Origin of the sequence: Janthinobacterium sp. OK676, from assembly GCF_900103595.1 — a bacterium.
GTDB lineage: Bacteria > Pseudomonadota > Gammaproteobacteria > Burkholderiales > Burkholderiaceae_D > Janthinobacterium.
In genome coordinates this window covers 57,672-167,591 of the sequence record NZ_FNHA01000014.1, presented here as the reverse complement: position 1 = coordinate 167,591, position 109,920 = coordinate 57,672, and the positions used below count along the sequence as shown (strand labels likewise).

Genomic DNA, 109,920 nt, shown 5'->3' with positions numbered 1-109,920 from the left:
CCCTGGCAGGAACTGATGCACAAGACGGGCGGCGTGCACGCGGCCGCCTGGTGCACGGCCGAGGGCGCCATCGTGAAAGTGTTCGAGGATGTGGGCCGGCATAACGGCCTGGATAAACTGATCGGCTACCTGGCGCTGCACCGCATCGCCATGCATGACGGTTTCGTCTTCCTGTCCAGCCGCGCCAGCTATGAACTGGTACGCAAGTCGGCGCGCATGCATATCGGGCTCGTCGCCACCATCTCGGCGCCCACTTCGCTGGCCATCCGCATCGCGCGCCAGGCCGGCATGCAGCTGGCCAGCTTTTGCCGCCGCGACGGTTTTGTCGATTACACGGCACAGGCGAGTTGCCTGGATCCTGCACAAAAGCGCGGCCCTGCCGCATAATGCGGGCATGTTCAAACTGACTTTTCTCGGCACGTCTTCCGGCGTGCCCACGCGTCACCGCAACGTCACGTCGCTGGCCCTGCAAACCACGCACAACCGCGACTGGTGGATGATCGATTGCGGCGAAGCGACGCAGCACCGGCTGCAGCGCATCCCCCTGTCCGTGCACGACCTGGTCGGCATCTGCATCACCCACGTGCATGGCGACCACAGCTATGGGCTGCCGGGCTTGCTGGCCAGCGCCTCGATGACGGGGCGCAAGAAGCCCTTGCTGCTGATCGCCCCGGCCGCCATCAAGGCCTGGATCGACGCGACCTTGCTGCACACGGAACTGTTCCTGACGTACCCGCTGATCCACATCGACGTGGACAGCGCGCAAGTCGTGCATGACGAGGCAGGCTTGACCATCTCGCGCCACGCGCTGTCGCACCGCGCACCCAGCGTCGCTTACCGTTTTGCGCTGGAAACGCGCCGATGGAAGCTGGACAAGCCAGCCCTGCTGGCGGCCGGCGTGCCACCCGGCCCCGCCTGGGGATTGTTGCAGGCGGGTCAGGATGCGATCCTGAACGATGGCACGGTACTAGCGGCCGGTACCTTCCGCCAGACGGAAACGCAGCGCGCCACGGTCGTGATCGGCGGCGACAACGACACGCCATCGCTGCTGGCGGACGCCTGCATCGGCGCGCAATTGCTCGTGCATGAAGCCACCTACACGGAAGCGATGCTGCAGAAAGTGGGCCCCGGCCCCACGCACAGCTCCGTGCAGCGCGTGGCGCAGTTCGCCGAAGCGGTGCGCCTGCCGAACCTGATCCTCACCCACTTCAGCGCCCGCTATCACAATGCGGACGGCATGGCCGAACTGGAAGCGGAAGCGCGGCGGCATTACTCGGGCAAACTATTCCTGGCACGCGATTTCGACAGCTATGAACTCGATGCGGCCGGCGAGCTGATCAAACTGCCGTTAAAACCGAATTAACAACGCCTGACAAAATCGTAGCCAGCGGAAGGAAGTTGTGGTCGAGAAGCGCAACTGTACGAAGGTACAGTGAGCATCGCAGACCGCAAATTACGACGCGCAGTAGGTTTTGTCAGGTGTTATTTTAGTGGGGATTGACGCCGTATTGCGCCGCATACTCGACCGCCAGCGCACGCGCCGCCTGCTGCTGTGAGGGCGTGAGGATTTCCAGCAACTGGTCGCGGTTCTTGATCGATTGCGTGCTGCCCGCCTCGGCCGGCATGGCGATCCACGCGTAGGCCTGCACGTAATCGAGCTCCACGCCCTGCCCTTGCGCGTACAGCAAGCCGTATTCATTCTGCGCCGACAGGGAACCGGCTTCGGCCGCCTGTTTGTACCAGAACGCCGCCTCGGCATAGTCTTGCGGTACGCCATCGCCCTTGCGGTAGGCCTGCGCCAGGTTGAATTGCGACTGGCCATCGCCCGCCTCGGCCGCCTTGCGCCCATAGGCGAGCGCTTGCGCGATGTCTTGCGCGACACCGTCGCCGCTCGCATACATCAGGGCCAGATTGGCCAGCGACGGCGGAAAACCCGATTGCGCGGCGGCCGTGAACAATTCCACCGCCTTCGGCAAATTTTGCTCGACGCCATGGCCTTGGTAATACAGGCTGGCCAATAAATGCTGGCCGGCGGGATCGCCAGTGCGCGCCGCCGCGTCGAATTGCCTGAACGCCTCGGCATGATTATGATCGTTATACGCGACGATGCCCGCTTCATTCAACGATTCGGGAGACGATGTCATGAGAATTCCTTATTCGGGGATTTTTTTCATTGTACACAGCACGGTTCCACACAGAATGCACGATAGGAATGGTGTGGCGCATTGCCCAAATCATGCGTTATGATCGTTCCCCGCCTGATGCAATCGGCGCATTGTGCCCAATACCCGCCCAAGAATATCGCCATGAAATTGACCGCGTTGTCTTTATCGCTGCTTTTATCCCTGATTTCCACCTCGGCTTATGGCGGCACCTTGCACCTGGAAAAAGCGGTGACAGGCAAAGTGCGGCAAGCGGCCGATATCCGTTATGCGAATCACGATGAAAAACAGACTTACCAGCTGAAAATCGGCAAGCAGTGGCTCAATGGCAGTTGCAGCAGCAGCGGCATGGGCAATTTGCACGCGCTGCTGGTCGACATGAATTTCGACGGCCATGCCGACCTGTGGGTGACCGGCTACACGGATAGCCAGGGACGCATCCGCTGTTCCGACGTGTGGCTGTGGGACGCATCGGCGAAAAAATACAGCTTCAACAAGCCATTATCAGTCATTCCGAATCTGGATATCCGCATCGCCGGTCAAGGTATCGAAGGCGGCATCCCCAATTGCGGCTGCGCGGCGCAATGTTTTTATGAAGACAGCTATACCTGGCGGGCCGACAAATTAATCGCCACCGCCCGGCGCGAACAGGATTGCGAGCGCTATCGGGAATATCGCTTGAATGAAAAAAACGATTTGATCATCGTCAAGGATGAAATCATCGATAACGGCAATCCCGGCCAGCAGGCCATCGAAAAGACAAATGTTGTTGACTGGCAGCGCCAGGCGCAAACCATGCGCAAATCCTGGGAATGATCTTATCCACTATCCGACATCATCGAACAACCCATGACGACACACCCGGCATCGATTACCTTCCACCCCGCCAAGGCGGAAGATACGCCAGCCTTCATCGCATTGCGCGGCAAGACGCGGCAAAACGCCATTCCCGAGGAACGCCTGGCGGAAGTGGGCATCACGGCAGAGTCCTGGGCGGAAATGATGCGCTCGGGCAGCCTGCCTGGCCAGGTCTGCCATCACGACGGGCAATTGGTCGGCTACTGTTTTGGCGAGCGCGACACGGGCGAAATCATCGTCCTGGCCCTGCTGCCCGCATTCGAAGGCTTAGGCATCGGCAAGACCTTGCTGGAACGGGTGATGGCGGAACTGCGCGCGCAAGGCCACCAACGACTGTTCCTCGGCTGCTCCAGCGACCCCGCTTCGCGCTCCTACGGCTTTTACCGCTACCTGGGCTGGACGGCGACGGGCGAAACGGACAAGTATGGCGACGACGTGCTGGAGTTCATACTCAACTGACAGCAGGAGCGCCGTCATGGCGCTTGCATTTTCCTTCAGCCATCCATGGCGTCCGTCATAGCGATTACGGCGTATTGGCGACAGCTATCGCGCTGTCATCAAAAAACGCCTGTTGACAATTTCCGTTACACGTAAATTGCCAGCAAGACAACAGCTTTGAATCACGGGTTTCCCTCCTGAAGCGGCATGCTCTCTCATGCCCACCACCTCGCTGCCTCGCGATGAGCGCGCCTCATTCCATTCATCATCTGCAAAAAAACGGAAATTTCAGCATCGCCGATCTGTAAAGAAAATATTTACTGTTGTAAATAAGAGCAACAGTGCTAGATAAAATTGACATTTCCTACATGGAAATGTTTTTATGTGTCTGCTAGGTAAAATGAATATCACATTTTACAAAAAATGACTGCACTTGAACGGTCAAACTAGATCGGGTTGACAGGCGCGCGCCTATCGCAATGCGCTTGTTTCAACAGTTTTTCGCATAAAACGGGTCCTGAGAATGACTCGTACGGAGAAATGAATTGACTAAGAAGTTTGTTCTGAAGCGCAGCGTCGTCGCTGTCGCATTGACACTGTCCTCATCCCATGTGGCGTTTGCCCAGGAAGTACCGGCAGAGCCGGCACTGCAAAAAGTCCTGGTGACCGGTTCGAACATCAAGCGCACGGAAAAAGAAGGCTCCTCGCCTATCCAGACCTTGAATGCCAAACAGATTGCCGCTACCGGCGCCAATACTGTGGCCGAACTGTTGCACTCGATTCCAGCTTTCGGCTCGGGCTCGTCGGTGGACGTGACCGATGGCGGCTTCGCCCGCGGTGCGGCAACCGCCTCCATGCGTGGCCTGGGTTCGTCTTCCACCCTGATTTTGCTCAATGGCCGCCGCATCACCGCATCCGCGTATGCCGACCCGAACCAGGGAAAATCGGCCGTCTATGACTTGAACAGCATCCCCGTGTCGGCGATCGAACGCGTTGAAGTGTTCAAGGATGGCGCATCGGCCGTGTATGGTTCCGACGCCATCGCCGGCGTAGTCAACTTCATCACCAAAACCAAGTACACGGGCGCCGAAATGAGCGCCAGCATCAGCGCCAACGACGACGGCGAATTTGCCCGCAAGAGCGCCAGCGGCATCTTCGGCTTTGGCAAGGACCGATTCAATGCCTTCGTCAGCTTTGACGTAGCCAAGCGCGACAGCACCATCATCAAGAACGAAAAGGACGTCGAGAGAGGCATGTATGCCGACATCAACGGCCGCCTGAACCCGTTCTCCAGCAGTCTGACCACGTCGCCTTTCTTCTACGCTGAGACAGTGCCAGGCACGAAGAAATTCGCTACCACCTACGCCCAGCGCGCACAAATCGTCAATCGCCTGGACTGCCCTACGTCGCAGCAAATTACCGGCAACATGGCGACGCACAACATGCTGGCAAGCGACCCGCTGGTGGGCCGCACCTTCTGCAACTTCAACATCGACGATTACGCCGAAGTGCAAAGCGCCGGCAAGGACGCCAACGTCCTGTCGCGCGCCACGTTCGAAATCAACCAGGACATGACGGCCTTTGCCGAAGCCGGCTACAGCCGTTCCGAGCGCACCTATCTGCGCGTGCCGACGGCCTTCCGCAGTACGGCTTCGACCACCGTGTATCAACTCAACGGCGCACCGCAGCAGTTCCAGATGATCTTGCCGGTAGGTCATCCTGACAATCCGTTTCCGACGCAGCGCGCCGCGGTCGGCTACCGCGTGAGCGCCCCTGGCGGCGCTGTCAATCTGAACGAAACCTATCGCTTGCTCGCTGGCGTGCGCGGCACGGCTGGTGCGTGGGACTGGGAAACGGCCGTGCTGTGGAACCGTGCCGAGCGCACCGAAAACTGGAACGGCATGCTGTACCGCCCGACCCTCGAAAAAGTCATGACGCAAAACTGGACCCTGGCGCAGGTCAATGCCGATCCTAGCGTCACGCGCGACCTGGAAAACCGCGGCTATGCCCAGGTAACGCAAGTCGACGCCAAGGCCAGTACCGCATTTGGCCAGTTGGCCGGCGGCCAGATTGGCGTGGCATTCGGCGCCGAATTCCGTCAAGAAAAAATCGGTCTGACTCCGGACATGGCGACGCAGCGCGGCGACATCATTGGCTTGGCCAACTCGTCGGCCGATGGCCGCCGCAATGTCAGCTCGACCTTCATCGAAGTACGCACGCCGTTTGCGAAATACTTTGAAATGGACTTCGCCGGCCGTTACGACAAATACCCTAACCTGAAGGGCAACTTCGTGCCGAAAGTCGGCGCCAAGTGGACCATCAGCGACCGCGTGGCCGTGCGCAGCACCTATGCCGAAGGCTTCCGCGCACCTGCGCTGACCCAGGTTTCGCCCGGCGGCGTGCAGTCGTTCAGCAACGTGGTCGACCCGCTGCGCTGCCCGGACGGCGTTCACCCTGCCTCCGGCGCCGACATCAGCGATTGCAAGAAAGGCATTTCCAGCCTGTCCGCGGCCACGCCTGATCTGCGTCCTGAAACATCGAAGAGCTACTCGCTGGGTCTGATCCTGGCCCCAACCAAGGAAATCGACGTGCTGGTCGATTACTACCGCATCAAGAAAGTGGATGAAACCGCCTTGTTTAGTGCGCAGTACATGGTTGATCGTCAAGACCGCTACCCTGGCAGCGTCATACGCGACAACAATCCGGCCAATCTGGTGACCGATGCCAACGGCAATGTGGTGCCTAACTCCGGTCCGATTTCCCAGGTCAACCGTTCGTATGTGAACCAGGGTAGCACCGAAGTGCAGGGCATCGATTTCGAAGTGGCGTACCGCAAATCGCTGGGCGATCTGGGCCGTCTGACCGCAAACCTGAACTGGAGCTATCTGATGAGCTTCAAGCGCGCCGAGCGCCCGGGCGAAGTGGCAACCGATACCTCCGGCTCGAATGGCGGCCTGTCCGACTATGCGACCTCGGTCGGCGACAATCCGAAGAACCGCAGCAACCTGTCCGTCAACTGGACCCGTGGCGACCACTCCCTGACGACGTCGGTAGATTTCGTCGGTCCCGTATCGTTGCTGCGCCGTAGCGACAACGACGTGGTCTACGAGAAACCATACTGCCAGTACGGCGTCGGTCAACCGAAGTCGGCATATGGGCTGAGCGGCTTGCCGAAGTACAGCAACTACATCAGCAGCTGCGACGTGAAGAGCTGGACGACGACCAATATGGCGTACTCCTACACGGGCTTCAAGGATCTGACCTTGTCGTTCAATATCAAGAACGTGTTTGATATCAAGGCGCCATACGATCCACGTTACCCAGTGGAAGGTTTCAATCCACAGCTGCACAATGGTCAAGGCCGCTACTTCCGCATCAGCGCCAACTACCACTTCATGTAATCACCTGCTGCCGGCGTGATGGTGCGCCGATAGCCAAGGGCTGAGTCCTGTCTTCCACAGGGTTCAGCCCTTTTTCTTTCAGACGGGGGATGCCCATGGTTCACCCAGGCACTTAGCCCGGCCTTGGCGCGCTCAATATGTAATGAGCGTAGCGCACAGGCGATGCGCCGATTGTCGTGCTTCGCGGAGGAAAGCGAAGAGTGGGCGGTTTCAGCCGCCGACAAGCAGTTTGCCGCCTTGCCACCATCGGCTTATGGCGTCTTCTTGTCCGCGTCCTTTTCCTTGTCAGCCGCCGCCAGCCCCCAGTCATTCCAGCCTTCGCCAAACAGCTCGCCCGCATTCGAAGGCTTAGGCATCGGCAAGACCTTGCTGGAACGGGTGATGGCGGAACTGCGCGCGCAAGGCCACCAACGACTGTTCCTCGGCTGCTCCAGCGACCCCGCCTCGCGCTCCTACGGCTTTTACCGCTACCTGGGCTGGACGGCGACGGGCGAGACGGACAAGTATGGCGACGACGTGCTGGAGTTTCGCTTTACGGCCTAGACGCTCAATCGGCTGGCATCCCACACGCGCATCAACTGGCTGATCGCGCCGTCAAACACGGCGTAGCCTACCCCATCGCGGGCCTCGATCGCCACGCCCGATAAAAAACTGTCGAAGACGGACGCCAGCGCCGCGGCATTCGTAGCAGCGGGCAATTCACCGCTGGCCATGGCCCGCTCGACGCAGCGCATGAAGCCGGCGCGCGTGCGGGCACGCGAAGCCGTAAGAGGTACGGCCACGGCCGCGTGTTCGGCCGTCGGCGCGCTCATGCAGCCGAGCGCCACCATGCAGCCGGGAGGATGTCCCGCATCGGACTGCATGCGGGCCGACTGGCGCAAGGCCAGCTCGATGGCTGCGCGCGGCGCCAGGCCATCGTCCCACAGGCACTCCGTCACGCGGGCGAACGTGTCCAGATAGCATTGCGCCGCTTCGCGGAACAGCGCTTCCTTCGACCCGAACGCCGCATAAAAACTGGGCGCGGAAATGCCGCCGCCCAGACTGGCCTTGAGCTGGCTCAAGGACGTCGATTCATACCCTTGCTGCCAGAATAAAAACATGGCCTGTTCCACCGCCGCCTGCCGGTCGAACGTGCGCGGCCGTCCCATTTGCGCCATCCATCGCTCCTGTTCATCTGCTGATACGCCACTTACATACTACTCGATACAGAAGTCATTGACAACGCGATGCGCCATCACCTATATTTATACCGATCGATACATATATGCCGCAACGACAGTCAGGAGCACTGCTGCGCCTGTCCACTTTACAAGGATGTTTGCCGTGAATCACGCTACGCTTACCACCGGAACCAGCCCAGCGCTGGCCGACCGCCTCCCCGTTGCCGGCCTGCTGGCCCTGGCCATGACGGGCTTTATCTGCATCGTCACGGAAACCTTGCCCGCCGGCTTGCTGCCACAGATTAGCGCGGGGCTGGGCGTCAGCGCCGCGCTGGCCGGGCAAATGGTGACGGCCTACGCGCTCGGCTCCCTGCTGGCGGCCATTCCGCTCACCATCGCCACACGCGGCTGGCGCCGCCGCAACGTGCTGCTGCTGACCATCATCGGCTTTCTCGTGTTCAATACCGTCACGGCCCTGTCTTCCCACTACTGGCTGACCCTGGCGGCCCGCTTCTTTGCCGGCATGGCGGCCGGGCTGGCGTGGAGCTTGCTCGCCGGCTACGCGCGGCGCATGGTGGCACCGCACCAGCAAGGCCGTGCCCTGGCGCTGGCCATGGTGGGCGCGCCCGTCGCCCTGTCCCTGGGCGTGCCGCTGGGCACCTTGCTCGGCTCGCTCGTCGGCTGGCGCGCCGCATTCTGGATCATTTCTGGCCTGACATTGATCCTGATCGCCTGGGTACTGGCCAAGGTGCCCGACTACCCTGGCCAGTCCATCCACGAGCGCCTGCCCCTGCGCCGCGTCTTCACGACGCCGGGCGTGCGCCCCGTGCTGGCCGTCGTCATCGCCTGGATGCTGGCGCACAACATTCTCTACACCTACATCGCCCCGTTCGTGGCGCCGGCCGGATTGACGCAGCGAATCGACCTGGTCCTGCTCGTCTTCGGCACCGCCGCCATGGCCGGCATCTGGCTCACAGGCAAATTGGTCGAGCACCACTTGCGCACCACCGTGCTGGCCAGCCTGGCCGTGTTCGCCACGACGGCTCTCGTGCTGGGTGTCGCATCGCACATCCCCACCATGATCTACCTGGGCATGGCCGTCTGGGGCTTGTCCTTTGGCGGCGCCGCAACGCTGTTGCAGACAGCGCTGGCCGACACGGCCGGCAGCGGTGCCGACGTGGCCTTGTCGATGAATGTGGTGGCATGGAATGGCGCCATTGCGGCTGCCGGCGTAGTGGGCGGCGCCCTGCTGGAAACCTGGGGCGCGGACGCTTTCCCGTGGGCCATGGTCAGCTTGCTGCTGCTGGCATTCGTGATCACCTGGTCGGCCCGCGCGCACGGCTTCCGGCCGGGACGGCGCAGCGGCGGTGCGCCCATGGCCGGGCATTGAGAAGACGCTATTGAATAGCTGCCGGTACACTCAGAATGCGGGGAACGTAACCCGCATGCGCGAGGAAATCGACGACGGCGGCATGCGACAGCGCCACCGTGGCCGTGTTGCGCAGCGGATGAGCTTGCACTGAGTCAGCTTCCCACACGGCCTGGTCCAGCACCAGTTCCACCGCCTGCGCGCTATCGTGGATCAGCGCAAACAGGCTGACGGCCCCTGGCGTGATGCCCAGGTGCTGCAGCAGGCGTTCAGGCGAAGCCATGCTCAGCTTGCTGGCCGGCAGCAAGCGTCCCAGCGCCGCCAGGTCGATACGCTTGTCGAAAGGCACGATGATGAGAAAATGCCGCCGGCCTTTCTCATCGTGCACGAACAGATTCTTCACCATCAGGCCAGGCATGGGCGGCACGTGGATCAGTGCTTCGGCGATGGTATGCACGGCCGGGTGTTCGACGAATGGGCAATCGCCGGCATGGCTTTCCAGCCAGCGGAACAAGGTTTCTTGCATGGACATTTCCTCGGCGCGGATGCGATGGGAAATTGTAGCGGGTCGCAGCACGGTTCGCTTGCGATCACTGTTCAGATTTTGTCTCCGCCTCCTCCTTGTCGGCGGCAGCCAGGCCCCAGTCATTCCAGCCTTCCCCAAACAGCTCGATCGGATGCTGCGTGCGCTCGGAACCATTGCCACAACGCATGGCGTCCGGCGGACAATACTTGTCGCAGCCCCAGCAGATGCGCTCGGGGTTCTTGGGATTCAGGGGAAAGGGCTTTGCCATGGGGGGACGCAGTCGGTTGAAGTCTTCTTGTTGACTCTAGACCTGGCGCGAGGGGCGGTCAAACGAATTCCAGTGAGGAATTTGTCCGAGGTCAATTCTGTACAAATGGGTGACCGCCTGTACCGCGAGCGGGAGGCGGCGCCAGGGGCGCCATGATGCAAACAAGCACATCGCCGGCATGTCCATCCAGTTATTTTGGCGCCCCCAATCTGTTAAAATAGTTAAAAATTTTAATGATCAAATCATGAATAAATCGAATCTTTCAAATACAAGGAATGTGCTTAGCAAATGAAAGCCATTATATTCTGCACCAGCTTTATAAAAGATGCCCCATCATGGGAAGGTCGGTATCAGCGGTGGCTCGATTACTACGAAGATATTCCTATCAATGCGGCAAAGAAGATAATGATCGATGATGGATCGCCATTCCTTCCACCCGCAGACATTATCAACACAGTTTCCCATAACGCTCCGTTGGCATCGAATGACGATAAAAACCTCATCATTCGTTTCGACAACAATCTGGGACGACAAAGCGGGGCCGACTACCCTGGCTGGTGGCGCAGCTTTCTCCACTCCGTCAAGGTGGCAAATGAATTAGGCGTGGATAAAATCATCCATATCGAATCGGACGCCTATATCATGACACCGCGCCTGGTAAAGTTTATCAATGAAATCGAATCAGGCTGGAACGTCCTGTGGTCGCCGCGCTATCGTTTCCCGGAAACCGCCATTCAAGTTATCTGCAGGGATCAATTCGAAATTTTCGAGAAATTCAAGGACAATCATCCCGATTATTCTTTCCCGGACATTGCGGAAAGACTGCTTCCCTTCACCGCCGTGCACAAGCAGTTCAAAGGCGACCGCTACAGCGATTTCACGAAAAACAGATGGATATTCCGCTCCAAAAAATTCAACAAGATTCCCATCTTTAAACATGTATATTTCTGGGAAACGATACCACCGGATGCGGATTTTGTTACGCAGGGTATTGGCCGTCAGGAATTTGTATATCGACGGGGTGAAGCGGCTTGATTTTACGAGGGTGGGGAATGCCGATTTGGATTGTAAATATGTTGCTAGCGTCACGATGGAATAAACGCGTGTGCACCGCCCTTGTCGGCTTTCTTTCCGCCGGTGCCGCATCGGCACTCGCTGCCACGCTTGACGAGGATCGCACACGCGGTGACATACATGGCTTGTTCGAGATCAGGGAGGCCGCAGTAAAATTCATGGCTGCCGAGAATTCCAAAAATGGAACAAGCTGGCAGGTATTGGAGCCAAACCGGAAGATTCTGGTGGCGAAATGCGCGGTAGCTTTGCGGGTGAAATGGGTTCCGAAGAGCCATGGTCTGTCTGGACCGAATGTTGCGGTAAGTTGCGACAAGACTGTAAAGCCCACTCCACAACATAAATGGGAAGTCTTTGTGCCGGTCGACAAGGGGCCGGTCGCGCGTAAATGATCAGGTCACGATTGAAGGGACGGACCGATGCGCTGGGTGCCGTGAAAGCTGGCTCAGTCGAAATCTGATTAGATAATCGAATGCGCGCCCACGGCGCGCGAAGCCGCCGCGCGGCGGCAATGGCCTGGCCAGGTTCAGCATTATCAGAGCGAAGCTTGGCCAGGGACGAAGCTACAGTACTTTGTTGGGTGGCACTACTCTGCCGTAGTCGGGTCAATCACTGAGATGACTTCCGACACGCGGTTTGCAGGGAAGCCGCCTTGCTGCGCATGTTCGCGAACGAGCTCTTCGTTTGCAGCGATGTAAACACAGTAGATTTTATCGCCGGTAACATAACTTTGAACCCATTGAATTTGCGGTCCCATCTTGTTCAATACACTGCATGACTTCTGCGAAATGGCTTGAAGTTCTTGCTCTGACAACTTTCCAGCCCCGGGAATATCACGCTCAATAACGTACTTTGGCATAGCAGTCTCCTTTGAGGTTTTCGGGCGAGCACAAGGCTCGCTGCAGTGGCATGTATTAGTTATACACTACGCTGGCGGGTCGGTGTTGTTGGAATTGCCATGAAATGTCGATGAGCGTGATGGGTTGGTAGGCTCGGTCCTTCGAATCTCACGCGCAGGGCGCCGCCCTGCTCGCTTCCGACAGGCAATAAAAAAACCGCCCGAAGGCGGTTTCTTTATTTCCTGGCAGAAGCGGTGTAACGCGAATAGCTAGTTTTTATGCAGTTTTTACGAATAATTTAACAATCGTACCTACGCACAGACATCGCCACAAAAATCCTCGCACTTCTCCTATGCACAATAGTTACTTACAGCTGATACAGGGCATGCGCGCATGATCTCGATCAGATACTGATCAAGTTATGCGTCGACAGCGGCCCGAAGGGCAGCGAGGCCAGCGGTCCACCGACGTCCAGCGCGCCGAGGTCAATCGGGAAGAATCCGGCGACTTCCATGATACTGCGCACCTCGGCCTTTGCGGCAGCATCATCGCCAGAGTAAAACAATACGCGCTTGCCACCTGCCTTCTCCGGCTCCTTCAGCACATTGACGTCGTTATGATTGAATGCTTTGACGACCCGTGCACCAGGAACGAATTGCTGGATAATCTGGCTCGAATGCTTTCCGCCAAGATCAACCGCCTTGATCCCATATGCTGCGAGAGGATTGTTCGCGTCGTTCGCATCCGGCGACGTTGCGGGATCGAAGAACTCCACCGGGTTAGTGCCGTCGATCACGATGCGACCGCTCCACGCTGGCAGGCTACCCAGTACTTTCTCTGCATCGACCCAGCGGACCGCAATTAGTACCATGTCGGCGCTTGCGGCCTCTTCCACTGTACCGGCCTTAATAGATGGCCCCAACTCCTCAACCAGGTCAGCAAGCGAGGTTGGTCCACGGCTGTTAGAGATGGTGGCAGATATCCCTTTTTTTGCAAGAATGCGAGCGAAGTTGGAGCCGAGAGCGCCCGAGCCAATGATGCCGATAGTCATGATTTTTCCTTTAAAATTAAATGAATCAACTGTTTGTTGAGTTGAATTTTAGGGCCTTGGCGTTTATGGCGTTAGTATCAATCAGCTATAATCAGTTTCAATTATTGCTTGAAGGTGAAATCGTGGAAACTCTGGCCAATCTGGAGTCATTCGTCCGCAGTGCCGAGAGCGGTAGCTTTTCTGCTGCAGCACGCCGGCTGGGCCTGACGCCAGCAGCAGTGAGTCGGAACGTCGCGCTTCTTGAACGGAACCTTGGCGTACGACTTTTCCAGCGTAGCACCCGTGGCCTGACGCTGAGTGAAGCGGGTGAACGTTTTCGGCAATCAGTACAGAATGGTCTCGACAGCATCCAAGGTGCAATTGCCGACATCAAGGTCAATGCCGGGCAACCGGCTGGCGTGTTGAAGTTGAGCGCGGCACCTGGATTCGGCATGGATTATCTGTTACCTCTCATGCCGGCGTTTCTCGAAAGATATCCGGGCGTAACTCCCGATTGGGTTTTCGATAGCCGTCCGCTGGACCTGATCGCAGGCGGCTTTGATGCGGCAGTCGGCGCCGGTTTTGAGCTACCGCCCGGTATGGTGGCGCGCGAATTGGCGCGAATACATTTGATTGCGGTGGTATCGCCAGCACTACTACAGGGCAAGCGCCGTCCGAAAGACCCTTCTGAACTTGCCGAGTTTCCCAGTGTGGTGATACGTTCTCCATTGACTGGTCGCATGCGGACGCAAGCCATGCGCAATAACACTGGCATCGAAGTCACGGCAAAACAGCAACCAGTAATGCTGGTCAACGATCCGGATGCACTCAGTCGCGCCGTGGTACTAGGCCTTGGCGTCGGGTTAATACCAGTTCCACACGCCGCTCCACATCTGAAAAGTGGTGCGCTGGTGCGATTACTGCCAAATTGGTATGGGGATGTCGGGGCGGTCTCGTTGTATTTCACCAGTCAGAAACTGTTGCCGGCTAAGACGCGCGCCTTTATCGATTTTGTTGTCGAGGCATTTCGTGTCCAGAATTTGCCGCAAACCTTCTCTGCTAAATAGCCCACCCTTGATATCGGGCCACTCTCGTCGGACCCAAAGCCTGGTTACGCCACGAGCTGACGCATATTGCCGATTATTCCCCGAAAGCACCCAGAAATTCCTGGAAAAATTGTTTCCAGTCCTGCCAGCGGAGAAGTACTGGGAACGGAAGGCAACATAATGACAACCTCGTTTCTAGACTCTTGAGTTCGTTTTAAAAAGTAGGCCCGCTTATTCGCGGGGCTTTTCCTTTACAATTGGAGCCAAGCATGCTTATGTTTATTGCGAGCCGGGGTCAGATCCGCTATTCGGACACGAACTGATCCATTGGCGCCGTAGACACTGGCTCAGCCGAAAAGCGGATTGGAACCACGAACGCGCGCCTGCGGCGCGCGGAGCTGCCGCGCAGCGGCAGCAGGTGGAAGATTCGTGGCGGGCTGGGCCGGTAGGCCCAGCCCTTCGAATCTCACACGCAGGGTGCCGCCCTGCTCGCTTCCGCCAGGCAATAAAAAACCGCCCGAAGGCGGTTTCTTTATTTCCTGGCGGAAGCGGTGTAATGCAAATATCTAGGTTTTATAAAGCTTTCAAGCCACCATACTTCAACCGTACCTACCATACTACCTACACATAAAGATCGCTACAAAAAGTCTTTGTATACCTGCACCAGCCATCATCACCAGGCGACATGCTGCAGCTCAACTACGGCAGCGCGGTCGCCGGCTGCCAGGTCATCGTGCTGATCGATCAATCACAGCGGCTGGCTGACTGGGCATCATCAGGCACCCAATACTTCCTTGCCAAGGAGGATGAAGAACCATCAGCAATAATCTCCCCAACCGCCGACTCGGAAAGAGACTGATATACATTAATCAGCATTTCGGAATCTAGCATGCATTAAACCGAAACGGCATGCCATTGCATAATTTCTTTCCAAACAGCAATTAGGTACCTATGCAACAGTATTTTCAGTACAAAAATATTCTTTTTTTGTGCAATATTAATAATATGTGTTTTTATTTTAGCAACTATCTGAAATTTATGCCCGTATAGTAGAAACGGGCTATCTAAGTGAAAGTAGCGATATAAAAATATAACATTGATAACTGTTAGTATTGGTGATAATTTGTCATCGCAGCATGGTTTTTTGAAACATTAATTGCTTTTCAGGGGAGATCAAGATGAAACTAAAGTCACTCATCGCAGTGGCAGTACTGAGCGCTGCTTCCATCGGTAGCGCCAGCGCTACCGCCTACACCGTCAACCTCGTTAACACCACCGGCAATCTGTGGACCAGCGGCTTCAGCGCCGTGCCCAGCCCGCTCGGCGACTTCACCGATACCTTCACGTTCACACCGAACGCGACCTTCGGTTCCACCGCGCAAGCCTTCCTGGCCAACCTGTCCGTCACGGGTTCGGACAGTTCCTCCATCCAGTTCACCAGCGCCGACCTGAACGGCATTGGACTGACCGGCTTTGGCGGCCCCACCGTCTTTGGCTATGCCCAAGGTGAGATACTCGCACCAACGAGCATCCTGTTCAATGGACCGTTGGTCTTGACCGTGATGGGCAATACCAAGGGCGGCAGCTATGGCGGCGTCTTCAACCTGAACCTGGCTCCTGTTCCTGAACCGGAAACCTATGGCATGCTCTTGGCTGGCCTGGGCATACTGGGCTTCCTGGCACGGCGCCGGAAGCAATCTTGAGTGCTCCCCCAAAAAGACGCTGCGGCGTCTTTTTTCATATCTTCCAAACTGGATGCCAGGTTACTGGATTTACCGCTAGCACCAATACAGAAAATAAAAAAAGCCCCAAAGTTGGAGAAACTTTGGAGCTTTAACATAATATTACGTACGGGCTATTATTACTTTATAGATCACACGATGGATGATGTCAAGAAAGTACATATTACCAACAATTATCAAGCAAAATAGTTGCACAATACACACTTACAAGAATGGACGGGAGAAGCCTCCCTTTGATCCGCCCTCCTTCAACAGTTCCCGACCGTGCTGAATGGTAACGATCATGCAGCGGGCACCCGGCCACCTCCACGCGAGAGACGCTCTATCCGCTGCCGCTCCAAGATAACTCGCAAAATAACGGTAAGCATGGCAGCGATATGTGACGGCGCCTTCTCTTTTTGAAACTTCCCAGCAATCAACAACAACCTGCTTTGGACTTCGATCAAGTCGCAACTCGCAACATTCGCAGCAATAAGATCGCCAAGTTCTAGGCCGAGGGAACTGTAAAAATTTCGTTCAATATCGAATTTTTCAGTGTTCCCTGTTGAAAAAAGTAGATCTGAATTCATCCTGGCCTCCATATCAGCCGTAGCGGCGAAATGTTATGCAGCTCAAGGAACGGGCACACCGGATGCCGATGTCATAATGATAATACAAAACCTTGCAACCCGTTTGATTAAACTTGTACTTTAGGCATTATTGATGTTGATCTGGATCAAAGAGAATGTCCTTTTTTTGACTCAAATCGAGCACTACAATGCATACTCCTATCTGCATTTCGAAGGAAGAACGATATGCAATGTACGAATAAACACTGTTTACTCGGATATGAATTTTACGTATCGACAACACTATCCTTCGAACATTTACATCATGGTGTTATCGTCGTCATCAAGCGCGGCGATACGAATGAGTTGCTTGCCCAGCCGGTAACAATTGAGACCCCCAGCGCATTCAAGTCGATTCGAGCTGCTGAGATCGAAGCATCTGCCTATGCCCACGAGTTGATCTTACGTGGCGCCATGTTGGAAATTTTGGGACCAAGTTCTTCATGTAAAGCAGATGCATCCGCAGACGATAGTAGAGTGCGGAACCTGACCTCTAATCAAGTGGTCTAATAACTATTCATGCCAAAGAATTCTACAATATGTATCAAGTTTATCTATCGGCTGCAGATCGATATATTTACAACTGGACGGAAACTTTCACCCAAGATATGAGCGTTGCAGAAGCTGCATTTCGGGAGTTGATAGGGTATGATTTTCTGATCGGGCAACCCTATCAAGTCACTTTGCGATGCAACGAAAAATTACTAGCTTGTCACCGCTTTGACTGTCCAGCAGGTAGTGCAAATAACTGGACTGCACGTCCGCTCCCAGAGAGTACGGAATGCATCGAGTGAGGTCAAAACTACTCTCGCTCTCAAACACCAAAGTCCGGGTTCATTTTTTCACACGCGGCGGAAGTGGATCAGCTACAGCCACCAAGCCTTCCGCCGGGTACTGCCGGAACAAATCCTCTTCGCTCACAAGGGAACCATCGAGCCAGCCATGATACTGGTCCGGGTCGAGGATCATCACCATCCGTTTTTCGTCATGCGGCTTGTGGAAGCGCTGCATGAGCGGGTGCCCGTCTGCATTTATCGTCAGCATCGAGAACGACAACAGCAAATCTTGCGGCCGGAATTCCCATATCCCGGCGATGGCGGCTGGCATGCCATCGGCGCGCTCGATGCGCCAGCGGAGCGGTTTCCCTGTTTCGTAGCAAGGTTCGAAGAAGTTATCGGCAGGGATAATGCAGAACTGTTTGCGCTTCCAGGCATTGCGGAAGGATGGCTTCTGCGCCACCGTTTCGGTGCGGGCGTTATACGTCTGGCGCGCCAGCTTCATATCGGCCCAATGTGGCACCATCCCGAAACATGCTGGCGCGACTTCCAGCTCGCCGGGCACCTCGTGCGAGGCGCGAATGATCGGCGCCATGTAACCGGGCCAGGCTTCCGGCGGCAGATCAAATTGAGGGGAGCGGACAGCGAAATGCTGTTCGATTTGATCGCTACGGCTGGGGGTATAGTCGGCGCACATGCAATTTATTCTACCTGCCTTCTGGCACTGGCGGCGGCTCCGTCCCGACAAAACACAGCCAGGACTGCGCATAATCGCAAAATTGCATATCCACTTTACTGCGCTCAAACCCTGACAGCACCATGCGCCCGTCCCGATACCAGAGCAAATTCACATCGAACAGTGTGTCAACGTATTTGCCGCCCTCGCCGTAAGTGAAACGGGCCAGCTTCACCAACCGGTGCAAGCCCTGGTCTGTCGTTTCAACGACTTCCAACGTGCCGGGCCGTGCCGAGTTGTAGCGATCATGCAGCCGTCGCTTGGGCACCTCCACCCCAGCAAGGCGCATCTTTAACATTTTAACAATCATCATGACACCTAAATAAAATACTGTATATACATACAGTATATCAAGAGTTCTTGAGGCCGCAATACGCGGCCATGATGCGTCGGCGTGAAGATGAATGATCGTCAGCATAGAGGCGCCATACATAGCCCAGAGACGCGCCAGGATGCGGCGCAGCGCGAAAACAACCTCGTTCCCGCGTCACAACACCGCCCGCGCAAAAAACCGCTCAAAGTGCGTCAAAATGCGTCAAATCGCATGCCCCATCTTCGCCCCGCCGCGCCAGTCCTCATGCGCCTTCGGCCATGGCGCAAATTTGAGTCAAAAGAGCCCTATATAGCGGGCAGGTGTGGAGGGGGGACAACTGCGCGCGCCGGGCCGAAACGGGCCTTTTTCTTGCCTCTGAAGCAACATCATTCGTCAGGACGTGAAAAAGCCGCCTCATGGGCGGCTTGTGCGGTGGCTGGGGCGCTCTGGCGCGGCTGGGCTGTCGCGGCCCGGCCCTGCCGGTCAGCGCGGCGTGGCGGTCATGCTGGACGGCCAGCGCGCGCCTTCGCCGCCTGCTCCTTCTCGTAGTCGTCGCGGCAATCGACGTTGCAGAACGGCAAGCCCGGCGCCAGCGGCTCGTCGCAGTAGTGGCAGGCGCCGTGCGCCACCAGGGCGGGCCGTCCGCGCACGGCGGCCAGGCCGCGCGCCACCTCGGCGAAGATGATCTTGTCGGTGTTGTCGACGTGGTCGCTCATTGCGTTGTCTCCTTGCCCAGGCCCAAGTCATACGGCGCGAACTTCACCACTTCCACGCCGGCCCACTCGTTGATCGCTTCGAACTGCGCCTGCAGCGGCACCAGCTCGTTACGCGCGAAGACACGCGCGGCAGGCTCGACGGCGCCGAAGCCGCCGGCATTGTTCGGCAGGATGCCCATCAGCTGCGGCGGCACGCGGTGCGCGGCAAGCTGGTCGTCGCGCGTGACGCTCTTGATGTTGAAAAACTCGTCCTTGGCGGCAACGTCCGACACGGGCAGAATCTGGATACCGTCCTTCTTGCCGTTCGGCGCGTACATGAACAGGTTGCGGAAGTTGCCCGGCCCCTTGCTGTCACGCATGGCCTGGCGCAGGTTGTCCACGTCCTGCGTGTTCGCCGCCGCGTCCGTCATGTAAAACACGAAACCGGCGTGCGAACCGTTCTTGTAATACTTGCGGCGGAACAGGGTCGCCGCCTCGTTGAGCCAAGCCGATTGCAGCGCGCTCAGGTACTGCGGCACGCCGTACAGCTCCTGATTGACGTCCGGTTCCATCAGGTGAAACACGCGGCCCTTGTCGAACTGGTGCACGGCTTGGTAGCCGTTCACGAAGAAATACGTGTCCAGATCGACGCCGCGCCGCATGTACTTGGCCAGTGCGTGCTGGTACGCCAGCGCCTTGCCGCTACGGCTGGGGCGGTCTTCCAGATAGGCATTGCCGAAGGTCAGATAGTCCAGGGCCATGCGCTTGAAGCCATCGCGCGACAGGTACTTCGTTGGCATCAAGGTCGACGTCAGCACATTGGCCTTGAAGTGGATCGCGCTGCTGTGGTGCACGCCCGCGTTGAACGACTTGGCCAGGCCGGCCAGGTTGACGGGCGGCTCGTACCAGTGGCCGTTCTTCCAGCATTCGAAGCAGTCGAGAATGTCGGCATGCTCGAGCACGGGCGTCGGGTCGCCGAAGGAAAACGCCTCGATGCCGGCGGCGGCCGGCGCCGTGGCTACTGGTGATGGCGCGCCTTGGCCCTGCTGGCCGCGCGCGCGCAAGTGTCGTGCTTTTCTCAAGAATAAATCTCCATGAAAGAGTGGTGGTTGTCGGTGGTGCCTTCGAATGGCTCGTGATCGAGGGCGTGCATGCAGGCCCACGCCAGATCGGCGTGGCCGGTTTCGTCGCTGCGGCCGGCGACATAGGTCACGTGCCGCCCGCTTGGAGTCAGCGTCTTGTGGATCGCCATGAAGGACTGCGCGATGTCGGTCCAGCCGGCGTCGAATTCCAGCCGGCCCTTGCTGATGATGTTTTTGGCTTTCAAGACCATGCGGGTTTTGACTTCGGGCGAGTAGTTCAGCGCCGTAACGGCCGGGAAGAAGCCGCGCACGATGGGCAGCACGCCGATGCCCATGCCCGTGGTGTCGATGCCGATGTATTCGACGTTGTAGCGCTGCGTCATTTGGCGGATGGCGTCGGCGTGGTCTTCGAAACTCTGCCCGCGCCACTGGTGGCGCTCCAGGATGCGGAACTTGCCGCCGGCCGTCATCGGCGGCGCCAGCACCACGCAGCCGGCGCTGTCGCCGTTCAAGGCCGGGTCGTAGCCGATCCACACGGGCCGGTTGCCGAACGGGCGCAAGCCCAGCAAGGGCTTGTAGTCGTCCCACTCCACCCAGGAATCAACCATGCAGCGCTGCAGCTCGGCCAGCGGGAAGACCGAGGCCGAGTCGTCAATAAAATTGCACATCAGCAGGTTGTCGAACTGGTCGGGGCTGTATTCAAAGTTGCGCAGCTCGTCGATGTCGAACAGGTTGCAGCCGCCGCGCTCGGCATCCAGGATGGTGACGATCTGGCGCCATATCTTGTCCTCGCCCGTAAAACCCGACGACAGGCGGCCATGGCTCACATCGATGTTGACCTGATCGGCCTTGGCGCGGCGCTTGTTGAACAGTTCGCCCGTCCAGAACGGATAGGCCTGATGCGTGGTCGAGGATGGCGTTGAAAAGTAGGTCTTGCGCCACTTCTTGTGGATGGCCATGCCCGAGGCCACCTTGTTGAGTTCCTGGAAGTTCTGCGTCCAGAAGAATTCATCGAAGTAGAAATTGCCGTGGTAGCCCTGTGCCGTGCGCGCGTTGGTGCCCAGGAAATACAGGTGGGCGCCGTTCGGCAACACGATGGGGTCGCCCGTCAGCTCGATGCCGGCCGCCTCGCGCGCAAATTGCACGATGTATTGCTTGAAGACGTGGGCCTGGCTCTTGGACGCGGACAGGAAGATCTGATTGCGGCCCGTCGCCATGGCGTCGGCCAGCGCCTCGCGCGCGAAGTACCACGTGGCGCCGATCTGGCGGCTCTTGAGGATGGCGCGCGTGCGCTGGTCGCCGTTGCGATACCAGACCTTTTGATAGTCGAACAGCGAATCCTGGAAGGCGTCGAGCAGCTGGATTTTCTGTTCTTCGCTGAAGTCGTTGCGGGTCGGCTTCTTTTTTGGTGCGGCATTGCGGTTCGCCAGCTTGGGGTTGAGATCGACCTCGTTGCCGCCCGGCTGCTCATAGCGGCGCACGCGCGCCGCCTGCACGACAGCGCGCATCAGCAGATCGATTTCCTTGTAGTCGCTGCCGCTCTTGACCTCCTTTTCGATCAGTTTCACCAGGCGCAGCTCGGCCGCTGCCTCGACGTGCTCGATGGCCTGCGCCTTGTCCCACTCGTCGCGCGCTTTCCAGCTGTTGATCGTGCTGCGCTTGATTCCCAGGTGGCGGGCGATGGACGAAATGCGCCAGCCCTTCCAGTACAGGGCGCGCGCGGCGCGCCGTGGCTCGGATTCGGGCACGGCCAGTTCGGCGATTTTCTCGTCGGGGGTTTGTTCGCTTGTTTTCTCGATTGTCAGCATGCCGCCAGCGTAGGCCGCGCGCGCGCGGAGCGGGGGAAGGCAGAAGTCGCTATGGCCCATAGCAACCCGCACCGCATTGAATCGCGGCGCCAAGACGTTGACCATGGCGTTATCCGATCAACCGAGACAAACCACCATGGCAACCAAATCCCAATTCTTCCGCGTCGCCACCGAAGGCGCCACCACGGACGGCCGCAACATCGACCGCGCCACCATCGAGCAGATCGCCGCCACCTACAACCCAAAGACCTACGGCGCGCGCATCTGGCTCGAACACATTCGCGGCATCCTGCCCGACAGCCAATTCAAAGCCTACGGCGACGTGATCGCGGTGAAAGCCGAAGAGGTCGACACCGACAACGGCAAGAAACTGGCCCTGTTCGCGCAGATCGAACCCACGCCGGAACTGGTGGCCATCAACAAGGCGAAGCAAAAGCTGTACACCAGCCTGGAAATTCAGCCCGATTTTGCCGACTCGGCGCAGCCCTACCTGGTCGGCCTGGGCGTCACCGACAGCCCGGCCAGCCTGGGCACCGAGGCGCTGAAATTCTCCGCCAGCCGCAAACAGCAAAGCGCCAACCTGTTCACCTCCGCCGTCGAGGTGACGCTGGAATTTGACGAGCCGCAGGGCACCAAGCTGGCCGACGCCGTGAAAAACCTGCTGTCGCGCTTTTCGAATAAATCCGGCGCCGACGCCGCGCAGTTCGCCGACATCAGCGAAGCCGTGCAGGCGCTGGCCGGCCACGTCGTCACCGCCAACGACAACTATGCCGTCGCCATCAAGCGCCTCGACGCGGCGGAAAAGGCGCAGAAAGCGACCGAGGAAGAGCTGGCCACCTTCAAGGCGCAGATGGACGAAGCGCCCGGCAACGGCCCGCGCCGCCCGGCCGCCACCGGCAACGACGGCGCCGTGCAGACCGAGTTTTAAGCGCCCGCGCTATTCCACTACCCCCCTCAACAACGGAGCACTGATTTATGAAAAAACAAACGCGCCAGGTCTTTGGCCAATATGAAACCCGCCTGGGCCAGCTGAACGACACCGACAACGTGGCCAAGACCTTCAGCGTCACGCCCAGCGTGCAGCAAAAGCTGGAAAACAAGATGCAGGAATCGAGCGAGTTCCTGTCGAAAGTGAACATCATCGGCGTGGGCGAGCAGGAAGGCGAAAAGCTGGGCCTGGGCGTGTCCGGCCCGATTGCCAGCCGCACCAACACCAAGGACAAGGAACGCGAAACGCGCGACCTGTCCACCATGGACAGCACCCAATACCGCTGCGAGCAAACCAACTTCGACACGCATTTGAGCTATGCCAAGCTGGACGCCTGGGCCAAGTTCCAGGACTTTCAATCGCGCGTCGCCAATGCCATTCTTACGCGCCAGGCGTTAGATCGCATCGTCATCGGCTTCAATGGCGTGAAAGTCATGGCCACCACCGACCTGGCCGCCAATCCGCTGCTGCAGGACGTCAATAAAGGCTGGCTGCAGCACCTGCGCGAACAGGCGCCCGAGCGCGTGCTGGGCCTGGTCGCCGCAGGCATGCCGGGCAAGGTCATCATCGGCGACGTGGACGGCGCCGACTATGCCAACCTGGACGCGGCCGTGGCGGACGCCGTCAACCTGCTGGACCCGTGGTATCAGGAAGACACCAATCTGGTGGCCATCGTCGGGCGCAAACTGCTGAACGACAAGTATTTTCCATTGGTCAACACCAAGCAGGCGCCTACGGAAACCCTGGCGGCCGACATCATCATCAGCCAGAAGCGTATCGGCGGCTTGCCGGCGGCGCGCGTGCCCTACTTCCCGGACAACGCGATCCTGATTACCCGCTTCGACAATCTGTCGATTTACTTCCAGGACGGCGCGCGCCGCCGCCGTGTGGTGGACGAGCCCAAGCGCGACCGCATCGAGAACTATGAATCGTCGAACGACGCCTACGTGATTGAAGACCTGGGCCTGGCCGCGCTGGTGGAAAACATCGAGCTGAAAGACAAATAATGGCCAACCAATCCCCCGCCCTGCGCCACCGCGCGCGCATGCTGGCCGAGCGCACGGCCGGCGCCGCCGCGCCGCAAGGCGTGACCACCGGCACGGCCTACGACTTGATGCTCTACAAGCTGTCCGATGACCGGCGGCGTCTGAAATCCATCCAGTCCGTCGAACGCAAGATCGAGGTCAAGGCCACCTTGCTGCCGGATTACGCGCAATGGATCGACGGCGTGCTGGCTGGCGGCAAGGGTGCGCAGGATGACGTCTTCGCCACCCTGCTGGTGTGGCACATCGACACGGGCGAGTACGCGCGCGCCCTGGTCATGGCCGAATACGCGCTGGCGCACAAGTTCACCCTGCCCGACACCTACAGCCGCGACATCGTCACCCTGATGCTGGACGAATTCGCCGAAGGCTACTTGCACGGCAAGCTGGCCGCCGATCCGCAGCACGCGGCCCAGGTGCTGGGGCGCGTCGAAGAACTGACAGCCGCCAGCGACGCCCCGGACCAGGCGCGCGCCAAGCTGCACAAGGCCATTGGCCTGGCCATGATCGCCGTGCTCGATCAGGCCGACGATACGGACATCGCCCCGGAGTTGGTGGCGCAGGCGGAAACGGCCATGGGCCAGTTGAAACGCGCCCGCGCCCTGTCGGAGTCCTGCGGCGTCAAGAAAGATATGGAACGGCTGGAGCGGCGCCTCAAGCGCGCGGCCGGTTCCACGTAAAGAGCATCCCCCGCAGCACGGCGGCACGGGGGATTCTGGTCATACCCTTGACCTGATGAACCCCGTCCACCGCCCCATTTTGAAAGCGTCCCGTATGTCCTTCATGGCCCTGCCCCCGTCCATCCCGCCCGGCACCACCCCGGCGCCACCAGCAACGGCCGCTGGCGTCATCGAGAACGACGGCTGGTTTCCCGACATCCTGCTCACCGATATGCGCGACGCCATGCGCCTGGACGGCACCGTCACCGACGCGCGCCTGGTGCAAGCCGTGGTCGATGCCATCCTGCAGGTCAACCGCGAGCTGGCCGACTGGCAAGGCAAGCAGGCCGCTGCCGGTATCGCCGCCCTGGTCGACGTGCCGACCACGCGTATCAACCGCGAATCGCGCCTGCTGGCGCAGTACCGGCGCGCCGTCTACAGCACGGCGAAGGCCGATTTGATCGAGCGTTACCGCGATTACGACAGCACGGCCACGTCCGTCAGCGACAAGAAAAGCATGGAGTGGCTCGACGAGGCGCCAGGTGCGCAGCGGCGCAATGCGCAATGGGCCATCGCCGATATGGTCGGTCGCACGCACCTCACCGTGGAATTGATCTGATGCAGGTGCGCACGCGACAGCACGACACGGTAGACGACCTGGTGTGGCGCTACTTGGGCGACGGTGCGGGATACGTCGAGCATACCCTGGAAATGAATCCCGCGCTGGCGCGCCACGGCGCCGTGCTGCCGGCCGGCCTGGTCGTCACCCTGCCGGAACCTACCGCCAGCGTGGCCGCCGTTGCCGATCTTGTGCAGCTATGGGACTAACTTTTTTAACAACACCTCTACTTATCCTCATCATGGAGAAACAAGCAATGTCCGCAGAATCGTTTGGTGGTTTCGCCACCCTGGTCAAACTGTACGGCTTCAAGGCGGCGCTGGGCATGGTCGGCGCGGCCATGCTGTACATCGTGCTGCCGCCGTTGAACAGCGACGGCACCTTCAACAAGGGCGAATTCGTCGCCCGCCTGGCCTGCGCCGGCGTGTTCTCGTGCCTGCTGGGCGGCACCGTGTATCAGCTGCTGTGCGCCCAGCTCCCGGCCATTGGCGCCATGGTCAACGCCTCCGCCATCGACCTGATCGTCGGCGCGCCCGGCTGGTGGGTATCGCGCGCCGTGGCCCTGTGGTTCCAGCGCCGCAGCGACAAGGACATCGCCGAGCTGGTCAAAGACGCGAAGGAACACTAATGGCCACCATGGAAAATCCCCTGATCGCGCGCGTCATCGACGCCATCCTGCGCGCCGAAGGCGGCTATGTGAACGACCCGCAAGACAAGGGCGGCGAAACCAATTACGGCATCACCGTGGCCGTGGCGCGCGCCAACGGCTACCAGGGCGCCATGCGCAACTTACCCGTGGCGGTGGCGCGCGCCATCTACACGGCGCGCTACATCACGGAACCGAAGTTCGACCAGGTGCTGGCCATCCATGCCAGCATTGGCGCTGAAGTGATCGACACGGGCGTGAACATGGGGCCGCACCGCGCGGCCGAGTTCCTGCAGCGCTGGCTGAACGGTTTCAATGACACGGGCGCCCGTTATTCCGCCCTGTTTGTCGATGGCCGCCTGGGCGTGCAGTCGCTGGGCGCGTTGGCCGCGTTCCTGAAATGGCGCGGCCAGGATGGCGCCGCCGTGCTGCTGCGCGCCCTGAATGGCTTGCAGGCGGCGCGCTACTTGGAAATCACCGAGGCCAACAAGACCCAGCGCCGTTTTCTGTTCGGCTGGATCAAGGAACGGGTGGCCATGTGACCATGACCACCTGGCGCCCGCTGGCCGCCTGCCTGCTGTGTGGCGCCATCGCGGGCTGGACGGCGCAGGGCTGGCGCAAGGACGCCAGCATCGCCGAACTACAGCGGCAGGCGGCCACCAACAAGACCACGGCCGCCACCGTGCTGGCCCAAGCCACCGCCCGCGTGCTCACGCTGGAACGCGCCGCCGGTGCCGCTCTGGCCCAGCGCGCCGACCACCTCACCCAGGAACAAACCCATGCGAAAACTGAACGTGACCGTTTCAACCTTGATGTGCGCAATGGCGCTGTGCGCCTGTCAATCCCCGTTGCCAGCGACCACTGCGCCGCTTCCGCCGGTCCCGGTCATCCCGCCACTGCCGCAGGCCATCGGCACGAAACGCGCGCCGAACTTGACGCAGCGACTGCGGCAGCTCTTGACGCCATTGCCGGCGACGGCGACGACGCCACCCGCCAGCTGAACGCCTGCATCGACGCCTACAACCTAGTACGAGACACCTACCATGTACAAACCGAATAGCCTGCGCCAGCACTTGGCCGCCGCAATTCCCCAGCTGCAGCGCGATCCCGACCGTCTGCTGGTCTTCGCCGACGAGGGCAATGTGGTGGCGTCGGCCACCGCCTCCCTCTCCTTCGAATACCGCTTCAAGCTCAACCTGATCGTCACCGATTACGCGGGCGATGCCGACGCCATCATGGTGGCCCTGATCGCCTGGCTGAAAGTCCACCAGCTCGACCTGATGGCCAACGAGGAAACGCGCAAGCACGGCATCGCCTTCGAGGTGGATTTCAATAACCATGAAACAGTCGACATTTCCATCAAGCTGGACCTGACCGAGCGCGTGGCCGTCAAGGTCGGCGAGGCCGGCCGCCTCGACATCAAACACCTGGCCGAGATACAGCACATGCCGGCCTACGCGGACGAGTTCTGGAAGCTGTATGCCGGCGAGAAGCTGCTGGCCGAATGGCGCACGCCAGAGGCGACAGCATGAGCGACGACCTGCACGCCCTGGAAGCCTGGGCCGGCGCCCTGTTGGCCAAGCTACAGCCGGCCCAGCGCCGCGCCATCAATCACAAGGTGGCCATCGACCTGCGCCGCAGCCAGGCGCAGCGCATCAAGGCACAGCAGGGGCCTGATGGCGCCGCGTATCCGGCGCGCAAGCGGCGCAAGGAATTCAAGGGCAAGAATGGACGGATCAAGCGGCAGAAAGCGGCAATGTTCGCCAAGATTCGCACCGCCAAACACCTGAAAATAAAGGCGACCGGCGACCAGATCGAGGTCGGGTTCTTTGGCTGGGTGGCGCGCGTGGCGCATGTGCATCAGTTTGGCCAGCAAGACCGCGTTACCAAAAAAGGGCCCGTCTACAAGTATCCGGAGCGGCCGCTACTGGGCATAAGTGAGCCGGATCGGACGTTGATACGCGAATCGCTGCTGCGTCACATGGAAAAAAAACCAAGATGCTTCAATGCAAACTTCAACTGACATTTATTATCAAATGCGTTAAAGTCACATGAATCCAACCGCGACAGACCACGAGCGGTTATTTGTCCGATGTCATATTTATTTTTCCATAAAATCGGACCAAACATTCCATATTTCCCAGCAGGCACGAGCGTACTCATTACGTATGAGTGCGATTTTCTTCCAATTAACAAGGCCTCGATCATGTGCGCCAGTTATATTTAACTTTAGTATTCAGGGGGCAAGAATGTCGGCACTAATACGATCCGTTGAGCTGAAGTTGAATCGCGCTTGTGAGCAAGTGCAATTGCTCTCCCACTCAATTTCTGACTGGGCTGCCAACAATCCAGTTACTGCTGACTGCAAGCTAAGCGATGGACGTCTGGGGTTCCAGCTAATACAGAAGGATTTCACAATAGCGCCATCACTTGACGAATGGAGTCTCCAGTTCGGGGAGTGTGTGCATAACCTTCGCAGCGCTCTTGATAATCTTGTCTTCGCACTTGCACGAGTCAAGTGCGATCCTCCAGAGAAACCCATCAGTATCGCATTTCCAATCTACCAGGATCGAGAAAAATTCGAAAAGGACGGGCGAAAAAAAATCAACCAACTCCCTATGGCTGCCGCCGAATTGATTGAAAAGTTGCAGCCGTTTCAACGAGACGGCTCACACAAGTTTGGAACTCCTGAGCGCGATGCACTTGTTCTGCTTCAATCACTAAGCAATGATGACAAGCATAAAGTTCCGTCTGTCGTTGTTTTAGCTCCCACGGAAATGGGCCATGACTTCGATGTTTCGTTTTATTCCGACGAAGACGCGTCGGCAAACGTACAGCCAGATGTAACGGTGTGGGTAGGCCCACTACTTCCAGGAACCGTGCTTATGGAATTAAGAACCAACAGTCCTCTTAAGTCTGTGAATGGAGCATTTGAGGGACATGCGATTGTGGCAATCGAGACACCAAGCGGGCCGGTGGCAGTCGTTCAGACATTACAAGCATTGCACCAGTACACCAATCTCGTTGCCTCTCAATTTAGGGCGTTCTTTTAAAAGAACATCCGCGCAATATGACAATGATGCCTAATTCTGCAATCAGTCGAACCGGCACGAAAAGCCTCGGACTTCGCCACATTGCCACCTACTTGCGAAATATACGTTTATGCATCACGAGCTGCCATAGTCGCTAAGCCACATATCAACCCGCCCCCGCGTGCATCCGCACGCGGACTTCGGCAACATGCATTGCATGAACGCCGACCTGTCCGACCTCCTCCGCTTGCTGCAAAACCTGATCCGCCTGGGCACCATTGCCGAGGTCAAAGGGGCCAAGGCGCGTGTGCGGCTCGGGCCGACACTCACCACGGAATGGCTGAAATGGGCCACCCGGCGCGCCGGCAGCACGCGCACCTGGTCGGCGCCCACCGTCGGCGAACAAGTGATCGTCTTTTCCCCGGGCGGCGACCTGACGCGCGGCATCATTCTGCCCGCCCTGTACTCGCAGGAATTTGACGCTCCCGAAACCAGCGACACCATCCACACCACGCACTACCCCGACGGCGCCGTGGTGCAGTATGACCACGCGGACCACGCCCTGACGGCACTTATTCCCGGTGGTACCGCCACCATCACCGCCGAAAAGGTGACGTCCAACGCGCCCAGCACTATCTGCACGGGCGACCTGACCGTCATGAAAAACCTGATCGTCAACGGCGCCACCGCCCTGAACGGCGGCGTGAACGCCAAGGCCGGCGCCGCTGGCGGCGTGGCCATGGCCGTGCAAGGCACCGTCAAAGCCAGCGAAGACGTGCTGGCCGGCGCCATCAGCCTGGCCAAGCACCCGCACGGCGGCGTCAAAGCCGGTGGCGACCAGTCGGGCGGGCCGCAATCATGATGGGCATGCACGCCGCCACCGGGCGCAGCTTGACGGGCCTGGGCCACCTGCGCCAGTCCGTGACCGACATCCTCACCACGCCCATCGGCTCGCGCATCCGGCGCCGCCGGTATGGTTCCGAAGTGCCTGAGCTGATCGACCAGCCCCTGAACAGTGCCACGCAATTGCGCATCTACGCCGCCACCGCCTTTGCCCTGCGCCGCTGGGAGCCGCGCCTGCAGCTCGCCAGCGTGCAGCTCACGCGCGATACGGACGGCGCCATCGCCCTGCTGCTGGACGGCACGGCGAATGGCCAGGGCATCACCCTATCCGTGCCTGTCAAGCAAGGCGGCAGCGTATGAGCACGCCCATCGATCTGACCCAGTTGCCGGCGCCCAGCGTGGTGGAAGCCCTGGACTTCGAAACCATCCTGGCCATGCGCAAAGCCCACCTGGTCAGCCTGCTACCGGAAGCCGAGCGCGAAGCCGTCACGGCCTTGCTTGAACTGGAATCGGAGCCAGCCACCAAGCTGCTGGAAGAAAACAGCTATCAGGAAACCATCCTGCGCAACCGCGTCAACGACGCCGGCAAGGCCGTCATGTTGGCGTTTGCGTTAGACGGCGACCTCGATCAACTGGGCGCCAACGTCAACGTGGCGCGCCTGGTCATCACGCCGGCCAATCCCAATGCCCTGCCGCCCGTGGCCGCTGTCATGGAAGACAACGACGCCTACCGCCTGCGCATCCAGGAAGCGCCGGACGGCCTGTCCGTGGCCGGCCCGAAAGCGTCGTATGAATTTCATGCGCGCAGCAGCGATGGCCAGGTCAAGGACGCCAGTGCCACCAGCCCGGCGCCGGCGCACGTCATCGTCACCGTGCTGGCCAACAACGTCACCGGCATTGCCGATGCCGCGCTGCTGGGCACCGTGGCGCGCGCGCTCAACGCCGAGGAAGTGCGCCCCCTGGGCGACCGCCTCACGGTACAGGCCGCCCAGGTCATCGATTACCAGATCGAAGCCACCCTGTTTATCGGCGTCGGCCCGGAAGTGCCGATTCTGCTGGACGCCGCGCGCGCCAACGCCGCGCGCGTGTCGCAGCCGCGCCGCCCGCTGGGCCACAGCATCTATCGTTCCGCCTGCAGCGCCGCCGTCCACGTCGAGGGCGTGCGCAAGGTGGTGCTGGCCAGCCCGGCCGCAGATATCGAACTGGACGCCACCCAGGCCGCGCGCTGCACCGGCATCAACTTGAACGTGGTGGTGCTCGATGAATAGCATCGTGCCGACCCTGCCGCCCAACACCACGGCGCTGGAGCGCGCCATTGCCGTGGCCTGCGCCGAGCTGGTCAAGGTGCCCGTGCCGCTGCGCGACCTGTGGAACGCCGACCGCTGCCCCGTCAATCTGCTGCCGTTCCTGGCCTGGGCCTGTTCCGTCGACCGCTGGGATGACGTCTGGCCCGAGTCGATCAAGCGCGGCACGATCAAGGCGTCCTACTTCATCCACAAGCACAAGGGCACCATTGCCGCGGTGCGCCGCGTAGTGGAGTCCCTGGGCTACCTGATCCGTATCACCGAATGGTGGCAGACCACGCCGCCCGGCGTGCCGGGCACCTTCCGTCTCGACGTGGGCGTGCTCGACACGGGCATCACGGACGCGATGTTTCAGGAAATGGAACGCCTGATCGCCGATGCCAAGCCCGTCAGCCGGCATTTGACGGGCCTGGCGCTGTATCTGGAAAGCCGGGGCCAGGTGCAGATCGGCCTGGCCACCTACCACGGCGATGCGATGACGGTCTACCCGTGGATCGCCGAAGAAATCGAAGTGCGCGGCACGCTGTTGCAAGCCGGCGCATCCCATACCATTGACACCATGACCATCTATCCATGAGCACATACTTTGCCATTCTGACGCAGGTAGGCGAGGCCAAGCTGGCGAACGCCATCGCCCTGGGCCAAACCCTGAAACTGAAAAAAATGGGCGTGGGCGACGGTAACGGCGCCTTGCCGATCCCCGACCGCATGCAAAAGGCGCTGGTACGCGAAGTGCGCCGCGCCGACCTGAACCAGCTTGCCATCGACCCGGCCAACCCCAGCCAGATCATCGCCGAACAGGTGCTGCCCGAAGAGGTGGGCGGCTGGTGGATACGCGAAATCGGTCTTTACGACGAGGCGGGCGATCTGTGCGCGGTGGCCAACTGCCCGCCAAGCTACAAGCCCGTCATGGCCGAAGGCAGCGCGCGCACGCAGGTGGTACGTGTGGTGCTGATCGTCGCCAGCACGGCCGCCATCGAGCTGAAGATTGATCCCAGCATCGTGCTGGCGACGCGGGGCTATGTCGAACAATACGCCGCGAAACTTGGGCACCAGCACGACGCGGCTGATGTCATCAGCGGCGTGCTCTCCATCGCACGCATTCCGCAACTGGCCATCAGCCGCATCACCGGCCTGCAGGAAGCGCTGGCCGGCAAGGCGCCAGGCGATCTGCGGCGCCATAACGTCGCCCCGGCCAGTCGCCTGCCCAACGTGAACTACACCAATAGCACCGGCCGCGTGATGCATATCAATGCCGGCTTCATTCACCTTACGAACAGTCAGTTCCACGCAATGGTGCTCGTCAGGGACAGCGGCGGGGAAGTCCATGCCGACGGCGATATATCCAATTCAAACGGCGGCTACGGCACCAAGGCAAGCGTCATCGTTCTGCCAGGTGAAACCTATCAATGGAACTACAACGTGCAATTAACCGTTCCGACACTTCAATTCTGGCGGGAGACATACTGATGAACACAATGCGCTATCTGATTGATCCCGTCACATCCGCCGTCTGTGCTTTTGAGCGCGAAGCCTTGGCATTCATTGACAAGGCGCTGGCCGCCGGCATGGTCGATTGCAGCCGCCCGCCCGAGGAAAACGAGTCCTGGGATCGTGAGACAGCCATGTGGGCCGTTCGTCCCGACCAGGACGGCACCCTCTTTCAGGGCAAAGCCCTGGCGCATTTGAATGCCACGCGGATCTTGCGAGAGCAATTGCTCAATCGCCTGTGTGGACTCGGCTATGACGCCTTGAACGAGGGTGACAACGACATGGTGATGGCCATCCACACGGCCCGCCGGGCGTTGCGGGACATTACCGAAGCCCCTGCGGTCGTTGCGGCAACCGACATCGACCAGCTGCGCAATGCTGTCAGCGCAGCCTATCAGGTGATTGTCGCTGCGGCGCCGGAGCAAATGCAGGTGGCCTTTTTAGGCATCCAGTTATAGCGGTGCCAGGCAGCTAACGCCCTTGCGCCGAAGCGCCAACCGACATTTTCACATTTACCAAGGAGAACCACATGGCAACTGACTACCACCATGGCGTGCGCGTCATTGAAATCAACGAGGGTTCGCGCCCCATCCGCACCGTTTCCACGGCCGTGCTGGGCCTGATCGCCACGGCCGACGACGCCGACCCGGCGGCCTTCCCGCTCGACACGCCCGTGCTCGTTACCAACGTGCTGGCCGCCATGGGCAAGGCCGGCAAGACGGGGACCCTGTACCGCAGCCTGCAGGCCATTGCCGCGCAGACCAAACCGCTGACCATCGTCGTGCGCGTGGCCGAAGGCGAGACGGAAGCGGAAACCACCAGCAATGCCGTGGGCGGCGTGTCGCCCGATGGCAAGTACCTGGGCGCCCAGGCGCTGCTGGCCGCGCAAAGCAAACTGGGCGTCAAACCGCGCATTCTGGGCGCGCCGGGCCTCGATACCCAGGCCGTGACAAACGCCCTGGCCAGCGTGGCGCAGCGGCTGCGCGGCTTCGTGTATGCGTCGGCCTACGGCTGCGCCACCGTCACCGCGGCCACCACTTATCGCGGCCAGTTCGGCCAGCGCGAAGTCATGATCATCTGGCCCGATTTTGTCGACTGGAACACCGCCATCGATGAGGAGGCGAGCATTTCCGCCGTGGCCTACGCCATGGGCCTGCGCGCCAAGATTGACGAGGAAACGGGCTGGCACAAGACCCTGTCCAACGTCGTCATCAACGGCCCGACCGGCATCACCAAGGACGTATTTTTCGACTTGCAAGACCCGGCCACCGACGCCGGCGTGCTCAACGCCAAGGAAGTGACCACCCTGATCAACATGGGCGGCTACCGCTTCTGGGGTTCGCGTACCTGCGAGGCGCCGGGCGGCTTCTTCTATTTCGAAAGCTACACGCGCACGGCCCAGGTGCTGGCCGACACCATCGCCGAGGCGCATTTCACCTTTGTCGACCTGCCCTTGCATCCGTCCCTGGTGCGCGACCTGCTGGAAAGCATCAACGCCAAGTTCCGCGACTTGAAATTGCAGGGCTACATCATCGACGGCCATGCCTGGTATGACGAGCAATACAACGACAAGACGGCGCTGAAAGACGGCAAGCTGGCCATCGATTACGACTACACGCCCGTGCCGCCGCTGGAAAACCTGAAATTCCAGCAGCGCATTACCGACCGCTACCTGGCCGACTTCGCCTCGCGCATCGCCGCGTAATTGCCATCACCACCCTGCCCGCCCCTGCGCGGGCGCATTGAAATACTGGAGAAATTATGGGCCTGCCCCGCAAACTGAAAAATTTTAACTTGTTCCAAAACGGCGTCTCCTTCATGGGCATGGTGCCCGAAGTCACCTTGCCGAAACTCAGCCGCAAGATGGAAGAGTACCGCGCCGGCGGCATGAGCGGCCCCGTGTCCGTCGACTTCGGCAATGAGGCGCTGTCGCTGGAATGGAGCGGCGGCGGCCTGATCGCCGAAGCCCTGAAACAGTACGGCGCGCACACGCACGGCGCCGTGCAACTGCGCTTTGCCGGCGCCTACCAGGAAGACGACGATGGCACGGTCGCCGCCGTCGAGGTCGTCGTGCGCGGCCGTTACAAGGAAATCGACATGGGCGGCGCCAAGATGGGCGACGACACCACGCACAAATACACGATGGCCTGCAGCTATTACAAGCTGATGATTGACGGCGCCACCGTCATCGAACTGGACTTCATGAGCGGCACCGAAAACTTCGGCGGCGGCGACACCAACGCGGCCATCCGCAAAGCCATCGGCCTGTAATCCCCTTTTACTGACCACCCCACCACAAGGAACACAGCATGAACAACGATACCCAAAACCAAGCCGTCATCGAACTGGACGACCCGATCAAACGCGGCGATAGCTTCATCACCGCGCTGACCGTGCGCAAACCCAAGGCGGGCGCCCTGCGCGGCATTTCCCTGATCGAGCTGGCCAACCTGAACGTGTCGGCCCTGCAGATCGTGCTGCCGCGCATCACCGAGCCGACCCTGACCGCGCAAGACATCGCCAACATGGACCCGGCCGACCTGCTGGCCGTGGGCGCCGAGGTTGCCGGTTTTTTGGCGAGCAAAGCAGATCGCCTTTCGGTATCCCCGGCGAAGTAGAAGACGCCATGGCCGACATTGCGGGCGTCTTTCACTGGACGCCGGCAGCGATGGACGGTTTTACGATTGATGAACTGATGGCCTGGCGCGAACGCGCCCGGCAGCGAAGCGGAGCGGAATAAATGGCTGGTCGGGATTTGAAGTTACAGGTAGTGTTTGCGGCACTGGACAAAATCACCGGCCCGCTGAAAAAAATCATGGGCGGGTCCAGCGACACGGCCAAGGCATTGAAGGCGACCAGCGACCGCTTGCGCGACTTGAACGCCCAGCAAAAAAGCATCAGCAAATTCCGCGAGCTGCATGGCGGCCTGGACGCGACCCGCACCAAGCTGGAAGCGGCACAGCAGAAGGTGACCAGCCTGGCCGCCAAGATGAAACAGGTGGAGACGCCCACGCGGGCCATGACGCGCGAGTTTAACGCCGCCACCAAAGCGGCCGGCGCCTTGAAGACCGCCGGCCAGCAGCAGGCCCAACAACTGCAGGTCATGCGCGAGCGCCTGGGCGCGGCCGGCATCGGCACCAAAGACCTGGCCAACCATGAGCGCACCCTGCGCCGCGAAATCGAGGCCACCAACAAAACCATGACGCTGCAGCAGCAGAAGCTGGCCAATGCAAACGCCAAGCAGCAGCGCGTCACCAATGCCACCCAGCATGCCGACAAACTGCGCAATAAGGCGGGCAATATGGCCATGGCCGGCGCTGGCGCAACGGCGGCCGGTGCGGTCATGGCCATGCCCATGGCCAAAGGGCTGCACGAGGCGAAGCACTACCAGCTGGAAAAGGCCCGCGTGAATGCCTTGGGGCTGGGGCCGAAAACCAGCCAGCAGGCGATCCAGTTCGCCCAAAACATGAAAACCTACGGCACCAGCCAAAACGAAAACCTGGAACTGGTGCGCGACGCGATGTCGATCTTTGGCGATCTGCACCACGCGGAAATGGTCGCGCCCACCCTGGCCAAGATGAAGTTTGCCAACAAGGCATTTTTCGGCGCCGAGTCGGGCGAAGAGAACGAACGCGTCTTCATGGACTTGCTCAAAGTCATCGAGCAGCGCGGCGGCACGGCCAGCTCGGAGAAATTCCACGACCAGGCCAACATGATGCAAAAGGTCATCACGGCCACGGGCGGGCGCGTCGGGCCAACGGAATGGCTGAACTTCATCAAGACGGGTGGCATCGCTGCCAAGATCATGGACGACAAGCAGTTCTATTACCAGATGGAACCACTGGTGCAGGAAGTCGGCGGCCACCGCGCCGGCACGGCCCTGATGTCCGGCTATTCGAACCTGTACCAGGGGCGCACCACCAAGCGCGCCGTCAGCAACATGGAAAAACTGGGGCTGATTAAAGATCGTCGTCAGGTCAAGCATGACAAAGTTGCGCAAAGCGCCACCCTTGGCCCAGGGGCCCTGCTGGGCAGTGACATTTTCCGACGCAGCCAATTTGAGTGGCTGGAAACCGTCTTGCTGCCACAACTGGAAAAGAAAGGCATCACCGATCCTAAACAAATTGAGGACACCATCGGCAGTTTGTTTTCAAACCGTACGGCCGGTAATCAGTTTCTGGACATGTTCCGCCAGCGCATCCAGATGCACAAAAATGCCAAGCTGAACGAAGGTGCGTATGACATCGAGCAGATTTATGACTTGGGCAAGCAGCAGGCCGGCGGCGCCGAATTGGAAGCGACGGCCAGGCTGGCCAACTTGAAACTCACCATGGGCGAAAAAATCCTGCCGCTGTATGCGCAGGGACTGGAAATGGCCATCAGTGCCATCACGCGCCTGAACGGCTTCATGGAACGCAACCCAACCGTGGCCAAGGTCATGATTGCCGCCTTTGCCGTGCTGGCCGGCCTGCTGCTGGTGCTCGGCCCGCTGATGCTGGGCATTGCCGCCATGATCGGCCCGTATGCCATGCTGCACGTCATGTTTGCCAAAATGGGTGTGACAGGCGGCGTGCTCACGCCCATCCTGCGCGGCCTGGGTGGCGCCTTCATGTGGGCGGGCCGCGCCGTGCTGTGGCTGGGCCGCGCGCTGATGCTCAACCCGATTGGTATTGCCATCACGGTCATCGCCGGCGCCGCCTTCCTGATCTACAAATACTGGGAGCCGATTAAGGGTTTCTTTGGCGGCCTGTGGTCAGACGTCAAGGCGGCGTTTGCCGGCGGCTTCGTCGGCATCAATAACCTGATCGCCAACTGGTCGCCGCTGGGCCTGTTCTATCGCGCCTTCGCGGGCGTGCTGGGCTGGTTCGGTGTTGCGCTGCCGGCCAGGTTCACCGACTTTGCCGCCGGTATCCGGGGCCGCCTCGCCAAGGGACTGGCGCCGCTGGCCGGCTTCTTTACCGGCATCTGGTCGCAGATCAAGATGGCCTTTGCCGGCGGCATCGGTGGCGTCAGCGCCCTGATCGGCAACTGGACACCGCTCGCCCTGTTCTATCGCGCTTTCGCTGGCGTGCTAGGCTGGTTCGGCATCGCGCTGCCCGCCAAGTTCACCGACTTCGGCGCCAGCATCCTGCAGCGCATCACCGCGTCCTGGGCGCCTATTTCCGCATTCTTTGCCGATATCTGGTCGCGCCTGCGCACCGTCTGCGCTGGCGGCATGGGCAGCATCACGGCCCTGATCATCAACTGGTCGCCCGTCGGCATGTTTTACCAGGCATTCGCGGGCGTGCTGAGCTGGTTCGGCATCAAGCTGCCGGCCCAGTTCACCGAGTGCGGCGCCAACATTCTGCGCGGCCTGGTCAACGGCATCACCGGGTCCATGGGCGCCGTCAAGGATGCCATCAGCAATGCCGGTTCCAGCACCATTGCCTGGTTCAAGGAAAAGCTGGGCATCCACAGCCCGAGTCGCGTGTTTGCCCAGCTCGGCGACTACACCATGCAAGGCCTGGCCGTGGGCCTGGATCGCAGCGAGGGCGCGCCGATTGCCAAGGTATCGGGCCTGGCGCAGCGCCTGACGCAATTGGGCGCCGGCATCGCCATCGGCACGGCCACCGCCCTGCCCGCCAGCGCCTTCGATACACGCGCGCCGCTGGCCAAGGGCGGGCTCGGCGCCGGCATGACGATCCAGGGCGACAAGATCGAAATCACCATCCAGGCGCAAGCCGGTTCCGATCCCCAGGCAATCGCCCGCGCCGTGTATGCGGCCATGGAACAGCGCGACCGCGAAAAGGCGGCACGCATCCGCTCTTCCTTGCGCGACCACGATTAAGAAAGATGCACACCATGATGATGATTTTAGGAATGTTCGTATTCAGTCTGCCCACGCTCGCCTATCACGAGCTGCAGCGGCAAACGGAATGGAAGCACGCCAGCACGGCGCGCGTGGGCCTGCGCGACGCGCACCAGTACGTGGGGCCAGGCGACGACACGATTACCCTGTCGGGCTGGGTGGCGCCAGAACTGACCGGCTCCCTGTACTCGCTCGATGCGCTGCGAATGATGGCCGACACAGGTAAATCGTGGATTCTGATCCAGGGCACGGGCCGCATTCTCGGCTCGTATCGCATCACCAGCATAATGGAAGGCCGAAGCATTCTGGACGGCAGCGGCGGCGCGCGCCGCGTCGAATTCTCGATTGCGCTCAAGCGCGACGACGACGGCGTGCTGGCCATGGTGGGCCTGGGCGACATCGGCGACCTGAAAAACATGCTCAGCATCGACGGCATGACCAGCAGCATTGCCGGCGCGGCCAAGAATGCCGTTGGCAGCGTGGTGGGCAATGTGGTCGGCGGCATCACGTCGAAATACGGCGGCGTGGTCAGCGAGATGAAAGACAAGATCGGCGGCAGCATCAGCGGCGCCATCGGCAGCGCGGCGGACAAGTTCAAATGAGCGAGCATATCCCCGCATTCAAGGTCAGCATCGAGGACAAGGATTTGACGGCCATCGTCTCGCCGCGGCTCATCAATCTCACCTTGACCCTGTGCCGTGGCGACGAGAGCGACCAGCTCGATATCTCGCTTGACGACAGCGACGGCAAGCTGGCCCTGCCGCCGCGCGGCGCGCAGATCGCCCTGGCGCTGGGCTGGCAAGCCACCGGCCTGGTGGATATGGGCAAGTTCACCGTCGACGAGGTGGAGCACAGCGGCGCGCCCGACACCATCACCCTGCGCGCCAGGTCGGCCAACCTGATCGACACCTTCAAGCAGCAGCAGGAACACAGCTTTCACAAGACCACCCTGGGCGCCATCATCGAGGCGATTGCCTTTCGCAACGAGCTGGCGTCGGGCGTCTCGGCGCGCCTGCGCGACACCGCCGTCGAGCACATCGACCAGACCCACGAAAGCGATGCGGCCTTCCTGCGCCGGCTGGGGAGGAAATACGATGCGGTGGCCACCGTCAAGAACGACACCTTGCTCTTCATCCCCATCAACCAGAGCCGCACCGCCAGCGGCAAGGCGTTGCCCGTCATTCCCATCACACGCGCCCTGGGCGATGGCCACCGCTACCACAGCGCCGAAAGCGATGCCTACACGGGCGTGCGCGCCTTCTGGCACGACGAGCGCTACGCGCGCCGCCGCAGCGTCGTAGCCGGCGTGCCCGGCAACAGCAAGCGCCTGCGCACCACCTTTGCCAACGAAACGGACGCACGCGCGGCGGCCGTCGCCGAATGGCAGCGCATCCTGCGCGGCCTGGCCACCTTCGAAATGAGCCTGGCCCTGGGCAACCCGGCCGTGTTCCCGCAATCGCCCGTCACCGTGCAGGGCTTCAAGCCCGAGATCGACGCCACCGAATGGCTATCGGTCAAGGTCACGCACAGCCTGGGCGGCAGCGGCTTTACCACGCGCGTGGAGTTTGAGACGAAGACGGAAGCGGTGGAGGCAGAACGCGAGGACGAGAAAGACCCGGACGAAGGCGTCACGGGCGTGCTGGCCAAATGGAAGGACGTGGCGGCGAAGAAGAAAAAGACGGGGCAGGAGCTGGCCGGCGCCTCGGGCACACTCAAGACGCTGGAACATCTTTATAAAAGCAAACAGGCAGCGAAGCGGGCGGCGCTGCATGCATGGCAGCATATCAAGGAGGTGCGAGACATCATCAGGGAAAACCGCGAGGAACCTGAGGCTGCAGAAAAAACTGGTGCTAGTACCTACTGAAAATCCCAAGTCGGTGCAGGTTTTCAATCACGCGTTGCAAGTTTTTCTAAACCAATCAGTTGGGAGATGTTCATCATCTTGTAACCAAACCGAGGGGTGCGTTGAGTACTTTTGTGCGCTTCCAACACTGGATCGAAGTCAATCAGTTGCTTCACGCCCAACATCCCCTTGATGCGATCAAAGTAAGCTCTTGACTGCGCACGAGCGAATATCTCGAATGCACCATTAGATGACTTAGCGAAAATAAACATATTAGGCCACCAGGAACTATGCCACGATTCTTTCGCGACAGATAATATCTCACTGCGGAGATACACAACAAACTCTGCCTGTGCTAGTTTTACCTCGGTAATTCCTGTACCAGTCAACCGTTCCTTCATTAACATACCGATAGGTGACAAGTATCGCGTTTCCATACGATCGTTTCGAATGTCGAGAGTCTGGATATGTCCATTAAAAAGAGAGAAGTCGACTATTTTTTCTTTATCAGAATCTTGATTCCCCTCGTAATAATATCCATCGTTAAGAAGGTTCCCACACAAGTCGAAACGCTCATGCGAAATGAAAATCGTCATAGCAAGAAGGAAAAATTCATATCCTAGAAACTTGAAGTTATCGAAATCTAGCCCATTCCATGAAGTAACATTAGCGGGTCTATCAAAATAAGGAATCAGGGATTCAAAAAAACGATGAATTTTTGAACCGAAATCACCTTTAATGTCATAGATAGCGATAGTTTCAAAAACTTGAGTTAACTCATTCCTCAAAGGAATTGTGGAATGCAAATTTTCGATGAACTGTTCGTCCCAGATCATCTCTGTACTCCTAATGATCCGAAGACGCTCAAAATTTGAAGTTATCGTTGTAAAGTACTCCACTAAAGCTGCGCTAGCAAATGGCTTCCCACCCTTTATCGAGTCAACCGCACGTCGAAAAAAAGGCGTCGTACCAAGAGAGACGTCAGGATTCTCATCGAGATATGCCGGACGCTTCCCTATGGGCTTTCGCTGATGGATCGGCTTGTTATTAATCCAACGAACAATTTTTTCAAACTCTGTGGCGTAATTTTCTTGGCTGCTAAGATCAAGATAGATACGGGAGGAATAATAAGTTGGCAAATATGCATTACCTTGATCGTCGCGCTCCTTGACTACCGCAACGAACTTGTTTTGATCAGTCTCTGCGTATATCTTTGGTGAAATAATCTGAGCCTCGGTGCCTACTCCACCAGTACGATTGTTGGTCTTATCCGCATACACTTTATCGCATATCAGCAAAACTTTTTTAACGTCGGGATCATTAACCATGCGCTCCATAAACGCGATCGAGTCTTGTCCTTCGCGCAGGTCAAATTTATCAAGAAGCACATGCACACCGGAATCACCTAGCTCGTCGGCGAAATTCACAACCCATTGTTCATGTTCCGAATTAGACCAACTGTAAGATATGAATACTTTAGGTATTGAATCCATGAAACCTCTTCGCTATGGAAATACTTATTGGTCGATAAATTAAGTTCAATTTTAAAACTTAATCTTAAATTTTCGCCCAAATTCAGCATGTAAGTATTTGATTATTAAAGTGATGAAATTTTACAGGTTGAATTAATCAGCGCTTTCTTAATTCAATAATAGCGGGATGCAAGCACGTGAAATCGCTGCAAATTCTTTGTCCGCTTGAATTTCCTCATTTAAATTTTCGATCAAGATAAACCGAAGAGCAGCTGGAGCTCTTCGAATTACTTCTACTTGATCACGAAGATTACGAATCCTTTGACCACGTCTTTCAACCAGTTCCGTTCTATTCAATTTAAGCGTTTCTTCGGTAAGTCTAGCATCATCATTTCCAGCTTTAGCTAAAATTAGGGCTCCAATAATAATGAAATGGTCCGCAGGGTCATGCAAATATGGATCTACAAATCCTACACCGTTAGAAAACTTACTTCCTTTATTCGTATTGCAAACATCACACGCAATTGTTAGGTTTTCCCATTCAAAAGTCACAGCGACATTCGTTGATTTTGGCGCAACATGCTCGACATCGCCATATCCCGAGTGCAATAATTTACTTTCACAATAAGCGCATTTACCGTTCGTTTCCAATATTAAAACTGACTTTACGTCTGGGTGTCGATATTTATTCTTTTCCGAATCAGAAGGTTTAGTGCCGTTTGCCACACGATCCAGCAACACTTGCGTCCAAGCTGCTGCATTATCCTTAAGAATAGCTGGCTTTTCCAATTTAGTGAGTTTAATCATTGACTCCCACCACTTCGGCTAAGGCCGTTGAATACATCTCGCCAAATCCAAGTTCGGTCATGCGGGTGCGCAATTCCTTAAGACTTTCAACTGTTATCTCCCGATCTCGATACTCATCAACCAGCGAACTCAATTGAGTTTCCACCCATAAAGGAACAGTAACAGGCACACCCAGAACATCGCGCAATATTTCAGCAGCACTGCCGGCACGATTAACAACGTCGAGCCGTTCGCTAAATACCTGCTTGGTCGGGTCTGGTCCCTCATCGCTCTCCCCATCCGATGACTCCGGCGTAACGGCTGCATAGCGAAGCGCATAGACTGCTGACTCCTTGACCGATGAAACCATGAATGGACTGTGGGTAGCAACTATAAACTGTGCTTGGGGGAAAGCTGACAGTAAGCTGGTTAATAAAGTCCTCTGCATCGATGGATGAAGATGATTTTCCGGCTCATCCATTACTACGACAAAACGTTCAGCTTGACGTGCGTGATCCGTTTTTGAAAATGCATAAATTTGCCATGCCAAGTCGATTAAAGATATCACTCCTCCGGAGGCGGCATCTATGAGAAAATTTCCAGTTGCTGTTTCAAGAACAACATCGCTTTGGCGAATAGATATGTTAGTAAAGCCAAGGCTTTCTGGAAGCACGATGCGTAGTACCTCTATGAACCCAAAATAATAGGATAGCGCGAAATCATCTCCCGGGGACAATTGACTTGCCGGTCCTAACAAAGCCAATGAAACTAAAGTTTCTTTAAGGCGAAAAACCCCACCAGTACCCGTATTGCCACCCTGAAATCTTTGCAATGACTCATTCTGGTACATTCCATAGGCCTGATCAGCATTGAAGGGAGTTGTATTTATCTGTTGTATGGGTCTGAAAAACGGCATCGGGCGATGGGACGAAATAAAAGTCCCCGACAATGGTTGTTGATTAACAATACCGACACCGTATTGTTGCGCACCATGAACCGCCTGAAGTTGCGCAATTACATCGTTAGTATATGTCAAAGTTCCCACAATTGACGCACTGCCTGCAGGCATTGCACCAAACTTCCGAATACCTGTGAAAAACTGCAAATTTCCATTATTTCGTCTTTTTCGGGGAGTTCCCAAAAAATTTCGTTGCCATCCAAAATGTTGAGTCAGCAGGTTAAGCAGAGAACTTTTTCCTGAACCATTCGCACCAGTAATAACTGTTAATTGAGAATGAAACTCAATAGAGACATTCTGAAACTGTCGCCAACCGCTAATAGTTAGCGACTTTAAAGTAGAATTCACGTCTTTCCTTCCAATATAAATATCTATTTCGATTGGATTTCTGCATCGTTCTTCAACGCTAGAATAAATTGGCCAAATAGCATTACTGGTTTTCACGTTGCAAATCAATTTCCGCCCCTGCTCGAGGGTAGCCGTTCGCAAGCGATACTATATTATGGCAAAGAGAGCAACCCGGCTCACCCGCTTCAAGCGCTCACTTCTGAGGAATACAACTGCTGAAAATTATGCAGAGCAAACAAGCAGCAATTACAATAAGCATAAGAAGGTGAATCATTTGCAGACTATTTTTCCTTTTTTCGTCCGCTGCCGGCCACATTAAAAGTCTGCGGCCCAATGATATTCCCCACGAAATTTTGCCCAATCTTCCCGTGAGTTTCAACGTGTGGGGCATTTCCTGCTTGGGATGCTGGGGGCGTTGGCGAGCGCATGCCGCCAATCATCCCAAGTACACCTGCTTTCCCGCGAACATCCATACTTCTATAGCCGTCCAACAATTCTCGCTCATCCGAGGTAACGGCTGATTGCAATCTCTCACCCGTAAGTATGTAGTGGACATCGACCCCGATCCCTGCCAGCGCTCGTAAGTAAAGCGCATCCGGGGCACGCTCGTCTTGCTCATACAGCGTTTGTGCGCGTCGCTTCAACCCGCCGACGGCAGCAAAATCTTCTTGATTCATGCCCAAGCGTTGACGCTCTTCTTTTAGTATTTCACCAATTGATCTCATTTGTGCGCAAATTCTTCTTTACAATGCTCTCATTTGAGAGCTATAGTTATGCCATACCATAGCGATTACAGATCATAACATTATGAAAAACGTATCCATAGCAAGGCGTACCGCCAAGGGCGTCACGACTAAGCCTCTTGGCGTTCGTCTAACGTCTGATGAAGTAGACGAAGTTGAAGGCTATGCAGAGAAACTTGAGCGCTCCCGTGCCTGGTTTCTCCGTTTCCTGATCCTTCGCGGCCTCGCCGATTACAAGCGTGAACTCGCTTCCAAATCCATTCACTAAGGACAACGTCATGTACCCCGATGCAAAACGTATCCGCAGCCACCGCGTCATGCTGCGCTTGGACGATTACGAGCACCAGCTTGTTTCCTCGATCGCCAATTACCAGGGCGAAGAACTTGCGGTGCTGGTGCGCCAGATCGTGATGCGTGAAGCCTTGGCCGTGATCGCCTTGGATGACGCCACCATCGACAGCGTACAGCGCCGTAGCGTTTAAACCGAGTCACTTTTGAGCAACTCTAAAGTTACAGAAAATGCCAGATCATCAAATTAACCTCAATGACGAAGAGCGCGCGGTGCTGGAACTCGTGCGCCAACGCCAGGGGCTGGCAAGTATCGATCAGGCGGCTGAATGGCTCGTCAAATCGCGCTTACGCATACAGTCGAAAAACATGACAGGTCGCGGTCGCGCCCTGTACCAAGTGGAAAGAAAGCTGAAATGAGAGTCATCGGCCTGCCCTGCCCGCATTGCGAAAACACCGTCCGCGCAGTCAAAAGCCGCACGATGTCTGCCATGTTCAAGGAAATCACCTACATGTGCCAGAACCCCGAATGCGGGCACTCCTTCGTGGCAGGCCTGGAAGTACTGCGCACCCTCTCGCTGTCCGCCATGCCCAAGGCCGATATCCGCATCCCGATGTCCCAGCATGCGCGCACGGCAGCCACCAGCCAGCTGGCCCTGGACCTGACTGCGGGCTGCTGATGACTATCCCGATCCTCGCGCCGCCGTAACCCGGCCGCTGTAACTCCCCTCCTTTGCTGTGCCCTGCAGCGCTCCTTTTTGAGCGTGCGGGATTCGTTCAACCAAAAATAAGGAAATCGATGGAAACCACACAGTACGCCGCCAAGCAAACCGGCATTCTTTCCGCACCGAACACGGCCCGCCCTGCCCCGCAACAATGCGTTGTTCCGGTGGCTCCAGCTTGCTTCCTGCTGCAAGCCAGCGCTGGCTCCAGCATCGACGCGCTGTCCTACTCCGTTCACCAGATTGCCAAAACCTATCATGCCTTCGGCGCGGCCAACGTCACCTTCATCATCAGCGATGCGCAAGCGCTGAACGTCGCGGGCTTCTTTACACCTGCGCACCAGCGTGTGCTGGTCGGCGGCCTGCCCATCGAGCTGCACTACATGTTTGCCACCGAACAAGGCGTCCGGCACAGCAATGGCTCCTCGCGCACGCTGTCCTATTGGGCAGAGTACTTTTCAAAGCAAGAGGCACGCTGATGCTGCGCCTGGCCAAAACCTGCGGCATCTGGCTGCTGTCACTCCTGATCGTCATTACCCCTGACGTTTTGCGGGCCATCGGCGCCATCAAGGACTGAACCATGCCGGCGTCCCTTATCGACAATCACTTGTCCTTCCTGCCTGCCGCCGAGATTCTGGCCGCGCGCGACAAGGACATGCCGACGCCACCAGGCGCCGGGCATGCGCTGGCCGCCATCGCCGAAGCCAAGGCCCAGCTACGCAGCATCAAGCCGCGCAACCTGGCGCCCTTCATGGCCCAGGCCTGGGGATTGTCGCCGCGTGGCGCCCGCCGTTCCGTGCTGATCGCCGCCGGCATGGACGCCGACCGCTGGGAATCGCCCATCCACTCCTTTACCGAGGAAGAGCGCATCGAGCTGCGCGCCGCCACCTCTGCCGCTATCCGTGTGTACGAAAGACTGTTGAATGCAATCTAAACAAATCCTGCTGCCTGACGCCCAGCGTCACGAAGCCTTCTTGCGATCCGCTCAGTTCGCGCCCGAGCTGGCCCGCATCCCGTTCAAGTGGCGCAACCGCGTCATCACGGCCGCCATGGCCAAGATGGCCTGGTCGTCCTGGTACAAGGTCTACGAATCCATCGCCACCAGCTTTTTGCGCGAGTTTGCCGAACAGTACGTGCCGGCTGGCGTGGACCTGTCGCAGAGCGACGCCGACATCGTGGCCACCGCTGAACGCGCAGCGGCCGGCGTGACCAAAATGCTGTGGATGGCCGTGTCCGACACGCACGCCCTGCAGATCATGGAAGACGAATGCGCCTCGTATGGCATCGAGCTGCCCGAGTTCGACGTGCTGGCCGACACCATCGCCCGCCTGGTGGACGCCCGCTGGTGGCGCCGCCAACTGCGCAAGCGCGTCAAGCGCGCCTTTGAAGCGGGCAATATCCGTCTGGGCTACGTGAACTATCGCGCCGAACCCTATGCAAGCAACGACGCGGTGCTGTCGCGCCTTGCGCAAAATCGCCGCAACGCGGCAGCGCTGGCCGCCACGCTGGTGCAAAACGAAAACGGCCAGCAATTCAGCATCGCCGAGCTGGCCGAGAAAACGACGGCCAACAAGGCCATCCGGCGCGGCGAGCTGATGCTGCGCATCAACGGCTTCGAGCAGATCGCCCGCGAGTGCGGCGACCAGGGCATTTTTATTACCTGGACGTGCCCATCGCGCTTTCACGCGATGCAGCACAGCGGCAAGCCAAACGACAAGTTCGACGGCTCCACGCCACGCGAGGCGAATGCGTATTTGGGCAAAATGACGTCGCTGTGCCGCTCCGCGCTGGCGCGCCGGGGTATTGGTCTGTACGGCTTTCGCATCGCCGAACCCCATCACGACGGCTGCCCGCATTGGCATCTGCTGCTGTTCGTGCGCCCGACCGCGAAATACAAGACGGCCCACCTGCTGGACGTGGCGGGCCGCGCCATCCGCATCATGAAGCGCTACGCCTGGCGCGTGGATCGAGGCGAACCCGGCGCCTTCGCGCGCCGCCTGGACGTGAAACGCATCGACTGGGCCAAGGGCAGCGCCGCCGGCTACATCGCCAAGTATGTGGCCAAGAACATCGACGGCGTGGCCGAGCACAAGACAAAAGAAGGCTATGTCGTCACAGCCGACACCGAAGGCGATGTCGAGCTGACGCCATCGGCGCGCGTCGAGTCCTGGGCTGCATGCTGGGGCATCCGCCAATTCCAGCAATGGGGCGGCGCGCCCGTCACCGTGTGGCGCGAACTGCGCCGCATCGAGGAAAGCATGCTCAACGAAGCCCCGGCCGCCATGCGCCGCGCCTGGGACGCCGTGCAAAAGATCGACGGCGAAAAGCGCGCCTGCTGGGCCGAATACCTGCGTGCCCAGGGCGGCGCCCTGGTGCCGCGCAAAGAGCTGGTCGTCACCCTGGCCAAGGACGAAAAGACCGTCATCGGCCGTTACGGCGAAACCCAACGCATCACGCCCTACGGCGTGCGCTGCAGCGACCTGATCGGCGTCGTCTTCAAGTCCGTGCGCCATACGTGGACGCCAGTACAGGCCACAGGCGCTCGCGCGGTGGCTGTTGGGGTTGCCGTTCCTCGGACTCGTGTAAATAACTGTACGCACCCCGACCGCCCTGCCCCGGCCACGCCGTCGGCGGCGCCCGTGCCTGACCTGCCTGACGAGGCAAAAACAGCCGTCATTGCCGCCTGGGCGGCCGTCAACGCCTGCCCTTATCCCCGGCTGATCGTCACCGACAACCCACCCCATGAAGGAAATGGCACATGAGCACCTATGCCGTGATCGTTCGCACGCAAACCGAACGCTTTGAATTTTTTGAGGTTGCAGCATCCAGCGGCGACGTGATCGACGCCGCCATCGACCGCTACGGCGTGTGCGGCGTTACCGCCAAACTGAAAGGAGCACCGCAATGCTGACCACCCTGACCAATTCGCCGCGGCAAGTCGCCTTGGGCGACCGCGTGACATTCGATACCGACGAAGGCTATCAGGCCGGCACCGTCAACGACCTGCGCCGCGACGTGGGCAATGGCGAGCTGCATGCGTGGGTGGAGCTGGATCACCAGTGGGCAGGCATGTTCCGGGCAGTGCCGCTGGGCGCCATCAAGGCGGTCAAGAAGGAAACCGCGCCTATCGGGTGCCCAGCATGACAGCTTCCCGCATGGACAGGACATTCCTGTTCGACGGCCCGGGGGTTATTTCGTTCAGCGGTGGCCGTACCAGCGGCATGATGCTGTGGATGACGATTCAAGCCTACGGCGGCACGCTGCCGACTGACGTTGTGGTGTGCTTCGCCAACACTGGCAAGGAAGAGGAAGCGACCCTTGAATTTGTACGCGACTGCGGCGAGCGCTGGGGCGTTCCCATCGTCTGGATAGAAAACCGTCCTCGCAATGAAACGCGCGGCAAGGAATTTGCCATCGTGAACTTTGCAACGGCCAGCCGCAATGGCGAGCCATTCGCTGATCTGCACGACGAAAAGAAATTTCTTCCGAACCCTGTTGCGCGCTTTTGCACGGCGGAACTCAAGGTGCGCCCGATGCAGCGCTACTTGAAATCGATAGGCCTGATCGAGTGGACCACGTTTATCGGCATGCGCGCCGACGAGCCCTTGCGCGTGGCGCGGCTGGCAAACCAGGATTACGGCAAGCACGAAGTGAAAGAGGCACCCTTGGCGGCGGCAGGCCTGACCGTGGCCGACGTCAGCGCGTTTTGGGCGGAACAAGATTTTGACCTGGGCCTGCCGAACATGAGCGGCAAGACGATGCACGGCAACTGCGATCTGTGCTTCCTGAAAGGCGGCAACCAGGTGCTATCCCTGATCCGCGAAAAGCCCAGCCGTGCCCTGTGGTGGATACAGCAGGAAAAGAACGCTCAGACGGCAGGATCAGGTGCTGGCGGCTGGTTCCGCAAGGACAGGCCCAGCTATCAGGCGATGTATGACATGGCGATGAATCACGGGGAGCTGTTCCCCTTCGATGATGCCTTAACCGATTGTGGATGCACGGATTAGAACGGAGAGTAAAAAATGGACCAATACAAAGAATTCTGCCGGCTGCGCGACTACCGCAAGCCTGGCGTCGAAGTAGCACACCACACCGAGGCCGAAGCATTCGCCTTGGCGGTGCAAAGCAAAGCCAGCCATACAAAACCAGCCCAGCGCAAGAAAAACCAATCCACGAAAGGTAAAATCCAATGAACGAAGACCGAATTATCTACCGCCAGGACTTATACAAAATGCTGGGCGTCACCTCGGAGACGCTGCGCAGATGGGTGAAGGAAAACAAGCTACCGCCAGCGGACGTTGCCATCACCCAGCGCACCCTGGGATGGCGCCTGTCAACGCTCCAAGCTGCTGGGATCAGGCTGCTTTAACAGCCAGTCAGCGAAGGCCTGAAGCATCACGCGGCGCTGCTTCAGGTACTCCGCCGAATTGTAGACCCCGCGCACGCCGCCGTCCTTGTGCGCGAGCTGCACCTCGACGTGATCCGAGTTGTATTCGTGCTCGTTCGCCCAGGTGGAGCCGACCTTGCGCCAACCGTGGCCGGTCATCTTGCCCTTGAAGCCGATACGGTGAATGAGGTAAAGAATCGCGTTTTCACTCATGGGGCGGCTGCCGCCCCGATCATTCGGGAAAACATAGATGCTGCCGCGCGAACGCAGCTTCATTTCAGCCAGCAGTTCCAGCGCCTGCGAAGACAGCGGCACCAGGTGCTCGCGGCCCTTCTTCATGCGCTTGCCCGGTATCCGCCAGACTTCGCCCTCCACTTCCGCCCAGGTCATGCGCCGCAGCTCGTCCGTGCGCGTCCACGTCAACGCCAACAGCTTGCAGGCCAGCACAGACTGAATTTCATCTTCCAGGTCCAGGCGCTCCATGAATGGATGCACCTCGGCCAATGCCAGGGCGGCGAACCCTTCGCGCGGCTTGCGGGAAAAGGCGACCTTCGAATTGATGTTCGATGCAGGGTTCTCCTCGCAGTGGCCATGCTGGATGGCCCAGTCAAGAACCTGGCCCACCCACATGCGCACCCGCCGGACATACACGGAAAGGCCGGCGGCATCCATCGGGCGCAGCGCGGCCATCAAGTCTTCCTTGGTAATTTCACGCACCGTTTTCGCGCCCAGCGTCGGCGAGACGTACATGGCCAGCGCGCGCAGTGCATTTGCCTTGTAGCCGGCGCTGATGTCCGTGCGGCCCGCCCAGTAGGTATCGATTGCGGTATCAAGGGCAATGGATGGGCTGCTTGTCTTGCGCTTGGGCTTGAGGTCTTCCCCGTCGATCAGTTTCAACCGCAAAACATCCCGGCGCTCGCGGGCTTCCTTGAGACCGATCAGGGGATACGGGCCGATGACGGCAGTTTGCTGCTTGCCCTCGTCGTTACGATAGGCCATGCGCCAAACCTTGTTTCCGCTTGGCAGGACTGCCAGCATCAGGCCGTGGCCATCGAAGAGCTTGCGCAGCTTGCCATCGTTTGGCGTTGCGCGGCGGCAGTCTGCGTCGGTAAGGGTATTGATGGCCATGCGATATCCTGTAGGTACGGTTTTGAGAAAAACCGCATCATACCTACAATTTAGCCTACGCATCATTCTGCGAGAGCGTTTTTGGATATCACCGAATCTGTGACTCGGCGGGACAAAAATCAAGCTAAGTCGTTGATTTTCAATGAAATTCGGTGGAATATAGGTTGAGTATACTCACGAATTTTTTATGTACTTGGCGGAAGCGGTGAGATTCGAACTCACGAACAGTTTAACCCGTCGCTAGTTTTCAAGACTAGTGCCTTCAACCACTCGGCCACGCTTCCAGATGGCAGCATTATACATAAAGGTCGGTGGCTTACCAATGGCTAGCACCGTTTGCCTGACAGGAAAGAGCGGGCACGCTTGCCTTATACGCCCCAGTTTTCCCGCAGCGCGCGCTCGAACTCTCCCGCCGGCAGCGGGCGCGAGAACAGGTAGCCCTGCACTTCGTCGCAGCCTGAGCTCTTCAGGAAGGCCAGTTGCTCGGCCGTTTCCACACCTTCCGCGATGACTTTATGGTGCAGCTGCTGGGCGATGCTGATGATGGTGCTGGCGATGGCGCAGTCGCTGGCGTCGGTGGGGATGCCGGTGGTGAACGACCGGTCGATCTTTAATGTATCGATGGGAAAGCGTTTCAGATAGGACAGGCTTGAGTAGCCGGTGCCGAAATCGTCCAGCGACAGGGCCACGCCCAGGGCCGTGATGCGGTCCATGATGCCGATCACGCGCTCGATGTTGTGCATCAGTGTGCTTTCCGTGATTTCCAGTTCCAGCCAGGCTGCTTCCAGGCCGTAGCGGGCCAGGGTCGCCGCTACCCTGGCGGGCAAGGCTGCCGTGAATTCGCGGGCGGAGACGTTGACGGCCAGGCGGATCGGCGGCAGGCCGGCCAGTTTCCACGCTTGCGCCTGGGCGCAGGCCGCTTCCAGCACCCATTCGCCCACTTGCACCACCAGGCCCGTCGATTCGGCCAGGGGGATGAACTCGGCGGGCGGGATCATGCCGTGCTGCGGGTGGTGCCAGCGCACCAGGGCTTCGGCGCCGATGATGCGGCCGCTGCCCAGCGCGTATTTCGGCTGGTAGTGCAGCAGCAGTTGCTGTTCAGACAAAGCCTGGCGCAAGCCTGTTTCCAGGCGCATGCGGGCCTGCATGCCCACATTCATGTCCTGGCTGTAGAAGGCCACGCTTTCCGCTTCGCCGCCGCTGTCCTGCTTGGCGCGGTACATGGCGATGTCAGCCAGGCGCAGCAGGGTTTCCGCGTCGTGCGCGTCCTGCGGATAAACGCTGATGCCGATGCTGGCGCCCACGCGCAAGTCGTGGCCTTCGATCAGGAACGGCTCCACCAGCGAGGCCAAGAGCTTTTGCGCCACCATGCTCGCTTCGAAATGCTGGCCGATGTCGAACAGGCCGACGGCGAACTCGTCGCCGCCCAGGCGCGCCACCAGGTCCTGGTCGCGCAATACCTGGCGGAAACGCAGGGAAACCTGGCGCAGCAGTTCGTCGCCGATGCGCCGGCCCAGGGTGTCGTTGATCAGTTTAAAACGGTTCAGGTCGATGAACAGCACGCAGCCGAGCATCTTGCTGCGCTGCGCCACGGAGAGGGCCTGGTCGACCAGCTTGGCCAGCAAGGTGCGGTTGGGCAGGCTGGTCAGCGGGTCGTAATAGGCCAGGTGGTGCAGCCGCTCTTCGGCCAGCTTGCGTTCCGTGATGTCGGTCAGGTAGGCGATGAGTCCGATGGGCTTGTCGTCCAGGTCTTGCAGCGGCGACAGGGACAAGCTGGCCCAGAAGATCTCGCCCGACTTCTTTCGGCGGCGCACCTCCATCAGGCGCCCTCCCTGCTCCAGGAAGGCGTCGTGGAAACCCGTGTCTTCGTCGTCGTACAGGAACAAAATGTTGCGCCCCACGGCTTCCACCGAGGTGTAGCCGAACAGGCGCTCGGCGCCCTTGTTCCAGCTCGTGATGTAACCGGTCAAGTCCATCGTCAGTACGGATTCGTGCAACTGGTCGAGGATTTGCGTCTGCTGCGCCAGCAAGGCTTCGACTTGCGCGTAGGCATGAGTCGAGCGTTGCGCCAGCGAATGGACCTGCAGGACGCCGGCCGTCAACGAGGCCAGGCTGGCCAGGTGGCGGCGGTCGGCGTCGTTATACAGCGGGCGGCCGGCCACGGCGTAATGGCCGAAACAATGGCCGTCGAAACTGATTTCCTGCAGCAAGGCGGGCGTATCGCGGGGAAATGGCGCCACCGGCGCGGCGGCGTCCGTGCTGGCCGCGGGCAGGAACTGGCCATGCGGGCTGGCCATCACGGTGCTGGCGATACGGCCCAGCTCGGCTACCAGCGCTGGGCCGCGCAAACGCACGACGGCGTCGCACAGGGCGGCGCTGTCACCAAGGAAATCCGACACCGGAAACAGGGCCATGCTAGATATTCCGGCTGACCTGGATGGCCCATTGGTAGGCCTGCAGCAGGCTGCGCCAATAGGTTTCTCCATCGATGCCGGCGCGGCGCAAGCCCTCGGGCGACGGCGTGGCGCTTTCGACCAGCGCCAGCAAGGTGCCCAGCTCGCCATTGCGTTCAAGCAAGGCGGCGCTCACTTCGGGCGCCAGGTTCAGGGTGGCGATGATCTCTTCCATCGGCATGCCCAGCAGGACGTCGAGCAGCGAGAACACGCCCGCCATGAAGGCCAGGTCCTGCGCGTCGCGGTCGCCGCCGCGCAGCTGGCACAGCGCTTCCATCTGCGCCGCGCGCACGGCCGCCAGCGGCAGCAGCGCGTGGATCTTGCCGTCATCTTGCTGGCGCGCATACAGCAGCAGTTGCAGCCAGCGCTGCAGCTGGCGCCGGCCCAGCAGGGTGATGGCCTGGCTGAAGCTGGTAATGGGCGCCGTGAAACCGAAGGCGGCTGAATTGACCAGTTTCAACAAATGATAGCTGAGGGCCGGGTCTTGCTTGAGCGGCACTTCCAGCTCGTGCGCGTCGGCATCGCGCGCCAGCAGGCCCAGCAGCGCCAGCAGGCGCTTGCGCGACGTGGCGTCTTCCGACTCGCCTTGCTGGCGCGCATGCTGCAAGGCGTAATCGCCGGCAAACCAGCTGACGCCAAGTTCTTGCAATGCGGCAATCTGCCCCCCATCGGCGATGTTGTAGGCCAGGTGCGGCCCCGGCAAGGGCAGCAGCTGATGCAGGGCCGGGCGGGCGCCGGCCGCGTCAAAGCTCAGTGCGCGCGCGTCGACTTGCGCCGCCACCACGGGACTGGCATCGGCGCCATCAAGATGGATGCGGTAGCCGGCGTCGCGCCATTGCCGGCATTTTTTCTGGAGTTGCTTGTCGCCGGCAAGCTGGGCCGGCAAACGGAAGATGGTGCGTTGCGGCGCCAGTTGCGCCAGCACGGCCTCGTCCACGCCATGCGGGTCGGCCAGGGGAATGATGCAATCGAGCGGCGCCAGGAAGGCATACGCATCGGCGGCGGCCAGCGCCGCCAGCAGCGGCGCCGTCGAGGCCTGCGGCACATGCAGGGTGACAGCGACCCACTCGTTATGAGCATTGGCCACTGCTTGTAATCCCACCAACGGAAACAGGTTTGATTCAGACGCTGACATCGGTATCTCAGTGTGGGTAGGGCGCCATAGTAAATAAACTGACCAGCATTGGCAACCCTGGCCCGACAGGGATGCCCTCGACAGCGAGAATCATTCTATCCGAATCTCACCCACGAAACAGTTTAATTTTGGCAATAAATTTTCAAAAAGAACATTCCCCCGCGAGACCCGCCTGGCATGCGGCTTAGGCAACAACATGGCGCGGCGCACGCAAGCTCAGGCGCTGCCGCCGTGAGCGTGCTCGACCGCGTATTTGATCAATTCGGCCTGCCCTTCGATGCCGAGCTTGCGCTTGATGTTCAGCCGGTGCGTCTCCACCGTGCGCACGCTCAGGTCGAGCGCGCGGGCGATCTGCTTGTTCGCCTGGCCCGCCGCGATGTGCTGCAGCACCTGCTGCTCGCGCGTGGTGAGGAAGGAATCGTGGACTTGCGGACGAGATAGCTGCCGCGCCAGGGCGGCGCTGTAATAAATGCCGCCGGACATCACCGTTTCGATGGCGAAGACGATGTCCTTGCCGGGGGCATCCTTGAGCACATAGCCGCGCGCGCCGGCGGCGATGGCTTGCGACACATATTCGAGCTTGTCGTGCATGGACAGGATCAGCACGGCGATCTGCGGAAACGCCTGCTTGAACAGTGCCGTCGCTTCGATGCCGTTCGTGCCGCGCATATTGATATCCATCAACACGAGATCCACCTGGTGCGCACGCGCCTGATTCAATGCTTCATCGGCGCCGCCCGCCTCGGCCACCACGTCGAAATGCGCCACCGCTTCCAGGCGCGCGCGCAAGCCGTCGCGCACGAGGGGGTGGTCGTCCACCAGCAGTATCTTGATCGTGTCCGTCATGGTTTTCTATTTTAATGTGTGGAAGAAAGCTCGAGCCGCGCCAGCACCACGGTGCCGGACGGTGACGAGGTGATGCGCAGGCTGCCACCGATGGCTTCCATGCGTTCCGTCATGTTGCGCAGGCCGATGCCGCGCTGCGGATGCAGGGCGATACCGTCGAAATCGAAGCCGCCGCCATTATCCCCGATGCGCAATTCCACGGCCTTGCCCGCCTCGTGCAAGCTCACTTCCACGCCGCGGGCGTGGGCATGGCGCTCGCAATTGGTCAGCGCTTCCTGGGCAATGCGGAACAGCACGGTATTGACCATATCGGGCAAGCCCTCGCCCGCCGCCGCCGGACTGGCCGTGAAACTGGCTTGCGCGCTGCTGCTGTCATTAAATTCATGCACGAGGTGGTCGAGCGCGGCGGCCAGGCCCAGGTCATCCAGAATGGCCGGGCGCAGGTTGTGCGAAATGCGCCGCACCTCGCCCAGCACCTTGTTCAGCTGCTCGGCGGCCCGCTCGAAGGTGGCCGGCGCCTTGTCTTTCTGCTCGGCATTGCCGGCCAGGCGCGCGATGCCCGCCTCGATCTGCAGCTTGATCGACACGAGCCACTGGCTGATGCCGTCATGCAAGTCGCGAGACAGCCGCGCCCGCTCCTCCTCCTGCGACTCGACCACCCTCTGCGCCAGCACTTTCAGCTTGGCGTCGGCCACGCGCAATTCGCGCAAGTTCAGTACCAATCCGCAGGCGGCCACCAGCAGGGAGCCGAGGATGGCGATGGCGGCGATCAGCTCCATGGTCGAGCGGATGTTGCGCGACTGCTGGGCGTCGACCTTGGCCAGCGCCTGGTCCACGTCGTCCATGTAGATGCCGGTACCCATCATCCAGCCCCATTCCGGCATCAGGATCACATAGCCGAGCTTGGGCGCGGACTTGTTCGTCGACGGCTTGATCCAGTTGTAGCGCTCGAAACCGCCGCCGCTCCTGGCCCGCTGCATCAGGCGCTGGATGGTCAGATTGCCTTCGGCGTCGCGCAACTGCCACAGGTTCTGCCCCACCAGTTCAGGCTGGCGCGGATGCATCAGCGACTTGCCCTGCAAATCATAGATGAAGAAATAGCCGTCGTCGCCATAGCTGAGGGCGGACAGGATGCGCTTGGCCTCCTCTTGCGTGGCGTCATCCTTGCGCCCCGACTGGTACAGGGAAGCGATGGAATGGCTGGCCAGGGTCACGTAATGCTTGAGTTCGGCTTCCTTGCTGGCCAGATACGCTTGCTGGATGGTGGCGCGCTGCTGCTCGGCCAGGGTAATCGCCTGGTGCCGCACGGCAAACGCGATCGCGCACAGGGCGAGGATGAGCGGCGTGAGGGCCAGGAAGATGACTTTCTGTCTGAGTTTCATGGCCTGGCGCTCCGGCGGCGTCGATGCTGGTGGGAATGCGTGATTTTACGTCGCGGCGCGGCGATCGGTCTGCGTAGTAATACTGAGCGTTACTGCGTAGTGCTGCGCTTGCATCGATTATACGATTCCTGAATACTCGCCATAAGCTGCAGATACACCCGATTCACACCCAAACTGGCGACGACCAGGCTCGGCAGCACACATCATCGCACGGCACAGCGCCCGTCACATCTCTGGAGGAAGCATGAACCGCATTTTCAAACAGCTCGGCTGGGCAGCGCTTGCGCTGGCAGGCGCCGGGTCCCTGGGCGTCGTCGCCCTGCAACGTGGCGAACCGATCAGCGCGATCTGGATCGTCATCGCCGCCGTCTGCGTCTATCTGATCGCCTATCGTTTCTACAGCCTGTTCATCGCCGACAAGGTGCTGAGCCTGGACCCGCGCCGCATGACGCCGGCGTTCAAGCACAACGATGGCCTCGACCATGTGCCGACCAACAAATATGTGCTGTTCGGCCACCATTTCGCAGCGATTGCCGGCGCCGGTCCCCTCGTCGGCCCCGTGCTGGCCGCGCAGATGGGCTATCTGCCCGGCATGCTGTGGATTCTTGCTGGCGTCGTGTTTGCCGGCGCCGTGCAGGATTTCATCGTGCTGTTCATTTCCATGCGCCGTGACGGCCGCTCGCTGGGCGACCTGATCAAGGCTGAACTGGGCGAGATTCCCGGCATGATTGCGCTCTTGGGCTGCTTCATGATCATGGTCATCATCCTGGCCGTGCTGGCATTGATCGTCGTCAAGGCGCTGACCGGCTCCCCATGGGGCAGCTTCACCGTGATGGCGACGATCCCCATCGCCCTGTTCATGGGCGTGTACTCGCGCTTCATCCGCGTGGGCCGCATCGGCGAAATTTCCATCATCGGCTTCGTCCTGCTGATGCTGGCCATCATCGGCGGCCAGTACGTGCAGGAACACGCCGTACTGGGCCCGATGTTCACGTTCACGGGCACGGAACTGACGTGGATGCTGATCGGCTACGGCTTCATCGCCTCGGTCCTGCCCGTGTGGCTGCTGCTGGCGCCGCGCGACTATCTGTCGACCTTCCTCAAGATCGGCACCATCCTGGGCCTGGCCATCGGCATCATCGTCGTCGCGCCTTACCTGAAAATGCCGGCCATGACCAAGTTCATCGACGGCTCCGGCCCCGTCTGGTCGGGCAATCTGTTCCCCTTCCTGTTCATCACGATCGCCTGCGGCGCCGTCTCCGGCTTCCACGCCCTGATTTCCTCGGGCACCACGCCGAAGATGATTGAAAACGAAAGCCACGCCCGCTTCATCGGCTATGGCGCCATGCTGATGGAATCGTTCGTTGCCATCATGGCCCTGGTGGCCGCCTCGACCATCGAGCCGGGCATCTATTTCGCCATGAACAGCCCGGCCGCCCTGATCGGCACCACGGCCGAGTCGGCCGCACAGGCAATCTCGCAATGGGGCTTCTATGTGACGCCGGACATGCTGACGCAAACGGCCAAGGACGTTGGCGAGCACAGCATCATCTCGCGCGCGGGCGGCGCACCGACCCTGGCCGTCGGCATGGCGCAGATCCTGTCCGGCGCCATCGGCGGCAAGGCCATGATGGCCTTCTGGTACCACTTCGCCATCCTGTTCGAAGCGCTGTTCATCCTGACGGCAGTCGATGCGGGCACGCGTGCCGGCCGCTTCATGCTGCAAGACTTGCTGGGCAGCTTCGTGCCAGCGCTGAAACAGACGGAAAACGTCATCGCCAACCTGCTGGCGACGGGCCTGTGCGTGGCGGCCTGGGGCTACTTCCTGTACCAGGGCGTCGTCGATCCATTGGGCGGCATCAACACCCTGTGGCCGCTGTTCGGCATCGCCAACCAGATGCTGGCGGCCATCGCGCTGATCCTCGGCACGTGCGTGCTGTTCAAGATGAAACGTGGCCAGTATGCATGGGTCACCATCACGCCGACGATCTGGCTGCTGCTGTGCACCCTGACGGCGGGCTGGCAAAAGATTTTCGACGCCAATCCGCGCGTCGGCTTCCTCGCGCACGCCAAGAAATACTCGGCGGCACTCGATGAAGGCACCCTGCTGGCGCCGGCCAAGTCGGTGGCGCAGATGCAGCAGATCATCTTCAACGATTACCTGGACGCCGGCCTGGCCGCCTTCTTCGTGGTGGTCGTCGTCAGCGTGCTGTTCTTCGGCATCCGCACCATCATGAAGGCGCGCGCCGACAGCCGTCCAAGCACCAAGGAAACGCCGTTCCAGGCCTTGCCCACGGTGCAATGATGATAGCCGATATCATCAAGGCTGGACGGTATCTGGGGCAAAGCATGCGGCTCATGTGCGGCTTGCCCGAGTACGACACCTATGTGGCGCACCGGGAAGTCACCCATCCCGGCGAGCCGATGATGACGTATGAAGAGTTCTTCCGCGAACGGCAGGAAGCGCGTTATGGCGGCGCCGGTAAGCGTGGTGGTTGTTGCTAATACCGGGCCAGCACCGGGGTCAGACCCGCCGGGTCTGACCCCAGCTTCTCAGGGGTTTAACCGTGTAAGCCCCAAAGCAAATACTGGGGTCAGTCCCTGCGGGATCGACATGTGCCCCATTGGGGCACATGTCCCCGAAGGGTCCGACCCCGGCCATATTTAGTTCCCCTCCCCCTCTCCTCCCTTAGACCCACATCAATATCATGGTGTGTCTTCGCGTCTATATTTTTCCAATAGGAAATTAAAAAACAGTCAACAGGCCGACCGGAGAAGCGCCGCCACCATGTTCAATTTTCAACGCTCCAGCATCAGCCAGAAGCTGACCATGATTTCGGTACTGTCGTCGGGCTGCGCGCTGCTGCTGGTGTTCGTGGCGTTTGCGCTGACGTCCGTGCTCAGCCACAAGGACGATGAAGGCAAGCAGCTGCTGTCGCTGGCGGGCGTGATCGGTGCGGCCGGCGCGGCGCCCCTGCTGGCGGGGAAATCGGCACAGCCGCAGGCGGAACAGGTGCTGGCCGCGCTGGCCGCGCGCGACGAGGTCGCCCAGGCAGCCCTGTTCGACCGGGGCGGACGCCTGTTCGCCCTGTACCGGGCACCGCAGCATGCCGATGGCCTGGCGGCACCGGAAGACCTGGACCCAACCCTGCTGGCCGACATGGCCGTGCAGCCCCTCACGCAAGGCACGGGCACGGCCCTGGCGCCCGCGATGCGTCTGTACCGTCCCGTCTACCGGCCAGGCGAGCAGCAGCAGCTGATCGGCGCCGTGCTGATCGAGGCCGACCTGAACCACATGTGGCGCGACATCGGCCGCCACGTGGGCGCCATCGGCGGCGCCACCGTGCTGTCCTTCCTGATCGCCGTGTTCCTCGCGCGGCGCTTCAAAAGCGTGATCGCCGAACCCATCACCAAGCTGATCGACACGGCGCAAAAAGTATCGAGCAGCCAGACCTACAGCCACCGCATCGCGCACCAGCGCAGCGACGAGCTGGGCGTGCTGATCGACAGTTTCAACGACATGCTGGCGCAGATCGACAGCCGCGACAGCACCCTGGCCAACTACCGCGACCAGCTCGAGCGCCAGGTGGGCGTGCGCACGGCGCAGCTGGAAAAGGCCAAGGACGCGGCCGAGGCGGCCAGCCAGGCGAAAAGCGCGTTTCTTGCCACCATGAGCCATGAAATCCGCACGCCCATGAATGGCGTGCTGGGCATGACGGAGCTGCTGCTGGCCAGCCCTTTGAGCCCGCAGCAGCGCCACTACACGAGCATGGTGCAGCGCTCGGGACAGAATTTGCTGGTGATCATCAACGACATCCTCGACTTTTCCAAGATCGAGGCAGGCAAGCTGAGCGTGGAATACATCCGCTTCAATTTCCGCGAATTGCTCGACGATATAGAACACGTGTTCGCGCCGCAGGCGCAAGCGAAAAACATCAGCCTGGAATTCGACATCGCGTACGACATTCCCATCGCCATCTGCGGCGACCCGAACCGTTTGCGCCAGATCATCGTCAATCTGCTGGGCAATGCCATCAAGTTCACGGAAACGGGCAAGGTCACCGTGAAAGTGACCGTCTGCAGCGAAGACGCGCCCAGCGTGGGCTTGCGCTTCGAGGTGCACGACACGGGCATCGGCGTATCGAGCGAGGCGCAGACGCGCATCTTCGAATCGTTCTCGCAGGCAGACGGCTCGACCACGCGCAAGCACGGCGGCACGGGCCTGGGGCTGACGATCTCGAAGCAGCTGGTGGAGCTGATGGGCGGCACTATCGGCGTTGATAATGCTTTAACGCAAGGATCGATCTTCTGGTTCGAAGTAAATTTCGATAAGCGGCGGGTCGACAGCGACGACCCGTCCTTCAACCTGAAAACCACGCGAGGATTACGCGCCTTGATCGTCGACCACACACCGGCCACGCGCGCCGTGCTGGAGCGGCAACTGGCCAGCTGGCACATCGTCAGCGACAGCGCCGGCACGGCCGGCGACTGTCTGGCCAAGCTGCACGCGGCCGCCCAGGCGGGCACGCCGTATGGCGTGGCCCTGCTCGACATGGAATTGCCGCGCACCAGCGGCCTGGCCCTGGCCGCCACCATCAAGAGCGACCCGCTGCTGGCCGACCTCAAGCTTCTGCTGCTGAGCACGGAACCGGCGGCGGCCGACCCGGTGCAGCGGCGCGAAGCGGGCGTGGCCTTCCAGCTGATCAAACCGGCCCGCGAATGCGACCTGTTCGACTGCATCGTCACGCCGCCGCGCGCCAGCGATAGCCTGCGCATCCATCCACCGCACACGGGGCGCCATGCCGTACGCCACCCCGGCCGGCGCCAGCGCCGCCGCGTGCTGCTGGCCGAGGACAATCCCGTCAACGTGGAAGTGGCGCTGGCCATGCTCGACAGCCTGGGCCTGGACGTGGTCTGCGCGCGCAATGGCGAGGAAGCCTTGCAGGCGGCGCAGGCCGAGGATTTCGATCTGATCCTGATGGATTGCCAGATGCCCGTGATGGATGGCTTTGCCGCCACGGAGGAAATCCGCCGCCACGAACAGCAGTGCGGCCACGCGCGCGTGCTGCCCATCGTCGCCATCACGGCCAATGCGCTGCAGGGCGACCGCGAAGCGTGCCTGGCGGCCGGCATGGACGATTACCTGAGCAAACCGTTCACGCAGCAGGACCTGGGCCACACGATCGCGCGCTGGATCACCCTGCCGCGCGCAGCCACCGTGCACCACAGCGAAGCGCCGGAGCTGCTGACGCCACCAGCGGCGCCGCCCCTCACGCCCGAAGCCGCGCCCGAGACCGCGCCCGCCGGTCAGCCGCTGAACCGGCAGGCGCTGGAAAACATCCGCGCCCTGTCCGGCACCGACGGCGATGCGCTGCTCGAGCGCGTCATCCTCGCCTTTGCCGGCGAGACGCCGCGCCAGTTGACGGCCATGCGCGAGGCGATTGCCGGCGCGGATGCGGAAGCGCTGCGCAAGGCGGCGCACAGCCTGAAGTCAAGCAGCGCCAACGTGGGCGCCGACGGCCTGGCGCAGCTGTGCAAGGAAATGGAAAAACTGGGCCGCGCCGGCAGCACCGAGGGCGCAGCTGCCCTGCTGCGGCAGATGCGGCAAGCGTTCCTGACCGTACGCGAATCGCTGAACGCCATCCTCGTGAAGGAACACTGACATGACAGCGCCCCTTTCCCCTCTCCGCGGCCTGGTGCTGGTGGCCGACGACGATCCCGTGATGCGCCTGCTGATGCGGCAAATGCTCACGCAGGTGGGCCTGGACGTGATCGAAGCCGAAGACGGCGTGCAGGCGCTGGCCAGCTACAAGCACAGCGGCCCGGACCTCGTCATGCTCGACGTCGACATGCCGGCCATGGACGGCTTTGCCGTGTGCCGCGCAATCCGCCACCAGGAAGTGGGCGGCACGGTGCCCATCATCATGGTCACGGGCGGCGACGAGCTGGAAGCCGTCACGCGCGCCTACGAGGTGGGCGCCACCGACTTCATTTCCAAGCCCATCAACTGGCCCATCCTCGGACACCGCGTGCTGTACGTGCTGCGCGCCAGCGACGCCATCGCCCGCCTGCGCATCGCCGACGCGCACAACCGCGCCGTGCTGGCCGCCATCCCCGACACTTTCTTTCGTCTCAACCGCGAAGGCTTTTATCTCGACTACGAACAGGGACACGACGCCAGCGCCGGCTTTTCCCTCAGCGACTGCGTGGGCAGCCATATCCGCGACGTGCTGCCGCCCGAAATCGCCGCGCGCCTGCTCGACCAGGCGCACGCCGTGCTGGCCACGCAGCACATCGGCTCGGTCGACTACACGCTCACGCACGAAGACAGCACGCGCCATTTCGAAGCGCGCCTGGTGGCGACGGGGGCCGATGAAGTGCTGGGCCTGGTGCGCGACATCAGCGAGCGCAAGCGTACGGAAGAGCAGATCCGCCGCCTCGCCTATTGCGACAGCCTGACGGGCATCCCCAACCGGCAAGCGTTCCTGGAAACCCTGGAGCGCGAACTGGTGCGCTCGAAAGAGCACGACAAGAAATTCGCCGTGCTGTTCATGGACCTCGACGCCTTCAAGCGCATCAACGACACCCTGGGCCACGACGTGGGCGACCATTTGCTCAAGGTCGTGTCCGAGCGCCTGCGCGAAACCATCCGCCCCAGCGACCTGGTACTGCGTGCCGAGCACGACTTTGAAGCCACTTTCCGCAGCAGCAACCTGGCGCGCCTGGGCGGCGATGAATTCACGATTTTGATACCCGACCTGGAGCGCGTGGAAGACGCGCTGAACGTGGCGCATCGCGTAAAAGAAGCCATGCGCCGGCCATTCATGATCGAGGCGCACGAGATTTTCGTCACGGCCAGCATCGGCATTTCGCTGTATCCGGAAGACGGCGAGGATTGCAATTCGCTGCTCAAATATGCGGACACGGCCATGTACCACGCGAAGAACTGCGGCAAGAACAACGCCAAGCTGTACAGCTCCTCGCTGACGATGGAAATCATGAGCCACGTCAAGATGGAAGTGGGTCTGCGCAAAGCCTTGCAGAACAACGAGCTGTATTTGCTGTACCAGCCGCAGATCGACGTGCCCAGCACGCAGATCGTCGGCGTGGAAGCGCTGGTGCGGTGGCGCCATCCGGAACGGGGCATCATCTCGCCCACGGAATTCATCCCGCTGGCCGAAGAGACGGGGCTGATCGTGCCCATCGGCGAATGGGTGCTGCGCACGGCGTGCAACCAGGCCAAGGCGTGGCAAAACGGTAGCGGGCGCGCCATCCGCATGGCCGTCAACCTGTCGGCCAAGCAATTCAAGGATGAAAACCTGATGCAGATCGTGCTCTCGGCCCTGGCCGACACGGGCCTCGATGCGCGCCTGCTGGAACTGGAATTGACGGAAGGCACCTTGATGGACGATGCGCGCGCCACCATGGCGACCCTGGAGCAATTGCGCGGCATCGGCGTGTACCTGTCGATCGACGACTTCGGCACGGGCTATTCGTCAATGAATTATCTGAAACGCTTCGACGTGCGGGCATTAAAAATCGACAAGAGCTTTATCGCCGGCCTGCCGCAGGATGCGGAAAACGCGGCCATCACGCGCGCCATCATCGCCATGGCGCATGGCTTGAAGATGGTGGTGGTGGCCGAAGGCGTGGAAACGGACGAGCAGCTGGTGATGCTGGAAGAATACGGCTGCGACATGGTGCAAGGCTATTTCCTGGGCCACCCGTCGCCGCACGACACGATCACGGCCATGCTGGCCAGGCAGGCGAAGCAGCTGGCCAGCGTGGAAACTAGAGCACTTCGAAGGCAAGGATTTGCGTGACTTGCTGCGGATTAAAATTGTCGTCGGAAATCAACACCAGGCTGCGGCGGCCGTTTTCCAGACGCGGCCCCCAGCTGATGCCTTCGATATTGTCGATTCTTTTGAGACCGGTCTTTTCCAGGTCCAGCAACAGGCGCTTGCGCGCCGGCACGTAAGCCGCGCCCGCCAGGGCCGGCATGGCCTGCACATCAGTGGCGCCATCCGTTTCCATTTCGTAGATGCGCACGTGGTTGGTGTAGACGCCGTCCGCGTTGGCCACGCCGGCCCGCTCCACCACCAGCAACTGGTGATCGTTGACGGCGAGGATTTCCGACACGCCATTGTCCGCCTCGCGCCCCGGCGCGGGCCGCGACGCGATGGGCTCGATAGCATACGCGTACTGGCCCAGCACGGTACCCGCGCGGTCCAGGCGCGTGATGCGCACGACGGAGCCATGGTCGGGCGTGGCCAGCGGGCCATCCTGGTACAGGGCCGCTTCCATACCCAGCCACAAACTCTTGCCATCGCTGGCAAACGACAGCGCTTCAAAACTCATGTTGTTGCGCGATCCCGTTGCTTCCTGCGAGACCTTGAACATGGCAGGCGTGGGCAAGGTGGCCAGGTAGTGGCCGCCGCTGTCGGCGTGGCGCACGAACGGGTGCAAGCCCACCTTGCGGTTGCCTTCGCTGCCGTACCACAGGCTGCCGTCCTGCGGATCGACGCGGATGGTTTCGATGTCGGCCACCTGCTCGCCCTGCTCCAGCTTGGCATGCGCCAGATTCGGATAGCGGCTGCCGTCGGGTTGCGTGAAGAAATGCACGCTGTTCAAGGTCACGCCCGTAAACGCCTTGCTGTCGTAATTCAAGGTGGCACGGTAGAAACGGGCCGGATTGATTTCCGAGCGGTCATCGCTTTCCATCACCCAGCTCTTGTTGGCCGCATCGTAATCGATGCCGGACAAGCCGCCTACGGTGGTGCCCTCGAACGCCTGCCTGAGCGCGATGCGCTGCTCGCCGATCAGGCGCAGGCCCATAATCGGCGCGTCGTGGGGGAAGCTGGCGCAGGCGGAGAGGAGGATAGTGCTGGATGCCAGGACAAGCGCACGGTGCAAAAAACGATGCATGATAAATATCAGATGAGTTGCGTAGGTCGGCTTAGCGCGAAGCGCGTAAGCCGACAACATTGTTAACTTGGCCGGTGGTGGCGTCGGATTACGCGGCGTGCCGCCGCTAATCCGACCTACCTTGCCGACATCATTCCACTACACCACCCCATCGGCCTTCAGCCGCGCGATGGCGGCGGCATCAAATCCCAGCGACGCCAGCACCTCGTCGTTATGCTGGCCCAAGGTCGGCCCCAGCCATTGCGTCTTGCCCGGCGTGGCGGACAGTTTCGGACTGATGGCGGGCAATTTGACGGGCGTGCCGTCGGGGAACTGGTGCTGTTCGAACATCTCGCGGGCAAGGAATTGCGGGTCGCTCATCATGTCGCGCACGGAGTAGATTTTGCCGGCCGGCACGTCGGCTGCCTTGAGCACGGCCAGCGCGCTGTCTATCGTGTGCGTGGCGCACCAGGCGCCGATGGCGTCGTCGATTTCCTGCGTGCGCGCCACCCTGCCGTCATTGCGCGCCAGTTGCGGGTCGCCCGCCATGTCGATGCGACCCATGGCCAGCATCAAACGCTTGAAGATGGCGTCGCCATTGCCGGCAATCACGATGTTTTCGCCGTCGCCCGTCGTGTAGGTATTCGAGGGCACGATGCCGGGCAGCGAGCCGCCCGTGCGCTCGCGCACGACGCCCGCCTGGTCGTACTCGGGCACCAAGGATTCCATCAGGTTGAACACGGATTCGTACAGGGCCACGTCGACCATCTGGCCTTCGCCAGCGGCCGCCCCGCCCGTCACGTCCCGGTGGCGCAAGGCCATCATGGCGCCGATCACGCCGTGCAGGGCCGCCACGGAGTCGCCGATCGATACGCCGACGCGCACGGGCGGACGGTCGGCAAAGCCGGACACATAGCGCAAGCCGCCCATCGACTCGCCGATGGCGCCGAAGCCGGGCAAATCCTTCATCGGGCCCGTCTGGCCAAAGCCGGACAGGCGCACCATGATGATGGACGGTTTGATCTGCTTGAGCTGTTCGTAGCCGAGATCCCACTTTTCCAGCACGCCGGGGCGGTAGTTCTCGATGATGATGTCCGCTTCCAGGGCCAGCTGGCGCGCGATGGCGCGCCCTTCCGGCGACTTCAGGTTCAGGGTGACGCTTTTCTTGTTGCGCGCCTGCACCGACCACCACAGCGAGGTGCCATCCTTCAGCACGCGCCAAGTACGGATGGGGTCGCCGCCATCGGGCGACTCGATCTTGATCACGTCGGCACCGAATTCGGCCAGCATGCGGGCGCAGAACGGCCCCGCGATCAGGGTGCCCAGTTCCAGCACTTTAATGCCTTGCAATGGACCAGTGGTCGCGGAGGATTCTGTCATGTTGTAATCAGGTTGCCCTGCGGTCGAGCATCGCGCGGGCAATCGTGCCCGCGTCGACGTATTCCAGTTCGCCGCCCACGGGCACGCCGCGGGCCAGGCGGCTCACGCGCAAGCCCCGCGCTTTCAGCATTTCGCTGATGTAGTGGGCCGTCGCTTCGCCTTCATTGGTGAAGTTGGTGGCCAGCACCACTTCGCCGACCACGCCATCGTTGGCGCGGTTCAGCAATTTTTCGAGGTGGATGTCTTTCGGGCCGATGCCGTCCAGCGGAGAGAGCCGCCCCATCAGGACGAAATACAGGCCCTTGTAGGTGAGCGTCTGCTCGATCATCAGCTGGTCGGCGGGCGTTTCCACCACGCACAGCAAGCGCTTGTCGCGCTCTTCGTCGAGACAGGTCTCGCACACTTCATGTTCGGTAAAGGTATTGCACAGGCCGCAGTGATGCACGGCATCGACGGCCTGGAACAGGGCGCGCGACAGCATGGCCGCGCCTTCCCTATCGTGCTGCAACAAATGAAACGCCATCCGCTGCGCCGACTTGGGGCCGACGCCGGGCAGGCGCCGCAGCGCCTCGGTCAAGAATTCAAGCGACTTGGACATGGATCAACCTTGCCCCGTGCCATAGATCGAGCGCATGCGACAGTGCATCAGAATGGCATTTTGAAGCCGGCTGGCAAGTTCATGCCACCGGTCAAACCTGCCATTTTTTCAGCGGACGTCGCTTCCGCCTTGCGCACGGCGTCGTTGAAGGCGGCGGCCACCAGGTCTTCCAGCATGTCCTTGTCGTCGGCCAGCAGCGACGGGTCGATGGACACGCGCTTGACGTCGTTCTTGCACGTCATGACGATTTTCACCAGGCCGGCGCCGGACTGGCCTTCCACTTCCACCAGCGCCAGTTGTTCCTGGGCTTTTTTCATGTTGTCTTGCATTGCTTGCGCCTGCTTCATCAGGCCAGCCAGTTGATTTTTCATCATGAGAATGCTCCGTTCAATTCAGTTTATGAGTTTTGTTAATCATTAATGCAGGGTCGGCGCGGCGGAGCCGGCCGGTGCAGGGGTAATCGTTCCCGGCACAACAAAAGCGTCGAATGCACGCTTCATGTCGAGCACGAAGGGATCGCTGGCAATGGTTTCTTCCGCTTGCAGCTGGCACGCCTCGCGGTGGGCCTGCGCTTCCGCGCTGGCCGTGTACCAGACGGCGCCCAGTTCCGTGTCGACATTGACCTTGCGGCCAAAACGCTCGGTCAGCACGGCCGCCAGTTTTTCCACGTTGGCAGGACTGCGCCACGTGTCGATCGGCACGCGCAAGCGGAACGTGGTGCTGTGGCCGTCGTGCAGGCATTCGATCAGCTCGGCCTGCACGGCCAGCTGCTGGGCTATGCCACGCAGGGGCAGCACGGCGGCGACGGCCGGCCAGTTGCCGTCCCAGTCCAGGCCCGGCACGGGCGTGATCACATACGGCCCGCTCGGTGCGGCTTGCTTGGCGGCACGCTGCGGCATGACGACGGCCGGCTGCTCGCTGCTTTGCGCGGCGGGCGCCGACACGGCAGCCGAAGCACTGTCGTCGGAAAATTCGGTGACCCACGGCGGCAAGTCGTCGTCGGCGGGCGCCTGCTGTGGCGGCGGCGCGGCAGGACGCGTTTGCTGCACGGGCGCGGCAGCGGCCACGGGAGCTTCCATCACGGCCACGGGCGGCGCATCGTCCCACGGCGCCGGCGCTTTCGCGGCGGCGGGCGGTGGTGGCGCTACAGGTGCTGGTGGTGCTGCAGGTGCCACTGGCGCGGCGGCGACAGGTTCCGGTGCAGGAGCCACCGGCTTGGGCGCCGACGATGGCGCAGAGGGCGCGCTGCCCGGACGGCCCTTCGATGCGGCGCGGGCCGCTTCCAGCGCCGCATTGATGGCGGCGCGGGCGGAACTGATCGGGGCGCCCGAGGCGGCCGGGGCAGCCGCAGCGGGAGCGGCGGCAGGCGGCGGCGCCGCAGGTGCTGGTGCCGGGGCGGCGACGGGTGCCGGTGCCGGAGCGGCCGGGCGTGGCGGCGGCGCTTCGCTGCGCGCCATGCTGGCGGCGGCTGCTGCCACGACGGCGGGCGGTGTCACGGCTGCATGGCTGGCCACGCTGTTCGTGGCGGCGCGGGCGGCCGGCGCAGATGCGCCAGCGGCGGCGCGCGCGGCGGCCACGGCCGCGGGACGGTTGCCTGGTACCGATGTTGGTGCCGCAGCCGGCACGCCTTCGGCACCGCCTATGCCGGGCCGAAAGGCCAGCATGCGCAGCAAGGTCATGGTAAAGCCCGCGTATTCATCGGGCGCCAAGCCCAGTTCATTGCGGCCATGCACGACGATCTGGTAAAACAGCTGGACTTCTTCCGCGTCAAACGCGGCAGCCAGACGCACGATGTCCGCGTATTCAGGCAGATCCTGCGGCAAGGCGGCGGGTACGGTTTGCGCCAGCGCAATGCGATGCAGCAAGGTGCCCAGGTCTTGCAGGGCGCCGTTGTACGACAGGCTGCGCGAGGCCATTTCGTCGGCCACAGCCAGCAGATCGGCGCCATCCTGCTGCGCCAGCGCGTCGAGCAGGCGCACCAGGTAGGACTGATCGAGCGCGCCGAGCATGCCTTGCACGGCGTCGAGCGTCACTGCGCCGGCCGCATACGCGATGGCCTGGTCCGTCAGCGACAGCGCGTCGCGCATGGAACCGTGGGCGCCCTGGGCCAGCAGGCGCAAGGCCGGCTGTTCGAAGACGATGCCTTCCTGCCCAAGGATATTGTCCAGGTGACTGATGATGTGGCCGGGCGGCATCTGCTTGAGGTTGAACTGCAGGCAGCGCGACAGCACGGTCACGGGTATCTTTTGCGGGTCCGTCGTGGCCAGGATGAACTTGACGTGCTCGGGCGGCTCTTCCAGGGTTTTCAGCATGGAATTGAACGCATGGTTCGTCAGCATGTGCACCTCATCGATCATATAGACCTTGAAGCGCGCATTGCTCGGCGCATACACGGCTTGCTCGAGCAGCTGCGCCATTTCATCGACGCCGCGGTTCGACGCCGCATCCATCTCTATATAGTCGACAAAGCGTCCCGCATCGATCGCCGTGCACGCTTCGCACACGCCGCAAGGCTGGGCCGTGATGCCGCCCGTGCCGTCGGGGCCGATGCAATTGAGCGACTTGGCCAGGATGCGCGACAGGGTCGTCTTGCCGACGCCGCGCGTGCCCGTGAACAGGTAAGCATGATGCAATCGGCCGCTGTGCAAGGCATGCGTGAGCGCGCGCACGACGTGCTCCTGGCCGACGAGCGTCTCGAAATTCTTGGGGCGGTATTTACGGGCGAGGACTTGATAGGACATGCTGAGATTTTACCATGCGATTTTGCGGGTGATCCTGCGCGGCGGGCGCAAGCCTCATGGCCGGGCCATTCCAATATGGCAGACGCGGCAAAGCAGCAATTGTATAACATGGCCAGCTAGAAACAGTGAAAACACGGCAAGCCGGGCAATGCAGTGGATCGGCAAGAAAATGGAGCCGTAAAAGCAAAAAAGCTGCCCTTGGCAGCTTGATTGTTGATCCTGATAAAACATTCCCGAAGGAGGCGAGCCTGATCTGCGGCACTCATGGTTAATAGCCGTGGCTGCTTCGTTCCCGACCTGACCAGGTTAGCCATGCCACGATGCGCAGGGGCCCGCCAGGGACAATTATAACCGACCTGCGCAAGATTGGGAAATTGCCGTGTCAATGCTGCGTAGGTCGGCGTAGGTCGGCTTAGGCCGCAGGCCGTAAGCCGTAAGCCGACGCTACTGAATATGCAGGCCCTGGGTATCCAGACGCTGCCGAACACGCAAGCACCGCAACGTCGGCTTACGCGCTGCGCGCTAACCCGACCTACCGCCCTACCCTGTTATAAACCCAGCTCCTGCCAAATCCCATCCACCTTGGCCTTCACTTCCGGCGTCATGGCAATCGTCGTGCCCCACTCGCGCGTCGTTTCGCCCGGCCATTTATTGGTGGCATCGATGCCCATCTTGCTGCCCAAGCCGCTGACCGGCGAAGCGAAGTCCAGGTAGTCGATCGGCGTGTTGTCGACCAGGGTCGTGTCGCGGATGGGGTCGACACGCGTGGTGATGGCCCAGATGACTTCTTTCCAGTCGCGGATATTGACGTCTTCATCAACCACGACGATGAACTTGGTATACATGAACTGGCGCAAGAAGCTCCACACGCCGAACATCACGCGCTTGGCATGGCCTGCGTACTGCTTCTTGATCTGCACCACGGCCATGCGGTAGCTGCAGCCTTCGGGCGGCAGGTAGAAATCGGTGATTTCACTGAACTGCTTTTGCAGCAGCGGCACGAACACCTCGTTCAGCGCCAGGCCCAGCACGGCCGGCTCGTCCGGCGGTTTGCCCGTGTACGTGGAATGGTAGATCGGGTCGCGGCGCATGGTGATGCGGTCGATGGTAAACACGGGGAAACTGTCCTGCTCATTATAGTAGCCCGTGTGGTCGCCATACGGCCCTTCCAGCGCATGCTCGTAGCCGCTCGGATGGTTTTCGTCCGGATAGATATGGCCTTCGAGCACAATTTCGGCCGACGCAGGCACGCGCAGCTCGCTGCCGATGGCTTTCACCAGCTCCGTGCGGCTGCCGCGCAGCAGGCCGGCGAACTGGTATTCGGACAGGCTGTCGGGCACCGGCGTGACGGCCCCTAATATAGTAGCGGGATCGGCGCCGAGCGCGACGGCGATCGGATACGGCTTACCCTTGCTTTGAATCGCGTGCTCGCGGAAGTCCAGCGCCCCGCCCCGGTGCGCCAGCCAGCGCATGATGACCTTATTGCGTCCCAGCACTTGCTGGCGGTAGATGCCGAGGTTTTGCCGCTTCTTGTTCGGGCCCTTGGTAATCACCAGGCCCCAAGTGATCAGAGGGGCGACGTCGCCTGGCCAGCAGTGTTGAATAGGCAGGCGCGCCAGGTCGACGTCGTTGCCTTCCCAGACGATTTCCTGGCACTTCGCGCCGCGCAACTCCTTCGGCGACATGTCCCACACGGATTTCACCAGCGAACCGAGGCCCAGCAGATCCTTGAAATCTTTCGGCGGTTCCGGCTCCTTCAGGCGCGCCAGCACATGGCCGATCTTGCGCAACTCGCTGACGTCTTCCGCACCCATGCCCAGCGCCACGCGGCGCGTGGTGCCGAACAGGTTGCCCAGCACCGGCATGGCGTGTCCCGTCGGATTATTGAACAGCAAGGCCGGCCCGCCCGCGCGCAAGGTGCGGTCGCAGACTTCCGTCATCTCCAAAATCGGTGAAATGGGGGTCGAAATGGGCTTAAGTTCACCCATTTGTTGCAGTTGAGAAATAAAATCTCGTAAATCTGAATATTTCATGTGTTTTTAATTTTTTTTGACGTCGGACGCCGTTGCTGAAGGATCTATGCCAAGTAATTGATTTTATTGGCTTTTGGCACAATGCAAGTCAAAAAGTAAGACATAAAAGTAATAAAGAAACGATTCGTTAGTATTGACTTGATATAAAACGGCTTCTACAATTCGCCCAACTTGAAAGAGCACGCCGGCCCAGAGCTTGATTTTAGCGTTTCTCTTTCATTCACGGAGTCGGGGCTCCACATGACATTTTAAGGAGTGTTTTCAAAAGGCGTCTGCCTTACCCCCGGTAAAAGTTGTATTGCGACTGATCCAATACCAGAATGGGACCGATCAGCTCAAGCAAGCAATGACGGCGTTTCTCGCACGCATCCATACGCGGCGGAAACGATGATATTTCTGATGCACGGCATTGGCAGTACCCACAACACCGCGACACCGCGGAGGGACCGCCTGTTGACGCGACATTTCGGGGAACTCTATGACTCATCGTAGCACTGAAGCAGCATTGCCTGCTTCAACCGTGGCTGGCCAGCCAGCATTGGCGCGTTTGCGCGCCCGCGCGAAGGCCATTTCAGCACGTGGCGTATTGACCACGGCGCAACACACACTGACAGTCTTCGGCATTTCCGCCCTGGCACTGATCGCCCTGCTGATGTTCCGCCCGGACCTGGGCAAGCAACTGACACACAGCCTGTTCCCGCTGCCGATGGCGGAAGCGCAAGCCGTCGAAGCGCCGGCCCTGTCGGCACTGATGGAAGCGCCCGCCTCCGTGCAAACGGCCGCCGCCAGCGAAGCACCTTTGACCAAGGAAGAAAAAGCCTTGCTGGGTACGCAAAAGCAGCAGCAATGGGTGACCAACTGGCTCTCCAAGCGCTACCGCGTGGCCAACGACGCGACCAATATGCTCGTGTCGACGGCCTACCTGACGGCCCGCGAAATCAAGCTGGACCCGCTGCTGATCCTGGCCGTGATGGCCATCGAATCGGGTTTGAACCCGTTCGCGGAAAGCCCCGTCGGCGCGCAAGGCTTGATGCAAGTCATGTCGAAAGTGCACCATGAGCGCTTCCAGGAAATGGGCGGCGTGCAGGCAGCCCTGAACCCGGTCGCCAACATCCGCGTCGGCTCCCTGATCCTGAAAGACTACGTCACGCGTGGCGGTTCCGTCGAAGCGGGCCTGAAAACCTACGTGGGCGCCGCCAACTTCGCCACCGACTCGGGCTACGGCTCGCGCGTGCTGGCCGAATACCGCCGCCTGAAGCAAGTGTCGGCCGGCCAGCGCGTGCCGACCACGACGCCGGTGATGGCATCGAACACGCCAGCGCCAGCCAAGGCGCCGACAGCGGTAGCGGAAAGCGGCATCACCATCAAAGTACTGCCCCACAACGAGATCGCCGGCCTGTGACCCTTTAAAAGCCCTCACAGGGGCATCCAAAAAGCAGCACCCAGTAAAAAAGCCACCGCACGCAAGTGCCGGTGGCTTTTTTATTGCCCTGCGGCAGCAGCCGCAGGGATTACGCTATATTACTTGCGCTTGTTGGCGTTGACTTCTTCCTCGCGGAATTTCACTGCCAACTTGTCGAGCACGCCGTTCACATACTTGTGGCCGTCGATACCGCCAAACGACTTGGCCAGCTCGACCGCTTCGTTGATGACGACGCGGTACGGGATTTCCATGTTGTTCTTCAGCTCGAACGCGCCGATCAGCAGGATGCCGTGTTCGATCGGCGACAGTTCCGCGATATTGCGGTCGATCAAGGGCGCCATGCTTTCGCGCAGCGCCAGCGAATCCTTGATGGCGCCGTACAGCAGCACCGTGAAATGATCGCCATCGGCCTTGTCGAAACCGTGGGCCGCGCGAATATTGTTCACGACGGTGGTCGCGTCTTCATTGTTCAGCAGCCACTGGTACAAGCCCTGCAGCGCAAACTCGCGCGCGCGGTGACGCGGCGTGCGGTTTTTGCTGGGATTGGCGAGCAAATTTTTCTCAGTCATGATTGTTACCTGTTCTTAAATACGTATTTACTGCAGATAGTGACGAATACCGCGGTGCGCTGCCAGGCAGCACACTGCGGCGCAAGCACGATTAATCCTCGTCTGTGTCTTGCAACTCTTCCAGCGCTTGCGCCAGATTGGCCATTTCCACTGCCACGCGTGCCGCTTCCGCTCCCTTGACCAGCATGCGCACTTCCGCCTGCTCGTCGTTTTCGGTCGTCAACACTGCGTTGGCGATGGGGATGCCGTAATCGAGACCGACGCGCGTGATGCCCGCGCCCGATTCGTTCGATACCAGCTCGAAGTGGTAGGTTTCACCGCGAATCACGGCGCCCAGTGCGATCAGGGCGTCGAATTGCTCGGTTTCCGCCATTTTTTGCAGAATCAGTGGGATTTCCAGGGCGCCCGGCACGGTCACGTGCAGGATATCTTCATCGGCCACGCCCAGCTTGCTCAACTCTTCCAGGCATGCCGACAGCAAGCCACCACCGACGATTTCATTGAATCGTGCCTGGACGATACCGACGCGCAAACCTTCGCCGGCAAAATTGGTTTCGTATGCTCCTACGGTCATCATATGCCTCTTTATCAGGTGATCAGCGGCCAGCCATGCGCCAGGCCGCCGAAATTATTTAATTACTGCTGGCCAGGATGGCACTGAAAACCGGTCACCTCCAGGTCGAAACCGACCATCGACGGCATCTTGCGGGGGCTGGCCAGCAATTGCATCTTGCTCACGCCCAGGTCGCGCAGGATTTGCGCGCCGATGCCATAGCTGCGCAAGTCCATGCTGGCGGCGCGGCCTTTTGGCTTGGCTTGCGGCGTATCAAGCGCGGCGAACTGGGCAAACAGCTCGCTCGACGTCTCGCCGCAGTTCAGCAGGACCATCACGCCACGCTCGGCCTGCTTGATGGCGGCCATCGAGGCGGCCACCGTCCACGAGTGGGTGGTCGCTTCGCTTTCCAGCACGTCCAGCAGGGAAACGGGCTGGTGCACGCGCACCAGCGCTTCCAGGCCGGGAGCCAGGTCGCCATGCACGAGGGCCAGGTGGGCCGATGCGCTGGGCTTGTCGCGGAAGGCGATCAGACGGAATTCGCCGTGCGCCGTGTGCAGGGTGCGCTCGGCAACGCGCTCGACCAGGGACTCGGTCTGGCTGCGGTAATGGATCAGGTCGGCAATCGTGCCGATCTTCAGGCCATGCTGCTCGGCAAACACCAGCAAGTCCGGCAGACGCGCCATGGTGCCGTCATCCTTCATGATTTCGCAAATCACGGACGCGGGCGTCAAGCCGGCCATGGCCGTCAGGTCGCAACCGGCTTCCGTATGGCCTGCGCGCATCAGCACGCCGCCTTTCTGCGCTTTCAGCGGGAAGATATGGCCAGGCTGGACGATATCGCTGGGCTGCGTGCCCTTGGCAACAGCCACCTGGATGGTCTTGGCGCGGTCGGCGGCGGAAATGCCCGTCGTCACGCCTTCGGCCGCTTCGATCGAGACCGTGAAATTGGTGCCGTAAGCCGTGCCGTTGCGCGACGTCATCATCGACAGGTTCAGCTCGTCGCAACGCTCTTCCGTCAGGGTCAGGCAGACCAGGCCACGCGCATGCGTGATCATGAAATTGATGGCTTCAGGCGTCACGAAATCGGCGGCAAGCACCAGATCGCCTTCATTTTCCCGGTCTTCTTCATCGACCAGTATCACCATGCGGCCGGCGCGCAATTCAGCGACGATCTCTTCGGTGCTGGATATAGACATTGTTCATCCTCGTATGACGCCTGGCCAAACCTGCTGCGCGTCGGTATAGGCGGCCTGCGATGCTCACCGTACCTTCGTACGGTTGCGCGTCTCGGCCACCTCTCCCTTCCGCTCGCGACGGTTTTGCCGGGCGTTGTTAGTGAAACTAAAACTGAAACATCAAGCACGAATATTCCTCGGATTTCCGGGAATTTTCTTATAACCTGCTATTTTAAAGGATTTAGCGCTTGCAGACCTGAAATAAGACAGCTTTGCGGCACGGATGCCGCAGCAGGCCCGGGAAAGCGCCGATTCCCCGATCCTGCGCACGCGGCGGCGGCAAAGCGCGCGCCGCCGGCCTTGCAAAGAGCATAAGATCAGACTGTCACCGCCACGGCGCTGATACCCACTCGCAGCGACACCCCACACAGGAGCGGCAATATGAAAACCAATGGATCGGCTATCTGGTCAGGCGGCATCAAGGATGGCAAGGGCGCCATCAGCACGCGCAGCGGCGCCTTGCAGGAATATCCCTACGGCTTTGCCAGCCGCTTCGAAGGCAAGCCCGGCACGAATCCCGAGGAATTGATCGGCGCCGCGCACGCGGGCTGCTTCACCATGGCCTTGTCGCTGATCCTCGGCGAAGCGGGCCTGACGGCGGAAAAAATGGACACGACGGCCGAAGTGACCCTCGACAAGGTGGACGATGGCTTCGCCATCACGGCCGTCCACCTGATCCTCAAAGCAAAGATACCGGGCGCCGACCAGGCGAAATTCGAGGAATTGACGGCCAAGGCCAAGGCCGGCTGCCCCGTGTCGAAGCTGCTGAAAGCCAACATCACCCTGGACGCCACCCTGCTGCCCTAGATTTTAGGCACGGGCTTGACGGGCTCCACGGGGGCTACCGGCGCCACCCGCGGCAGGCGCGAGTCGCTGGCCGGCAATGGCCGGTTCATCAGGCCGGGATTCAGGGCTGCATTGTTCAGGTTATAGGCGGCAATGGCCGCCGCCACGGACGGGTCTTGCGATGAGGGCAAGGGCACGGCCTGGCCCGCGTTTTGCGCAGCCAGCTCTTGCGCCTGCGCATTTTGCCGGGCCATCTGGGCTTGGGCCGTCGCCAGGCCCGCATCGGCCTGCCCCTGCGCTGCGCGTGCCAGTACCTGAGCCGCCAATTGTGGGGCGTCGGCGGCCAGCTGCGCCCGCGTCGTATCATCCGCCGCTGCTTGCGCCCGCTGCTGCAGCCCCTGCTGCTGCACTTGGCCCTGGCGCAGTTCGTCCACCCGCTCCGCTCCCTGCTGCCGCGCCTGCTGATCGGTATTGATGCGTTCGTTATCCAGGCGTTCGGCATCCAGGCGCTCGGCATCGACGCGCTGATTGTCCGTGCGCCGCGTCCGCAGTAGTTCCGCTGCATCGGCGGCGGCTTGCGCCGCAGGCGGGGGCCGCAGTTCCCGCAAGTCCAGGTTCAGCTCTTCCGCTTCCAGTTGCTGCTGCAGTTCCAGCTGTCGCTGCGCAATGGCAGCCGTTTGCGGCGGCGCCTCGTCGACGGGCTGCGGCTGGACGGCTTGCGTTGCGCTGGGCGACAGTGCTTCGCCCGTCAAATCCGCTTCGACATTGGTTGCCAGCGGCGCGCCCTGCTGCTGGGCCAGCACGGCGCCCACCTGCGCCAGCACGTCCGTTCCCTGTTGCAAGGCGTCCAGGGTGGCATTGCTGTCGGCCGCATACGCTGCCTGCAAAGTTGGCGCATCGACATCTTCATTGCGCAAGTCGATGCCGATGCGGGCCAGCTGCGCTTGCGTGAGCAAGCCGCCGTCCTGCGCCAGCGCGGCGGCCGTATCCGTCGTGCCATCGCCCGACAGCAAATCGTAGCGCTGCGCCAGGCTGCCCGGTGTGTCGCCTGCCGTCGCCAGCTGGCTGGCGTCGATGCCGCTCGTCTGCAGCTGGGCGAACGATTCCGTCAACTGCCGCGCCAAGGCCAGCAGGTCGTCATTAACATTCACGGGAGTATTTGCCGCCCTGGCCTCTTCCGTGGCGCCCTGCAGGGCCAGCAGTTGCCGGCGCGACAAGGCCACGCCGGACAGGAACTGGCCCAGCGGGGAGATATCGACCTGGGTCGAGGACTGGATGGCAAGGGCCGCCGCCGCACTGGACGGCGGCACGGGCCACGCGGGCGCCAGCGGCGCCGTCGCACCCACGCGCGGCGTGGCCGGGATGGTATTGGGCACGGTTGCGCGCGAAATCGGGTCCATGGCTAGCCTCCACTGCGGAAAGCTTCATAGTATGCGCGTCTGAAGGAAAAGCAACACACGCTTGGCAAGGCGGCAGCTGTGTTGCTTCAAGCTGTGATGTTAAGCGGCAGCCTTGTCCAAGGACAACATGCGCTCGACATAGCGGGCGATCAAATCGATTTCCAGGTTGACCTTGCCATCGACCGTCAAGTGTTTCAAGGTCGTCATGGCGATCGTGTGCGGGATCAGGTTGATCGAGAAACGGCAGCCGTTGACGGCGCCCGCGCCCAGGTCTTCCACTCGGTTGACGGTCAGGGACACGCCATTGACGACGACGGAACCCTTGAAGGCCAGGTATTTCGCCAACTCATGCGGTGCTTCGATCACCAGTTCCCACGATTCGCCCACGGCTTCGAACTTGCGCACGATGCCCAGGCCGTCAACGTGGCCGGACACCAGGTGGCCGCCCAGGCGTTCGGCCAGGGTCAGGGCTTTTTCCAGGTTCACTTCCGTGGTGGTATCGAGGCCCACGGTGCAATTGAGGCTTTCGCGCGAGACATCGACGGCAAAGCCCGTGTCCGATTTTTCCACCACCGTCATGCAGGCGCCATTGATGGCGATGGAATCGCCCAGGGCCACGTCCGCCAGCGGCAAGCCGCCAGCGTGGATGTTCAGACGCACGCCGGCATCGAGGCCGCCGTCGAGTGCTTGCACGGTTTCAATCTTGCCGATGGCGGCAACAATTCCTGTAAACATGGAGCTAACCCTATAAAAGTGTAAAAGTATTAATTGCGCTGGGCGAATCTTGCAAGGATACGCACATCTTCGCCCACTTGCTGAACCTGGTGAAATTGCAAAGTGCGCTGTTGCTTGATATCCGTCAGTGCGGGCAAGTCGAACATGCCTTGCGCATCGCCCAGCAAGGTGGGCGCCAGGTAGACCAGCAACTCGTCGACGCAGCCTTCGCGTATCAGCGAACCATTGAGTTTGGCGCCAGCCTCGACGTGGACTTCATTGATTTGCCGGCGACCCAGTTCCAGCATCAGCGCGGGCAGGTCGACCTTGCCGTCCCCATTCGGCAGCACGATGACTTCCGCGCCCAGGCCACGCAGCTGCGCTTCCTTTTCCGGATTGGCGACGGCGGCCACGATCCACGTGCCGCCGCCCTGCAAAATACGCGCATCGGCGCTGATGTCGAGCCGGCTGTCGACGACGATGCGGCGCGGCTGGCGCGGCGTCTCGACGGCGCGCACGTTCAGTTGCGGGTCGTCCGCCTTGACCGTGCCGATGCCCGTCAGGATGGCGCAGGCGCGCGCGCGCCAGGCGTGGCCGTCGGCGCGCGCCAGCGGCCCCGTGATCCACTGGCTTTGCCCGTTGTGCAAGGCCGTCATGCCGTCCAGGCTGGCCGCCGTTTTCATGCGCACCCACGGCTTGCCGCGCTGCATGCGCGAAAAGAAGCCGATATTCATTTCATAAGCCTCATCGGCCAGCACGTCCGTGGTGACGGCGATGCCGGCTGCTTGCAGCTTGGCCAGCCCCTGCCCCGCCACCAGCGGGTTCGGGTCCGTCATGGCGGCCACGACGCGGCCCAGCCCCGCGCGCACGAGCGCATCGGAGCATGGCGGCGTGCGGCCGTGGTGGTTGCACGGTTCCAAGGTGACATAGGCGGTGGCGCCGCGCACGTCGTTGCCGCGCGCCGCCGCATTGGCCAGCGCTTGCACCTCCGCATGATCCTGCCCGGCCGCCTGCGTCACGCCGGCGCCGATCACCTGGCCGTCCCTGACGATCACGCAGCCGATGCGGGGATTGGGCGAGGTCGTGTACAAACCGCGCGCCGCCCATTCCAGCGCCAGGCGCATGCCATCGATATCGTTGAGTATTTCCACGGGCTTCTTTGCTTGAAGATAAATAATTGGTCAGTCTTGCTACGAACTGTCGGCCACGCCGCTGCAATTGACCGCCTGCTGCTGCGGATCGCACACGCGCACCCTGCCCAGCATATTGATTTTAATATGCCGTACCTGCTTTCCCAAAGCCAGGGACAAGGTGCCCCAGCGCGCCGCCAAACTATTGGTCGCGCTGCAACTGCGTCCTGCGCCATTGTAGGCGATATAAAACGGCGCCGTGGCCGAGGAAAATGTGAACTGGGCCGTGATGCCCTCGGGCAGCGGTCCCTGGCGGAACAGCAATTCGTCATCGCCATCGAACGCCAGGTTGACATTGCGGTCGATGAATACCAGCCAGCCCGTGCGCCAGTCCGCGCCACCGGGCCCGGCCGGCATCAGCAGCACGCGCTGCCCGCGCGCCATCGCCTGTGCCCGCGTCAATTCGATGGCCGAGAACAAGTCCGTGGCCGCCGCGCGCACTTGCTGGCGCGCCAGCACCTGCTGCAAACTGGGCATGGCAGCGGCCGCCAGCAGCGCGGTAATCGCCAGCACGGCCAGCAATTCGAGCATGGTGTGCCCGACGGTGTGGCCGAAAGTTTGCCTGCTCCAAGGTGGCCGCTTGCGGGTGGCCATCGGCTAGGGCCAGCAATGGCTGGCCGGGCCGCTGCTGCCGCGCTGGCCCATGCTGCTGAACGACAGGACGCCGCAATCGGCATCCTGGAACTGCGCATCGACCTTGGACGTGCCCGGCATGGCGCGCAACAGCACGCATTGCCCGATCGCCAGGCCGGGACAGGCCAGCGCCTCGATTTCATACGCGCTGCCGGCCGCGCCCCCGTCGCCGGACCACCACGGGAACTGCTGCGCCTGCTCCGCCGGCGACGCCGAGGAAAATGCCAGATAGTGATTATTCTGCGAGTAATAGCGCTCCTGCTGCTGCATCAGCCGCAGCAGGGCCGCCTGCCCCTGCACCCGCTTGGCGCGCACGACGTGGCCATGATAAGCGGGCACGGCCAGCGCCAGCAGCAGGCTCATGATCGCCAGCGCGGCCAGCAGTTCGATCAGGCTGAAGCCCTGCGGGTTGGCAGCGGGAGCGCCACCGTTTGCAGCAGGTCCATTCCGCCTTGCCAGCGTCCCCATGCGATCCCCCTTTCCAAAAAGCGCCAGCCAATACGCTGCAGCCTTGCCAGGACCTATTTTTTCTTGGCCGCCTCGTGTAATTCGCGCCAGTTCGCCACTTCGCGCCAGCTGAGGCGCCTCGCCGGCAGCGGCGCACTGACGACCTTGAGCCCCGTCCCGCTGACCGCGCCGGGCAAGCCAGGTTGCAGCACGGCCAGTTCCTTGCGCCCCTCGGCCCGCCCGGTGGCCGTCGCGGCGCCCACCGTGCTGGTCAGTTCCAGCGCCAGCGGCGGCGCACGCGCCAGGCCGTCGTACAGGCGCCCCGTCTGCTCGCCCGCCTGCACGACACCGGCGCCATCGGCGGCAAAGCCGCTCAGCACGTCGAGCACGTACAGGCGCGTGGCCGGCCTGGCGCAAGGGTCGCGACCGGGCAATACGGTATTGAACAGCACCTTGCCGGCGGCCAGCACGGGACTATTTATGCTACGTTCACCTGTCTGCGCGGTATCGAGAAAATCGAGGTACCAGCCGCGCATGGCGTCGCTGCTCGTATAGTGCAACTCGGCGCCGTCGACGCGTACGCCACCCGCCGCCTCGCCCAAGCTGCGCTGCTCCAGGTCGCTCCGGCTGCGCGTGGGGGACGACTCGCGCAGATCGTCGTGCACGGCGTAAAACGACTGCGACAGAAAAGCGGAAGGCCAGGTATCGGCCGCTTCGACCAGCTTGCCCGTGCCGAACAGCAGCAGATAGCCGCCGCCGGGCGCATACGCCACGTTCAGTTGCTGCGTCACGGGCTGGCGCCGGCCCTGCGCATCGCGCGCGACAAAGACGAGCTTGCGCCCCTGGCCGTCCTTCCACGGCGGCCCGGCAGCCGTGTCGAGACGCCAGATATTGCCCTGCAAATCGCCCGCATACAGGAAAGCCAGCGCCCCATCGCCACCCGGCACCAGGGCAGGCGGGGCCAGCGCCTGGGGCGACGCATCCGCATCGCTGCCATGGCCGCCATCACCGCCATCACCGCCACTGTCGGCCACCGGCACCTTGAGCCGGAAGTAATTACTTCCCAACGTCCATGGCGTGCCGGGAGTCTTGTCCAGCGCCAGCAGGAAAATGGCGGCGGCCGATGCGGGCGCCGTCGTGTCCTTGCCGTCGTTGACATGGTTGTTGTAGCCGCTGGCGACGACAACAAAATCGCGGTAGGCCGGCGCACCGTCCTTGCCGCCCATGTTGATGCGGGCGAAAGCGGGCGGCGCGCGCACGTTGCCCATGAGCTTGTCGTCGCGGTCCGTGAATTCCCACAGCGCCCCGTCTTGCGCGAAGCGGGCCGGGTCCGTGATGTCGAGCGCAAACACGCCTTGCGCCCCGCCGCCCATACCCGACACCAATACCGTCCTCCAGTGTCCCAGCGCCAGCACTTCCGCCGTGGCCGCCGCGCCGTCGAGCAGCGGTCCGGGGCTGTAGTGAGTGCTCGCAACAGCTGGCGCAAGGTGCAGCAACGCTTGCGGCAGATAGGCGAACACTTCGCTGCCCGTGCGCGCGTCGAAGCCATGCAGCAAGCCGTCGTTGGCGCCCAGGTACAGCATTTTGCGCCGCTCCAATAAGGCCTTGCGATGCAGTCCATAGCCGGCGCCCGGCATGCCCAGTCCCGGCGCGCCCACGTACACGAGGTTGCCATACGGGGCCGCGCCCAAGCTGCCTGAGCGGCGCCGCAGGAAGCCGTCCGGCTGGCCCACCTCGTATGTGCGCTGTCCCAGCAGATACGCCAGGCGCTCCTCGCCCCGGCCATCGCCGCCGTCGAATGCACCGCGCTGTTCCGTATCGAGCCCCTTCCAGGCCAGCGGCATCAGGGCGCCCTTGGCGTCGAGCGTGTAGACGGGACGCAAGACCGCCGGAGTTCCTTCCGGCACGGGCTTATCCAATCCGCCTGCGCGCCACAAGGGCTTGCCGGGATGCAGTGCGCCATCGCTGCCCACGGCAAACGCAGAGCGCGACACGGTCATGCCGCCATCGGCCAGGCGCAGCTGCGTCTGGAACCAGTATGCCTCTTCCGTTCCGCTGGCCAGCGCCATCAGGGCCGGCCCCGCGAGCGTCGCCGGCAAGGTAGCCTTGTCGGCGGCCGCAAAGGCTGCGCGCAGTCCCGCGATCAGGGCGGCCGCATCGCTGCCGGGCAAATAATGGTCGGGCCAGCGGCCGTCCAGCGTCCACTCGTCCAGCGCGCTGCCCGACGCGCTCTTGAACGGGTTGGCGTCGCCATTCATATCGAGAAAACCGCCATACTTGGCCGCCAGCAGCAAGGGCGTAGTGGCAGGAGGGGCGGCCGGGTCGCCCTGGCGCAAGTCGCCCGCGTAGTGCTCGACCTTTGCAACGCCGTCGTTCTTGCCGCCGGGACGCAGCGGCTGCACATGCGACCAGTAGGCCAGGCCAGCCGCATGGTAGCTGGCGCCGCCCGCCCCGTCGGCCAGCCATTCCAGCGCCGCCAGTTCAGGCCGTGGCGCGGGATTGCCCTGCGCGCCGCCACTTTCCAGGCTGCCCACCGCATGCGTCCAGGCCATCGCGTCGAACGGCGGCGGCGCAAAGCCATCGGCGGCGCGTGCGCGGTCACCGTTGGATGCGGGAGTCACCGGGACATTGCCGGGCACATAGCGGTCGCCCGCCATGCCCGCATCGCCGAGACTGACGACGATGTGGCGCTGGCAACTTGCCGTTTGCGGATCGCTCCATGACGTCACGACCGGCAAGCCATCATCGATGGCGGGCGGGGCCGTGGCGGGAGACAGCACTGCGCTCGCCTGCCGTCCCTGCAGGTAGCGCAGCGATTCGTACAGCAATTCGGCCAGCGGCGCCGCCTTTGCGTACGCACCGGGATGCCCGGCGTTGCCGCGCCCCACGCCATTGATGTAAGCGGTCACCCCGCCGCCAGAGCCCACAGATTGAGATGCATACACGCCAGTGGCGGGATTCCACTCGGCGGCGGCATTGTCTTGCGGCATAAAATCGGGCGCCGCCCAACGCTGCCGTCCCACGTGAGCCAATGGCGCACGCAGCACGCCGCCATACACGGGTCCGGCGCCGGCGGGCTGGCCATTCAAGTGGCCAAACACGCCCACGCGCACCCTGCCGCCATGGCGCTGCACGGCGCCCACCGGCTTGTAATTCTTGCCATACGCAAGGCACAAATCGTCGCGCAGCGGCCCTTCATCGGCATCGCAAACGCGCACGCGCGCGAGGAACACGCCGTGCGTGGCAGCAAAGCCGGGCGCGGCGCAGCTGCCGCCCGGGGGCAAGCTGGCGTCGCCAAACAGCAGGCGGTTGCGGCAGGAAACGATGGCCAGTTGCGCCAGCGCAAACGGCGTCGCGGCCGCCACGCCGGTCTGCAAGACCTTGCGCGGGAAAAAGACAGGGTGGGCAAAGAAGTCGATGGGGCCGTCGGCATCGGGCAGATAGGCGCGCTGCAGCACCGTCTTGCGCACCTCGTCGATGACGCGGTCGCCGCCCGTCAGCGCATAGCGCACGATGTCGAGCATGCTCGTGCCGGCCCAGTTGAGAAAGTTGCCGCTGAAACTGTCGCCGCCGCAGCCGTGCAAGGCATCGGCCGGTTTCAGCACGGAGAAGTAAGCGGTCGCTACGCGCAAGTCCGGCAACGTGACGCCGTCCTTGCTGCGATACGGATAGCTGTAGCACATGCGTGCATGGAAGTAACCGAGGTACTCGCGCTGCGGCGCATAGTCGCCGCCGTGCGCGGCAGCGGCGGCAGCGTGCGTGAGGGACAAGTTGAGCAGCAGATTCGGCGGCACCCTGGCGCCGTACAAACCTGCGTCGGCCCGCGCCAGCACCACCGGGAGCGGAGCAGCAATGGCGCCGCCGCAAGCCAGGAAAATCCAGCCGAGCAGCAGCGAGGCAAACGTCAAAGACCTCATGGCCCCGCTCCCACCGCCTGCTTGCGGTAATAACTTTGCAACACGACTTGCGTGCTTTCCTGTGCGCCAAAACCGATGGCCGTGATGCGGTACACATAGCTTTCCGTGGCCATGCCGCCGACCGCTGCCGTGGCCTGCGCGCCGGGCGGGTGAAACGGCAGCAGTTCGATCAGGTAGCGGGGCCGGCGCGACGGCAGGAAACCCTGCCCCGTCTGCATGACGGCGCCCGTGAACTGGCCGTATGGCACCGTGCGGTTGCCAGCGTCGGCGCCATCGAGGTCAGTACTTAACCAGAGGGCCGGCGCATCCGGGGCGGTGGGCAGGCACAAGCCCAGTGCGCCTGCCTCGCCGCAGCCATCCGCGAACCCGGCCGCGCTATCCGACGCGAAAAGGCCGCTGCGTCCCGGCGCGCCGGGCAAGCCTTCGATATCGTTCTGCGCATCCACCAATGCCTCCTCCGCCGCCTGAAACGCGATCTGCCGGTCGCGCTCGCCGCGCGCCGCCTTCTCGCCCTGCAAGGCCATCTGCGCCGCCGATACGCCCAGCAGCAAGATGATCACCAGCAGGCACAGCACATACACCAGAGTGGCGCCGCCGTGGCGTACACGAGGCAGACGCCACGGTTTGCGACAGTTGACGCCCGTGCCAGCCATCGCGCCGCCCGCCTAGGCCGGCCCGTTGCGCAACATGATGCTCGTCTGCACCAGTTGCCGCTGCCGGGAGCGCGTCGCGGCGGGCAAGGACGCGCGCGCGATGCGCACGCCCGTGTCGCCTGCGCCGTGCGCCTCGGCATAGGCCTTGCCGAACAGGTCGAACTGCGCCGGCCCCAGTTCCGCCAGCTTGTCCGCCTGGCCGGCCTCGCCGTGCAACAGCAAGGCCACGCGCACGCTGGCCACGCGCTTCCAGTGCGTGCGCCGGTGCAGATCGCGCTGGCGGGCGGCTTCATCCGCACCCTCCAGCACCAGTGCCGCATCGTAGGCGTCGAGCGCGCTGGCGTTGACGTAACGGTTCGCCACGCCGTCGGGCGGCGTATCCGTGTCGAGGCCATACAGCACCTGGAAACCGTCGACGCCACGGATGATGGCGTCCGCGCCCCAGCCGTTCGCGCCCCGGTATTTGCAGCGCAGCTCGCCCTCGCCATCGGCGCCCTGCGCTACATAGAAAATGCTCCAGCCCCGCTGCGCCTGCGTTTGCGCGGCGCCCACGCCGAAGCCCGCGCAATTGAGCACGGAGCCGTCGCCGCCTTCTTCCTTGCCGGCGCCGTAATAACGCAGGGCCAGCACGTCGCTGCCGTGCAGGGCGCCGGGCAGCGCACCGCTGATGCCCTCGCTGTTCTTGCCCAGAGTGCGCGCGTCGAGCCCTGCCACATTGGCGCTGTCGTCATCGGCATGGGCGACGGGCGCGGCGCTGCTGTCCCAGTTCACGTACGCAGTCTGGCGCACGGCGCGGGCAATGGTGTCGAGCGCATAGCGGCCGTTGTCGTCGAGCCGCGCACTGGCGGACTGGTCGCCATAACTGCCGCTGGCCGCCAGCAACACGCTACTGGCGGCCAGCATCAGCAGCGCGCCCAGCGACAGGGCCACCAGCAATTCGACCAGGCTCATGCCGCGACAACGGTGCAAGATGCGCTTCATGCGCCGCCCCCGCCCAGCTGGAATGCCAGCCTGGGCAACGACTCGCCTGCCGCATTCACGGCGGGTGAACCATCGGGCAGGCGGCCGCGCCAGCCCAGCTTGATGACGATGGGCGCGCCCATGCCGCCGCTGCACGCCCACTGCAAGCCTTGGGCGGGCGCATCCCACGCGGAAGTGTCGCGGCAGATATGCAGGCGCGCGCCGGGCAAGGCCACATGCAGTTGCTGTTTCCACTCGGCGATATCGAATTGCGCCAGGTCGGCCGCGCTGCAGAGCGTGGCGCCAAAACAGTCGGGCGCACCACTACCCGCTTCGGCGTCGTCCGCTGCCGCGTAGGCCACGTTCAGGTAGGGATTGCCCGTATCGGGGCCATTCATGAGCACGCTGTTCGCGCGCATGCGTTCGGCCATGCCCGCGGCCAGTTGCACGCCCGCCGACAATAGCGCCGACTCATGGCGCGCGCGCAGGGAATTCAGTTGCAGGATGCTGGCGCCCAGCAGGCCCAGCGCCAACAGCAGCAGCGACACGAGCACCTCGACGAGGCTGCTGCCACCGATCAGACCGCGCGCACCGCTGTGCATGAGCTTCTCCTGCGGACAGAATGAAACCAGGACTGGAGCCGCACGGACGCACGGCCCAGCTACAAGATAGGCGCGCGCAAAAAGCCGGGTCTGCGCTGGCGCAAACAACACGGCAATAAGGTGGGAAGAACAGCGGTGATATTGATCAGGCCGCTTGCCAGGCGAAGCTTGGCGTGGTGAAAACGGGGCGCATAAGCAGCCCCGCCTTCAAGAAGGTGAACAAGAAGGTGAGGTCAAGGCTTGCGCGCCTGCCCCACTTCGGCGATTGCGTCCTGGAACTCGGCCAGGTCTTCGAAATTCTTGTAGACGGAAGCGAAGCGGATGTAGGCGATCTTGTCCAGGCGCTTGAGTTCCTGCATGACGAGTTCGCCGATATAGCCGGAATCGACTTCACGCTGACCGCTGGTCAGCAGTTTTTCCTGGATGGAGGCAATGGCCGTATCCACGGAGGCGGCCGCGACGGGACGCTTGCGCAAGGCCAGCATCAAACTGCCGCGCAACTTATCCGCAGCGAACTCCGTCCGGCTGCCATTCTTTTTGACGACGGCCGGCATGATAAGTTCAATGCGTTCGTAAGTCGTAAAACGCTTGTCGCATTTGCCGCAGCGGCGGCGGCGCCGAATGGCATCCCCTTCCTCCGATACGCGCGTATCGAGAACCTGGGTATCGCCGTGCTGGCAAAATGGACATTTCATGGGCTGGCTACAACTTTATAGTAATAATTACGGGAAATCGCCGCCCTTGTACAAAGGGCGCCCGAATCACTCCGGGCGCCCTGGGGCACGAAGGAATGTGTCATACAGAATCTTACTCTGTATGACACATTCTGGACAAATTATTATGCGGCGTACACAGGGTGCGCGTCGGCCAGCACTTTCACGGCCGCTTTCACGCGCTCGATGGTGGCGGCGTCATGCGGATTGTCCAGCACGTCGGCGATCAGGTTGCCCACTTCTTCCGCTTGCGCTTCCTTGAAACCGCGCGTCGTCATCGCCGGGCTGCCCAGGCGGATGCCCGAGGTGACGAATGGCTTTTGCGGGTCGTTCGGGATGCCGTTCTTGTTGCAGGTGATGTGCGCGGAACCGAGGATGGCTTCAGCTTCCTTGCCTGTCAGGTTCTTGGCGCGCAGGTCGACCAGCATGACGTGCGATTCGGTGCCGCCGGACACGATGCGCAGGCCGCGCTTGATCAGGGTTTTCGCCAGTACGTCGGCGTTCTTGATCACTTGCTTCTGGTATTCGACGAATTCAGGGCTCAGCGCTTCCTTGAAGGCGACGGCCTTGCCGGCGATCACGTGCATCAGCGGGCCGCCCTGGATGCCAGGGAAGATGGCCGAGTTGATGGCTTTTTCGTGTTCGGCCTTCATCAGGATGATGCCGCCGCGCGGGCCGCGCAGCGATTTGTGCGTGGTCGAGGTGACGAAGTCGGCGAACGGCACCGGGTTCGGGTACAGGCCGGCGGCGATCAGGCCGGCGTAGTGGGCCATGTCGACCATGAAGTAGGCGCCGACTTCCTTGGCGATCTTGCTGAAGCGTTCGAAGTCGATCTTTTTCGAGAAGGCGGACGCGCCGGCGATGATCAGCTTTGGCTTGCGTTCGCGGGCCAGGCGCTCCATTGCCTCGTAGTCGATGTCTTCTTCCGCCGTCAAGCCGTAGGAGACGACGTCAAACCATTTGCCGGACATGTTCAGCGGCATGCCGTGGGTCAGGTGGCCGCCTTCGGCCAGCGACATACCCATGATCAGGTCGCCTGGTTTCAGCATGGCGAAGAACACGCCCTGGTTCGCCTGCGAGCCCGAGTTCGGCTGCACGTTCGCGCATTCGGCGCCGAACAGCTGTTTCACGCGGTCGATGGCCAGTTGCTCGGCCACGTCGACGTATTCGCAGCCGCCGTAGTAGCGCTTGCCTGGATAGCCTTCGGCATACTTGTTCGTCAGCTGCGAGCCTTGCGCTTCCATTACGGCCGGCGACGTGTAGTTTTCCGACGCGATCAGTTCGATGTGATCGTGCTGGCGCGTGTTCTCTTTTTGAATGACGGCGAACAATTCAGGATCGACGTTGGCGAGGGTATGATCTTTTGCAAACATGTAAAAACTCCAAGTATGAGGGTGCTTGTACTGGCAGATTGGATCGAATGAGGGGAGCCGGCGTTAAGTGAATAACAACATTGGACAGGCAGCCTCTTCGTGCTTTTCCATAGTGGCTACCCAGGCGAACGGCTGATGAAAAATCTCACGTTTCCCGGTGGGTGCCCACCTTTCGCCGGATTGCCGATCACCACTCATGGAGATCGCCCGACTTTTCGCCAGTCACGTGAGACGTAATGGAATGCAAATTGTAAGTTAAGTGCCCAAATTGAGCAAGGAATGCAAGCGTGCGGCTATAATCGCCGCCCGGGCAGCGCCGCTCCGTCGTCTTAAGCTGGATGTAAACTTTGCTCATGCATGTAAGCGTATGTTACGGGGCTTGCCATTGCAGCCCTCCGTTTTACAATGCTGCGGTGCAACTTATATGCAGCTTTTGCATGGCATTCCAGCAAGCGCCCACAGTCACAAGAAGAAAAATCGCGTAAAATGTTGCTCAATCTCACTACTGGCGCAATAAACATGCCTTCAGTCTTTACCTGGAACGTACGTGTCTACTATGAAGACACCGACGCCGGCGGCATCGTCTATTACGCTAACTACCTGAAATTCTTCGAGCGCGCGCGCACCGAATGGCTGCGCGCCATCGACGTGGGCCAGCAGGAATTGCTCGAGCAGCACGACGCGATGTTCGTTGTCAAAAGCGTCAACGCCGACTATCATGCGCCAGCCAGGCTCGATGACACGGTAAGATTGACATTAAGCATAGAGAAAATGGGGCGCGCCTCCATCGTTTTCCTGCAACAAGCCTGGTGCGGCGACCGCCTGCTCAACACGGCACGCGTCAAGATCGGCTGCGTCGATTCGGCACTGCGCCCGCGCGCCGTGCCCGATGCGGTAGCGGCCCGCATGCGCGCCGCCTGAACCCCACCCGCCACCCCGGATAATTCACCCAACAGACTGCCAGCCAATGAACGTTACACAAGATCTTTCTTTCCTCGCGCTCATCACCAATGCCCACCTGATCGTGCAACTGATCATGGCCCTGCTGCTGCTGATTTCCCTGACCAGCTGGACCTACATTTTCCGCAAGATGTTTGCCGTGCGCCAGGCGCGCAAGCAAACCATCGAATTCGAACGCAGCTTCTGGGCCGGCGGCAACCTGCATGCGCTGCACCAGAACGCCAGCGGCAACCGCGACCAGAGCGGCGCGCTGGCCCGCATCTTCGACGCCGGCATGGGCGAATTCATCAAGGGCAAGGCTTCCTACGGTTCGCGCGAAGCGCTGGACGTGGGTGCCGTGCTCGACGGCGCACGCCGCGCCATGCGCGCCGCCTTCCAGCGTGAAATGGACGTGCTCGAATCGCACCTGGCCTTCCTCGCTTCCGTCGGTTCCGTCTCGCCGTACATCGGCTTGCTCGGTACCGTCTGGGGCATCATGAACGCCTTCCGCGGCCTGGCCAACGTGCAGCAAGCCACCCTGGCGGCCGTCGCGCCCGGCATTGCCGAAGCGCTGATCGCCACCGCCATCGGCCTGTTCGCCGCGATTCCCGCCGTCGTCGCCTACAACCGTTTTTCGCATGACATCGACCGCCTGGCGATCCGCTTCGAGAGCTTCGTCGAGGAATTCTCCAACATCTTGCAGCGCCAGTCGCGCTAAGAGGGAGCAGCGTCCATGGGTTCCTCATTCAATAGCGGCGGCATGCGCGGCGGCCGTGGCCGCAAGTTCAAGTCCGAGATCAACGTCGTGCCGTACATCGACGTGATGCTGGTGCTGCTGATCATTTTCATGGTGATGCCGTCGTCGAACAATCCCAGCGTGGTGAACTTGCCCAACGCGGAAAAGTCGGCGAAACCGCCCGATGACTATATTCAGATCGTACTGAAACCAAATGGTTCGCTGTCGATCGGCGTCATCGGCAAGGAACAGCTGTCACCGGAAACGGAACCGAACCGCGACGCCCTGCTGCGCAAGCTGCGTGGCCTGCATGAAAGCAATCCCGACTATCCCGTGATGATCGCGGGCGACAAGGAAAGCAAGTACGACGACGTGATCCAGCTCATTTCGGAAGCAAAAAAAATGGGCATTACCCGCGTCGGCCTGGCCACCAAGTAAGCGCAGCATCGTGTTTTCCAGACTTGACCGTTTTTAGATAGACTAGACTTTGCAGACCAAACAAATCGACCATGTACTCGGCAAGCCCTACAGCGTGCCGCGCGAACGCAGCCGCTGGCCCTCGCTGGGCCTGGCGCTGGCGATGCATCTTGGCCTGCTGTTTTTCCTGTGGGTGGGCGTACACTGGCAAAATACGGAGCCTGTCGCCGTCGAAGCGGAAGTATGGGACATGAAAGTGCAGACGGCCGCGCCGCCGCCCGAAGTGGCGACGGAACCGGAGCCGACGCCAACGCCGCCGCCTGAACCGCAAGTGGAACAGCCGGCCCCGCCGCCACCGCCGCCGGTGGCCGCGCCCGAGCCGAAGGTCGACCTGCGCGAGGCGGAGATCGCCCTCGAGCGCAAGAAGGCCAAGCTGAAGGAAGAGAAAGAAAAAGCGGCGGCCGAAGAGCGCCGCAAGCAGGAACAGAAGGAACGCGAGGAAGAAAAGCGCGAGCTGGAAAAACAGAAGCAGAAAGAAAAAGACAAGGCTGAAAAGCTGGAAAAAGAAAAGGCCGACAAGCTGGAGAAAGCCAAGCAGGCCAAAGAGAAAGAAAAAGCGGCGGAAGAAAAAGCCGAGAAGGAACTGTCCGATAAAAAAGCGGCGGCGGAAAAAGCTGCCAAGGCGAAAAAAGCGGCGGAAGAGAAAAAAGCCGCCGACAAGGCACGCGCTGCGGAAATGAGCCGCATCACGGGTGCGGCGGGCGCCGGTACGACGGGTACGGCCGCGAAAGCGACCGCGCCACGCAAGGACAGCGGCTATGTCGCTGCCCTGACGAGCAAGATCAAGAGCAATATCGCGTACAGCGGTAGCACGGACGTGCCGGGCAACCCGCGCGCCGTGTTCAAGATCGAGCAACTGCCAACTGGGGAAATTATTTCGGTCCGAAAGATTAAAAGCAGCGGCCTGCCGGCGTATGACAGCTCGGTGGAAAACGCCATTAATAAATCGTCGCCACTGCCGAAGAAAAAAGACGGCACCGTGGAACGCGAGATTGAACTCATATTCGAGATGAAGGATTTGCCTAAATGATGACCATGAAAAAAATGAGCTATGTCGTGCTCTGCGCCGGCCTGATGCTGGGCGCGACCGGCGCCCAGGCGCAGCTGCGCGTGGAGATTACGGGGATCGGCAGCAACCAGATCCCGGTCACTGTCGCCAGCTTCGTCAATGAATCGGCGGCGCCGCAATCGCTGTCCGGCATCATCAAGGCCGACCTGGCGCGCAGCGGCGTGTTCAAGCTGATTGACGCCGATGCGCCCGTATCGGAAACGGCGCCCGTCAGCTACGAGCAGTGGAAGTCGCGCGGCGCCGACGCGCTGGCGGCCGGCACCGTGCAAAGCATGGCCGACGGCCGCCTGGACGTGCGCTACAAGCTGTTCGACACCATCAAGGGTGCCCAGATTTCCAGCATGAATAATGCGGCCGCCCCGCAGTTCAACCGCTTGCTGGCGCACAAGATCGCCGACGACATCTATGAAAAGCTGACGGGCGTCAAGGGCGCGTTCGCCACGCGCATCGCCTACGTCACGCAATCGGGCCGCGAGTACCGGCTGGAAGTGGCCGACGCCGATGGCGAAGGCATCCAGGTCGCGCTGCGCTCGAACGAGCCGATCATTTCGCCAGCCTGGTCGCCGGACGGCACCAAGGTCGCGTATGTCTCGTTTGAAAAGAAAAAGCCGATCGTCTACGTGCAAAACCTGGTAACGCGCCAGCGCACCATCGTATCGAATGAAAAAGGCAGCAATTCGGCGCCGAGCTGGAGCCCGGACGGCTCGCGCCTGGCCGTGGCCCTGTCGCGCGATGGCCATACCCAAGTCTATACCGTCAATGCCGACGGCAGCGGTTTGCGCCGCGTCAGCACCAGCAGCGGCATCGATACGGAACCTCAATTCTCGGCCGATGGCCAAAGCATTTACTTCACCAGCGATCGCAGCGGCGGACCACAAATCTACCGCATGTCGGCCAGCGGTGGCGAAGCCAAGCGCGTGACGTTTGGCGGCTCCTACAACATCAGCCCGCGGATCTCGTCCGACGGGAAGACACTTGCTTATATTTCCCGTCGCGACGGCAATTTCCAGCTCTACGCGCTCGACCTGGCTAGTGGCCAGGAACTGCGCCTGTCGGACACCGCCAACGACGAATCACCGAGCTTTTCGCCCAACGGGAAATATATCATGTACGCGACCGAATCCGGACGACGCAAGTCGCTGGCAGTGGTATCGGTGGATGGCCGCGTCAAACAGCGTTTGACTACGCAAGCTGGCAATATCAAGGAGCCCACCTGGGGTCCTTTCATGAAGTAAATGCTGTACAGTTTCACCTTTAACCATGACCCGGAGAATAAAAATGAGTAACTTTAAAAGCTTGGCTTTCATCGCCGCTACCGCAGCTCTGCTGTCCGCCTGCAGCACCCCAGTCAAAGTAGCCGAGACCCCAGTGGTTGAGCGCGCTCCTGAAAAAGTCGCAGCTCCAGTTGACACCCGTCAAGTTCAGCCAGTAACGACCGCATCGGTCGATCCACTGGACGATCCAAAAGGCGTGCTGGCTAACCGCAGCATCTACTTCGACTTCGACAAATACGTCGTGCGCGAAGCGGACACCCCAGTCGTGCAAAACCACGCTGCTTACCTGGTGAAAACGCCTAGCCGCAAGATCCTGATCCAAGGTAACACCGATGAACGCGGTGGCGCTGAGTACAACCTGGCCCTGGGCCAGAAACGTGCTGAAGCCGTGCGCAAGTCGATGGCAGCCCTGGGCGTGCCAGAAGGCCAAATGGAAGCCGTGTCGCTGGGCAAAGAAAAGCCTAAAGCACAAGGCAGCAACGAAGCAGCATGGGCAGAAAACCGCCGCGCTGACATCGTTTATTGATGTTGACGGGTGAGCGCGGCAGCATTGGCGCTTACCTAACTGGCCAGTCATAGGCATAATAATGGGGCGCAGCGCGGTGATTCACCGCCCGGCGCCCCGTTTGCATGTTTGCGTAACCTTAGAAAGCCCGACCCATGATGACATTCTCGAAAGCCGGCGTCGCCGCCGCCTTGATGGCCGCGTTTGCCTACCTGCCCCTGCACGCCAACGCCGCCCTGTTCGATGACGACGAAGCGCGCAAGGCCATCCTCGAGCTGCGCGCCAAGGTCGACGCCATGGCGCGCGACCTGAACAGCCGCATCGACGCCAAGGCGGACAAGACCAGCACCCTGAGCCTGATCAACCAGCACGACCAGACCATGCAAGAGATCGCCCGCCTGCGCGGCCAGATCGAAGTACTGGGCAACGACCTGGCGAACGTGCAAAAGCGCCAGAAGGACTTCTACACCGACATCGACGCGCGCCTGCGCAAGCTCGAACCGCGCCAGGTCACCATCGACGGCCAGGAAGCGGCCGTGGGCGTATCCGAGCAAAGCGCATACGAATCCGCGTTCGGCCTGTTCAAGTCGGGCGACTACAAGGGCGCCGTCTCGGCCCTGGACGGCTTCGTCAAGCGCTACCCGGAATCGGCCTACGCGGCCAATGCGCAATACTGGCTGGGCAACGCCTATTACGCCCAGCGCGACTGCAAGAGCGCCATCACGGCCCAGCAGGCAGTGCTGAAGAACTACCCGGACAGCCCGAAGGCGGCCGACGCCATGCTCAACATCGCCAGCTGCTACACGGAGCTGAAAGACAAGGCCAACGCCACCAAGACGCTGAACGCCCTGATCTCGCGCTACCCGGACTCCAGCGCGGCCCAGGCCGCCAAGGAACGGGCCGGCAAAAAGTAAAAGCAGGGAAAAAGTTGCCCGTTAGGTTTGACAGAATCCCGGGCACCCCCTATAATCTTTCTTCTTCGGGTCGTTAGCTCAGCTGGTAGAGCAGCGGACTTTTAATCCGTTGGTCGCAGGTTCGAATCCCGCACGGCCTACCACGAATACGCAGTACTGATCTGCTTGCGAGTTGTTATAGCAAGCATTTTTTTACGGCACAGTGTTACCGAAGTTGTTGTAAAAAGTTTTTGGGTCGTTAGCTCAGCTGGTAGAGCAGCGGACTTTTAATCCGTTGGTCGCAGGTTCGAATCCCGCACGGCCTACCAAATACTTCAGAGAAGCCAACCGTTCGCGGTTGGCTTTTTTGTTTTCAGCAGCGTCACTTGCACGGGACACCCTCCCCCTGACACAAATCAAACGCCTTGCCACCTGCGATACATCTCTTACCGCCTCGCACGAGACAGTCATGGCGCAACTGAAGAAAATCGTCACGCCGCAGACTGACGGCCATGCTGCCGATTCAGTGGAAGGTTGAAGCTCAAGAAGCCCGCTCCGAGTTTCTAACGCGACACCAGCGCCGGCCGCCCGGCCAGATGCGCCACCACGCTCCCCATCACCCGCCCCAGCGGCACTTCCACCCACCGGTAAAACGCGGCGCCGGCCGCCAGGCTGGCGCCCCAGGCCGTCAGCATGCCCAGCGCCTGCCACTCTGGCTCCAACGGAACATAGGTGACAAACAAGGCATTGACCAGCAGGCTGACGGGGAAGTGGACGAGGAACACGGCATACGAGATGCGGCCCAGGGCGTTGATGACGTTCCAGGCGCCGCCCTGCGACGGCGTGCGGGCACGGCCGAACAGGATCAGGGCGCAGGCGACGATCAGGGCCAGGGCGATGCGGCTGCGGTAGTCGACGGCCAGGGCCAGCAGGACGGGAACCGCCATCATGACCATGAGCACCGTCATGGCGCCGGGTTTGCGGGCCGGGTCGCTGGCCCACCAGGCCAGCATGCCCAGGCCGTAGCTACCGAAGAAATACGGCGCCCAATTGTCCCAACCCGCGTCGAGATTGAAATACAGCAAGGAAAAGGTGATGCCCGCAGTGACGGCCAGCGGCATCAGCCAGCGCCCGCGCCGCTGGCCCGCCAGGCGGCCGCCCAGCCACAGCAGCGACACCGTCAGCAGGTACAGCTGGAAATCGATGGCCACGTACCAGGCGCCGGCCGACAGCGATTCATAGCCCAGCACGCCGTGCAGCAGCAAGGCATGGGCACTCAACTGGCCCAGGGTGACGGCGGCCGACATGGAATCGTGCTGCATCCAGATACCGGCGACGGGCGTGATGATGGCGGCAAGCAAGGTGGCCACCAGGAAAGGTGGCGCCAGCTTGGCATAGCGGCGCCAGATCGCCTGCAGCGGGGAAGCAATGCCGGGATGGCCGGCGGGCGAGAGGGATTTGGCGACGAGAAAGCCGCCGATGACGAGAAATACTTGCACGGCGATGCGCGCGCTGCCGCCGAGCCAGTCCAGCAGCGCGGGCCACAGGGGCTGCACGTAGTCGGACATGGGCCCGTAAAACGCCAGGTGATGCAACACGATCAGCTGCGCCGCGCCCGCCTTCAAACCATTGATCCAGCCAAACTGCGGACGATGTGCCAGGTCCGCCTGTGATACCGCTGCTACTGCCGTCATTCCCTATCCTTGCCGTGCCAGGTAGTGTCGCCAGCCATGCGCGCAACAGGCGCGCGGCCGAGGATTTACCGAAAGGCCGACATGATAGCCGAGCCTGGCAAATGGCGGGGCACGGCAGGCGGCTAGACTGCCTGTCCGCCCGCGTCCGGCGATGCGGGCGCCAATGGCTGCTGCGCCAGGATGGCGTCGAGCAGGCCGGGAAAACGGCTCTCGATATCGGCGCGGCGCAAGGTGTTCATGTGCGTCGTGCCCGCGTTTTCCGTGTAGACGAGGCCCGCTTCGCGCAAGACCTTGAAATGGTGGGAAACGGTCGACTTCGGCCGCCCGCCGTCGAGGTCGCCGCAAGCGGCCGCGTCCACCCTGGCCAGGTGGCGCACGATGTCGAGGCGAATGGAATCGCTCAAGGCGTACAGCACTCTTTCGAGCACGAATTCGCTGGCGGGAGGATGTTTGTGTGGACGCATGAGCAGAATCATACAGCATGCGCTATACTAATTCCATTCTTCGAATATTTACGAACTACCGAATCAATATTTCCCTACACCACCAACAAACACAAAGGCCACCATGTCCGCCCTCTTCCAGCCCTACACTCTCAAAAACGTCACCCTGCGCAACCGCATCGCCGTGCCGCCCATGTGCCAGTACATGGCCGTCGATGGCGTGGCCAACGACTGGCATCTGTCGCATTACGCGGGCATGGCCCGTGGCGGCGCCGGCCTGGTGATCGTCGAAGCGACGGCCGTGGCGCCGGAAGGCCGCATCACGCCCGGCTGCACGGGTATCTGGAACGATGACCTAGCGCAAGCCTTCGTGCCTGTCGTGAAAGCCATCAAGGCGGCCGGCTCCGTGCCCGGCATCCAGATCGCCCATGCGGGCCGCAAGGCCAGTTCCAACCGTCCATGGGAAGGCGACGACCATATCGTAGAGGGTGACGCGCGCGGCTGGCAAACCATCGCCCCGTCCGCCATCGCCTTCGGCGGCGGCCTGCCGAAAGTGCCGCGCGCCATGGACCTCGACGATATCGCCCGCGTGAAACAGAACTTCGTCGACGCAGCCGTGCGCGCCCGCGAAGTGGGCTTCGAATGGCTGGAGCTGCACTTCGCCCACGGCTACCTGGCGCAAAGCTTCTTTTCCGCCCACTCGAACCAGCGCGGCGATATCTATGGCGGCAGCCTGGAAAACCGCAGCCGCTTCCTGCTGGAAACATTGAAAGCCGTGCGCGAAGTGTGGCCCGAGCACCTGCCGTTGACGATCCGCTTCGGCGTGCTGGAATTTGACGGCCGCGACGAGCAAACCCTGCTCGAATCGATCGGCCTCGTGCGCCAGTTCAAGGACGCGGGCATGGACATGATCAGCGTCAGCATGGGTTTTACCATTCCCGACGTGTCGATTCCATGGGGCCCCGCCTTCATGGGGCCGATTGCCGAACGCGTGCGTCGCGAAGCGGGTGTGCCCGTCTCTTCCGCCTGGGGCTTCGGCACGCCAGCGATTGCCGAGCGCGTCGTCAAGGACGAGCAACTCGACGTGGTGATGGTCGGCAAGGCGCACCTGGCCAATCCGCACTGGGCATACTTTGCCGCCAAGGAACTCGGCGTGGAACGCGCCTCGTGGACCCTGCCGGCGCCGTACGCGCACTGGCTCGAGCGCTATTGATCGTCCTTGACCGTTGCCGGATGCCCCTCCAGGGGCAGTTCCGGCAGGAACAGCAGGAAGATCAGCCCCAATAGCAGCAGCACGGCGCCGGCGCCAAACACGCTGGCGATCGCATGACGGTACACGTCCACCGTCTGCGTGGCCGCCTGCGCGCCCAGCGCCGAGACGGCTTCCACGCCGTGCTTGTGCAACTGATGCGCGAGAATGGCGCCGGACGCCGTCACGCCCAGCAAGCCGCCCAGCGAGCGGAAAAAGGCCAGCATGGCCGTGCCCACGCCGCGCCGCGCCAGGGGCAAGGCATTTTGCACGGCGATCGTCATGTTCGGCATCACCAGTCCCAGCCCCGTGCCGAGGAAGAAGATGGCCGGCTCGATGATCCAGTAACCGCGCGACGTTTCCATGCCCCAGGCCAGCACGGCAAACGCCAGCAGCGCCACCGCCAATCCCGCCACCTGCACCATCTTGTACTTGCCCGAACGCGACAGCACTCGGCCGTTGAAGATAGACGAGGCCACCAGCCCCACCATCATCGGCACCGTCATCACGCCGGACTGCGCCGGACTCGTGCCCATCACCAGCTGGAAGAACAGGGGAAAGAAGACGCTGGCGCCCATCAACCCCATGAAGGTCACGGCCATGACCAGGCTGGCGATATTGAAGGTGCGGTTTTCGAACAGGTCGGGCGGCAGCACGGGCTCATCGACCCTGCCCACGTGGAAGGCCAGCCAGATCCCCAGCAGCACGGCGACGCCGCCGCACACTTTGATGGCCAGCGCATCCCACGGCCACTCGGTGCCGCCCAGCGCCAGCACCAGCAGGGCCGCCGTGATGGCGCCCGTCAGCAAGGCCGATCCCAGATAGTCGATCTTGTGCGCATGCATGCGCACGGGCTTGCGCATGGCGCGCGCGATGATGACAAAGGCGGCGACACCGATGGGCAGGTTGACATAGAAAATCCAGTGCCACGACAAAGCATCCGTGATCACGCCACCCAGCACGGGGCCGAGTACGCTGGTGACGGCATACACGATGGGCACCATGCCCTGCCGCTTGCCCCGCTCGGCCGGCGGCACGATGTCGCCGATGATGATTTGCGCCAGCGGCATGAAGCCGCCCGCACCGAGACCTTGGATGGCGCGGAAAATGATCAGCTCCGTCATGTTCTGCGCCAACCCGCACAGCACGGAGCCGAGCAGAAAGGTCAGCAGGGCCGTGAAGATCATGGGGCGGCGGCCGTACTGGTCGGCCAGCTTGCCGTACAGGGGCATGGTGGCCGTCGAGGCCAGCACGTACGCCGTCACCACCCACGACAGATGCGCCATGCCGCCCAGGTCATCGACGATGCGCGGCAAGGCCGTGGCGACGATGCTCTGGTCCAGCGCACCGAGGCCCAGCACGGCCATCAGGCCCAGGTAGATGGCGCGCACTTCGCGCTCGGTGACGGGTTTTACAGCGTCCTTTTCTGCGCCTGCGGCTTGATCGTGGCGGCTCATGCTTGTCCGATCTCAAGCAGCGGCTGCATGGCCGCTTCCAGCGCATCGATCTGCTGCGGCGTAAGACGGGCAATGCGCTGCGCCAGCACATCGCGGCGCCGCGCACGCAGGGTTTCGAGGATGGCCAGACCTTGCGCGGACACCTGCAGCCCCGAGCGGCGCCGATCCTGCGGATCGGGCGCGCCGCGCTCGACCAGTCCCGCCTCTTCCAGCGACTTGACCTGCGCGCTGACGGTGGGACCGCGCACATTCTGCAGGCGCGCCAGCGCGGCCACGCCGATGCCCGGTTGTTCGTGGATCAGGGCCAGCAGCATGTATTGCATCATCGACACGCTGCCTTCCAGCTCGCCCCCTTCGCGCTGCATGGAACGCAGCAAACGCTTGAACGCCGTGCGCAAATCATCGGACAGCGCCAGCGCGCGTTCGGGGATGGGAAGATCTTCGGTAGTGGGCATAAGAATTTATAAGTAGGTAGGCTATCTACCTATATTATGCCGTACCCGGGCGCCATGCAAGGTTTTTTTCCATCCCCGCCCTTCCCAAAACCGCCTTTGGCCGTCATAATAGCCGCCCTTGGGTCGTTAGCTCAGCTGGTAGAGCAGCGGACTTTTAATCCGTTGGTCGCAGGTTCGAATCCCGCACGGCCTACCAAGATTCAGTCGTCACCATGCAAGCATGCTGATGGACACAGCGTTACCGCAGTTCCGTTGTAAAAGTTTTTGGGTCGTTAGCTCAGCTGGTAGAGCAGCGGACTTTTAATCCGTTGGTCGCAGGTTCGAATCCCGCACGGCCTACCAAATACTTCAGAGAAGCCAACCGTTCGCGGTTGGCTTTTTTGTTTTCCGGCCCATTCCCGGTCCACTGAGCGTCCGCATACAGCAAGACCGATTTTTGCTGTTTGATCAAAAAATTCCAGGCTGGGTGCGGGAGCAAACGGCCGCTTTGTCGTCCGCTTTGGCCTGCTCGACCGTCCGCACGACACCGCTGCCGATCGCGTATGCTGCGCCATAGATTGATTTTTGATTACGGTCAAGGCGATATAAAAAACACTCATGGACAAATTCAATCAGTACCGTGTTTTCACACAAGTAGCTGAAATGGGGAGTTTCATCAAGGCTGCCAATGCGCTGGGCATGCCGAGGGCCTCCATCTCCGCCGCCATACAGCAGCTTGAACTGGTGATTGGCACGCGCTTATTGCATCGCACCACGCGGCAAGTACAACTGACCGCGGATGGCATGCTCCTGCTCGAGCGCGTTCGTTCGCTTCTGGCGGATGCGGAAGATATCGATCAACTGTTTCATGTGCAGCACAGCAAGATTTCAGGGCGACTCTGCGTGGATGCCCCCAGCCGCATCGGGCGCAGGCTGATCGCTCCGGCGCTGCCCGGCTTTTTACGCGCCTACCCCCGGCTCGAGTTGATATTGAGTTCCTCGGACCGTGCGATCGACATGGTGCAGGAAGGCGTGGACTGTGCCGTGCGCGTCGGGACGTTGCAGGACAGCAGTATCGTCGCGCGTCCTCTCGGGCATATCGCACTGATCAACTGCGCCAGTCTAGGCTATGTACGCGAGCATGGTGTGCCGGCAACGCCAGATGATTTGAGCAAAGGACACTGGACGGTTGGATATGCCTCCGGTCCTGCCGCGAAAGAGTCTCCCTGGGAGTATCTGGATGCGGGACGCAAACGATCACTGTCAATTCCCAGCCGGGTGATCGTCAACAACGCCGAAAATTACATTGCCTGCTGTGTGGCGGGGGTGGGATTGATCCAGATTCCCCGTTTCGACGTGCAACACCTGCTCGACAGCGGCGAACTCATTGAAGTCATGCCGGAATTCCGCGCGGCGTCCATGCCGGTGTCGCTCGTTTTCTCGCACCGCAAGCAACTGTCGCGCAGGCTGAATGCATTTTTCGAATGGTTCGAAACGTTAATGCGGCCACATCTCGAATCATGAAACGCAGCGAGGCTGGCGTGGCTGATTCTGGCCTGGCCAGTCCCGATTGGGCTGTTTTTCTGGACAATCCATCCAGCCGGGCGTAGCTGATCTTCCATTGGATGCTGCTTATACTCGAGCCTCCCAATACGTATCCAAGGAGATCGACATGACTGACCATTGCATCAAAGGCAAGACCGTCCTCATCGCCGGAGGAGGCAAGAACCTCGGGGGACTGATCGCCCGCGACCTGGCGCAGCAAGGCGCCAAGGCAGTGGCCATCCACTACAACAGCGCAGCCAGCAAGGCCGATGCCGAGGCAACCGTGGCCGCGATCAAGGCCGCAGGCGCACAAGCCGTCGCAATCCAGGCCAACCTGACGACGGCCGGGGCCGTCGAGAAGCTGTTCGCCGACGCCATTGCCGCGGTCGGCAACCTGGACATCGCGATTAACACCGTTGGGAAGGTGCTGAAGAAGCCGATCGCGGAGATCAGCGAAGCCGAATACGACGAAATGACGGCGGTCAACTCCAAGACCGCTTTCTTCTTTCTCAAGGAGGCCGGCAAGAACCTCAACGACAATGGCAAGATCTGCACCGTGGTCACCTCGCTGCTGGGTGCATTCACGCCCTTCTACGCCGCGTATGCCGGCACCAAGGCGCCGGTGGAGCACTACACCCGCGCGGCGTCCAAGGAGTTCGGTGCGCGCGGCATCTCGGTGACGGCGGTCGGGCCAGGTCCGATGGACACGCCGTTTTTCTATCCCGCCGAAGGCGATGACGCGGTGGCGTACCACAAGACGGCCGCGGCACTCTCCGGATTCAGCAAGACCGGCCTCACCGATATCCATGACGTAGTCCCGTTCATCCGGCACCTGGTCAGCGATGGCTGGTGGATCACCGGTCAGACTATCCTGATCAATGGCGGCTACACCACAAAATAAGTTTCTGGCGCGGGGCCTTCCCCATACTTGCCCGGCGTCACGCCCATCACGCGCTTGAACATGGCGATGAAGGCGCTGACGTTGTCGTAGCCCAAGTCCAGCGCAATCGTCGTGACGGGCTGGCCACTAGCCAACAATTCCAGGGCACGCAGGATGCGGGCGCGCTGGCGCCAGGCCGAGGGCGTAAAGCCGGTCTCGAGCGTGAAACGGCGGGCCAGGGTGCGCGGTGATACGCCGGCCCAGGCGGCCAGCGCTTCCACGCCCCGCTCGTCGGCCAGGTCATCGAGGATGGCGCGCGCCACGCGCAGCAGGCGCGGGTCCGTGGGCAGGGGCAAGCCGAAGGGCTCGTACGGCGCGGCGGCGATTTCGTCGAGGATCACGCCCGCCACACGGGCTTGCCGCACGTCGAGCGCGACATCGTCCCAGGTGCTGGCACGGTCCACCGCTTCGCGCAGCAAGCCCGAGACGCGCATCACGCACGGCGCGGCGGGCAAGCTGGCGCAACTGGTCTCGTCCACATACACGCTCCAGCCCGCAAACGGGCCGTGCGACCGCAGGGCATGGACGTGATGGGGCGGCATCCATACGCAATGGCTGGCCGGCACTACCCACTGCCCGCTGTCGGCGGCAACGGAAAGCAGGCCTCGCATGGCGCCGAACAGCTGGCCGCTGGCGTGGCGGTGCGCCGCCGTCACCCTCTCCTGCGGCTGGGCAATGCGTATGGCGCGCAGCGGCAGCGATGGCGACAAGATTGGCGGATTTGACGTATCGAATGACATAAACAGCGCAGGCAAGACAATCAGATCATCATACAGTGGAGTCTCTTACTATCTCAGGAGTTCACCATGCGCGCAGAAGACGTATTGCCGGATCAACAAAACCAGGGCCAGTTCAATGGCGTGACCGTACGCAAGGGCACGGTGGGCGCCTTCCTCGCCAATGCCAGGCTATGGCTGGACGAGCCCAGCGGCAGCGCCGAACGGAGCATTGCCGAGCGCGACATTGTCGACGCCTTGCCCGCCCTGCACGCGCTGGGACTGTTCGATATCCTGCAAGTGCGCGATGCGGCGCTGCGCGAACTGGTGGCCGCTTCCGCCGCGCGAGCGAGCTGACTCGTCCACGGCGCGCATTTACTCTATCATGCTGCTTTGCCCGCCTTCGCACCCGCCATGCCGTTTACCATTGCCACTCCCGTCCACAGCGAACTGATCATCAAGAAAAGCCGTTTCATCGGCTGCGTGCAGCCGATGACGGACCGCGCCAGCGCGCAGCAGGTGGTCAATGACTTGAAGGCGCAGCATCCGGGCGCCTGCCATGTGTGCTGGGCGCTGCTGGCGGGCGGGCAATCGGCGGCCGTCGATGATGGCGAACCGAGCGGCACGGCCGGGCGGCCCATGCTCGACGTGCTGCGCCACCAGGACCTGGAAGGCGTGCTGGCGACCGTCGTGCGCTATTTTGGCGGGATCAAGCTGGGCGCGGGCGGCCTCGTGCGCGCCTACACGGATAGCGTGGCGCAAGCGCTGCTGCAGGCGGAAAAGACGGCCATCGTACGCCAGAGAACTTTGCGCTGCACGGTGCCGTATGCGATGGAAGGCATGCTGCGCCGCGAACTCGATGGCGCCGGCGCCACCTTGCTGAACGTGGAACACGGCGAGCACGTGCTGTTCGACTTCAGCCTGCCTGAAACGGCCGCCACCGCCCTGCTGGCCCATCTGCATGAGGCGGGCAATGGCCGCATCGTCTGGCTGAAAGCGGAAGCGGAAGAGGAAGAATGAAACTTACAAGTTGGCGGGCCGCTTGAGCTGCAGCAAAATGAAATGCGTCCACGCCAGCGCCGGCAGCACCAGCAACAACAGCATCAGTCCGGCCGGCATGTCCGGCACGAAACGCACGAAGCAGGCAAGAAAACTGGCGATGGCCAGCCAGAAGCGCCAGTTGAATGCGTATGCCTTGCGCGCCACGGTCGCCAGCGCGATGCGCCAGAATTCCAGCAAGGCCCACACGCCACCCGTCAGCAGCAGCGCGGCCAGGGCATTGGCGCCGGGAGCGTCGGCCCAGGTGCGCACCAGGTTGTACAGCAGCACGGGATAGCCTGCCGTGATGGCCAGGGTGGCCGGGCCGGCGGCGATGACAGCTTCAAACAGCTGCCCTTTGGAACGATGATCCACTGATACTCCTCAAGCCACGACGCCGGAATGGGCGGCGATCACTTGCAGCGCGCCGGCCGCATCCTGCGCCCAGACGCGCGTAAAACGGAAGTCGCCATGCGTTTCCACATCGTGGTAGGTGCCCGTCAGCTGCATGCGCACGGAGACGACGGCCACGTTGCCGTTGATCCGCACATGGCGCTCGGACGCGCGCAGGTCGGTGATGGCCAGCAGGCGCTGCTCGTGCGCGGCCAGGTCAGCATGCTTGCTCAGCAAGTGGCCCAGGTGATTGGTAAACAGCAAGTCGTCGGCCAGCAAGACGTTCAGCGCGGCCACGTCGGAAGCCATCATGGCCAGGCGCAAGCGTTCTTCCGCATCGAGCACTTGTACTTCAGTTAATGCATTCATCTTCTTCCTATCAAATAGTCTGGCGCATCTTAGCAAACGGGAAAAGCATGCTGGCACGAAATAGCTAAATTCACAATCAGCCACAAGGCTTATACCTGTGAAGCATATTTATATAGCGTAATATTCGCAGCGGTATTGCGCAAAACGCCACCATAGTACTGTACAGTGCTTGCCCTTCCGCCCCGGGCTGGGGCAGCTGTCAGTTGTAGTACAGTTTATGTGCTCCGTGCAGTCTCGAATAAAACCAAGATAAGGCCCCTTCATGGCAATTAACATCATCCTGAACCTGCTCGTTGCGTTGCTCGTCTTCGCTTTCATGTTCCATCAGCAACGCAAACACGCGACGTTTACCGTGCGCGTCTTCACGGGCCTGGGCCTGGGCGTGCTGCTCGGTGCGGCCGTGCAGTGGCTGTACGGCGCCGGCTCGCCCATCATCGCGGGCACCAATGAATACATGGACATCGTCGGCAGCGGCTACGTCAAACTGCTGCAGATGATCATCATGCCGCTGATCATGGTGTCCATCATTTCCGCCATCCTGAAACTCAAGGACGCGAGCTCGCTGGGCAAGATCAGCGCGCTGACCATCGGCACCCTGCTCATCACGACGACCGTCGCCGCCGCGCTGGGCATTTTGATGGCCAAGCTGTTCGGCCTGACGGCTGTCGGCCTGACGTCGAGCGCCGCCGAAGTGGCGCGCGGCGTGCAGCTGCAAGGCTCGCTGGAAACGGCGAAGGCCCTGTCCCTGCCGAAACTGCTGGTCAGCTTCGTGCCGACCAATCCCTTCCTCGACATGACGGGCGCGCGCAAGACGTCGACCATCGCCGTGGTCGTGTTCTCGATCTTCATCGGCATCTCGGCCACGGGCATTGCGGCGAAAAAGCCGGAGATTTTTGCCTCGTTCGAGCACTTCATGAAAGTGGCGCACGCCATCGTCATGCGCATGGTTACCCTGGTGCTGCGCCTGACGCCGTACGGCGTGTTCGCGCTGATGTTTGAAGTGGTGGCCTCGTCGAGCTACACGGACATCTTGAAATTGATCAACTTCGTCGTCGCTTCGTACAGCGCGCTGATTTTGATGTTCCTCGTGCACCTGGCCATCATCGCCGGCGTGGGCCTGAACCCGCTGCGCTTCGTGAAAAAAGTCTTCCCCGTGCTGGCCTTCGCGTTCACGTCGCGCACCAGCGCCGGTTCGATCCCGATGAGCGTGCAGACGCAAACGCAGCGCCTGGGCACGCCGGAAGGCATCGCCAACTTCGCCGCCTCGTTCGGTTCGACCATCGGCCAGAACGGCTGCGCCGGCATCTATCCGGCCATGCTGGCCGTCATGATCGCCCCGACCGTCGGCGTCGATCCCTTCACGGTCAGCTTCCTGCTGCCCCTGCTGGCCATCATCACCATCGGTTCCGTCGGCGTGGCCGGCGTGGGCGGCGGCGCCACGTTTGCCGCGCTGATCGTGCTGTCGGCGATGGACTTGCCCGTCGCGCTGGCCGGCTTGCTGATCTCCGTCGAACCGCTGATCGACATGGGCCGCACGGCGCTGAACGTCAGCGGCTCGATCACGGCCGGCACCGTCACCAGCCGGGTCATGGGCGAGACCGACCTGGCCGTCTACAACAGCGACGACGCGCCCGACCTGGACGAAGCGGAACACGCAGCCTAAAAATCTATCCAGCGGCGCGCCGCGCCTTGCCGCTTTCGTCTATATTTATTAGCAATAAATACGGAGGAAGGCGCAAGGCGATGGAACAGAAATGGCCGCAGCAAATCTGGATCGTGCGTCACGGCCAAAGTGCCGGCAACGTGGCGCGCGATGCCGCCGAAGCGGAAAAACAGCTGTTGATCGCCATCGCCGAGCGCGATGTCGACGTTCCCCTCTCCGAGCTTGGCGCGCGCCAGGCGCAAGCCCTGGGCGACTGGTTCGCCACCCTCCCCCCTGAACAACAACCGACCGTCGTGCTGTATTCGCCGTACGTGCGGGCGCAGCAGACGGCGCAAGCCGTGCTGGCGCGCATCGATGCGGACAGCTTGAACGCCGTGGTGGCCGACGAGCGCCTGCGCGAAAAGGAATTCGGCATCCTCGACCGCCTGACCGTGCACGGCATCGCCAGCAAGTACCCGGAACTGCACGAGCAGCGCCAGCACGTGGGCAAGTTCTATTTCCGTCCGCCCGGTGGCGAAAGCTGGTGCGACGTCATCCTGCGCCTGCGCAGCGTGCTCGACACCATCACCCGCGAATACCGGGGAGAACGGGTGCTGATCGTCGGCCACCAGGTCATCGTCAATTGCTTCCGCTACCTGCTGGAACGCTGCGACGAGCAAGCCATCCTGGCCATCGACAAGGCGGCCGACGTGCCCAACTGCGGCGTCACCTCGTACGCTTTCAACCCGGCCTTGGGCAAGCACGGCAAGTTGCAGCTGGACCTGTGCAACTTCGTCGCGCCTTTGGAAGCGGCGGGCACACCCGTCACGGCCCAGCCCGACATGCCGGCCGCGCCTAAGTCCTAGTCCCAAATCCTAGTTTTTTCGGAGCTCATGCATGGACACCACCGACATCACCGCTACCCAGTTGCGTTCCTGGCCCCTGCCCATGCCCCAGCCCGATGGCGACAAGGAAGTACGCGGCCATTTGCTGATCGTCGCCGGCTCGGCGGAAATGCCGGGCGCCATCTTGCTGGCGGCCACGGCCGCCCTGCGCGCGGGCGCGGGCAAGCTGACGCTGGCGACGGGCGCGTCGGTGGCGGCGCAAGTGGCCGTCGCCATGCCCGAGGCGCGGGTCATCGGCCTGGACGAAACGGCGCTGGGCGGCTTCCGCCACGAAGCGCAACACCAGCTGGCGCCGCTGGCCGGCAAGGTCGATGCCGTGCTCGTCGGGCCAGGCATGTGCGACACGGCCGCCAGCTGCGAGCTGATGCGCCATTTGCTGCCCCTGTTTGCGAATAGCCGTCTGATCCTTGACGCCTGCGCCATGCAAATGGTGCGCAAGCCCGCGCACTTCCGTTTTGACCAGCCCGTGCTGCTGACGCCGCACGCGGGCGAACTGGCCCAGCTGATGGGCCTGTCGAAAGACGCCGTGCTGGCCGCCCCGCATGCCTGCGCCGTGGACGCGGCGCGGCGCTGGAATGCCATCGTCGCCCTGAAAGGCGCGCTGACCGTCATCGCCATGCCCGATGGCACCAACTGGACACATGCAGGCGGCAATATCGGCCTGGCCATTTCCGGCTCCGGCGACACTCTGGCCGGCATCATCACGGGCCTGGCCGCGCGCGGCGCGCCGTTGGAGCAGGCGTGCGCCTGGGGCATTGCCCTGCATGCGCTGGCGGGCGAACAGCTGGCCCTGCGCTTCGGCATCCTCGGCTACCTGGCGCGCGAAATCCCGGCCGAGATTCCCGCGCTGCTGCGCAATCTGGCGGCATAAAAACAACAGCCATAAGCATATCCATAAAGAATCGTTCGCCCAGGCAACAACCTCCCTTAAGCTCATTCAATTGTTTTCAGATGAACAAGCTTAAAGGACACCACCTTGTATCCGCGCCATTCAACCTCCACGCTTTCCCTTCCCGCCACACCGCTGCGCGCCACCGTGCTGGCCTGCGCCATGCTGGGCGCACCATCCATCTGGGCACAAGACGTGGCGGGCAGCGCCACGGAAACGGCCAGCGCCAGCATCGACCAGGTCACCGTCGTCGGTTCGCGCGCGCGCAACCGCACGGTGTTCGACAGCAGCGTGCCCATCGACCGTTTCGGCGCACGCGAAGTGAGCAATGCGCTGTCGACGGGCGACGTGGGCGCGGCCCTGCAAAACCTGTCGCCATCGATCAATTTCCCCCGCATCGAGTCGAGCGGCGCATCGGACTCCGTGCGCGGCATCCAGTTGCGGGGCCTCGCGCCCGACCAGGTGCTGGTGCTGATCAACGGCAAGCGCCGCCATACGAGCGCCGTGCTCGACACGGAAAGCAGCTTTGCCGGCACCGTGCCGGTCGACATCAATGCGATTCCGCCCAACGCCATCGACCACATCGAAATCCTG

General features: G+C 61.3%; 119 protein-coding genes, 5 tRNA genes, 1 other RNA gene and 1 riboswitch (2 of these 126 running past the window's edge). Of the genes, 75 read left to right on the top strand and 50 right to left on the bottom strand.

Annotation, left to right across the window (positions count from 1 at the left end; translation table 11 throughout):
• Both fdhD and BLU39_RS24420 read left to right on the top strand, forming a co-directional pair.
• Positions 1-387: the 3' portion of a formate dehydrogenase accessory sulfurtransferase FdhD gene (gene fdhD, locus BLU39_RS24425; RefSeq protein ID WP_217635112.1), read on the top strand. 420 nt of this gene lie to the left of the window's left edge; the window shows 387 of its 807 coding nt (coding positions 421-807); its start codon lies off the left edge, out of view; the stop codon is at positions 385-387.
• A 7-nt stretch (positions 388-394) separates the two neighbouring features.
• Positions 395-1,363: a ribonuclease Z gene (locus BLU39_RS24420; RefSeq protein WP_092718073.1), complete on the top strand. Its 969-nt coding sequence runs from the start codon at positions 395-397 to the stop codon at positions 1,361-1,363.
• A gap of 124 nt (positions 1,364-1,487) precedes the next feature.
• On the opposite strand, the gene BLU39_RS24415 is transcribed toward BLU39_RS24420, so the two are convergent.
• Positions 1,488-2,144: a tetratricopeptide repeat protein gene (locus tag BLU39_RS24415; RefSeq protein ID WP_092718070.1), complete on the bottom strand. Its 657-nt coding sequence runs from the start codon at positions 2,142-2,144 to the stop codon at positions 1,488-1,490.
• A 162-nt stretch (positions 2,145-2,306) separates the two neighbouring features.
• On the opposite strand from BLU39_RS24415, the gene BLU39_RS24410 reads away from it, so the two are divergent.
• From BLU39_RS24410 to BLU39_RS29075, 4 genes are all read left to right on the top strand, one after another.
• Positions 2,307-2,978 (top strand): XAC2610-related protein, encoded by a 672-nt coding sequence (locus tag BLU39_RS24410; protein ID WP_139178480.1) that lies wholly within the window; start codon positions 2,307-2,309, stop codon positions 2,976-2,978.
• A 33-nt stretch (positions 2,979-3,011) separates the two neighbouring features.
• Complete coding sequence (locus BLU39_RS24405) at positions 3,012-3,479, top strand: GNAT family N-acetyltransferase (protein ID WP_092718064.1); 468 nt, start codon at positions 3,012-3,014, stop codon at positions 3,477-3,479.
• A gap of 524 nt (positions 3,480-4,003) precedes the next feature.
• Positions 4,004-6,859, top strand: coding sequence for a TonB-dependent receptor plug domain-containing protein (locus tag BLU39_RS24400; RefSeq protein WP_092718061.1), 2,856 nt, complete (start codon positions 4,004-4,006; stop codon positions 6,857-6,859).
• A gap of 162 nt (positions 6,860-7,021) precedes the next feature.
• Positions 7,022-7,402, top strand: coding sequence for a GNAT family N-acetyltransferase (locus BLU39_RS29075; protein ID WP_254789058.1), 381 nt, complete (start codon positions 7,022-7,024; stop codon positions 7,400-7,402).
• On the opposite strand, the gene BLU39_RS24390 is transcribed toward BLU39_RS29075, so the two are convergent.
• Entirely contained in the window at positions 7,399-8,016 is a 618-nt protein-coding gene (locus tag BLU39_RS24390; RefSeq protein ID WP_092718058.1) for a TetR/AcrR family transcriptional regulator, read from the bottom strand. The two genes, BLU39_RS29075 and BLU39_RS24390, sit on opposite strands and share 4 nt — an antisense overlap.
• A gap of 247 nt (positions 8,017-8,263) precedes the next feature.
• Here BLU39_RS24390 and BLU39_RS24385 point away from each other — a divergent pair, with 247 nt between their 5' ends.
• Positions 8,264-9,409 (top strand): MFS transporter, encoded by a 1,146-nt coding sequence (locus BLU39_RS24385; RefSeq protein WP_217635111.1) that lies wholly within the window; start codon positions 8,264-8,266, stop codon positions 9,407-9,409.
• Positions 9,410-9,416: 7 nt separating this feature from the next.
• On the opposite strand, the gene BLU39_RS24380 is transcribed toward BLU39_RS24385, so the two are convergent.
• Positions 9,417-9,914, bottom strand: a complete 498-nt coding sequence (locus BLU39_RS24380; RefSeq protein WP_175539405.1) for a prolyl-tRNA synthetase associated domain-containing protein — start codon at positions 9,912-9,914, stop codon at positions 9,417-9,419.
• A 64-nt stretch (positions 9,915-9,978) separates the two neighbouring features.
• Positions 9,979-10,182: a DUF3079 domain-containing protein gene (locus tag BLU39_RS24375; RefSeq protein WP_092718231.1), complete on the bottom strand. Its 204-nt coding sequence runs from the start codon at positions 10,180-10,182 to the stop codon at positions 9,979-9,981.
• A gap of 288 nt (positions 10,183-10,470) precedes the next feature.
• Between BLU39_RS24375 and BLU39_RS28400 the strand changes: the two genes are divergently transcribed.
• A complete protein-coding gene (locus tag BLU39_RS28400) occupies positions 10,471-11,217 on the top strand; it encodes a hypothetical protein (RefSeq protein WP_139178478.1) in 747 nt (248 codons plus the stop codon).
• A gap of 68 nt (positions 11,218-11,285) precedes the next feature.
• Positions 11,286-11,645 (top strand): hypothetical protein, encoded by a 360-nt coding sequence (locus tag BLU39_RS28395; protein ID WP_139178476.1) that lies wholly within the window; start codon positions 11,286-11,288, stop codon positions 11,643-11,645.
• A gap of 194 nt (positions 11,646-11,839) precedes the next feature.
• Here BLU39_RS28395 and BLU39_RS24365 read toward each other — a convergent pair whose 3' ends face one another.
• Together BLU39_RS24365 and BLU39_RS24360 are read right to left on the bottom strand one after the other, a co-directional pair.
• A complete protein-coding gene (locus tag BLU39_RS24365; RefSeq protein ID WP_092718045.1) occupies positions 11,840-12,112 on the bottom strand; it encodes a DUF4242 domain-containing protein in 273 nt (90 codons plus the stop codon).
• A 383-nt stretch (positions 12,113-12,495) separates the two neighbouring features.
• The gene (locus tag BLU39_RS24360) at positions 12,496-13,143 is read right to left on the bottom strand and encodes an NADPH-dependent F420 reductase (RefSeq protein ID WP_092718042.1); all 648 of its coding nucleotides are present in this window, start codon (positions 13,141-13,143) and stop codon (positions 12,496-12,498) included.
• A 122-nt stretch (positions 13,144-13,265) separates the two neighbouring features.
• Between BLU39_RS24360 and BLU39_RS24355 the strand changes: the two genes are divergently transcribed.
• The 3 genes from BLU39_RS24355 to BLU39_RS28810 all read left to right on the top strand — a co-directional run bounded on the left by BLU39_RS24355 (position 13,266) and on the right by BLU39_RS28810 (position 15,871).
• A complete protein-coding gene (locus BLU39_RS24355; RefSeq protein ID WP_092718228.1) occupies positions 13,266-14,189 on the top strand; it encodes a LysR family transcriptional regulator in 924 nt (307 codons plus the stop codon).
• A gap of 664 nt (positions 14,190-14,853) precedes the next feature.
• On the top strand, positions 14,854-15,027 hold the full coding sequence (locus BLU39_RS28730; protein ID WP_175539404.1) for a hypothetical protein: 174 nt from the start codon (positions 14,854-14,856) through the stop codon (positions 15,025-15,027).
• Positions 15,028-15,346: 319 nt separating this feature from the next.
• On the top strand, positions 15,347-15,871 hold the full coding sequence (locus BLU39_RS28810) for an FxDxF family PEP-CTERM protein (protein WP_217635109.1): 525 nt from the start codon (positions 15,347-15,349) through the stop codon (positions 15,869-15,871).
• Between the two features lie 320 nt (positions 15,872-16,191).
• On the opposite strand, the gene BLU39_RS24345 is transcribed toward BLU39_RS28810, so the two are convergent.
• Entirely contained in the window at positions 16,192-16,479 is a 288-nt protein-coding gene (locus tag BLU39_RS24345) for a hypothetical protein (protein ID WP_139178473.1), read from the bottom strand.
• 225 nt (positions 16,480-16,704) lie between these two features.
• On the opposite strand from BLU39_RS24345, the gene BLU39_RS28390 reads away from it, so the two are divergent.
• Positions 16,705-17,028, top strand: a complete 324-nt coding sequence (locus tag BLU39_RS28390; RefSeq protein ID WP_139178471.1) for a hypothetical protein — start codon at positions 16,705-16,707, stop codon at positions 17,026-17,028.
• A 324-nt stretch (positions 17,029-17,352) separates the two neighbouring features.
• On the opposite strand, the gene BLU39_RS24340 is transcribed toward BLU39_RS28390, so the two are convergent.
• The 5 genes from BLU39_RS24340 to BLU39_RS24320 form a co-directional block, all read right to left on the bottom strand.
• The gene (locus tag BLU39_RS24340) at positions 17,353-17,991 is read right to left on the bottom strand and encodes an SOS response-associated peptidase (protein WP_092718037.1); all 639 of its coding nucleotides are present in this window, start codon (positions 17,989-17,991) and stop codon (positions 17,353-17,355) included.
• 10 nt (positions 17,992-18,001) lie between these two features.
• The gene (locus BLU39_RS24335; protein WP_139178470.1) at positions 18,002-18,448 is read right to left on the bottom strand and encodes a hypothetical protein; all 447 of its coding nucleotides are present in this window, start codon (positions 18,446-18,448) and stop codon (positions 18,002-18,004) included.
• Positions 18,449-18,843: 395 nt separating this feature from the next.
• Positions 18,844-19,059, bottom strand: a complete 216-nt coding sequence (locus BLU39_RS24330; protein ID WP_086144206.1) for a hypothetical protein — start codon at positions 19,057-19,059, stop codon at positions 18,844-18,846.
• On the bottom strand, positions 19,056-20,102 hold the full coding sequence (locus tag BLU39_RS24325) for a phage portal protein (RefSeq protein ID WP_254789062.1): 1,047 nt from the start codon (positions 20,100-20,102) through the stop codon (positions 19,056-19,058). The genes BLU39_RS24330 and BLU39_RS24325 overlap by 4 nt, the downstream gene beginning before the upstream one ends.
• A gap of 14 nt (positions 20,103-20,116) precedes the next feature.
• On the bottom strand, positions 20,117-21,928 hold the full coding sequence (locus BLU39_RS24320) for a terminase ATPase subunit family protein (RefSeq protein WP_092718226.1): 1,812 nt from the start codon (positions 21,926-21,928) through the stop codon (positions 20,117-20,119).
• 136 nt (positions 21,929-22,064) lie between these two features.
• Between BLU39_RS24320 and BLU39_RS24315 the strand changes: the two genes are divergently transcribed.
• The 24 genes from BLU39_RS24315 to BLU39_RS24200 all read left to right on the top strand — a co-directional run bounded on the left by BLU39_RS24315 (position 22,065) and on the right by BLU39_RS24200 (position 40,265).
• Complete coding sequence (locus BLU39_RS24315; RefSeq protein WP_092718028.1) at positions 22,065-22,856, top strand: GPO family capsid scaffolding protein; 792 nt, start codon at positions 22,065-22,067, stop codon at positions 22,854-22,856.
• Positions 22,857-22,903: 47 nt separating this feature from the next.
• Entirely contained in the window at positions 22,904-23,923 is a 1,020-nt protein-coding gene (locus tag BLU39_RS24310; RefSeq protein WP_092718025.1) for a phage major capsid protein, P2 family, read from the top strand.
• On the top strand, positions 23,923-24,639 hold the full coding sequence (gene gpM / locus BLU39_RS24305; protein ID WP_092718022.1) for a phage terminase small subunit: 717 nt from the start codon (positions 23,923-23,925) through the stop codon (positions 24,637-24,639). The genes BLU39_RS24310 and gpM overlap by 1 nt, the downstream gene beginning before the upstream one ends.
• Before the next feature lie 94 nt (positions 24,640-24,733).
• The gene (locus BLU39_RS24300) at positions 24,734-25,237 is read left to right on the top strand and encodes a head completion/stabilization protein (protein ID WP_092718020.1); all 504 of its coding nucleotides are present in this window, start codon (positions 24,734-24,736) and stop codon (positions 25,235-25,237) included.
• Positions 25,237-25,446 (top strand): tail protein X, encoded by a 210-nt coding sequence (locus BLU39_RS24295; RefSeq protein WP_092718017.1) that lies wholly within the window; start codon positions 25,237-25,239, stop codon positions 25,444-25,446. Before BLU39_RS24300 ends, BLU39_RS24295 begins: the two co-directional genes overlap by 1 nt.
• Positions 25,447-25,493: 47 nt before the next feature.
• Positions 25,494-25,865: a hypothetical protein gene (locus BLU39_RS24290; RefSeq protein WP_035820867.1), complete on the top strand. Its 372-nt coding sequence runs from the start codon at positions 25,494-25,496 to the stop codon at positions 25,863-25,865.
• The gene (locus BLU39_RS24285; RefSeq protein WP_092718014.1) at positions 25,865-26,425 is read left to right on the top strand and encodes a glycoside hydrolase family 108 protein; all 561 of its coding nucleotides are present in this window, start codon (positions 25,865-25,867) and stop codon (positions 26,423-26,425) included. Before BLU39_RS24290 ends, BLU39_RS24285 begins: the two co-directional genes overlap by 1 nt.
• 2 nt (positions 26,426-26,427) lie before the next feature.
• Positions 26,428-26,943, top strand: coding sequence for a lysis system i-spanin subunit Rz (locus tag BLU39_RS24280; RefSeq protein ID WP_092718011.1), 516 nt, complete (start codon positions 26,428-26,430; stop codon positions 26,941-26,943).
• Complete coding sequence (locus BLU39_RS24275; protein WP_092718008.1) at positions 26,927-27,415, top strand: phage tail protein; 489 nt, start codon at positions 26,927-26,929, stop codon at positions 27,413-27,415. The genes BLU39_RS24280 and BLU39_RS24275 overlap by 17 nt, the downstream gene beginning before the upstream one ends.
• Positions 27,412-27,906, top strand: coding sequence for a phage virion morphogenesis protein (locus BLU39_RS24270; protein WP_092718005.1), 495 nt, complete (start codon positions 27,412-27,414; stop codon positions 27,904-27,906). The genes BLU39_RS24275 and BLU39_RS24270 overlap by 4 nt, the downstream gene beginning before the upstream one ends.
• A gap of 226 nt (positions 27,907-28,132) precedes the next feature.
• Positions 28,133-28,936: a hypothetical protein gene (locus BLU39_RS28385; RefSeq protein ID WP_139178468.1), complete on the top strand. Its 804-nt coding sequence runs from the start codon at positions 28,133-28,135 to the stop codon at positions 28,934-28,936.
• 187 nt (positions 28,937-29,123) lie between these two features.
• Positions 29,124-29,777, top strand: a complete 654-nt coding sequence (locus BLU39_RS24260; protein WP_254789057.1) for a phage baseplate assembly protein V — start codon at positions 29,124-29,126, stop codon at positions 29,775-29,777.
• Complete coding sequence (locus tag BLU39_RS24255) at positions 29,774-30,118, top strand: GPW/gp25 family protein (RefSeq protein WP_092717996.1); 345 nt, start codon at positions 29,774-29,776, stop codon at positions 30,116-30,118. The genes BLU39_RS24260 and BLU39_RS24255 overlap by 4 nt, the downstream gene beginning before the upstream one ends.
• Complete coding sequence (locus BLU39_RS24250; RefSeq protein WP_092717993.1) at positions 30,115-31,026, top strand: baseplate assembly protein; 912 nt, start codon at positions 30,115-30,117, stop codon at positions 31,024-31,026. Before BLU39_RS24255 ends, BLU39_RS24250 begins: the two co-directional genes overlap by 4 nt.
• Entirely contained in the window at positions 31,019-31,639 is a 621-nt protein-coding gene (locus tag BLU39_RS24245) for a phage tail protein I (RefSeq protein WP_175539403.1), read from the top strand. Before BLU39_RS24250 ends, BLU39_RS24245 begins: the two co-directional genes overlap by 8 nt.
• Positions 31,636-32,532 carry a phage tail protein gene (locus BLU39_RS24240; RefSeq protein WP_092717990.1) on the top strand — a complete coding sequence of 299 codons (897 nt, stop codon included), beginning with the start codon at positions 31,636-31,638 and terminating at the stop codon, positions 32,530-32,532. The genes BLU39_RS24245 and BLU39_RS24240 overlap by 4 nt, the downstream gene beginning before the upstream one ends.
• Positions 32,532-33,011 (top strand): hypothetical protein, encoded by a 480-nt coding sequence (locus BLU39_RS24235; protein WP_139178466.1) that lies wholly within the window; start codon positions 32,532-32,534, stop codon positions 33,009-33,011. The genes BLU39_RS24240 and BLU39_RS24235 overlap by 1 nt, the downstream gene beginning before the upstream one ends.
• A 71-nt stretch (positions 33,012-33,082) precedes the next feature.
• On the top strand, positions 33,083-34,258 hold the full coding sequence (locus tag BLU39_RS24230) for a phage tail sheath protein (protein WP_092717984.1): 1,176 nt from the start codon (positions 33,083-33,085) through the stop codon (positions 34,256-34,258).
• Between the two features lie 56 nt (positions 34,259-34,314).
• On the top strand, positions 34,315-34,824 hold the full coding sequence (locus BLU39_RS24225; RefSeq protein WP_046682355.1) for a phage major tail tube protein: 510 nt from the start codon (positions 34,315-34,317) through the stop codon (positions 34,822-34,824).
• A gap of 38 nt (positions 34,825-34,862) precedes the next feature.
• The gene (locus BLU39_RS24220; protein WP_092717981.1) at positions 34,863-35,171 is read left to right on the top strand and encodes a phage tail assembly protein; all 309 of its coding nucleotides are present in this window, start codon (positions 34,863-34,865) and stop codon (positions 35,169-35,171) included.
• 8 nt (positions 35,172-35,179) lie between these two features.
• On the top strand, positions 35,180-35,293 hold the full coding sequence (locus BLU39_RS24215; protein WP_071650284.1) for a GpE family phage tail protein: 114 nt from the start codon (positions 35,180-35,182) through the stop codon (positions 35,291-35,293).
• 75 nt (positions 35,294-35,368) lie between these two features.
• Complete coding sequence (locus tag BLU39_RS24210) at positions 35,369-38,380, top strand: phage tail tape measure protein (protein WP_139178464.1); 3,012 nt, start codon at positions 35,369-35,371, stop codon at positions 38,378-38,380.
• A gap of 32 nt (positions 38,381-38,412) precedes the next feature.
• Positions 38,413-39,003 carry a phage tail protein gene (locus BLU39_RS24205; protein ID WP_254789056.1) on the top strand — a complete coding sequence of 197 codons (591 nt, stop codon included), beginning with the start codon at positions 38,413-38,415 and terminating at the stop codon, positions 39,001-39,003.
• Complete coding sequence (locus BLU39_RS24200; protein ID WP_092717973.1) at positions 39,000-40,265, top strand: phage late control D family protein; 1,266 nt, start codon at positions 39,000-39,002, stop codon at positions 40,263-40,265. Before BLU39_RS24205 ends, BLU39_RS24200 begins: the two co-directional genes overlap by 4 nt.
• Positions 40,266-40,288: 23 nt before the next feature.
• On the opposite strand, the gene BLU39_RS24195 is transcribed toward BLU39_RS24200, so the two are convergent.
• From BLU39_RS24195 to BLU39_RS24180, 4 genes are all read right to left on the bottom strand, one after another.
• Positions 40,289-41,737, bottom strand: coding sequence for an SEFIR domain-containing protein (locus BLU39_RS24195; protein ID WP_092717970.1), 1,449 nt, complete (start codon positions 41,735-41,737; stop codon positions 40,289-40,291).
• Between the two features lie 147 nt (positions 41,738-41,884).
• Positions 41,885-42,523 (bottom strand): HNH endonuclease, encoded by a 639-nt coding sequence (locus BLU39_RS24190; protein ID WP_092717967.1) that lies wholly within the window; start codon positions 42,521-42,523, stop codon positions 41,885-41,887.
• Positions 42,516-43,904: an AAA family ATPase gene (locus BLU39_RS24185; protein ID WP_175539402.1), complete on the bottom strand. Its 1,389-nt coding sequence runs from the start codon at positions 43,902-43,904 to the stop codon at positions 42,516-42,518. Before BLU39_RS24185 ends, BLU39_RS24190 begins: the two co-directional genes overlap by 8 nt.
• 185 nt (positions 43,905-44,089) lie before the next feature.
• Positions 44,090-44,533 carry a helix-turn-helix domain-containing protein gene (locus BLU39_RS24180; protein ID WP_092717959.1) on the bottom strand — a complete coding sequence of 148 codons (444 nt, stop codon included), beginning with the start codon at positions 44,531-44,533 and terminating at the stop codon, positions 44,090-44,092.
• An 82-nt stretch (positions 44,534-44,615) separates the two neighbouring features.
• On the opposite strand from BLU39_RS24180, the gene BLU39_RS28380 reads away from it, so the two are divergent.
• The 12 genes from BLU39_RS28380 to BLU39_RS29270 all read left to right on the top strand — a co-directional run bounded on the left by BLU39_RS28380 (position 44,616) and on the right by BLU39_RS29270 (position 49,930).
• Positions 44,616-44,819 carry a ribbon-helix-helix protein, CopG family gene (locus BLU39_RS28380; protein WP_139178462.1) on the top strand — a complete coding sequence of 68 codons (204 nt, stop codon included), beginning with the start codon at positions 44,616-44,618 and terminating at the stop codon, positions 44,817-44,819.
• Between the two features lie 10 nt (positions 44,820-44,829).
• Positions 44,830-45,033 carry a hypothetical protein gene (locus BLU39_RS24175; RefSeq protein WP_035820909.1) on the top strand — a complete coding sequence of 68 codons (204 nt, stop codon included), beginning with the start codon at positions 44,830-44,832 and terminating at the stop codon, positions 45,031-45,033.
• 37 nt (positions 45,034-45,070) lie between these two features.
• Positions 45,071-45,259 (top strand): hypothetical protein, encoded by a 189-nt coding sequence (locus tag BLU39_RS24170; RefSeq protein ID WP_046682347.1) that lies wholly within the window; start codon positions 45,071-45,073, stop codon positions 45,257-45,259.
• The gene (locus BLU39_RS24165; RefSeq protein ID WP_368087034.1) at positions 45,169-45,519 is read left to right on the top strand and encodes an Ogr/Delta-like zinc finger protein; all 351 of its coding nucleotides are present in this window, start codon (positions 45,169-45,171) and stop codon (positions 45,517-45,519) included. The genes BLU39_RS24170 and BLU39_RS24165 overlap by 91 nt, the downstream gene beginning before the upstream one ends.
• 119 nt (positions 45,520-45,638) lie before the next feature.
• Positions 45,639-46,040, top strand: a complete 402-nt coding sequence (locus BLU39_RS24160; protein ID WP_092717953.1) for a hypothetical protein — start codon at positions 45,639-45,641, stop codon at positions 46,038-46,040.
• 101 nt (positions 46,041-46,141) lie between these two features.
• Positions 46,142-46,495: a hypothetical protein gene (locus BLU39_RS29070; RefSeq protein WP_254789054.1), complete on the top strand. Its 354-nt coding sequence runs from the start codon at positions 46,142-46,144 to the stop codon at positions 46,493-46,495.
• A complete protein-coding gene (locus BLU39_RS24150) occupies positions 46,485-48,323 on the top strand; it encodes a replication endonuclease (RefSeq protein WP_092717950.1) in 1,839 nt (612 codons plus the stop codon). Before BLU39_RS29070 ends, BLU39_RS24150 begins: the two co-directional genes overlap by 11 nt.
• Entirely contained in the window at positions 48,320-48,472 is a 153-nt protein-coding gene (locus BLU39_RS28725; protein ID WP_175539401.1) for a hypothetical protein, read from the top strand. Before BLU39_RS24150 ends, BLU39_RS28725 begins: the two co-directional genes overlap by 4 nt.
• Positions 48,466-48,705 carry a hypothetical protein gene (locus BLU39_RS24145; protein ID WP_092717948.1) on the top strand — a complete coding sequence of 80 codons (240 nt, stop codon included), beginning with the start codon at positions 48,466-48,468 and terminating at the stop codon, positions 48,703-48,705. The genes BLU39_RS28725 and BLU39_RS24145 overlap by 7 nt, the downstream gene beginning before the upstream one ends.
• The gene (locus BLU39_RS24140; protein WP_254789053.1) at positions 48,702-49,568 is read left to right on the top strand and encodes a phosphoadenosine phosphosulfate reductase domain-containing protein; all 867 of its coding nucleotides are present in this window, start codon (positions 48,702-48,704) and stop codon (positions 49,566-49,568) included. Before BLU39_RS24145 ends, BLU39_RS24140 begins: the two co-directional genes overlap by 4 nt.
• 15 nt (positions 49,569-49,583) lie before the next feature.
• Complete coding sequence (locus BLU39_RS28720) at positions 49,584-49,754, top strand: hypothetical protein (RefSeq protein WP_175539400.1); 171 nt, start codon at positions 49,584-49,586, stop codon at positions 49,752-49,754.
• On the top strand, positions 49,751-49,930 hold the full coding sequence (locus BLU39_RS29270; RefSeq protein WP_096234494.1) for a helix-turn-helix transcriptional regulator: 180 nt from the start codon (positions 49,751-49,753) through the stop codon (positions 49,928-49,930). Before BLU39_RS28720 ends, BLU39_RS29270 begins: the two co-directional genes overlap by 4 nt.
• On the opposite strand, the gene BLU39_RS24135 is transcribed toward BLU39_RS29270, so the two are convergent.
• The 6 genes from BLU39_RS24135 to BLU39_RS24110 all read right to left on the bottom strand — a co-directional run bounded on the left by BLU39_RS24135 (position 49,895) and on the right by BLU39_RS24110 (position 56,892).
• Entirely contained in the window at positions 49,895-51,076 is a 1,182-nt protein-coding gene (locus tag BLU39_RS24135) for a tyrosine-type recombinase/integrase (protein ID WP_175539399.1), read from the bottom strand. The two genes, BLU39_RS29270 and BLU39_RS24135, sit on opposite strands and share 36 nt — an antisense overlap.
• Before the next feature lie 194 nt (positions 51,077-51,270).
• A tRNA-Ser gene (locus BLU39_RS24130) sits at positions 51,271-51,360 on the bottom strand.
• Between the two features lie 84 nt (positions 51,361-51,444).
• On the bottom strand, positions 51,445-53,490 hold the full coding sequence (locus BLU39_RS24125; protein ID WP_092717939.1) for a putative bifunctional diguanylate cyclase/phosphodiesterase: 2,046 nt from the start codon (positions 53,488-53,490) through the stop codon (positions 51,445-51,447).
• Between the two features lies 1 nt (position 53,491).
• The gene (locus tag BLU39_RS24120) at positions 53,492-54,616 is read right to left on the bottom strand and encodes an EAL and HDOD domain-containing protein (protein WP_314608211.1); all 1,125 of its coding nucleotides are present in this window, start codon (positions 54,614-54,616) and stop codon (positions 53,492-53,494) included.
• Between the two features lie 264 nt (positions 54,617-54,880).
• Complete coding sequence (locus BLU39_RS24115; protein ID WP_092717934.1) at positions 54,881-55,510, bottom strand: response regulator transcription factor; 630 nt, start codon at positions 55,508-55,510, stop codon at positions 54,881-54,883.
• Positions 55,511-55,521: 11 nt separating this feature from the next.
• Positions 55,522-56,892, bottom strand: a complete 1,371-nt coding sequence (locus BLU39_RS24110) for a cache domain-containing protein (RefSeq protein ID WP_092717931.1) — start codon at positions 56,890-56,892, stop codon at positions 55,522-55,524.
• A 244-nt stretch (positions 56,893-57,136) separates the two neighbouring features.
• Between BLU39_RS24110 and BLU39_RS24105 the strand changes: the two genes are divergently transcribed.
• From BLU39_RS24105 to BLU39_RS24090, 4 genes are all read left to right on the top strand, one after another.
• A complete protein-coding gene (locus BLU39_RS24105) occupies positions 57,137-59,197 on the top strand; it encodes a carbon starvation CstA family protein (RefSeq protein ID WP_092717928.1) in 2,061 nt (686 codons plus the stop codon).
• A complete protein-coding gene (locus BLU39_RS24100) occupies positions 59,197-59,397 on the top strand; it encodes a YbdD/YjiX family protein (RefSeq protein ID WP_092718220.1) in 201 nt (66 codons plus the stop codon). Before BLU39_RS24105 ends, BLU39_RS24100 begins: the two co-directional genes overlap by 1 nt.
• A gap of 283 nt (positions 59,398-59,680) precedes the next feature.
• Positions 59,681-62,554 (top strand): hybrid sensor histidine kinase/response regulator, encoded by a 2,874-nt coding sequence (locus BLU39_RS24095; protein ID WP_092717926.1) that lies wholly within the window; start codon positions 59,681-59,683, stop codon positions 62,552-62,554.
• Between the two features lies 1 nt (position 62,555).
• Positions 62,556-64,715, top strand: coding sequence for a putative bifunctional diguanylate cyclase/phosphodiesterase (locus BLU39_RS24090; RefSeq protein ID WP_092717923.1), 2,160 nt, complete (start codon positions 62,556-62,558; stop codon positions 64,713-64,715).
• Here the strand turns inward: BLU39_RS24090 and BLU39_RS24085 are convergent.
• The 7 genes from BLU39_RS24085 to ubiD all read right to left on the bottom strand — a co-directional run bounded on the left by BLU39_RS24085 (position 64,684) and on the right by ubiD (position 72,548).
• Positions 64,684-65,817: an esterase-like activity of phytase family protein gene (locus BLU39_RS24085; protein ID WP_092717921.1), complete on the bottom strand. Its 1,134-nt coding sequence runs from the start codon at positions 65,815-65,817 to the stop codon at positions 64,684-64,686. The genes BLU39_RS24090 and BLU39_RS24085 overlap by 32 nt on opposite strands.
• Positions 65,818-65,955: 138 nt before the next feature.
• Entirely contained in the window at positions 65,956-67,176 is a 1,221-nt protein-coding gene (locus BLU39_RS24080) for a CaiB/BaiF CoA transferase family protein (protein ID WP_092717918.1), read from the bottom strand.
• A gap of 7 nt (positions 67,177-67,183) precedes the next feature.
• A complete protein-coding gene (gene recR / locus BLU39_RS24075; RefSeq protein ID WP_034786598.1) occupies positions 67,184-67,774 on the bottom strand; it encodes a recombination mediator RecR in 591 nt (196 codons plus the stop codon).
• Between the two features lie 47 nt (positions 67,775-67,821).
• Positions 67,822-68,148 carry a YbaB/EbfC family nucleoid-associated protein gene (locus BLU39_RS24070; RefSeq protein ID WP_034759121.1) on the bottom strand — a complete coding sequence of 109 codons (327 nt, stop codon included), beginning with the start codon at positions 68,146-68,148 and terminating at the stop codon, positions 67,822-67,824.
• 42 nt (positions 68,149-68,190) lie between these two features.
• Positions 68,191-70,515 (bottom strand): DNA polymerase III subunit gamma/tau, encoded by a 2,325-nt coding sequence (dnaX, locus tag BLU39_RS24065; protein WP_092717915.1) that lies wholly within the window; start codon positions 70,513-70,515, stop codon positions 68,191-68,193.
• A 238-nt stretch (positions 70,516-70,753) separates the two neighbouring features.
• Positions 70,754-70,852: signal recognition particle sRNA small type (gene ffs, locus BLU39_RS24060), an RNA gene on the bottom strand.
• 211 nt (positions 70,853-71,063) lie between these two features.
• Positions 71,064-72,548, bottom strand: coding sequence for a 4-hydroxy-3-polyprenylbenzoate decarboxylase (gene ubiD / locus BLU39_RS24055; RefSeq protein ID WP_092717912.1), 1,485 nt, complete (start codon positions 72,546-72,548; stop codon positions 71,064-71,066).
• 478 nt (positions 72,549-73,026) lie between these two features.
• Here ubiD and BLU39_RS24050 point away from each other — a divergent pair, with 478 nt between their 5' ends.
• Positions 73,027-73,950: a lytic transglycosylase domain-containing protein gene (locus tag BLU39_RS24050; RefSeq protein WP_175539398.1), complete on the top strand. Its 924-nt coding sequence runs from the start codon at positions 73,027-73,029 to the stop codon at positions 73,948-73,950.
• Positions 73,951-74,069: 119 nt separating this feature from the next.
• On the opposite strand, the gene nusB is transcribed toward BLU39_RS24050, so the two are convergent.
• The 3 genes from nusB to ribBA form a co-directional block, all read right to left on the bottom strand.
• Positions 74,070-74,540, bottom strand: coding sequence for a transcription antitermination factor NusB (gene nusB / locus BLU39_RS24045; protein WP_034759129.1), 471 nt, complete (start codon positions 74,538-74,540; stop codon positions 74,070-74,072).
• Between the two features lie 91 nt (positions 74,541-74,631).
• Entirely contained in the window at positions 74,632-75,114 is a 483-nt protein-coding gene (ribH, locus tag BLU39_RS24040) for a 6,7-dimethyl-8-ribityllumazine synthase (RefSeq protein WP_034759563.1), read from the bottom strand.
• 62 nt (positions 75,115-75,176) lie between these two features.
• Positions 75,177-76,292, bottom strand: coding sequence for a bifunctional 3,4-dihydroxy-2-butanone-4-phosphate synthase/GTP cyclohydrolase II (gene ribBA / locus BLU39_RS24035; RefSeq protein WP_046682331.1), 1,116 nt, complete (start codon positions 76,290-76,292; stop codon positions 75,177-75,179).
• Between the two features lie 420 nt (positions 76,293-76,712).
• Here ribBA and BLU39_RS24030 point away from each other — a divergent pair, with 420 nt between their 5' ends.
• The gene (locus tag BLU39_RS24030) at positions 76,713-77,138 is read left to right on the top strand and encodes an OsmC family protein (RefSeq protein WP_092717907.1); all 426 of its coding nucleotides are present in this window, start codon (positions 76,713-76,715) and stop codon (positions 77,136-77,138) included.
• On the opposite strand, the gene BLU39_RS24025 is transcribed toward BLU39_RS24030, so the two are convergent.
• The 11 genes from BLU39_RS24025 to glyA all read right to left on the bottom strand — a co-directional run bounded on the left by BLU39_RS24025 (position 77,135) and on the right by glyA (position 89,719).
• Positions 77,135-78,517, bottom strand: a complete 1,383-nt coding sequence (locus BLU39_RS24025) for a hypothetical protein (protein ID WP_092717904.1) — start codon at positions 78,515-78,517, stop codon at positions 77,135-77,137. The genes BLU39_RS24030 and BLU39_RS24025 overlap by 4 nt on opposite strands.
• Before the next feature lie 99 nt (positions 78,518-78,616).
• Positions 78,617-79,252 carry a riboflavin synthase gene (locus BLU39_RS24020; RefSeq protein WP_035826106.1) on the bottom strand — a complete coding sequence of 212 codons (636 nt, stop codon included), beginning with the start codon at positions 79,250-79,252 and terminating at the stop codon, positions 78,617-78,619.
• Between the two features lie 29 nt (positions 79,253-79,281).
• Positions 79,282-80,382, bottom strand: a complete 1,101-nt coding sequence (ribD, locus tag BLU39_RS24015; protein ID WP_092717901.1) for a bifunctional diaminohydroxyphosphoribosylaminopyrimidine deaminase/5-amino-6-(5-phosphoribosylamino)uracil reductase RibD — start codon at positions 80,380-80,382, stop codon at positions 79,282-79,284.
• A gap of 39 nt (positions 80,383-80,421) precedes the next feature.
• Positions 80,422-80,952: a GspH/FimT family protein gene (locus BLU39_RS24010; protein WP_092717898.1), complete on the bottom strand. Its 531-nt coding sequence runs from the start codon at positions 80,950-80,952 to the stop codon at positions 80,422-80,424.
• 66 nt (positions 80,953-81,018) lie between these two features.
• Positions 81,019-81,522, bottom strand: a complete 504-nt coding sequence (locus tag BLU39_RS24005) for a type IV pilin protein (protein WP_092717895.1) — start codon at positions 81,520-81,522, stop codon at positions 81,019-81,021.
• A 53-nt stretch (positions 81,523-81,575) separates the two neighbouring features.
• Positions 81,576-85,418 (bottom strand): pilus assembly protein, encoded by a 3,843-nt coding sequence (locus tag BLU39_RS24000; protein ID WP_092717892.1) that lies wholly within the window; start codon positions 85,416-85,418, stop codon positions 81,576-81,578.
• Positions 85,415-86,071: a pilus assembly PilX family protein gene (locus tag BLU39_RS23995; protein WP_092717890.1), complete on the bottom strand. Its 657-nt coding sequence runs from the start codon at positions 86,069-86,071 to the stop codon at positions 85,415-85,417. The genes BLU39_RS24000 and BLU39_RS23995 overlap by 4 nt, the downstream gene beginning before the upstream one ends.
• A gap of 12 nt (positions 86,072-86,083) precedes the next feature.
• On the bottom strand, positions 86,084-87,052 hold the full coding sequence (locus BLU39_RS23990) for a PilW family protein (protein ID WP_092717888.1): 969 nt from the start codon (positions 87,050-87,052) through the stop codon (positions 86,084-86,086).
• Complete coding sequence (gene pilV, locus BLU39_RS23985) at positions 87,049-87,633, bottom strand: type IV pilus modification protein PilV (RefSeq protein WP_092717884.1); 585 nt, start codon at positions 87,631-87,633, stop codon at positions 87,049-87,051. Before pilV ends, BLU39_RS23990 begins: the two co-directional genes overlap by 4 nt.
• A gap of 233 nt (positions 87,634-87,866) precedes the next feature.
• Entirely contained in the window at positions 87,867-88,328 is a 462-nt protein-coding gene (nrdR, locus tag BLU39_RS23980) for a transcriptional regulator NrdR (RefSeq protein WP_092717881.1), read from the bottom strand.
• A gap of 143 nt (positions 88,329-88,471) precedes the next feature.
• Positions 88,472-89,719: a serine hydroxymethyltransferase gene (gene glyA, locus BLU39_RS23975; RefSeq protein WP_034759173.1), complete on the bottom strand. Its 1,248-nt coding sequence runs from the start codon at positions 89,717-89,719 to the stop codon at positions 88,472-88,474.
• 111 nt (positions 89,720-89,830) lie between these two features.
• Positions 89,831-89,955, bottom strand: a riboswitch (ZMP/ZTP riboswitch).
• Positions 89,956-90,238: 283 nt separating this feature from the next.
• Between glyA and ybgC the strand changes: the two genes are divergently transcribed.
• The 9 genes from ybgC (at position 90,239) to BLU39_RS23930 (ending at position 95,941) form a co-directional block, all read left to right on the top strand.
• On the top strand, positions 90,239-90,640 hold the full coding sequence (gene ybgC / locus BLU39_RS23970; protein ID WP_046682324.1) for a tol-pal system-associated acyl-CoA thioesterase: 402 nt from the start codon (positions 90,239-90,241) through the stop codon (positions 90,638-90,640).
• 46 nt (positions 90,641-90,686) lie between these two features.
• Positions 90,687-91,376, top strand: a complete 690-nt coding sequence (tolQ, locus tag BLU39_RS23965) for a protein TolQ (RefSeq protein ID WP_046682323.1) — start codon at positions 90,687-90,689, stop codon at positions 91,374-91,376.
• A 15-nt stretch (positions 91,377-91,391) separates the two neighbouring features.
• Positions 91,392-91,832: an ExbD/TolR family protein gene (locus BLU39_RS23960; RefSeq protein WP_223278896.1), complete on the top strand. Its 441-nt coding sequence runs from the start codon at positions 91,392-91,394 to the stop codon at positions 91,830-91,832.
• Positions 91,833-91,881: 49 nt separating this feature from the next.
• Positions 91,882-92,901, top strand: coding sequence for a cell envelope integrity protein TolA (gene tolA, locus BLU39_RS23955; protein ID WP_092717878.1), 1,020 nt, complete (start codon positions 91,882-91,884; stop codon positions 92,899-92,901).
• Complete coding sequence (tolB, locus tag BLU39_RS23950) at positions 92,898-94,175, top strand: Tol-Pal system beta propeller repeat protein TolB (protein ID WP_092717875.1); 1,278 nt, start codon at positions 92,898-92,900, stop codon at positions 94,173-94,175. The genes tolA and tolB overlap by 4 nt, the downstream gene beginning before the upstream one ends.
• Positions 94,176-94,218: 43 nt before the next feature.
• A complete protein-coding gene (gene pal, locus BLU39_RS23945; RefSeq protein ID WP_034759187.1) occupies positions 94,219-94,740 on the top strand; it encodes a peptidoglycan-associated lipoprotein Pal in 522 nt (173 codons plus the stop codon).
• A 134-nt stretch (positions 94,741-94,874) separates the two neighbouring features.
• Positions 94,875-95,633 (top strand): tol-pal system protein YbgF, encoded by a 759-nt coding sequence (gene ybgF / locus BLU39_RS23940; protein ID WP_092717873.1) that lies wholly within the window; start codon positions 94,875-94,877, stop codon positions 95,631-95,633.
• A 67-nt stretch (positions 95,634-95,700) separates the two neighbouring features.
• A tRNA-Lys gene (locus tag BLU39_RS23935) sits at positions 95,701-95,776 on the top strand.
• A gap of 89 nt (positions 95,777-95,865) precedes the next feature.
• Positions 95,866-95,941: transfer RNA gene (locus BLU39_RS23930), tRNA-Lys, on the top strand.
• A 234-nt stretch (positions 95,942-96,175) separates the two neighbouring features.
• Here the strand turns inward: BLU39_RS23930 and BLU39_RS23925 are convergent.
• Together BLU39_RS23925 and BLU39_RS23920 are read right to left on the bottom strand one after the other, a co-directional pair.
• Entirely contained in the window at positions 96,176-97,306 is a 1,131-nt protein-coding gene (locus BLU39_RS23925) for an acyltransferase family protein (RefSeq protein WP_092717870.1), read from the bottom strand.
• Positions 97,307-97,428: 122 nt separating this feature from the next.
• Positions 97,429-97,770, bottom strand: a complete 342-nt coding sequence (locus tag BLU39_RS23920; RefSeq protein ID WP_092718217.1) for an ArsR/SmtB family transcription factor — start codon at positions 97,768-97,770, stop codon at positions 97,429-97,431.
• A gap of 103 nt (positions 97,771-97,873) precedes the next feature.
• Between BLU39_RS23920 and BLU39_RS23915 the strand changes: the two genes are divergently transcribed.
• Positions 97,874-98,962, top strand: a complete 1,089-nt coding sequence (locus BLU39_RS23915) for an NADH:flavin oxidoreductase/NADH oxidase (RefSeq protein ID WP_092717868.1) — start codon at positions 97,874-97,876, stop codon at positions 98,960-98,962.
• Here the strand turns inward: BLU39_RS23915 and BLU39_RS23910 are convergent.
• Together BLU39_RS23910 and BLU39_RS23905 are read right to left on the bottom strand one after the other, a co-directional pair.
• Positions 98,956-100,455, bottom strand: coding sequence for an MDR family MFS transporter (locus tag BLU39_RS23910; RefSeq protein ID WP_232731341.1), 1,500 nt, complete (start codon positions 100,453-100,455; stop codon positions 98,956-98,958). The two genes, BLU39_RS23915 and BLU39_RS23910, sit on opposite strands and share 7 nt — an antisense overlap.
• Complete coding sequence (locus BLU39_RS23905; protein ID WP_092717865.1) at positions 100,452-100,910, bottom strand: MarR family winged helix-turn-helix transcriptional regulator; 459 nt, start codon at positions 100,908-100,910, stop codon at positions 100,452-100,454. The genes BLU39_RS23910 and BLU39_RS23905 overlap by 4 nt, the downstream gene beginning before the upstream one ends.
• 120 nt (positions 100,911-101,030) lie before the next feature.
• Between BLU39_RS23905 and BLU39_RS23900 the strand changes: the two genes are divergently transcribed.
• The 4 genes from BLU39_RS23900 (at position 101,031) to BLU39_RS23885 (ending at position 103,335) form a co-directional block, all read left to right on the top strand.
• Positions 101,031-101,106, top strand: a tRNA-Lys gene (locus tag BLU39_RS23900).
• A gap of 70 nt (positions 101,107-101,176) precedes the next feature.
• Positions 101,177-101,252: transfer RNA gene (locus BLU39_RS23895), tRNA-Lys, on the top strand.
• Between the two features lie 255 nt (positions 101,253-101,507).
• Positions 101,508-102,413, top strand: coding sequence for a LysR family transcriptional regulator (locus BLU39_RS23890; protein WP_092717863.1), 906 nt, complete (start codon positions 101,508-101,510; stop codon positions 102,411-102,413).
• Between the two features lie 148 nt (positions 102,414-102,561).
• Complete coding sequence (locus BLU39_RS23885) at positions 102,562-103,335, top strand: SDR family oxidoreductase (RefSeq protein ID WP_092717860.1); 774 nt, start codon at positions 102,562-102,564, stop codon at positions 103,333-103,335.
• On the opposite strand, the gene BLU39_RS23880 is transcribed toward BLU39_RS23885, so the two are convergent.
• Complete coding sequence (locus BLU39_RS23880; RefSeq protein WP_092718212.1) at positions 103,320-104,114, bottom strand: AraC family transcriptional regulator; 795 nt, start codon at positions 104,112-104,114, stop codon at positions 103,320-103,322. The two genes, BLU39_RS23885 and BLU39_RS23880, sit on opposite strands and share 16 nt — an antisense overlap.
• Before the next feature lie 66 nt (positions 104,115-104,180).
• Between BLU39_RS23880 and BLU39_RS23875 the strand changes: the two genes are divergently transcribed.
• Positions 104,181-104,447: a hypothetical protein gene (locus tag BLU39_RS23875; RefSeq protein ID WP_092717856.1), complete on the top strand. Its 267-nt coding sequence runs from the start codon at positions 104,181-104,183 to the stop codon at positions 104,445-104,447.
• A gap of 57 nt (positions 104,448-104,504) precedes the next feature.
• Entirely contained in the window at positions 104,505-105,110 is a 606-nt protein-coding gene (locus BLU39_RS23870) for an IMPACT family protein (RefSeq protein ID WP_092718209.1), read from the top strand.
• 3 nt (positions 105,111-105,113) lie between these two features.
• Here the strand turns inward: BLU39_RS23870 and BLU39_RS23865 are convergent, their stop codons facing one another.
• Together BLU39_RS23865 and BLU39_RS23860 are read right to left on the bottom strand one after the other, a co-directional pair.
• Positions 105,114-105,503, bottom strand: coding sequence for a hypothetical protein (locus BLU39_RS23865; protein WP_092717852.1), 390 nt, complete (start codon positions 105,501-105,503; stop codon positions 105,114-105,116).
• Between the two features lie 9 nt (positions 105,504-105,512).
• Positions 105,513-105,890 carry a nuclear transport factor 2 family protein gene (locus tag BLU39_RS23860; RefSeq protein WP_092717848.1) on the bottom strand — a complete coding sequence of 126 codons (378 nt, stop codon included), beginning with the start codon at positions 105,888-105,890 and terminating at the stop codon, positions 105,513-105,515.
• 262 nt (positions 105,891-106,152) lie between these two features.
• Here BLU39_RS23860 and BLU39_RS23855 point away from each other — a divergent pair, with 262 nt between their 5' ends.
• The 4 genes from BLU39_RS23855 to BLU39_RS23840 form a co-directional block, all read left to right on the top strand.
• Complete coding sequence (locus tag BLU39_RS23855) at positions 106,153-107,553, top strand: L-cystine transporter (protein ID WP_092717844.1); 1,401 nt, start codon at positions 106,153-106,155, stop codon at positions 107,551-107,553.
• Between the two features lie 80 nt (positions 107,554-107,633).
• Positions 107,634-108,398, top strand: a complete 765-nt coding sequence (locus BLU39_RS23850; RefSeq protein ID WP_092717840.1) for a histidine phosphatase family protein — start codon at positions 107,634-107,636, stop codon at positions 108,396-108,398.
• Between the two features lie 31 nt (positions 108,399-108,429).
• On the top strand, positions 108,430-109,308 hold the full coding sequence (locus BLU39_RS23845; RefSeq protein ID WP_092717837.1) for an NAD(P)H-hydrate dehydratase: 879 nt from the start codon (positions 108,430-108,432) through the stop codon (positions 109,306-109,308).
• A gap of 105 nt (positions 109,309-109,413) precedes the next feature.
• Positions 109,414-109,920: the beginning of a TonB-dependent receptor plug domain-containing protein gene (locus tag BLU39_RS23840; RefSeq protein WP_232731340.1), read on the top strand. Its footprint extends 1,992 nt past the window's final position; 507 of the gene's 2,499 nt are visible here — the first part of the coding sequence; it begins with the start codon at positions 109,414-109,416; the stop codon falls past the right edge of the window.

What these genes read in the sequence shown, in the direction of transcription:
- BLU39_RS24420 (WP_092718073.1), top strand. Translation starts at nt 395, where the DNA reads ATGTTCAAACTGACTTTTCTCGGCACGTCTTCCGGCGTGCCCACGCGT.
- BLU39_RS24415 (WP_092718070.1), bottom strand. Translation starts at nt 2,144, where the DNA reads ATGACATCGTCTCCCGAATCGTTGAATGAAGCGGGCATCGTCGCGTAT.
- BLU39_RS24410 (WP_139178480.1), top strand. Translation starts at nt 2,307, where the DNA reads ATGAAATTGACCGCGTTGTCTTTATCGCTGCTTTTATCCCTGATTTCC.
- BLU39_RS24405 (WP_092718064.1), top strand. Translation starts at nt 3,012, where the DNA reads ATGACGACACACCCGGCATCGATTACCTTCCACCCCGCCAAGGCGGAA.
- BLU39_RS29075 (WP_254789058.1), top strand. Translation starts at nt 7,022, where the DNA reads ATGCGCCGATTGTCGTGCTTCGCGGAGGAAAGCGAAGAGTGGGCGGTT.
- BLU39_RS24390 (WP_092718058.1), bottom strand. Translation starts at nt 8,016, where the DNA reads ATGGCGCAAATGGGACGGCCGCGCACGTTCGACCGGCAGGCGGCGGTG.
- BLU39_RS24385 (WP_217635111.1), top strand. Translation starts at nt 8,264, where the DNA reads ATGACGGGCTTTATCTGCATCGTCACGGAAACCTTGCCCGCCGGCTTG.
- BLU39_RS24380 (WP_175539405.1), bottom strand. Translation starts at nt 9,914, where the DNA reads ATGCAAGAAACCTTGTTCCGCTGGCTGGAAAGCCATGCCGGCGATTGC.
- BLU39_RS24375 (WP_092718231.1), bottom strand. Translation starts at nt 10,182, where the DNA reads ATGGCAAAGCCCTTTCCCCTGAATCCCAAGAACCCCGAGCGCATCTGC.
- BLU39_RS28400 (WP_139178478.1), top strand. Translation starts at nt 10,471, where the DNA reads ATGAAAGCCATTATATTCTGCACCAGCTTTATAAAAGATGCCCCATCA.
- BLU39_RS24365 (WP_092718045.1), bottom strand. Translation starts at nt 12,112, where the DNA reads ATGCCAAAGTACGTTATTGAGCGTGATATTCCCGGGGCTGGAAAGTTG.
- BLU39_RS24360 (WP_092718042.1), bottom strand. Translation starts at nt 13,143, where the DNA reads ATGACTATCGGCATCATTGGCTCGGGCGCTCTCGGCTCCAACTTCGCT.
- BLU39_RS28730 (WP_175539404.1), top strand. Translation starts at nt 14,854, where the DNA reads ATGCTGCAGCTCAACTACGGCAGCGCGGTCGCCGGCTGCCAGGTCATC.
- BLU39_RS28810 (WP_217635109.1), top strand. Translation starts at nt 15,347, where the DNA reads ATGAAACTAAAGTCACTCATCGCAGTGGCAGTACTGAGCGCTGCTTCC.
- BLU39_RS24345 (WP_139178473.1), bottom strand. Translation starts at nt 16,479, where the DNA reads ATGAATTCAGATCTACTTTTTTCAACAGGGAACACTGAAAAATTCGAT.
- BLU39_RS28390 (WP_139178471.1), top strand. Translation starts at nt 16,705, where the DNA reads ATGCAATGTACGAATAAACACTGTTTACTCGGATATGAATTTTACGTA.
- BLU39_RS24340 (WP_092718037.1), bottom strand. Translation starts at nt 17,991, where the DNA reads ATGTGCGCCGACTATACCCCCAGCCGTAGCGATCAAATCGAACAGCAT.
- BLU39_RS24335 (WP_139178470.1), bottom strand. Translation starts at nt 18,448, where the DNA reads ATGCTGACGATCATTCATCTTCACGCCGACGCATCATGGCCGCGTATT.
- BLU39_RS24330 (WP_086144206.1), bottom strand. Translation starts at nt 19,059, where the DNA reads ATGAGCGACCACGTCGACAACACCGACAAGATCATCTTCGCCGAGGTG.
- BLU39_RS24320 (WP_092718226.1), bottom strand. Translation starts at nt 21,928, where the DNA reads ATGCTGACAATCGAGAAAACAAGCGAACAAACCCCCGACGAGAAAATC.
- BLU39_RS24315 (WP_092718028.1), top strand. Translation starts at nt 22,065, where the DNA reads ATGGCAACCAAATCCCAATTCTTCCGCGTCGCCACCGAAGGCGCCACC.
- BLU39_RS24310 (WP_092718025.1), top strand. Translation starts at nt 22,904, where the DNA reads ATGAAAAAACAAACGCGCCAGGTCTTTGGCCAATATGAAACCCGCCTG.
- gpM (WP_092718022.1), top strand. Translation starts at nt 23,923, where the DNA reads ATGGCCAACCAATCCCCCGCCCTGCGCCACCGCGCGCGCATGCTGGCC.
- BLU39_RS24300 (WP_092718020.1), top strand. Translation starts at nt 24,734, where the DNA reads ATGTCCTTCATGGCCCTGCCCCCGTCCATCCCGCCCGGCACCACCCCG.
- BLU39_RS24295 (WP_092718017.1), top strand. Translation starts at nt 25,237, where the DNA reads ATGCAGGTGCGCACGCGACAGCACGACACGGTAGACGACCTGGTGTGG.
- BLU39_RS24290 (WP_035820867.1), top strand. Translation starts at nt 25,494, where the DNA reads ATGTCCGCAGAATCGTTTGGTGGTTTCGCCACCCTGGTCAAACTGTAC.
- BLU39_RS24285 (WP_092718014.1), top strand. Translation starts at nt 25,865, where the DNA reads ATGGCCACCATGGAAAATCCCCTGATCGCGCGCGTCATCGACGCCATC.
- BLU39_RS24280 (WP_092718011.1), top strand. Translation starts at nt 26,428, where the DNA reads ATGACCACCTGGCGCCCGCTGGCCGCCTGCCTGCTGTGTGGCGCCATC.
- BLU39_RS24275 (WP_092718008.1), top strand. Translation starts at nt 26,927, where the DNA reads ATGTACAAACCGAATAGCCTGCGCCAGCACTTGGCCGCCGCAATTCCC.
- BLU39_RS24270 (WP_092718005.1), top strand. Translation starts at nt 27,412, where the DNA reads ATGAGCGACGACCTGCACGCCCTGGAAGCCTGGGCCGGCGCCCTGTTG.
- BLU39_RS28385 (WP_139178468.1), top strand. Translation starts at nt 28,133, where the DNA reads ATGTCGGCACTAATACGATCCGTTGAGCTGAAGTTGAATCGCGCTTGT.
- BLU39_RS24260 (WP_254789057.1), top strand. Translation starts at nt 29,124, where the DNA reads ATGCATTGCATGAACGCCGACCTGTCCGACCTCCTCCGCTTGCTGCAA.
- BLU39_RS24255 (WP_092717996.1), top strand. Translation starts at nt 29,774, where the DNA reads ATGATGGGCATGCACGCCGCCACCGGGCGCAGCTTGACGGGCCTGGGC.
- BLU39_RS24250 (WP_092717993.1), top strand. Translation starts at nt 30,115, where the DNA reads ATGAGCACGCCCATCGATCTGACCCAGTTGCCGGCGCCCAGCGTGGTG.
- BLU39_RS24245 (WP_175539403.1), top strand. Translation starts at nt 31,019, where the DNA reads ATGAATAGCATCGTGCCGACCCTGCCGCCCAACACCACGGCGCTGGAG.
- BLU39_RS24240 (WP_092717990.1), top strand. Translation starts at nt 31,636, where the DNA reads ATGAGCACATACTTTGCCATTCTGACGCAGGTAGGCGAGGCCAAGCTG.
- BLU39_RS24235 (WP_139178466.1), top strand. Translation starts at nt 32,532, where the DNA reads ATGAACACAATGCGCTATCTGATTGATCCCGTCACATCCGCCGTCTGT.
- BLU39_RS24230 (WP_092717984.1), top strand. Translation starts at nt 33,083, where the DNA reads ATGGCAACTGACTACCACCATGGCGTGCGCGTCATTGAAATCAACGAG.
- BLU39_RS24225 (WP_046682355.1), top strand. Translation starts at nt 34,315, where the DNA reads ATGGGCCTGCCCCGCAAACTGAAAAATTTTAACTTGTTCCAAAACGGC.
- BLU39_RS24220 (WP_092717981.1), top strand. Translation starts at nt 34,863, where the DNA reads ATGAACAACGATACCCAAAACCAAGCCGTCATCGAACTGGACGACCCG.
- BLU39_RS24215 (WP_071650284.1), top strand. Translation starts at nt 35,180, where the DNA reads ATGGCCGACATTGCGGGCGTCTTTCACTGGACGCCGGCAGCGATGGAC.
- BLU39_RS24210 (WP_139178464.1), top strand. Translation starts at nt 35,369, where the DNA reads ATGGGCGGGTCCAGCGACACGGCCAAGGCATTGAAGGCGACCAGCGAC.
- BLU39_RS24205 (WP_254789056.1), top strand. Translation starts at nt 38,413, where the DNA reads ATGTTCGTATTCAGTCTGCCCACGCTCGCCTATCACGAGCTGCAGCGG.
- BLU39_RS24200 (WP_092717973.1), top strand. Translation starts at nt 39,000, where the DNA reads ATGAGCGAGCATATCCCCGCATTCAAGGTCAGCATCGAGGACAAGGAT.
- BLU39_RS24195 (WP_092717970.1), bottom strand. Translation starts at nt 41,737, where the DNA reads ATGGATTCAATACCTAAAGTATTCATATCTTACAGTTGGTCTAATTCG.
- BLU39_RS24190 (WP_092717967.1), bottom strand. Translation starts at nt 42,523, where the DNA reads ATGATTAAACTCACTAAATTGGAAAAGCCAGCTATTCTTAAGGATAAT.
- BLU39_RS24180 (WP_092717959.1), bottom strand. Translation starts at nt 44,533, where the DNA reads ATGAGATCAATTGGTGAAATACTAAAAGAAGAGCGTCAACGCTTGGGC.
- BLU39_RS28380 (WP_139178462.1), top strand. Translation starts at nt 44,616, where the DNA reads ATGAAAAACGTATCCATAGCAAGGCGTACCGCCAAGGGCGTCACGACT.
- BLU39_RS24175 (WP_035820909.1), top strand. Translation starts at nt 44,830, where the DNA reads ATGTACCCCGATGCAAAACGTATCCGCAGCCACCGCGTCATGCTGCGC.
- BLU39_RS24170 (WP_046682347.1), top strand. Translation starts at nt 45,071, where the DNA reads ATGCCAGATCATCAAATTAACCTCAATGACGAAGAGCGCGCGGTGCTG.
- BLU39_RS24165 (WP_368087034.1), top strand. Translation starts at nt 45,169, where the DNA reads ATGGCTCGTCAAATCGCGCTTACGCATACAGTCGAAAAACATGACAGG.
- BLU39_RS24160 (WP_092717953.1), top strand. Translation starts at nt 45,639, where the DNA reads ATGGAAACCACACAGTACGCCGCCAAGCAAACCGGCATTCTTTCCGCA.
- BLU39_RS29070 (WP_254789054.1), top strand. Translation starts at nt 46,142, where the DNA reads ATGCCGGCGTCCCTTATCGACAATCACTTGTCCTTCCTGCCTGCCGCC.
- BLU39_RS24150 (WP_092717950.1), top strand. Translation starts at nt 46,485, where the DNA reads ATGCAATCTAAACAAATCCTGCTGCCTGACGCCCAGCGTCACGAAGCC.
- BLU39_RS28725 (WP_175539401.1), top strand. Translation starts at nt 48,320, where the DNA reads ATGAGCACCTATGCCGTGATCGTTCGCACGCAAACCGAACGCTTTGAA.
- BLU39_RS24145 (WP_092717948.1), top strand. Translation starts at nt 48,466, where the DNA reads ATGCTGACCACCCTGACCAATTCGCCGCGGCAAGTCGCCTTGGGCGAC.
- BLU39_RS24140 (WP_254789053.1), top strand. Translation starts at nt 48,702, where the DNA reads ATGACAGCTTCCCGCATGGACAGGACATTCCTGTTCGACGGCCCGGGG.
- BLU39_RS28720 (WP_175539400.1), top strand. Translation starts at nt 49,584, where the DNA reads ATGGACCAATACAAAGAATTCTGCCGGCTGCGCGACTACCGCAAGCCT.
- BLU39_RS29270 (WP_096234494.1), top strand. Translation starts at nt 49,751, where the DNA reads ATGAACGAAGACCGAATTATCTACCGCCAGGACTTATACAAAATGCTG.
- BLU39_RS24135 (WP_175539399.1), bottom strand. Translation starts at nt 51,076, where the DNA reads ATGGCCATCAATACCCTTACCGACGCAGACTGCCGCCGCGCAACGCCA.
- BLU39_RS24125 (WP_092717939.1), bottom strand. Translation starts at nt 53,490, where the DNA reads ATGGCCCTGTTTCCGGTGTCGGATTTCCTTGGTGACAGCGCCGCCCTG.
- BLU39_RS24115 (WP_092717934.1), bottom strand. Translation starts at nt 55,510, where the DNA reads ATGACGGACACGATCAAGATACTGCTGGTGGACGACCACCCCCTCGTG.
- BLU39_RS24110 (WP_092717931.1), bottom strand. Translation starts at nt 56,892, where the DNA reads ATGAAACTCAGACAGAAAGTCATCTTCCTGGCCCTCACGCCGCTCATC.
- BLU39_RS24105 (WP_092717928.1), top strand. Translation starts at nt 57,137, where the DNA reads ATGAACCGCATTTTCAAACAGCTCGGCTGGGCAGCGCTTGCGCTGGCA.
- BLU39_RS24100 (WP_092718220.1), top strand. Translation starts at nt 59,197, where the DNA reads ATGATAGCCGATATCATCAAGGCTGGACGGTATCTGGGGCAAAGCATG.
- BLU39_RS24095 (WP_092717926.1), top strand. Translation starts at nt 59,681, where the DNA reads ATGTTCAATTTTCAACGCTCCAGCATCAGCCAGAAGCTGACCATGATT.
- BLU39_RS24090 (WP_092717923.1), top strand. Translation starts at nt 62,556, where the DNA reads ATGACAGCGCCCCTTTCCCCTCTCCGCGGCCTGGTGCTGGTGGCCGAC.
- BLU39_RS24085 (WP_092717921.1), bottom strand. Translation starts at nt 65,817, where the DNA reads ATGCATCGTTTTTTGCACCGTGCGCTTGTCCTGGCATCCAGCACTATC.
- BLU39_RS24080 (WP_092717918.1), bottom strand. Translation starts at nt 67,176, where the DNA reads ATGACAGAATCCTCCGCGACCACTGGTCCATTGCAAGGCATTAAAGTG.
- recR (WP_034786598.1), bottom strand. Translation starts at nt 67,774, where the DNA reads ATGTCCAAGTCGCTTGAATTCTTGACCGAGGCGCTGCGGCGCCTGCCC.
- BLU39_RS24070 (WP_034759121.1), bottom strand. Translation starts at nt 68,148, where the DNA reads ATGATGAAAAATCAACTGGCTGGCCTGATGAAGCAGGCGCAAGCAATG.
- dnaX (WP_092717915.1), bottom strand. Translation starts at nt 70,515, where the DNA reads ATGTCCTATCAAGTCCTCGCCCGTAAATACCGCCCCAAGAATTTCGAG.
- ubiD (WP_092717912.1), bottom strand. Translation starts at nt 72,548, where the DNA reads ATGAAATATTCAGATTTACGAGATTTTATTTCTCAACTGCAACAAATG.
- BLU39_RS24050 (WP_175539398.1), top strand. Translation starts at nt 73,027, where the DNA reads ATGACTCATCGTAGCACTGAAGCAGCATTGCCTGCTTCAACCGTGGCT.
- nusB (WP_034759129.1), bottom strand. Translation starts at nt 74,540, where the DNA reads ATGACTGAGAAAAATTTGCTCGCCAATCCCAGCAAAAACCGCACGCCG.
- ribH (WP_034759563.1), bottom strand. Translation starts at nt 75,114, where the DNA reads ATGACCGTAGGAGCATACGAAACCAATTTTGCCGGCGAAGGTTTGCGC.
- ribBA (WP_046682331.1), bottom strand. Translation starts at nt 76,292, where the DNA reads ATGTCTATATCCAGCACCGAAGAGATCGTCGCTGAATTGCGCGCCGGC.
- BLU39_RS24030 (WP_092717907.1), top strand. Translation starts at nt 76,713, where the DNA reads ATGAAAACCAATGGATCGGCTATCTGGTCAGGCGGCATCAAGGATGGC.
- BLU39_RS24025 (WP_092717904.1), bottom strand. Translation starts at nt 78,517, where the DNA reads ATGGACCCGATTTCGCGCGCAACCGTGCCCAATACCATCCCGGCCACG.
- BLU39_RS24020 (WP_035826106.1), bottom strand. Translation starts at nt 79,252, where the DNA reads ATGTTTACAGGAATTGTTGCCGCCATCGGCAAGATTGAAACCGTGCAA.
- BLU39_RS24010 (WP_092717898.1), bottom strand. Translation starts at nt 80,952, where the DNA reads ATGCTCGAATTGCTGGCCGTGCTGGCGATTACCGCGCTGCTGGCGGCC.
- BLU39_RS24005 (WP_092717895.1), bottom strand. Translation starts at nt 81,522, where the DNA reads ATGGGGACGCTGGCAAGGCGGAATGGACCTGCTGCAAACGGTGGCGCT.
- BLU39_RS24000 (WP_092717892.1), bottom strand. Translation starts at nt 85,418, where the DNA reads ATGAGGTCTTTGACGTTTGCCTCGCTGCTGCTCGGCTGGATTTTCCTG.
- BLU39_RS23995 (WP_092717890.1), bottom strand. Translation starts at nt 86,071, where the DNA reads ATGGCTGGCACGGGCGTCAACTGTCGCAAACCGTGGCGTCTGCCTCGT.
- BLU39_RS23990 (WP_092717888.1), bottom strand. Translation starts at nt 87,052, where the DNA reads ATGAAGCGCATCTTGCACCGTTGTCGCGGCATGAGCCTGGTCGAATTG.
- pilV (WP_092717884.1), bottom strand. Translation starts at nt 87,633, where the DNA reads ATGCACAGCGGTGCGCGCGGTCTGATCGGTGGCAGCAGCCTCGTCGAG.
- nrdR (WP_092717881.1), bottom strand. Translation starts at nt 88,328, where the DNA reads ATGAAATGTCCATTTTGCCAGCACGGCGATACCCAGGTTCTCGATACG.
- glyA (WP_034759173.1), bottom strand. Translation starts at nt 89,719, where the DNA reads ATGTTTGCAAAAGATCATACCCTCGCCAACGTCGATCCTGAATTGTTC.
- ybgC (WP_046682324.1), top strand. Translation starts at nt 90,239, where the DNA reads ATGCCTTCAGTCTTTACCTGGAACGTACGTGTCTACTATGAAGACACC.
- tolQ (WP_046682323.1), top strand. Translation starts at nt 90,687, where the DNA reads ATGAACGTTACACAAGATCTTTCTTTCCTCGCGCTCATCACCAATGCC.
- BLU39_RS23960 (WP_223278896.1), top strand. Translation starts at nt 91,392, where the DNA reads ATGGGTTCCTCATTCAATAGCGGCGGCATGCGCGGCGGCCGTGGCCGC.
- tolB (WP_092717875.1), top strand. Translation starts at nt 92,898, where the DNA reads ATGATGACCATGAAAAAAATGAGCTATGTCGTGCTCTGCGCCGGCCTG.
- pal (WP_034759187.1), top strand. Translation starts at nt 94,219, where the DNA reads ATGAGTAACTTTAAAAGCTTGGCTTTCATCGCCGCTACCGCAGCTCTG.
- ybgF (WP_092717873.1), top strand. Translation starts at nt 94,875, where the DNA reads ATGATGACATTCTCGAAAGCCGGCGTCGCCGCCGCCTTGATGGCCGCG.
- BLU39_RS23925 (WP_092717870.1), bottom strand. Translation starts at nt 97,306, where the DNA reads ATGACGGCAGTAGCAGCGGTATCACAGGCGGACCTGGCACATCGTCCG.
- BLU39_RS23920 (WP_092718217.1), bottom strand. Translation starts at nt 97,770, where the DNA reads ATGCGTCCACACAAACATCCTCCCGCCAGCGAATTCGTGCTCGAAAGA.
- BLU39_RS23915 (WP_092717868.1), top strand. Translation starts at nt 97,874, where the DNA reads ATGTCCGCCCTCTTCCAGCCCTACACTCTCAAAAACGTCACCCTGCGC.
- BLU39_RS23910 (WP_232731341.1), bottom strand. Translation starts at nt 100,455, where the DNA reads ATGAGCCGCCACGATCAAGCCGCAGGCGCAGAAAAGGACGCTGTAAAA.
- BLU39_RS23905 (WP_092717865.1), bottom strand. Translation starts at nt 100,910, where the DNA reads ATGCCCACTACCGAAGATCTTCCCATCCCCGAACGCGCGCTGGCGCTG.
- BLU39_RS23890 (WP_092717863.1), top strand. Translation starts at nt 101,508, where the DNA reads ATGGACAAATTCAATCAGTACCGTGTTTTCACACAAGTAGCTGAAATG.
- BLU39_RS23885 (WP_092717860.1), top strand. Translation starts at nt 102,562, where the DNA reads ATGACTGACCATTGCATCAAAGGCAAGACCGTCCTCATCGCCGGAGGA.
- BLU39_RS23880 (WP_092718212.1), bottom strand. Translation starts at nt 104,114, where the DNA reads ATGTCATTCGATACGTCAAATCCGCCAATCTTGTCGCCATCGCTGCCG.
- BLU39_RS23875 (WP_092717856.1), top strand. Translation starts at nt 104,181, where the DNA reads ATGCGCGCAGAAGACGTATTGCCGGATCAACAAAACCAGGGCCAGTTC.
- BLU39_RS23870 (WP_092718209.1), top strand. Translation starts at nt 104,505, where the DNA reads ATGCCGTTTACCATTGCCACTCCCGTCCACAGCGAACTGATCATCAAG.
- BLU39_RS23860 (WP_092717848.1), bottom strand. Translation starts at nt 105,890, where the DNA reads ATGAATGCATTAACTGAAGTACAAGTGCTCGATGCGGAAGAACGCTTG.
- BLU39_RS23855 (WP_092717844.1), top strand. Translation starts at nt 106,153, where the DNA reads ATGGCAATTAACATCATCCTGAACCTGCTCGTTGCGTTGCTCGTCTTC.
- BLU39_RS23850 (WP_092717840.1), top strand. Translation starts at nt 107,634, where the DNA reads ATGGAACAGAAATGGCCGCAGCAAATCTGGATCGTGCGTCACGGCCAA.
- BLU39_RS23845 (WP_092717837.1), top strand. Translation starts at nt 108,430, where the DNA reads ATGGACACCACCGACATCACCGCTACCCAGTTGCGTTCCTGGCCCCTG.